This window comes from Pseudomonas sp. NFPP04, assembly GCF_900113815.1.
GTDB lineage: Bacteria > Pseudomonadota > Gammaproteobacteria > Pseudomonadales > Pseudomonadaceae > Aquipseudomonas > Aquipseudomonas extremorientalis.
In genome coordinates this window covers 56902-172244 of the sequence record NZ_FOQS01000006.1, presented here as the reverse complement: position 1 = coordinate 172244, position 115343 = coordinate 56902, and the positions used below count along the sequence as shown (strand labels likewise).

The following is a 115343-nucleotide window of genomic DNA, read 5'->3' as shown; positions in this document are numbered from 1 at the left end:
CCTGTTCCGTTTCAACCTGCGCTACATCCACGTCAGTGAAGTCGACGGCCAACTCAATATCCGCGTGGTCGGGCCGATGCTGCACTGCATCATGTTCGAGCAACCGGTACTGGCGTTGGTCAGCGAGCTGCGCAACCGCGACAAATACCCCGATGTAACCCTTGAAGACGTCACCCGCAAGCTCTACCAGAAGTTCGACTGGCTGGAGAAAAACCTCAGCCGCGATGAACTGGCCGACCTGCGTGTATCGGACTTCTCCACTCGTCGGCGCCTGTCGTTCAAGGCCCAGCGTGAAGTGGTCGACATCATGCGCCGCGATTTCCCCGGCCAGTTCGTCGGCACCAGCAACGCGCACCTGGCCTACGAATTCGACCTGCCGCTGATCGGCACCATGGCCCACCAATGGCTGATGGTGCACCAGCAACTGGGCCGGCTGCGCGAGAGCCAGAACGCCGCCCTGGAAAACTGGGTGCGCGAATACCGTGGTCGCCTGGGGATCGCCCTGACCGACTGCATCAGCACCGACTTTTTCCTCAAGGACTTCGACCTGTACTTCGCCAAGCTCTACGACGGCCTGCGCCAGGACTCCGGCGACCCCATCGCCTGGGCCGACAAGGTGTTGGCCCGCTACAAGCAACTGGGCATCGACCCGATGACCAAGGACCTGATGTTCTCCGATGGCCTGAACTTCGAAAAATGCCTGCCGATCCTGCGTCACGTGCGCGGCAAGGCCAGGTTCGGCTTCGGCATGGGCACCAGCCTGGCCTGCGATGTGGACGGCGTTGAGCCGCTGAGCATCGTGATGAAACTGGTGCGGGTGCACGGCGAGCCAGTGGTGAAGTTCTCCGATGACCCGATCAAGAACGTCTGCGAAGACGCCTCGTTTTTGCAGTACGCAGCACAAGTGTTCAACGTTGGCAGTGTGGAGGTGTGACATGCAAGAACGTATCGCACGGGAACTGAACATCAATCGCGCGTTGACCCAAGGCGGCGAGCCCGAGGAAATCCAACGGCGCATCGACTTCATCAAGACCACCTTGCGCCACTCGGGCTGCAAGGCCCTGGTATTGGGCATCAGTGGCGGCGTCGACTCCCTCACCGCCGGCCGCCTGTGCCAAATGGCGGCAGAGCAACTGCGCAGCGAGGGTTACGCCGCACGCTTCATCGCCATGCGCCTGCCCTACAAGACCCAGGCCGATGAACGCGACGCCCAGGCCTCCCTGGACTTCATCACTGCGGACCACATCGACACCCTCAACATCGCCGCCAGCGTCGACGGCCTGATGGCCAGCCTGACCGCCGCCGAAGCCAGCGCCGAGCATGTCGATTTCATCAAGGGCAACGTCAAGGCCCGCACGCGCATGATCGCGCAATACGCCGTGGCCAACCTGCACAATGGCCTGGTGGTCGGCACCGACCACGGCGCCGAAGCGCTGATGGGTTTTTTCACCAAGTTCGGCGACGGCGCCTGCGACCTGGCCCCGCTGTCCGGCCTGACCAAAACCCAAGTGCGCCTGCTCGCCACAGCCCTCGGCGCACCGGGCAACCTGGTGCACAAACACCCGACGGCCGACCTGGAAGAGCTGGTACCGGGCAAGCTGGACGAGCACGCCTACGGTTGCACGTATGCAGAGATCGACGCCTACCTGATGGGCGAACCGGTGAGCGAGCGGGTGAGGACGATTGTCGAGGGCGCGTACAGCAAGACAGCACACAAACGCGCGCTGCCGATTGCGCCCCTTTGATTAACGCTCGATCGACCGACTCCACCGCGCGTTCCACTCCGGCCGCGCCTGGTTCACCTGGTCCCAGTCGATCGAAATTGCCGTCTGCAAGTAACCCTGCATCGCTTCCACCCGCGCACGGGTCTTGTCGGTGGTCTGCGTGGTCGGGTTCGACGGAATCTGGTCGCCTTCTTCCAGCGCCGGTGCCTGGGCTTCGGCGGTCAGCAGGAAGGCCGCGAGTTTCTGCGCCAGTTCTGGCTGGTCATTGCGGGCGATCACGCATTCGGCCACGTTCAGCACCACGGCGCCTTCCTTGGGCTGCGCGTATTCCATGGGCACGCCGAGCAGTTTCTGGGTGGCGACCTGGGTTGGGGTCAAAGGAAAGATCGCGGCTTCGTCGGTCTGCACCATCTCGGAGATTTTTGCCGAGCTGGCGATGTATTCCAGCACATTGGGGCCTACGGTTTTTGGCCAGGCCTTGAAGCCGGGCTCCACGTTGGTTTCGTCGCCGCCCTGGATGCGGTTGAACATCAGGAAGCCGTGCAGGCCGAAGGTGGACGACGCCAGGGACTGGAACACCACTTTCTCCTTGAAGCGCGGGTCGGCCAGGTCCATCCACGAGGTGGGCGCGGCCCAGCCTTTTTCCTTGAACATCCTGGCGTTGTAGCCCAGGCCGGTCACGCCGAGGGTCACGGCCACGGCTTCGTCCTTGATCTTCGCCTTGGCCGGGATCTGTTCCAGGGTCGGGCTCGGCGCCAGTTTGTCGCACAGGCCCATGGAGATCGCGCGGTACATGATGCCGTCGTCGAGGAACATCACGTGCATCTGCGGGTTGTCTTTGTTGGCCTGGACCTTGGCGAGGATGTCCGACGAGGTGCCGGGCACGATCACCACCTTGACGTTATTGGCCTTTTCGAACGCAGGTAGCACCTTGTCGGCATACACCCGTTCCATGGTGCCGCCGTTCATGCCCAGGTACAGCGTGGGTGCGGCGTGCGCCGTTGAGGCGGCCAGGGCGAGGGACAAGCAGGACAGCGCAATACGTGGGTTCATGGATGTTTTTCCTCTCAGGCTTGGAAACGACGGATGGAAAACGCTTCGATGGGGTGGCGGCTGGCCCCGGCGCAGACGATCTCTGCCAGGGCTTCACCGACCGCGGGACCGAGCTGGAACCCGGCGCCGGCAAAGCCGAAACCGTGGAGCAAGCCCGGTTGGGTACTGCTGGGGCCGATCACCGGTTCGTGATCGGGGAGGTAACCTTCGGTGCCGCTCCAGGTGCGGATGGCCTGGGCACCTTTGAGAAAGGGGTAGAGTTCGCCGGCGTTGCGCAGGATCTCCAGCACCGCCGCCTGCCCTGGGCGCGCGGTCAACGGGCCCAGGGCAAAGCCGCGACCGCCGCCCAGGATGCAGTTGCCCCGGGCGGCCTGGCGCGCATAAATCCCGCCGCCTTCAACGCCGGTACTCACGTTCATCACCACCGGCAACGGCTCGGTGACCAGCATCGCCGGGTGCGCGGAGGTGATCGGCACCGCTTCGCCAAACTGCGCGGCGACGCTTCCGGCCCAGGCACCGGCGCAGTTGAGCAGCCACGCTGCCTGCAGATGCAGGCCGTTGGCGCAATGCACCTGGAACCGGCGGCTGTCATGCTCGATGCGGATCACCTCGGCTTGCTCGTACACGGCGGCGCCACAACGCTGCGCGGCACGGGCGAAGGCAGGAGATACCAGGCGCGGATTGGCATGCCCGTCTTCCGGGCACAGCGAGGCGCCCACGGCAATATCGCCGACCCAGGGGAAGCGTGCGCGCAACTCGGCGTAGTCCAGCAACTGCAGGCCCAGGCCAAAGCCGCGCGTCTGCTCGGCATACGCCTGCAACGCGGCGAAGTCGGCATGACTGCGCGCCAGCTTCAAATGCCCGGAGCGCACGTATTCGCCGTCGATGCCGATCAACCCCGGCAAGTCGGCCCACAGTTGATGGGCGCGCTGTGACAAGGGCAGTTGGTGCAGGGGCCGACCCTGGCGTCGCACGCCGCCATAGTTGACGCCACTGGAATGGGAACCGCAGAAATCCCGCTCCACCAGGGCCACGCGCTGGCCTTTCTGCGCGAGCATCAAGGCTGCCGAGGCGCCGACGATGCCGCCGCCGAGGACGATCACATCGATCATGGCTGCACCTCCACGCCAAACGGCAGCGGCTTGATCGGTGCCTGGCCGCGCAGGCGGCCCACCTGTTCAATCCCGCGACCGCTGCGCTCGGCGACGATTTCCGCCGCCGCCAGCCCACACATCCGGCCCTGGCAACGACCCATGCCAACGCGACAGTGAGCCTTGACCCGGTTGAGCTCCCAGTGGCCTTCATCCACCACCGCGCGTATCTCGCCGGCGCTGACTTCTTCGCAGCGGCACACCATCAATGCGTCCGGCGCTTGGGCCGCCCACTGCTCGGGGAAGGGGAACGCGGTTTCCAGCCCATGACGAAAACGCTGGATGCCCGCCAGTTGCTGCTCCAATACGGCGGGGCGGCGCTGATCAATCGCCACGCCCGAATCTTCCAGCACCGCCAGTGCCGCACGCTCACCGGCCATCTTCGCGGCGTCCGCACCCATGATCCCTGCGCCGTCGCCGGCCAGGTACACACCGTTGACGCTGCTGCGCCCGGCGTTGTCCCGTTGCGGCAACCAGGCACGGTTCAAGGTGTTCCAGGCGAACTCACAGCCGAGCAAGTCCGCCAGTTGGGTTTCACTGCGCAGGGCATGAGCGAAAGCGACGGCATCGCACGCCAAAACATGGTCATCCCAGCGAATACCGCTGACTCGCTGTTCTCCGTCGATTTTCTGCAGCGTGGCACCCTGATGCACGGGAATCCCATGGGCCGTCAGCCAGGCGCGGTAATACATGCCCTTGGCCAGGGTCAGTGGCTGCCCAAGCAGCGCCGGCAACGCACGGCACTGCGCACTGAACGGCGCGCTGTCGAGTACCGCCACCACCTTGGCTCCGGCCTTGGCGTATTGGTAGGCGACCAGATACAGCAACGGCCCGCTGCCGCAGAACGCCACGCGCTCACCGATGGCGCAGCCCTGGTATTTCAAGGCGATCTGCGCCGCGCCCAGGCTGTACACGCCGGGCAGGGTCCAGCCCGGCACCGGCAGGATACGGTCGGTGGCGCCGGTTGCGACAATGATCCTGGCGTAGTCGACGCTCTCGGCACGGCCGTTGTCGAGCAGGTCCAGGCGACCGTCCTCGGCATTCCACACCAGGGTTTGCGGTCGATAGTCGATCAGCGGCGCCAGCTCATCCATCGTGCGGTGCGCGGCTTGCGCCTTGCTCGCTTCAAAGCCATAGATCTGCCTGGCGCTGCGCTGAAAGCCCAAGGGTTGCCGCCGATAGATCTGCCCGCCGCCGCGCAGGTTTTCATCGATCAGGCACGGTGTGACGCCATGGTCGAGCAGGGTGCGCGCCGCGCTGATCCCGGCCGGGCCTGCGCCCACAATCACCACCGGCTTCATGGCTGGCGCCCCGGGTCGCGGCTGATCGCCTGGCCTTCTTCCAGCAGCGTCGAGCAGGCGCGCACGCGGCGACCGCCTTCAAGGCGCACCCAGCAATCCTGGCAGGCGCCCATCAGGCAGAAACCGGCGCGGCGCTCGGCGCTGAAGTCACTGCCGCGCAGGTGCTCGGCGCAGGTCAGCATGGCGGTGAGCAGGGTATCGCCGAGCAAGCCGCTGGCGGGTTGGCCGTCCAGAGTGAAGGACAGGGCAGGGCGCGCGGTCTCGGCCAAGCGTTTGAACAGGGCCATCAATGTTTCCCCACCAGCACGCGGTCCAGGCCGTAGACCCGGTCCAGCAGAATCATGGTGGCCGCCGTCAGCGCAATCACCAGCGCCGACACCGCCGCCATCATCGGGTCGATGGACTCGGTGGCGTACACGTACATGCGCACCGGCAGGGTTTGCGTGGCTGGCGAGCTGACGAAGATCGACAACGTCACCTCATCGAAACTGTTGATGAACGCCAGCAACCAGCCGCCAGCGACACCGGGCAGAATCATCGGCAGGGTGATCTGGCGAAACAGCGTAAAGCGGCTGGCCCCGAGGGATTCGGCGGCCTGCTCGGCACTGCGATCAATACCGATGGCGGCCGCCAGCACCAGGCGCAGCACATACGGCGTGATGATCACCACGTGGGCCAGCATCAGCCAGGTAAAGCTGCCGTTGACCCCCATCAGCGCGAACAACCGCAGCATCGCCACCCCCAGCACCAGGTGCGGGATGATGATCGGCGACAAAAACAACGCACTGAAAAAATTACGCCCGGGAAACGAATACCGGCTGATCGCCAACGCTGCCGGCACCGCAATCAATGTGGCCAGGCTTGCCGCAGTGAAGGCCAGCACCAGGCTGTTATAGAACGCCTGGATAAAATCCGCACGCTCGAATACCGCACGAAACCAGCGCAGGGAGAAGCCCGAGGTGGGCAGGCTCAAGGTGTTTTCCGGGGTGAACGCCACCAGGCACACCACCACCAGCGGCGCCATCATGAACAGCACCACCAAGCCGTGGAAACCGAGGGCCAAAGGACCGTTTCTGGACATGCGCTTAAACCCCCAGGGACTTTTTATAGCGGCCTTCGACCATGCGGTTCCAGCTCAGCATGATCAGCAGATTGACCAACAGCAGCACCACCGCGATGGTCGCGCCCATGGGCCAGTTGAGTTCCGAGAGATATTGGTCGTACACCACGGTGGCGACCATTTTCAGGCGGCGCCCGCCAAGCAGGCCGGGGATCGCAAAGGAACTGGCGGCCAGGCCGAACACGATCAGCGTGCCGGACAGCACGCCAGGCATGACCTGCGGCAGCACGATCCTGCGCATCACTGTGGCCTGGCTGGCCCCCAGCGATAACGCGGCCTGTTCAGCCGACGGGTCGAGTTTTTGCAGGGACGTCCACACCGGGATGATCATGAACGGCAACATCACGTGCACCAGCGCGATGATCACCGCGAAGGGCGTGTACAGCAGCTTCACCGGGCGCCCGCCGAGCAGTTGGATCAGTTGATTCACCAAACCATCGGCGCCCAAGAGCAGGCTCCAGCCGAAGGCGCGCACCACCACCGAAATCAGCAATGGCGTGAGGATCAGGATCAGGAAGATCGAGCGCCACGGCGTACCCATGCGGCTGAGGATGTAGGCCTCGGGCACACCGATCACCACGCACAGCAGGGTCACCAGCGCGCTGATCCAGAAGGTGCGCCAGAAGATCTCGTAGAAGTAGGAGTCGCTGAACAATGACAGGTAATGGGCCAAGGTCCATTCATCGGCCTTCACGCCCACCTGGTAGTCGAACACGTTGAACGACAGCACCAGGGTCAGGCCCAGCGGCAGGATCAGCAGCCCGGCAAACAGCACCAGCGCCGGCAACGACAGCAGGTAACCACGACTCATGCATGCACCTCGTCGGCTGCCAGCACGCGCAGCAGGTCCGCATGCCAGTCCAGGCCCACCGCCGCGCCGCAGCCCAGCGGCGCGCTACCGTCGTTGCTGCGCACCACGGTGATTTCGCCGAGGTCGGTGTGGACGCGGTACAGCCATTGGCTGCCAAAGAAGTAACGATCGAGCACCTTGCCTTGCAGGCGACCGGCCCCCGCGTCCACCAGGGTGATTTTTTCCGGGCGCAGGCTCAGGACCAGCTCGCCGTCGCCGCCTTGATGCCGCACTTGCGGCGTTCCCAGTGGGTCGTAATCGCCGGCCAGCAGGTTGGCCTTGCCGACGAAGTCCGAGATGAAGCGCGTGCGCGGGTGTTCGTAGAGCTTGTACGGCGCGTCGATCTGGGTCACGCGCCCGGCCTGCATCACCACCACGCGGTCGCTGATGGACAGCGCTTCGGCCTGGTCATGGGTGACCATCAAGGTGGTGATGCCGACGGCGCACTGGATGCGGCGGATCTCGAACTGCATCTCTTCGCGCAGGTTGGCGTCGAGGTTGGACAGCGGCTCGTCGAGCAGCAACACCGGCGGCTCGATCACCAACGCACGCGCCAGGGCCACGCGTTGGCGCTGGCCGCCGGACAACTCCCGTGGGTAGCGCTCGGCGTGGGGGGCCAGGCGCACCAGTTCCAGCACGGTTTTCACCTTGCTGACGATCTCTGCGGCCGGCACTTTGCGCATCTTCAGGCCGAAGGCGACGTTGTCGCGCACGCTCATGTGGGGGAACAGCGCATAGCTCTGGAACACCACGCCCAGGCCACGGCTGGCCGGCTTGGCGTGGGTGATGTCGCGGCCGTCGAGCAGGATCTGCCCGCCGCTCACGTCGACGAAGCCGGCGATCATTTGCAGGGTGGTGGTCTTGCCGCAGCCCGAAGGGCCGAGCAGGGAAACGAACTCGCCTTTTTCCACCGCAAGGTCGGTGGCGACCACCGCGTCGACGGCGCCGTAGCGTTTGCTCAAGGCGTTGAGTTGGAGAAATGCCATGTCTGCGTTCCACCTTTTTTGAGTCGCGTCGAAACGCGCTTTTTTGTTTTGGGCAGATGCGAATGAGGTGTTGCCGGTGCGTTGGCGCTCGATCTTGAGTCGGCTGCCGGTTGTTGTTCATTTCGCCCCTGTGGACGCAGATTAGGACGAAGACTAGGATGGGCGGAAGAAGGAATTTCACTGAACGGACTATTATTTTCAGATTTATTCACTCACCGGAATTTACAAAGAGATTGAGTGTTATGGATTCCACTAATCGAAACGAAAGTAGCAAAGAAGTCGGGGCGGGCGGGGTGTCTCGTCTGTTCGCGCTATTGCGCACCTTGGGTAAAGTGCCGGAGGGCGGCGAACGCGTCACCCAACTTGCGCAACAGGTCGGCCTCTCGCAGCCCACTACTCACCGCCTGCTGCGTAGCCTGATGGACGAAGGCATGGTCGAACAGGACGCACGCAGCAAGCGCTATCGCCTGAGCCTGGAGTTCTTTGCCCTGGCGGCGAACGCGGGCAAGACCGGCAACCTGCGCGACCTGGTGCGCCCGAGCATGCTGCGCCTGAGTGCGTCATTGGGCGACTCGCTGTTCCTGCTGGCGCGCAGCGGCTTCGATGCGATCTGTCTGGACCGCAGCGAAGGCCCGTACCCGATCCGCACCTTCACTGGCGATATCGGCGGGCGCGTGGCATTGGGGGTGGGGCAGGGCAGCCTGGCGATCCTGGCCTTTCTGCCGGAGGAAGAGCGCGAAACCGTGATCCGCTACAACCTGCCACGGCTCAAGGACTTCCACCTGTATGACGAAGTGCTGTTGCGCTCGGAAGTGGAGAACGTGCGCAACCTGGGGTATGCGGCGCGCAATACCGGGGTGCTGGAAGGCATGGCCGGGTTGGCCGTGCCCATCCTCGATCGGGACGGGCACGCGGTGGCGGCGCTCAGTGTGGCGACCATCAGCGATCGCCTGGGGCCGGGCCGGTTGCCGATGGTGGTGGAGTTGCTCAAGCGCGAAGCGGCGGCGATCGGGCCCAGGATCAATCCGTTTGATCCGACGTTACGCAGGCCCTCACAAACCTTTGGTAGGTAGTTCAGATGGCGGTCAACACTACCGACCTGGCCGTCGTACTGCGCATATACAGGGGTGCGAATTAGTTATCCAGCAGGTAAGTTTTTTTGTTCATGTTTAATGGAACTGTCCTTTTACATGTTGCCACAGATGGATGTTGACTTAATGCTAACTGGCGCGTTGGTCGGCTTATTCGCATCAACTATCTGAGGTATTGCAATGACTACTCTTTTCGGCCCGTTCATACAAAGTCCCTGCCCTTACTCTAATCTGTTGGACAGGGGCGCCAGGTTTGGTAATGAGCCCGCAATGAGGACCTTACTGGGGACCTCTCAGCTGCCTCCCCCTTCCACAGTTGCACGGGCCTTTGTCGACGCCTTCCCTTATTTCCAGGGAGAATCTGGTTTTGTCACGAGGGCAACGCTTGAGCATGCTGCCAATCGTCTACCGACCGGGGATCCGTATCACGATCGAATGACACAGCTGGCAAGGGACGTTCTTAGCCGTCCAGGAATGTTTGAGTCACTCGATGGTATCAACCATGGCGGCCATGAAGATGGTCTGATCAGCCTGGGTGATGCGCAGGCGGTGGTCTTTGAGTACGAAGACCAGGAGGGAGCGTACATGCTGGGTGGACCGGATGCGTATAACGGTGGCATGCGAGTTGGGCCAGGAGGGAATTATGGTGGTATGCAAGGAGCGCCGGTGAATTATTACGGCGATATGCAGAGCCAGCAAGAGGGGTATTACGGTGGCATGCAGCGCAGTCGTTTTGAAAATGGATATGGCGCCAATGGGGCACGCAATTATTATCCGGCAGCGAGCGGCATGAGCCCGCAGAATGCTGAGGTCGCAAATAATTTCAAACAGGCCAAAGACTCAGATTTAACGACGGAGTTGGGTAATAACTTTGATTACTTCAAGCCAAACGAGCATGGCAAGATCACTCAGAAATCGCTTCGTGAAGTTGCAAATCGTCCTTTGACTGATAACCCTGTGGATGACCGAATGACCCTGTTGGCCAAGGAAATCATCAGTCGGCCGGGGCTCAATAGCAAACTGGATTCCGACCATAATGCTGACATTCCTGACGGGAAAATCGGGCGCGACACTATTGGAAGGGTATCCGAGCGGGATGCAGCGCCAAGCTATAAAAAAATGAGTGATGTTGACCTGCTTCAGGCCCTTGAGGAAAAGTTCAAACAGTACTGGGGTGCGGATAACTACATCAGCTTCGATAGTTTAAAGCGTGAGGCTGAAAAGAGCCCACCGACAGATATGTCTGAACTCGCGGCTGAACTTCTCAAGCGCCCGGGCCTGATGAAGGAGCTCGATATTGGCACTGATGGCAAAGGCAATAGAGGCGCAGAAGATGGAAGGTTTAATTGGGTCAATCTCGAATACGTAATAAAAGAAAAACAAGCGCATTCGTCGCGTGGTTGATTGTGGGCCGCCACATTCCGTGACCAGTCGGGGCTGATCATTCTTTCCGGCTGTACCTGTCGCTCATACTCTTCGGCGGTGATCAGTCCCAACTGCACCGCCGTCTTTCGGGTAATTTGCGCCACACAGTCATAACCCAGCAGCGGATTCAGCACTGTCGCTATCAAATCATCCGCCAGTATCGTGATGAGGATGGCGGGCTGATTGCGGTGTCGGAAACGGTCTATCCAGCATGCCGTTTCACCTGACCCTGCAAATGAAGCGCGACAACCTCTGACCCATACGACAATAACCTTGCATCTGGTAAAACTTTGGCTAATATGATCCGGGTAAAACACATATCACCCGGGTAATAACCATGCCTACGCACCCCCTTCCTGCTTGCACAGCCTTTGTTCGCCACCAACGTGTGGCGGCAGGTTCCTATGCCGACGTCGCCACGACGCTCGCCGAGCTTGACCAGCCCGCGGGCAGCTTCCTGGTCTTCGACGATGCCACCGGCAACCAGGTCGACTTTCCCTGGCCTGAGGGCTATGCGCCCGAACCACCTGCCCAGGTCGACATGACTGACGAGCCTCCCGCTCCCCCCTCGGTCGGGCGCCCGAAGCTGGGGGTGGTCGCGCGGGAAGTCACGCTGTTGCCGCGTCATTGGGAATGGCTGGGCCAGCAACGCGGCGGTGCTTCGGCGGCGTTGCGCCGGCTGGTGGATGAAGCGCGCACTGCCCATGCTTCCCGTGACCGGATACGCCAGGCCAAGGAAGCCGGCTATCGGTTCATGAGTGCCGTCGGCGGTGACCTGCCCGGTTTCGAAGACGCCTCGCGCGCGTTATTTGCCTTTGATGCGGCGGACTTTTCCCGCAAGATCGCGCACTGGCCGGTAGACGTGCAGGCCTACCTGGCCTGGCTGTCGCGCGACGCGTTCCCTGTCTGATAACAACTCCTGGATCCGAACCCTCATGGAAGTCACCCAGCAACGGCCGTTGTGGCAGATCTACCTGATCTTTCTGGCACCGATGGTGCTGTCCAACTTCCTGCAAAGCTTTTCCGGCACCCTCAACGGTATCTACGTCGGGCAGATGCTCGGCACCCAGGCGCTGGCGGCGGTATCTGGGATGTTTCCCATCGTGTTCTTTTTTATCGCCCTGGTGATCGGCCTGGGGGCGGGCGCCTCGGTACTGATCGGCCAGGCCTGGGGCGCACAGGAAACCGCGTTGGTCAAGGTGATCACCGGCGCCACACTGACTCTGGGGGCGTTGGTGGGGGTGATCGCTGCGGTGCTCGGCAGCCTGTTTGCGCGCCCGGCCTTGCACGCGCTCGGCACGCCGGTGGATGTACTCGACGATGCGGTGGGCTATGCGCAGATGATGATGTTGATCATGCCGCTGCTGCTGGTCTTTATCCTCTACACCCAATTGCTGCGTGGTGTCAGCGACACGATCTCGCCGTTGCTCGCGCTGATGGTTTCGACCCTGGTGGGCCTGCTGCTGACACCGGCGCTGATCCGCGGCTGGATCGGCCTGCCGCCCTTGGGTATCCAGAGTGCGGTCTACGCCGGGTTGGTGGGCAACGCTGCGGCGATGCTGTTTTTGATCCTGCGCCTGCGGCATAAGCATCATGTGATGGCGCCGGATCGCGAACTGCTGGCGGCCCTGCGCCTGGATCGGGTCATTCTCGGCAAAGTCCTGCGCATCGGCTTGCCTACGGGCTTGCAGATGGTGGTGTTGTCGCTGTCGGAATTGGTCATCCTCGCCCTGGTCAACGGCCATGGCTCCCAGGCCACCGCGGCCTATGGCGCGGTAACGCAGATCGTCAACTATGTGCAATTCCCGGCGCTGTCGATTGCCATCACCGCATCGATCCTTGGCGCCCAGGCGATTGGTGCCGGGCGCCTGGAGCGCATCGGGCCGATCCTGCGCACCGGTTTGCTGATCAACACCTGCCTCACCGGAGGGCTGATCGTGCTCGGCTACCTGTTGTCCCATTGGTTGCTCGGCTTGTTCATCACCGACGACGCGGCGCGGGTCAAGGCCGAGCACCTGCTGCACATCATGTTGTGGAGCATCCTGGTGTTTGGCTTCCAGGCGGTGGTGGGCGGAATCATGCGCGCAAGCGGCGTGGTGTTGATGCCGGTGGCGATCTCGATCTTCTGCGTGCTCTGCGTGGAACTGCCGATGGCGTACCTGCTCAACGCCCACTTCGGCCTGGAAGGGGTGTGGATGGCATTTCCGGTGACCTACCTGGTCATGCTGGCGTTGCAGACTGCGTATTATCGGCTGGTGTGGCGACACAAGCAGATCAAGCGGTTGGTGTGATAAAAGGTTGCGCACCTTAAGGACAGAAGGTTTCTGAGCCATGGCAAACCCTTACGCCGAATTGTTCCAGGTCCCTGGCGCCCGGGCTTTTGTACTGGCGGGGATGCTGGCGCGCATGCCGGTCTCGATGACGGGGATCGGCTTGATCACCATGCTCTCGCAGGTGCACGGCGGTTACGGACTGGCGGGCTCGGTGGCGGCGGTATTTGCCCTGGCCACTGCGTTTTGCGCGCCGCAGGTATCCAGGCTGGTGGACCGCTACAGCCAAGGGCGGGTGTTGCCGGTTGCCGCTTTGATCGGCGGCGGGGCGTTGCTGATGTTGCTGCTGTGCACCCGCTTGCAGGCACCGAACTGGACGTTGTTCCTGTTCGCCGCCCTGGCCGGTTGCATGCCCAACATGTCGGCCATGGTGCGGGCGCGCTGGACCGAGTTGTACCGAGGCCAGCCCAAGTTGCAGACCGCATTTGCCCTGGAGTCGGTGCTGGATGAGGTGTGTTTTATCATCGGCCCGCCGATCTCGGTGGGTTTGTGCGTGGTGCTGTTCCCGGAAGCCGGGCCGCTGGTGGCTGCGCTGTTGCTGGCGGTGGGCGTCACCACCTTTGTGTTGCAGCGTGAGACCGAGCCGCCGGTGCACGCGCATCACGGGCATCACGGTCGCTGGCTGATCGCCTCGCCCTCGGTGCTGATCCTGATGATGCTCCTGCTGGCCATGGGTGTGATCGTAGGCGTGGTAGATGTGGTCAGTGTCGCCTTTGCCCAGCATCAAGGCCAGCCGGCGGCTGCCAGTATCGTGCTGTCGGTGTACGCCATCGGTTCGTGCCTGGCGGGGCTGGCGTTCGGCACCCTCAAGCTCAAGGCGCCGTTGCCCCGGCAGTTCCTGTTGTGCGGCATCGCCACGGCGTTGACCACTTTGCCGTTGCTGCTGGTGACCAACATCGCAGGGCTGGCGGTGGCGGTCTTTGTCTCCGGGCTGTTCTTTGCCCCCACCCTGATTGTGTCCATGGCCCTGGTGGAACAGGTCGTGCCCGCCAGCCGACTGACCGAGGGCATGACCTGGCTGATCACCGGCCTCAGCATCGGCGTGGCCATAGGCGCGGCCAGCTCCGGGTGGATGATCGATCACTTTGGCGCCACCAGCGGGTTCTGGGTGGCGCTGGCGGCGGGGGCGGTCGTGTTGGGGGCTGCGGTGTCGGGGTATCGGCGGCTGGGATGATCAGTTGATCGCAGGGCAAGCGTCTGCGCTGTGATGCTGCAGAAACTCGTTCAACGCCTGGCGCGTCAGGTCGTTGAGCGTCACTTTCTTGCGCGTCGCCTCAAGGGCGGCAGCAAGATGCAGATCATGGCCGACCCGGACGTTGAAGGAACCTTTGCAAGGTTTCTCTGGTGCATGCCCCAGGGTCTGGCAGGTGGCGAGGTAATCATCCACCGCCTCCCGAAAGGCCTTATCCAGTTCGGCGACGGTTTTCCCTTCGTAGCTCACCAGCGCCTTGATGAACAAGACCTTGCCGAACAGGCAGTTGTCTTCGAGGCTGGCTTCGATGGAGCCGATGTAGCCGTTGTGTTTCAGTTGGTTGTTCACTGAATCAGCTCTCCTGATTTCAATTGTTCGATGATCTGGCGCCGAATGTAGTGTTTCAACTCGTTGCCAGGGTGAGGCTTGTGCAAGGTGATCATTGCACTGGGGTCGCCGATGTCGAATTTGACGCGGCTTCCAGCCCCTTCAATCTGCGTGTAGCCCAGTCGTCGCAGCAGCGTGACGAGCTCGGGCCAGGTAAATGTCATTTGCTCGTTGAGCAGTTTGGTCAGCAGCTTTTCATTTTTGGACACGGCGTTCCCTGCGTGTAACTAAATGTAGTTGCAAAAAGTAGTGTTCGTCAATGCTAGCTGCTGTTCGGGTGGTCTTCCCGAGATTGATGTAACCCTTGATGACACTGTGCGCCGCGCCTCCCATCCCCCGCTAATTTTTCCCTCTCCGGTTCGTTTTATAGGGACGACGTGCCTTTGTGCTTCCTGCCTACTGCTCCGGACTCCAAGAAATGAATGCTGAAGACTCCTTGAAACTTGCTCGCCGGTTTATCGGGTTGCCCCTGGAAAAACGCCAATTGTTCCTGCAGGCCCTGCAGAAAGAAGGCGTGGATTTTTCCCGGTTCCCCATTCCGGCGGGGGTGGAAGTGGAGGATCGCCAAGCGTTGTCCTACGCGCAGCAACGCATGTGGTTTCTTTGGCAATTGGACCCGGCCAGCGGCGCCTATAATCTGCCGGGAGCGGTACGGCTCAAGGGGGCGTTGAGCCTCGGCGCGTTGGAGCAGGCCTTTGCCAGCCTGGTCGCGCGCCACGAAACCCTGCGCACAGTATTCCAGCGCCAGGCGGACGAGCGCCTGATGCAGGTGCCGGCAGACACGTCGTTGACCGTCGAGCACCTGGACCTTAGCCACCTGGTCGCCGCCGAGCGCGAACAGGCCGTCAACGAGGCCGCGACCCGTCAATCGCTGCTGTCGTTCGACCTGGAAAACGGTCCGTTGCTGCGCGTGCAATTGCTCAAGCTCGACGCGCAGGAACACGTGCTGCTGTTGACCCTGCACCACATCGTCTCCGATGGCTGGTCGATGAATGTGCTGATCGACGAGTTCATCCGCTGCTACGACGCCCACGAGCGCAACGAAACCCCGCAACTGCCGGCCTTGCCGATCCAGTACAGCGACTACGCCCTGTGGCAGCGCCGCTGGCTGGAAGCGGGGGAGCAGACGCGCCAACTGGATTACTGGCAAGCACGCCTGGGCGATGAGCACCCGGTGCTGGAGCTGCCCACCGACCGCCCGCGTCCGGCGATGCCGAGCTACCAGGGCACGCGCCACAACTTCATGATTGAACCTGAGCTGGCCATACAGTTGCGTAGTTGCGCGCAAAAACACAACGTCACCCTGTTCATGCTGTTGCTCGGTGCTTTCAACGTGTTGCTGCATCGCTACACCGGGCAGCACGATATCCGCGTCGGCGTGCCGATCGCCAACCGCAACCGCACTGAAGTCGAAGGGTTGATAGGCTTCTTCGTCAATACCCAGGTCTTGCGCACCGAGCTGACCGGGCAAACCCGCATCACTGAGCTGCTACACAGCATCAAGGAGCACGCCCTCGGTGCCCAGGCCCATCAGGAATTGCCCTTCGAGCGCCTGGTGGAAGCCCTCAAGGTCGAGCGCAGCCTGAGCCACACGCCGCTGTTCCAGGTGATGTACAACCACCAGCCGGTAGTGGCCGACATTGCCAGCGTTAGCACCGCCTCCGGCCTGGAGCTGGCGCTGGTGGAATGGCAAGGCCGCACCACCCAGTTCGACCTGACCCTCGACACCTATGAAAAATCCGGCACCCTGCATGCCGCGTTGACCTACGCCAACGACCTGTTCGACGCGCCAACCATCGAGCGCATGGCCGGGCATTGGCTCAGCCTGTTGCAGGCCATGGTGGCCGACGGTGAACAGCGCATCGGCGAATTGCCGATGTTGGCGGCGGATGAGCGGCAGGTGCTGGTCCACGCATGGAACCAGACCGCCGAGGCGTACCCGACCGAGCGCGGCATTCATCACCTGATCGAAGACCAGGCGCAGGCCACGCCGGATGCACCGGCGCTGGTGTTCGGTGCAACCACGCTGACCTACGCCCAGCTCGACACCCGCGCCAACCAGCTGGCCCACGCCTTGCGCGAGCAGGGCGTCGGCCCTGACACGCTGGTAGGGATCTGCGTCGAGCGCTCCATCGAAATGGTGGTCGGCTTGCTCGCGATTCTCAAGGCCGGCGGCGCCTATGTCCCGCTGGACCCTGAATACCCCCGGGAACGCCTGGCCTACATGATCGACGACAGCGGCATCCAGTTGCTGCTCAGCCAGCGCGACCTGTTGCCATTGCTGCCGACCGAGGGCATCCAGGTGATTGCCCTGGACCAGCCCGCGAGCTGGCTCGACGGTTACAGCCGTCAGTCGCCACGCGTCGACCTGCAGGCGCTGAACCTGGCCTACGTGATCTACACCTCCGGCTCAACGGGCAAGCCCAAGGGTGCCGGCAACAGCCACCGTGCGTTGGTCAACCGTTTGTGCTGGATGCAGCAGGCCTACGGCCTGGACGCCAGCGATGCGGTGTTGCAGAAAACCCCGTTCAGTTTCGACGTCTCGGTGTGGGAGTTCTTCTGGCCGCTGATGACCGGCGCCCGCCTGGTCGTCGCTGCGCCCGGTGAACACCGCGAACCGGCGCGGTTGATCGAGACCATCGGGCAACACCGCATTACCACCTTGCACTTCGTACCGTCGATGCTTCAGGCGTTTATCCATGAGCCGGGCGTGCAAGCCTGCAACACGCTGCGACGCATTGTCTGCAGCGGCGAAGCCTTGCCGCTGGATGCGCAGTTGCAAGTGTTCGCCAAGTTGCCACAGGCGGGCTTGTTCAACCTATACGGCCCGACCGAAGCCGCCATCGACGTGACCCACTGGACCTGCGTCGACGAAGGCGCCGACAGCGTGCCCATCGGTCGACCCATCGCCAACCTCGGTACGTACGTGCTCGATGCCCAGATGAACCCGGTGCCTGCGGGCGTCAGCGGTGAGCTGTACCTGGGCGGCGCCGGCCTGGCACGCAGTTACCACCGGCGCCCGGCACTGACCGCCGAACGTTTCGTGCCAAGCCCGTTCGGTGACGGTGTGCGTCTGTATCGCACTGGTGACCGCGTGCGCCAGCGTGCCGATGGGGTGATCGAATACCTGGGTCGCCTCGATCATCAGGTCAAGCTGCGTGGCCTGCGTATCGAGCTGGGCGAAATCGAAACGCGCCTGATGCAACACCCTTCGGTGCGCGAAGCCGTGGTGCTGGTGCAAGGCGGCAAGCAACTGGTGGCCTACCTGGTACTGGCCGACGAAACGCCTGCCGACCTCAAGGCCTGGCTGCTCGAAAGCCTCCCGGAATACATGGTGCCGACCCATCTGGTGCACCTGGCCAGGCTGCCGGTGACCGCCAACGGCAAGCTCGACCGCAAGGCCTTGCCATTGCCGGATGCTGCGCCCCAGCAGGCCTATGTAGCCCCGGAAAGCGACGTGCAAAAAGCCCTGGCAGCAATCTGGAGCGATGTGCTCGGTGTGGAACACGTCGGCCTGGAAGACAATTTCTTCGAACTGGGTGGCGATTCGATCATCTCCATCCAGGTAGTCAGCCGTGCGCGCCAGGCGGGCATTCGCCTGAGCCCGCGGGACCTGTTCCAGTACCAGAGCGTACGCAGCCTGGCGCTGGTGGCGAGCTTCGAGCAGGCGACCCTCATCGACCAGGGGCCGGTCACCGGCGAGGTGTTCCTCACGCCAGTGCAACACAGCTTTTTCGAGCAGGCGATCCCGGCGCGCCAGCACTGGAACCAGTCGTTGCTGCTGACTCCGCGTGAGGCGCTGGAGCCCGTGCGCCTAGAGGCCGCCTTGACCCGCTTGATCAACCACCACGATGCCCTGCGCCTGCGTTTTGTGCTGCAGGCGGACGGTTGGCGCCAGGCCCACGCCGAGCCGGTTGCATCGGCTTCGTTATGGCAGTCCCAGGTCGCCGGCGAGGCTGAGTTGGCCGCACTGTGCGACGAGGCTCAACGCAGCCTTGATCTTGAACAGGGCCCGCTGCTGCGTGCGGTCCTGGCAATGATGGCCGACCGCACCCAGCGCCTGTTGCTGGTGGTGCATCACCTGGCAGTGGACGGCGTATCGTGGCGTATCCTGCTCGAAGACCTGCAACAGGCCTACGTCAACGCCGCATTGCCGGCCAAGACCAGCGCCTACCAGCAGTGGGCGCAGCAGTTGCAGGCCCACGCGCAGACGCTGGACGCGCAACTGCCGTATTGGCAGGCACAGACCGCAAGCGCTGACCTGCCGTGCGACAACCCCCAGGGCGGCCTGCAAAATCGCCTGGGCAGTACACTCGAAATCCGCCTCAGCGCCGACCACACCCGCCAACTGCTGCAAGACGCTCCGGCGGCCTACCGCACCCAGGTCAACGACCTGCTGCTGACTGCGTTGGCGCGGGTCATCAGCCGCTGGAGCGAGCAACCTGCCGCACTTATCCAGCTGGAAGGCCATGGTCGCGAAGACCTGTTCGACACGCTCGACCTGAGCCGCACCGTGGGTTGGTTTACCAGCCTGTTCCCGGTGCGCCTGCAAGCCGAGGGTGAGCTGTCGGCTGCGATCAAGTCGGTGAAGGAGCAACTGCGTGCGGTGCCGCACAAAGGTATCGGCTATGGCCTGCTGCGCTACCTCGGCGCACCCGAGGCGCGTGAGGCCTTGTCCAAACAGGCCGTGCCGCGCATCACCTTCAACTACCTGGGGCAGTTCGACCGCCAATTCAACGAGGCGGCGCTGTTCGTTCCGGCTGACCAGGGCAGCGGACAGGCCCAGGACCCCGAGGCACCGCTGGCCAACTGGCTGACGGTGGAAGGGCAGGTGTACGGCGGTGAGCTGGCCCTGCGGTGGGGGTTCAGTCGTGAGATGTTCGAGGTGGCGACCGTCCAACGCCTGGCGGATGACTATGCCGCTGAACTCCAGGCCTTGATTGAACACTGCTGCGCCACGCCGGCGGGGCAGGTCACGCCTTCGGACTTCCCCCTGGCGCGCCTGACCCAGCAGCAACTGGACGCCTTGCCCATCGCGGGGCCGGCGATTGCTGATCTCTACCCGTTGTCGCCGATGCAGCAGGGTATGTTGTTCCATACCCTGTATGCGCCCGAGGCCGAGGCTTACATCAACCAGTTGCGCCTGGACATTGAAGGCCTGGACTTGCTCGCATTCGGCCGTGCCTGGCAAGCCGCGCTGGATCGCCATGACATCCTGCGCAGCAGCTTCCACTGGCTCGGCCTGGACAGTGCCCATCAAGTGATTCAGCGTCATGTCGATGTGCAGTTGCAAGTGATCGAAGATGTCGATGCTGATTTTGATGCATTCGCCGCTGCCGAACGCGAGAAGGGATTTGCGCTGAATGCTGCGCCGCTGTTTCGCCTGATGCTGGTGCGCGGTGCCGGCGGTGCCTGGCACCTGATCTTCACCAGCCACCACATCCTCATGGACGGCTGGAGTAACGCCCAGTTGCTCGGCGAAGTGATCGCCCATTACGCCGGGCAAAACGTGCCGGTGCCGCAGGGGCAGTTCCGCGATTACCTGGGCTGGCTGCAACAGCAAGCGTCGGGCGAGGCGTTCTGGAAGTCTGCGCTGGCGCCGCTGCAAGCGCCAACCCTGCTTGCGCAGGCGCTGCGTGTGCCGTTCGAAGGCAAGGGCATGGCTGACCATCAGGTCGTGCTGAGCGACGACTTCACGCGTGCCCTGGGTGAGTTTGCCCGCCACCACAAAGTCACCCTCAACACCTTGCTCCAAGGCGCATGGAGCGTGCTGCTGCAACGCTATACCGGGCAGGACTGTGTGGCCTTTGGTGCCACCGTCGCGGGACGCTCGGCACCATTGCCGGGGATCGAACAGCAGTTGGGCCTGTTCATCAACACGCTGCCGATCATCAATACAGCGTCGCCGGCCCAGCCGGTGGCCGACTGGCTGAGTGAGCTGCAAGCCCTCAACCTGAGCCTGCGCGACCATGAACATGTGCCGCTCTATGACATCCAGGGATGGGCAGGACAGCAGGGCAGCGCGCTGTTCGATACCTTGCTGGTGTTCGAAAACTTCCCGGTGGCCGAGGCCTTGAAGCAGGGCGCGCCTGCCGGCCTGACGTTCGGCCGCCTGCATAACCACGAGCAGACCCATTATCCACTGACCCTGGGCATTGAGCTGGGCAGTTGCCTGCGCCTGGAGTTTGGTTATGACCAGGCGTGCTTCAGTGCTCGGCAGGTCGCTCAATTAAGCCGCAACCTGCACCACCTGCTGGTGCAGATGCTCGCGGATGCCCAGGCGCCCATTGGCAACCTGCTTCTGCTCGACCAAGCCGCACGGCGCGACATGCTTGCCCTCAGCCAGTCGCCCAGCCAGGCCCAGCGTCACCTGCGCGTGCACGAGCGTATAGCCGCCCAGGCCAGCGCCACACCCGACGCGATGGCCGTGCAGGCGGGTGAGGCACGCCTGAGCTACGCCCAGCTCAATGCTCGCGCCAACCGGCTTGCCCATCGCCTGCTGGAACTGGGCGTTGGCCCAGGCCAGCGCATCGGCCTGGCGGCACGACGGGGTCCGCAGTTGATCGTCAGCCTGCTGGCGGTGCTCAAAAGTGGCGCCGCCTATGTGCCGCTGGACCCGAACTACCCCGCCGAACGCCTGGCCTACATGCTGACAGACAGCCGGCTCGACCTGTTGCTCAGCGAAACCGGGCTGCTGGCCGACCTGCCGTTACCCCAAGGGCTGGCGCGCGAGAGTTTCACCGCGTCCGGCGAAGAACTGGCAGGCTACCCGTCGACCAATCCAATCAACCATGCCGCCGCTGCCGACCTGGCCTATGTGATCTACACCTCGGGCTCCACCGGGCTGCCCAAGGGCGTGGCCATCGACCATGCCGCCCTCGGCCAGTTCTGCGACAGCGCCGAGGCCTATAGCCAGTTGAGCGCGGCGGATCGCGTGCTGCAATTTGCCACGTTCAGCTTCGACGGCTTTGTCGAGCAATGCTACCCGCCGCTGTGTGTGGGCGCAGCGTTGGTCATGCGCGGCGATGAGCTATGGGATGCCGGGCAATTGGCGCGGGAAATCGTCGAGCAGGGCGTGACCCTCGCCGACCTGCCCGCCGCCTACTGGTATTTGCTCGCCAAGGAGTGCGCCCTCGACCAGCGCACCCTGGGCAACCTGCGTCAGGTGCATGTCGGCGGCGAGGCGATGTCGGTGGAAGGGCTGCGCGCTTGGTACGCCGCCGGGTTGGGTGACGTGCGTTTGGTCAACACCTACGGGCCCACCGAGGCCACCGTGGTGTCCAGCGTGCATGACTGCCAATTGGTGGATGCCAGCGATGCGTTTGGTGTGCCGATTGGCCGGGCCATCGACGGTCGCTCCTTGTATGTGCTGGACAGTGGTTTCGAATTATTGGCCACCGACGGCGTGGGCGAGCTGTGCATCGGCGCCGAACACGGTTTGGCCCAGCGTTACTTCGATCGCCCGGCGCTGACCGCCGAGCGCTTTTTGCCAAACCCGTTTTCCGCCGTGCCCGGCGCGCGGCTTTACCGCAGTGGCGACCTGGCGCGCTATAACCAGGCGGGTGCGCTGGAGTATGTCGGGCGCATCGATCATCAAGTGAAGATCCGCGGGTTCCGCGTGGAAATGGGTGAGATCGAAGCCAGCCTGCAAGCCTTGCCGCAGCTGCGTGAAGCGGCCGTCATCGCACAATCGAGCCCGACGGGCACGCTATTGGTGGCATATGTGGTCGCCGCCAACGGGCAAAGCGTGGACTCCCCGGCATTGGCGGCCACCTTGCGCCAGTCCTTGCCGGATTACATGGTGCCGGGGCACTGGGTTGTCCTCGACGCCTTGCCGTTGAACAACAATGGCAAGCTTGACCGTCGCGCACTGCCGGCACCGGACCTGAACCAGGCGCGCCAGGCTTACCGGGCGCCGCAAACCCCGCTGCAAACGCGCTTGGCCGCCATCTGGCAGGCGGTGTTGCAAGTGGATCAGGTGGGGCTCAATGACCACTTCTTCGAACGTGGCGGTCATTCGTTGCTGGCCACCCAAGTCATTTCGCGGGTGCGCCACGCACTGCAACTGGAAGTGCCGTTGCGGGCGCTGTTCGAACAACCGACGCTGGAGGCGTTCGACGATGCTTGTGCTGGGTTGCAGGCCAGCACTGCACGGCCTCTGGTGGCGCTGACGCGTGATCGGCCGTTGGCGCTGTCGTTCGCCCAGGAGCGCCAATGGTTCCTCTGGCAACTGGACCCGTCCAGCGCCGCCTACCACGTGCCGAGCGCGCTGCACCTGCGTGGCCGTCTGGACGTCGCGGCGCTGGAACAGGCGTTCCAGGCCCTGGTGCAACGCCATGAACCGTTGCGCACCACCTTTGTGGAAGAGGGCGAGCACACCTGGCAACGGATTCACCCGAGCCTTGCGCTGCCGATCGAACACCAACAGGTCGAGGTCTCGGCGATCGAGCCTGCCGTGGCGCAGGAGATCCAGCGCCCGTTCGACTTGATCAATGGCCCGCTGATGCGCGTCAAATTGCTTCAGATCGAGGCCGAGCACCACGTACTGGTGATCACCCAGCACCACATCATCTCCGACGGTTGGTCGATGCAGGTAATGGTCGATGAGTTGGTGGCGCTGTATCAGGGCCAGGCTCAACTGCCGGCGCAGCTCATCCAGTACGCCGATTATGCCCAGTGGCAACGGGACTGGATGGCGGCCGGTGAGCAACAACGTCAACTCGACTACTGGCGCCTGCGCCTGGGCACCGAGCATGCCGTGCTGGAACTGCCCCTGGACCACCCTCGGCCGGCAGTGCAAAGCCATCGCGGCGCACGCCGCCAGGTGCACCTGGACAGCGCGTTGGTCGCCGGGCTCAAGGCCCTGGCCCAGCGTCAGGACGTAACCTTGTTTGTGCTGCTGCTGGCGTCGTTCCAGGCCTTGCTGCATCGCTACAGTGGGCAATCCCGAATCCGGGTCGGTGTGCCGATTGCCAACCGCAATCGCCTCGAAACCGAGCGCCTGGTCGGCTTCTTCGTCAACACCCAGGTGCTGCAGGCCGACGTGCACGGGCAGATGGCCTTCGATCAATTGCTCGCCCAGGTCAAGCAGCACGCCCTGGACGCCCAGGCGCATCAGGACCTGCCGTTCGAACAACTGGTCGAAGCCCTGCAACCGGAGCGCAGCCTCAGCCATAACCCGCTGTTCCAGGTGATGTTCAACCACCAGGACAACCTGCGTGCAGCCCCGCTGCAGTTGCCGGGCCTGGACCTGCAAGCGGTGGATTGGGCCGGGCACAGCACCCAGTTCGATCTGAACCTGGAAACCGAAGAGTCCGCCGAAGGCCTGTGGGCGTCCCTGACCTACGCCACCGACCTGTTCGACGCCACGACCGTCGAGCGCCTGGCCGAGCACTGGCAGAACCTGCTGCGCGCCGTGGTGCACGATGCATCCCAGGCTGTGGATGAGCTGGCGATGCTCAGTGCGCCGCAATGGCAACAGATGGTCGAGGCCTGGAATGACACGTCGGTTGATTACCCCCGCGAGCGTTGCGTGCACCTACTGTTCGAGGCCCAGGCCCTGGCACACCCGGACGCGCTGGCGCTGCAGTTCAATGGCCAGGGTCTCAGCTACGGCGAACTCAACCGTCGCACCAACCGCCTGGCCCATCGCCTGATCGCGGCGGGCGTAGGGCCGGACGTACTGGTGGCGGTGCATGTCGAGCGTTCGCTGGACATGGTGATCGGCCTGTTGGCGACCCTCAAGGCGGGTGGTGCCTACGTGCCGCTCGACCCGCAATTCCCGGCGGACCGCCTGGCCTTCATGCTTGAAGACAGCCGTGCGCAAGTCTTGCTGACCCAGCCGCACTTGGACGGCAGCTTGGCGCACTCGCAGGGTGTGCAGGTGCTGATGGTCGAGGCGGATGACAATGCCGCCGAGCACAACCCCCAGGTCAACGTCACGCCGGAACACCTGGCCTATGTGATCTATACCTCCGGTTCCACCGGCAAGCCCAAGGGTGTGATGGTACGCCACCGGGCGCTGTGCAGCTTTACCTGCGGCATGGCCGATACCCTGGACATCGGCATTGGCGCACGGATGTTGTCACTGACCACCTTCTCGTTCGATATCTTCGCCTTGGAGCTGTACGTGCCCCTGACGGTGGGTGCCACGGTACTGCTGAGCGGCCAGGAGCTGGCCCTCGACCCGGAAGCGATCATCGATCTGGTCCACAGCCAATCGGCCAACGTGCTGCAAGCCACACCGTCGACCTGGCGCATGCTGCTGGAAAGCCCGCGCGCCCAACGGCTGCGCGGTATCAAAAGCCTGTGCGGCGGCGAAGCACTGCCGTCGGACCTGGCCCAGCGCCTGCTCGACCTGCAAGGCCCGCTGTGGAACCTCTATGGCCCGACTGAAACCACTATCTGGTCCGCTGCCCATCGTCTGCACGAGGCCCAGCCTTTTGTCGGGCGGCCTATCGCCAATACCACGTTGTTCATCCTCAATGCCGGTTTGACGCCCAGCCCGGTGGGGGCCGCCGGTGAACTGCTGATCGGTGGTGTCGGCCTGGCTCGCGGTTACCACGAGCGCCCCGCGCTGACGGCCGAGCGCTTTGTGCCCAACCCGTATGGTGCGCCGGGAGAACGCCTGTACCGCACCGGCGACCTGGCCCGCTACCGTGCCGATGGCGTGGTGGAATACATCGGCCGGGTCGACCATCAGGTCAAGGTACGTGGGTTCCGCATCGAACTGGGTGAAATCGAAGCCTGCCTGCGCGAGCAGGCCGGTATACGCGAAGCCGTGGTCCTGGCCGACAACGACCGCTTGATCGCCTACCTGGTCAGTTCCGCACCCGACACGCCAGAAGTCTACAGGGCGGCCCTGCGCGAGCGCCTGCCGGACTACATGGTGCCGGCGCACCTGGTGTTCCTCGATAGCCTGCCCCTGACCCCCAACGGCAAGCTCGACCGCAAGGCGTTGCCTGCGGTGGACGTGGCACGATTGAGCAAAGGCCATGTAGCGCCAGTGACACTGCGTGAACAGCAGGTCGCGGCGATCTGGGCCGAGGTGCTGGAGCTGCCGCAGGTCGGCCTTGACGATCACTTCTTCGAACTCGGCGGGCATTCGCTGCTGGCCACCCGTGTTGTCTCGCGGGTTCGCCAGGTGCTGGCGCTGGAAGTGGCGCTCAAGACTCTGTTCGAACACCCGCGGTTGGAGGATTTCGTTCAGGCGCTGGGCGAGGAGGGCGTGGTTGCGCCCGCGTTGCTCAAGGCTGACCGCAATCAACCGCTGCCGTTGTCCTATGCCCAGGAGCGGCAATGGTTCCTTTGGCAACTGGACCCGCAAAGCACGGCGTATCACATCCCCAGCGCATTACGTTTGAAAGGGCCGCTTGACCTGGCCGCGCTGCAATGCAGTTTCGACACCTTGCTGGCACGCCATGAAAGCCTGCGCACCTATGTGCGCCAGGACGCTGGCGGCGCAGTTCAGGTGATTGAAGACTCGGGCCTGATCGAGATCAGCCTGCTCGACACCGAAGAAGACAGCCTCAAGGCGCGGGTCGCAGAAGTGGTTGCGCAGCCATTCCACCTGCTGCGCGGGCCGCTGTTGCGGGCCAGGTTGCTGCGCCTGGCTGTTGATGAGCACGTACTGGTGCTGGTGCAGCACCACATCGTCTCCGATGGCTGGTCGATGCAACTGATGGTCGAGGAACTGGTGCAGCTGTACGCCGCCTTCAGCCAAGGCCACGTGCCAGACTTGCCAGCCTTGCCGATCCAGTACGCCGACTACGCCCTGTGGCAGCGCAACTGGATGGAGGCCGGCGAGAAGGCCCGCCAACTGGCGTACTGGCAGGCCCAGTTGGGTGGCATGCAGCCGGTGCTGGAGTTGCCTTTCGACTACCTGCGCCCCGCAGTACAAAGCCACCGTGGCGCCCGCCTGGGCATTGAGTTGCAACCGCAGCTTCTGGCCGGTTTGCGCCGCTTGGCGCAAGCCGCCGGTGTGACGTTGCCGATGGTACTGCTGGCGTCCTACCAGGCGTTGCTGCACCGCTACAGTGGCCAGGAAGACGTGCGTGTCGGCGTGCCGATTGCCAACCGCAATCGCCTGGAAACCGAAGGGCTGATCGGCTTCTTCGTCAACACCCAGGTACTCAAGGCCGATATCCACGGGCAGATGAGCGTCGTGCAACTGCTGCAACAGGCACGCCAGCGTTCCCTGGAGGCCCAGGCCCACCAGGACCTGCCGTTCGAGCAACTGGTAGAAGCCCTGCAACCCGAGCGCAGCATGAGCCTGAGCCCGCTGTTCCAGGTGCTGTTCAACCATCGCGTGACCTCGGCCGCCAATCACTTGCAACGCCTCGCCGAACTGGATGTCGAGGTGCTGGGTTGGGATGAAGGTGTGGCGCAGTTCGACCTGGCGCTGGATGTGGAGGAAAGCCAGGCGACGCTGCGTGCGTCCCTGAGTTATGCCACTGATCTGTTTGCCCCAGCCACGATCGAGCGCATGGCCGGCCACTGGCAGAACCTGTTGCAGGCGATGGTTGCCGATCAACAGCAACCCATCAGCCAACTCAACCTGCTGGGCGAGGATGAGCAACAGCACATCCTGCAATTGTGGAACCAGACCGATGCCGGCTTCTCGGCCGAACGCCTGGTTCACCAGTTGGTGGCCGACCGCGCCCGGGAAAACCCGGATGCAGTCGCCGTGAAATTCGACGCACAGACCCTGAGCTATGGCGAACTGGACCGCCAGGCCAACCGCCTGGCCCATGCGCTGATCGCCCGTGGCGTCGGCCCGGAAGTGCGCGTGGCGATTGCCATGCCGCGCAGTGCCGAAATCATGGTGGCGTTCCTGGCGGTGATGAAGGCCGGTGGCGTCTATGTGCCGCTGGATATCGAATACCCGCGTGACCGCCTGCTGTACATGATGCAGGACAGCCGTGCCCAGTTGCTGCTGACTCATAGCAGTGCCTTGCAGCAACTGCCGATTCCCGAGGGTCTGGACAGCCTGGCGATTGATCGCACCGAGGAATGGTCCGGTTACAGCGACACGGCGCCTGATGTGAAACTGGACGGCGACAACCTCGCCTATGTGATCTATACATCCGGTTCCACGGGTCTGCCCAAGGGCGTGGCGGTATCTCACGGTCCACTGGTAGCCCATATCATCGCCACCGGCGAGCGTTATGAAACCTCGCCCGCCGACTGCGAACTGCACTTCATGTCGTTCGCCTTCGACGGCTCCCATGAAGGCTGGATGCACCCGCTGATCAACGGCGCCAGTGTGTTGATCCGCGACGATAGCCTGTGGCTGCCGGAATACACCTACCAGCAAATGCACCGCCACAACGTGACCATGGCGGTGTTCCCACCGGTGTACCTGCAACAGTTGGCCGAGCATGCCGAGCGTGACGGCAACCCACCGAAGGTGCGCGTGTACTGCTTCGGTGGCGATGCCGTGGCGCAAGCCAGCTACGACCTGGCCTGGCGCGCACTCAAGCCGACCTATCTGTTCAACGGCTACGGCCCGACGGAAACCGTGGTCACGCCATTGCTGTGGAAAGCGCGCAAGGGCGACCCGTGCGGCGCCGTCTATGCCCCCATCGGCACACTGTTGGGTAATCGCAGCGGCTACGTGCTGGATGCGCAACTCAACCTGCAACCCATCGGTGTGGCCGGTGAGCTGTATCTGGGCGGCGAGGGCGTGGCCCGGGGTTACCTGGAGCGTCCGGCCCTGACCGCCGAGCGCTTCGTACCGGACCCGTTCGGCAAGCCCGGCAGCCGTATGTATCGCAGCGGCGACCTGACCCGTGGCCGCCCGGATGGCGTGGTGGACTACCTCGGCCGTGTCGACCATCAGGTGAAAATCCGTGGCTTTCGTATCGAGCTTGGCGAGATCGAAGCGCGCCTGCGCGAGCAGGACAATGTCGGTGAAACCGTGGTGGTGGCCCATGAAGGCCCGACCGGCAAACAACTGGTCGCCTACGTGGTACCGACAGACACCCACCTGGCCGATGAAGCCGAGTTCCGCGACACCCTGCGCCGCGCCCTGAAAACCCACCTGCCGGACTACATGGTGCCGACACACTTCATGTTCCTGGCGCAAATGCCGCTGACCCCCAACGGCAAACTCGACCGCAAGGGCCTGCCCGAGCCGGATGCGAGCCTGCTGCAACAGGCCTATGTGGCCCCCGAAACCGAGCTGGAACGGCAGATCGCCGCGATCTGGGCCGATGTCCTGCGTCTGCCGCAAGTGGGTCTGAACGACAACTTCTTTGAAGTGGGCGGCCATTCCCTGCTGGCGATCCAGATCACCTCGCGGGTCCAGGCCGAACTGGGCCTGGAAGTGCCGCTGGTGGAAGTGTTCCAGACCGAAACGCTGCGTGCCTATGTGCAGGCCGCCGCCACCTTCCGCGCCGGCAGCGCGGAAGACTTTGATGATCTTCGTGACTTTTTGAGCGAACTAGAGGCGATTTGACCCATGCTTTCCAACCCTAATATCGATCTGGTTTCGCGCTTTCTTCGCCTGCCTCTGGAACAGCGCCAGCAGTTTTACCAGCGCCTGCAAAGCCGGGGCATGAGCTTCGCCCAGCTGCCGATTGCCTCGATCCGTGAGGACGGCCAGAGTCTGCCGTTGTCCTACGCCCAGGAGCGCCAGTGGTTTCTCTGGCAACTGGACCCGGACAGCGCTACTTATCATATTCCCGGCGCACTGCGTCTGCAGGGCCGACTGGACCTGGCGGCCCTGCAACGCGCGTTCGACAGCCTGCTGGCCCGCCATGAAAGCCTGCGCACACGCCTGGTACAGGACGGCGAGCGCCTGCTGCAAAACGTAGCGCCCGAGGCGCGCATCGAGATACACCAGGACGTTGCCGACGAACACCAACTGATCGCGCGCATCGAAGCCGAGATAGCCCGGCCTTTCGATTTGCAGGCGGGGCCGTTGTTGCGCGTGACCTTGCTGCAACTGGCCGAAGACGAGCATGTGCTGGTGATGGTGCAGCACCACATCATTTCCGATGGCTGGTCGATGCAGGTCATGGTCGAGGAACTGGTGCAGTTCTACGCCGCGCACAGCCAAGGCCAGGAGGTGCAATTGCCGGGCTTGCCGATCCACTATGCCGACTACGCGCTGTGGCAGCGCAGCTGGATGGAAGCCGGGGAGAAGGCTCGTCAATTGGCCTACTGGCAGGACCTGTTGGGCGGTGAGCAACCGGTGCTGGAGTTGCCCCTCGACTATTCGCGCCCGGCGCAGCAAAGCCATCGCGGCGCCAGCTTGCAGGTGCATCTGCCGGCGGACCTGGTTGCTGGTATCAAGCGCCTGGCCCAGCAAGAGGGCGTGACCCCGTTCATGCTGTTGCTGGCCTCGTTCCAGACCCTGCTGTTTCGCTACAGCGGCCAGTTGGACATCCGCATCGGCGTGCCGAATGCCAACCGCAACCGCGTGGAAACCGAGCGGCTGATCGGCTTTTTCGTCAACACCCAAGTACTCAAGGCCGACCTCGACGGGCAGATGAGCTTCGCCGAACTGCTGCAACAGGCCAAGCGCCGCGCCCTGGAAGCCCAGGCGCACCAGGACTTGCCGTTTGAACAATTGGTGGTGGCGCTGCAACCTGAACGCAGTCTGACCCATAACCCGCTGTTCCAAGTGATGTTCAACCACCAGACCGACGCCCAGGGCGGGCGCGATGACCAGCCATTGCCTGGCCTGCGGGTGGCGGAGCTGAATTGGGAGAGCCGGACCACGCATTTCGACCTGAGCCTGGACACCCATGAGTCCGGCGAGGGCCTCTGGGCGGCGCTGACCTACGCCACCGACCTGTTCAAAAGCGCAACCATCGAACGCTTGGCGCAGCATTGGCAGAACCTGCTCCAGGCGGCAGTGAGTGCACCACGCAGCCGTCTTTGCATGCTGTCGATGCTCGATGCACCCGAACAACAGCGGATGCTCAAGGACTGGAATGCCCCCGTCACCGTCGCGGCGTCGCACGCCGTGCACCAGTTGTTCGAGGCCCAGGCCCACGAACATCCGGCGCGCCAGGCGCTGGCCTTGGATGAGCAAACGCTCAGCTACGGTGAACTGAACCGCCAGGCCAATCGCCTGGCGCACTACCTGATCGCCCAAGGCGTAGGCCCGGAAGTGCTGGTGGGGATCGCGGTCGAGCGCTCCTTTGCCATGGTGGTCAGCCTGTTGGCGGTGCTCAAGGCGGGTGGCGCCTACGTGCCGCTTGACCCTGAATACCCGCGTGAACGCCTGGTGCATATGCTCGACGACAGTGGTGTGCGACTGGTGTTGACCCAATCCCACCTGCGCGACCGCTTGCCATTGCCGGCCGATCTGACGGCGCTGGACATCGACCTGGCCGACGCGCAGTTGGCGCAGTGTGCCGAGCACAACCCGCCTACCGCGTTCGAGCCCCGCAGCCTGGCGTATGTCATCTACACCTCCGGCTCCACCGGCAAGCCAAAAGGCGTTGCCATCAGCCATGCGGCATTGAGCGAATTCGCCGGTATCGCGGCCGAGTATTCGCGCCTGGTCGCGGACGACCGCGTACTGCAGTTCGCGACCCTGAACTTCGATGGTTTTGTCGAGCAGCTGTACCCGGCCCTGACCCTGGGCGCGACGGTCGTGTTGCGCGGGCCGCAGTTGTGGGACGGCGCTGACCTGTACAGGCAGATTATCGACCAAGGCATCACCCTGGCCGACTTGCCCACCGCCTATTGGAAACTGTTCCTGCAGGATTGTCTGGCAGCGGGGCCACGGCCCTATGGCGCATTGCGGCAGGTGCATATCGGCGGCGAAGCGATGCCGCTGGATGGCCCGGTGTTGTGGCAGCGCGCGGGGCTGGGGCATGTACGGCTGCTCAATACGTATGGGCCGACCGAGGCCACGGTGGTATCCAGCGTGCTCGATTGCAGCGACGACAACGCCGTGATTGGCGCCACTGCCAGCCCGATTGGCCGCGCGTTGCCGGGGCGCGGCCTGTATGTGTTGGACCGTGACCTTAACCTGTTGCCGGTTGGCGCCGTGGGTGAGCTGTACATTGCCAGTGCCAGTGGCTTGGCCCGTGATTACCTGCAACGCCCGAGCCTGACCGCCGAACGTTTTATCGCCGACCCGTTCAGCACCCTGGGTGAGCGTCTTTACCGCACCGGTGACCTGGCGCGTTATCGCGCCGACGGGGTGATCGAATACGTCGGTCGCGTCGATCATCAGGTCAAAATCCGCGGTTTCCGAATCGAGTTGGGTGAGATCGAAGCGCTGCTGTTGGCCCAGGAGGCGGTGCGCGAAGCCTTTCTGCTGGCGGCCGACAACCAGTTGGTGGCTTACCTTGTGCCAGCCCAGCCGTTGTCCGCCGCCGAGCATGCGGCAGCGGGCGAAACGCTCAAAGCCACCTTGAGTGAGCAACTGCCCGATTACATGGTGCCTGCGCACCTGATCTTTCTCGACCGCATGCCGTTGAACCCCAACGGCAAGCTTGACCGCCAGGCGCTGCCCAAACCCGATGGCAGCGCGGTGCAACAGACCTGGCAGGCACCGGTTACGCCACTGCAACAGCAGGTTGCGGCGATCTGGGCCGATATTCTTGGCGTCGAGCGTGTGGGCCTGACCCACCACTTCTTCGAACTGGGCGGGCATTCGCTGATGGCCATGCAAGTGGTCTCGCGCATTCGTCAGGCATTGAAGCTCGAAGTGCCGCTCAAATTACTGTTCGAAAAGCCGCGCCTGGAGGGGTTTGTCGCCGCACTGACCACCCAGGCCCCAGGCGCGCCGAACGCGCCCGCGCTGTTGCCGGTAGGGCGGGACCAGCCGTTGCCGCTGTCCTACGCCCAGGAGCGCCAATGGTTTTTATGGCAACTGGAGCCGCAAAGCGCCGCGTACCACATCCCCAGCGCCTTGCGTTTGAAAGGGCAGCTTGATCTGGTTGCACTGCAACGCAGTTTCGATACCTTGCTGGCCCGGCATGAAAGCCTGCGCACCCATTTGCGCCAGGAGCGCGACCGCACGGTTCAAATCATTTCACCGCAGATGTCGTTGCCGATAGCGCACGCCGAGGTGCAGGAAGCGCAGCTCAAGGCGCGGGTCGAGGCCGAAATAGCCCAACCCTTCAATCTGGAACACGGGCCTTTGCTGCGGGTTTCGTTGCTGCGCATCGCCGCTGATGAACATGTATTGGTATTGGTGCAGCATCACATCGTGTCCGATGGCTGGTCGATGCAGCTGATGGTTGAAGAGCTGGTGCAACTGTATGCGGCCTACAGCCAGGGACAGGTGTTGCAATGGCCGGCGCTGCCGATTCAGTACGCCGACTACGCCGTATGGCAGCGCAACTGGATGGAGGCGGGCGAGAAGGCCCGTCAACTGGCGTATTGGCGCGACATGCTCGGCGGTGAGCAGAGCGTGTTGGCGTTGCCGTTCGACCACCCGCGTCCTGCTGTGCAAAGCCATCGTGGCGCGCGCCTGGCATTCGAACTGCCCGGCGCGTTGACTAAAAGCCTCAAGGCCTTGGCCAAGCAGCAGGACGTGACCTTGTTCATGCTGCTATTGGCCTCGTTCCAGACGTTGCTGCATCGCTACAGCGGCCAGGAAGAGATCCGTGTCGGTGTGCCGATCGCCAACCGCAATCGCAGCGAGACCGAGCGTCTGATCGGCTTCTTCGTCAACACCCAGGTGCTCAAGGCCGATCTCCACGGGCAGATGAGCGTCGTGCAACTGTTGCAACAGACCCGGCAACGGGCGCTGGACGCCCAGGCTCACCAGGACCTGCCCTTCGAACAACTGGTGGAAGCGCTGCAACCCGAGCGCAGCCTGAGCCACAACCCGTTGTTCCAAGTGATGTTCAACCACCAGACCGACGTGGGCCAGGCTCAGGTTCAGCAGCAACTGACGAATCTTTCGGTAGAAGGGCTGGAATGGGAAAGCAAGACGGCGCATTTCGACCTGGACCTGGATATCCAGGAATCCACCGAAGGTATCTGGGCCACGCTCGGCTATGCCCAGGACTTGTTTGAGGCGAGTACCGTGCAACGCATGGCGCGACACTGGCAGAACCTGTTGCAAGGTATGGTTGCCGACCCACGGCAGAATATCAGCCAATTAAACCTGCTGGACAACGCCGAACGGCAACAGATTCTTCAACTGTGGAACCAGAGCGACGCCGGCTTCTCGGCCAAGCGCCTGGTGCACGAGTTGGTGGCCGACCGCGCCGGGGAAACCCCCGAGGCGGTGGCGGTGAAATTTGGCGAGCAACAGCTGACTTACGGCGAGCTGGACCGCCAGGCCAACCGCCTGGCCCATGCGTTGATCGCCCGTGGTGTCGGCCCCGAAGTGCGCGTCGCGATTGCCATGCCGCGCAGCGCCGAGATCATGGTGGCGTTCCTCGCGGTGATGAAAGCCGGTGGCGTCTACGTGCCGCTGGACATCGAATACCCGCGTGACCGCCTGCTGTACATGATGCAGGACAGCCGTGCCCGGTTGCTGCTGACCCACAGCAGTGCCTTGCAGCAACTGCCGATTCCCGAGGGTCTGGACAGCCTGGCGATTGATCGCACCGAGGACTGGTCCGGTTATAGCGACACGGCGCCTGATGTGAAACTGGACGGCGACAACCTCGCCTACGTGATCTACACCTCCGGCTCCACCGGCATGCCCAAAGGCGTGGCGGTGTCCCACGGCCCGTTGGTGGCGCACATCATTGCCACCGGCGAGCGTTATGAAACCTCGCCCGCCGATTGCGAACTGCACTTCATGTCGTTCGCCTTCGACGGGTCCCACGAAGGCTGGATGCACCCGCTGATCAACGGCGCGAGCGTGTTGATCCGCGATGACAGCCTGTGGCTGCCGGAGTACACCTACCAACAAATGCACCGTCACAACGTGACCATGGCGGTGTTCCCGCCGGTGTACCTGCAACAGTTGGCCGAGCATGCCGAGCGTGACGGCAACCCGCCGAAGGTGCGGGTGTACTGCTTCGGTGGAGATGCCGTGGCCCAGGCCAGCTATGACCTGGCGTGGCGCGCGCTCAAGCCGACTTATCTGTTCAACGGCTACGGCCCGACCGAAACCGTGGTCACGCCGTTGCTGTGGAAGGCCCGCCGTGGTGACCCGTGCGGTGCCGTCTACGCGCCAATCGGCACACTGCTGGGCAACCGCAGCGGCTACGTGCTGGACGCGCAACTTAACCTGCAACCCATCGGCGTAGCCGGTGAGTTGTACCTGGGCGGCGAGGGCGTGGCCCGGGGTTACCTGGAGCGTCCGGCCCTGACCGCCGAACGCTTCGTACCGGACCCGTTCGGCAAGCCCGGCAGCCGTATGTATCGCAGCGGCGACCTGACCCGTGGCCGCCCGGATGGCGTGGTGGACTACCTCGGCCGTGTCGACCATCAGGTGAAAATCCGTGGCTTCCGTATCGAGCTGGGCGAGATCGAAGCGCGCCTGCGCGAGCAGGACAGTGTCGGCGAAACGGTGGTGGTGGCCCAGGAAGGGCCGAGCGGCAAGCAACTGGTCGCCTATGTGGTGCCGCTGGACCCGTTGCTCGTCGACGACGCCGTGGCGCAGTCGACTTGCCGCGAAGCCTTGCGCCGCGCCCTGAAAACCCGCTTGCCGGACTATATGGTGCCCACGCACCTGATGTTCCTTGAGCGCATGCCGCTGACGCCGAACGGCAAGCTCGACCGCAAGGGCCTGCCGCGCCCGGATGTCAGCCAGATGCAGCAGGTGTACGTGGCGCCACAGAGTGAGCTGGAGCAGAAGATCGCGGCGATCTGGTCCGACGTGCTGCGTCTGCCACGTGTCGGTTTGCACGATAACTTCTTCGAGTTGGGCGGTGACTCGATCATCTCGATCCAAGTGGTCAGCCGTGCCCGCCAGGCCGGTGTGCGCTTCACGCCCAAGGATCTGTTCCAGCACCAGACGGTCCAGAGCCTGGCGGCCGTGGCCCGGGAAGGCGAGGGCGCGGTGGTGATGGATCAGTCTGCATTGACCGGCGAGTTGTTGTTGCTGCCCGTCCAGCAGGCGTTTTTTGCCGATGACATTCCCCAGCGTCACCACTGGAACCAGTCGGTGGTGCTACAGCCACATCAGGCGTTGCAGGCGCCGCTGCTGGTGGCGGCGCTGCAGGCGTTGATCGTGCATCACGACGCCCTGCGCACCGGTTTCGTCCAGGGCGCGGCAGGCTGGAGCGCGGCGTATCGCGGGCCGCAGCAGCATCAGGCCGAGCAGGTCCTGTGGCAGACCACCTTGAATGCAGTCGAAGAGTTAGAGGCCCTGGGTGAGGAAGCCCAGCGCAGCCTCGACCTGAGCGAAGGGCCGCTGCTGCGAGCAGTGCTCGTCGACCTCGCCGACGGCTCCCAGCGCCTGCTGCTGGTGATTCATCACTTGGTGGTGGACGGTGTGTCCTGGCGCATCCTGCTGGAAGACCTGCAAACGGCTTACCGCCTGCTTGCCCAAGGTGCCACGGTCGTGTTGCCCGCCAAGACCAGCGCGACCCGTGCCTGGGCCGAGCGTCTGCAAACCTATGCACGCAGCGCCGCACTGGCGCAGGAACTGGCCTGGTGGCAGACGCAGTTGCAAGGCAGCCCTACCGGACTGCCGGGGGCCGATTCAAAGGCCAGCTTGAGCAACCGGCATGCGCTGAGCGTGACCACCCATCTGGATCAGGCCTTCACGCGGCGTCTGTTGCAGGACGCCCCCAGTGCTTACCGCACCCAGATCAATGACCTGTTGCTGACTGCACTGGCTCGCGTCGTTGTGCGCTGGACCGGTGACGCGTCGATGTTGATCCGCCTGGAAGGCCATGGCCGTGAAGACCTGTTCGACGAGATCGACCTGACCCGTACCGTCGGCTGGTTCACCAGCCTCTACCCGGTGAAGCTGGTGCCGACCGATTCGTTGGGCGGCTCCCTCAAGCAGATCAAGGAGCAGCTGCGCGCGATTCCCGACAAGGGCCTGGGCTTTGGTGCCCTGCGTTACCTGGGGAATGCCGAGGCTCAACAGGCCCTGAGTGAACTGCCGCGCCCACGCATCACCTTCAACTACCTGGGGCAATTCGATGGCAGTTTTGACGGCGGCGAACAAGAAGGCTTGTTCGTCCCCTCCGGTGATGGCAGTGGTTCCGAACAGAGTGCCGAGGCACCGCTGGGTAACTGGTTGGAAATCAACGGCCAGGTCTACGCCGGTGAATTGAAGTTGAACTGGAGCTTCAGCCAGCAGATGTTCGATGAAGCGACCGTACAACGCCTGGCGGATGACTACGCGACGGAACTCAAGGCGTTGATCGAGCACTGTGGTGTCAACCGGGGTGTCACGCCCTCGGACTTCCCGTTGGCGCGCTTGTCCCAGGCGCAACTGGACAGCTTGCCGGTGACGGTGGCTGATATCGAAGACGTTTACCCGCTGTCGCCGATGCAGCAAGGCATGTTGTTCCAATCGTTGTACGGCGAAGGCTCGGGTGACTACATCAACCAGATGCGCATTGATGTCGAGGGCCTGGATGTACCGCGCTTCCGCCAGGCCTGGCAGGCGGCGCTCGACAGCCATGAGATCCTGCGCAGCGGTTTTCTCTGGCAGACCGAGCTTGAGCAGCCGTTGCAGGTGGTCTACAAGCAGATGCAAATGCCGTTCGCCGAGCTGGACTGGCAAGATCGGCCCGGCAGCAGTGCGGCACTCGATAGCCTGGCCGAGTCGGCGCGGGCCCAGGGGTTCGTGCTGGAACAAGCGCCATTGCTGAGCCTGACGGTGGTCCGTACGGGGGCGTCCCGTTATCACTTGATCTACACCAACCACCACATCTTGATGGACGGCTGGAGTGGTTCGCAGTTGTTTGGCGAGGTGTTGCAGCATTACGCCGGTGAACCGCTACGTGCGCCCATCGGGCGTTACCGCGATTACATTGCCTGGCTGCAGGCGCAGGACAAGTCGGTCAGCGAGGCATTCTGGAAAGAGCAACTGCTCAACCTGCAAGAACCAACCCGCCTGGCCCGTGGCCTACAGGCTGCGCACAGCGAGGCGCTGGCCGTCAACGGCGAGCATCGTCTGAACCTCGACGCCAGCCAGACCGCTCAGCTCAAGGCCTTCGCCCAGCGCAATAAAGTCACCCTCAATACGCTGGTGCAAAGCGCCTGGCTGCTGCTGTTGCAGCATCACACCGGGCAGTCCACCGTGGCGTTCGGCGCCACCGTGGCAGGCCGTCCGGCGCAATTGCGCGGTATCGAACAACAGGTCGGTCTGTTCATCAACACCTTGCCCGTCGTGGCCACGCCGGATGCACAGATGACGGTCAGCCAGTGGCTGCAGCAGATCCAGGCGCAAAACGTGCGCTTGCGTGAGCAGGAGCATACGCCGCTGTTCGAGATCCAGCGTTGGGCCGGGCTGGGTGGCGAGGCGCTGTTCGACAGCATTCTGGTGTTTGAGAACTACCCGGTGTCCGAAGCGCTGGAGCAGGGCGCACCTTCGGGGCTCACGTTTGGCGCCGTCCACAGCCTGGAGCAAACCCACTATCCGTTGACGGTCTTGCTGGGCATCGGTGACACCTTGGGCCTGGAGTTCAATTACGACCGCCAGGCATTCAGCGCGGCGCATATCGAACGGTTGGCCGAGCACTTCCAGCAGGTGTTGCAGGCATTGGCAGTGGACGGCGCCCAGCGTCTGGCAACGTTGCCTTCGCTGGCCCGTTCCGAGCGCGAAACGGTCCTGCATGCCTGGAATGACACGGCCACGGACTACCCGTTGCACCTTCCGGTGCATCAGTTGATCGAAGCCCAGGTGGTGCGCACGCCGGACGCACCGGCGCTGGTATTTGCCGGGCAGGTATTGAGTTACGCCGCGCTTAACCGCCGGGCAAACCGCCTGGCGCATCGCCTGATGGCGGCCGGCGTGGGGCCGGATGTCCTCGTGGGGCTGGCGGTTGAGCGTTCGATTGAAATGGTCGTTGGCCTGCTGGCGGTACTCAAGGCAGGTGGCGCTTATGTGCCGCTGGACCCGGAATACCCCCGCGATCGATTGGCCTACATGCTGCAAGACAGCGACGTGAAGCTGTTGTTGACCCAGGCGCATTTGCTGGAGCAACTGCCGATTCCAGCGGGCTTGCACAGCCTGGTGCTGGAGCAGGGCGATGAGGGGTTGCAGGCCTACGCCGAGCGGAATCCGCAGGTCGCCGTCGATGGCGAAAACCTTGCCTATGTGATCTACACCTCGGGCTCCACCGGCCAACCCAAAGGTGCGGGTAACCGCCATTCGGCGCTGACCAACCGGCTGTGCTGGATGCAGCAGGCGTATGGCCTGGACGGCAGTGATACGGTCTTGCAGAAGACGCCGTTCAGTTTCGACGTGTCGGTGTGGGAGTTCTTCTGGCCGCTGATGACCGGTGCGCGCCTGGTGGTGGCCGCGCCGGGCGACCATCGTGACCCGGCCAGGCTGGTGAGCCTGATCAACGCCGAGCAAGTCACTACGTTGCACTTTGTGCCATCCATGCTCCAGGCCTTCTTGCAGGATGCCGGCGTCGGCGCCTGTCACAGCCTGCAGCGCATTGTGTGCAGCGGTGAAGCGCTGCCGGTGGATGCTCAGCAACAGGTGTTCGCCAAACTGCCGCGTGCCGGGTTGTACAACCTGTATGGGCCGACCGAAGCGGCAATCGACGTGACGCACTGGACCTGCGTCGACGAAGGGGGTGACGCCGTGCCGATTGGTCGGCCGATCGCCAACCTGGGCTGCTACGTGTTGGACGGCAACTTGGAACCGGCACCCGTTGGCGTGTTGGGTGAACTCTATCTCGGCGGCGTCGGCCTGGCGCGCGGTTATCACCGTCGGCCGGCGCTGACCGCCGAACGCTTTGTGACCGATCCGTTCGGCAGTGGCACCCGTTTGTATCGCACCGGGGACCTGGCGCGTTATCGCGACGATGGGGTGATCGAGTACGCCGGGCGCATCGATCACCAGGTCAAGCTGCGTGGCTTGCGCATCGAATTGGGTGAAATCGAGGCCCGCCTGCTGGAGCACGCGTGTGTGCGTGAAGCGGCGGTGCTCGCCGTGGACGGCACGCATCTGGTGGGCTACCTGGTGCTGCAGGCGCCGAGCGAGGATTGGAAAGCACAGGTGGCGATGCACCTGGCGGCGCAGTTGCCGGACTACATGGTACCGGCGCAGTGGGTGGTGTTGACACAGATGCCGCTGAGCCCCAATGGCAAGCTGGATCGCAAGGCGTTGCCTAAACCGGAGGCGCAAGGCGCGGACGCTTATCAGGCCCCGCAAAGCGCCGTCGAGCAGCAAGTCGCGGCGATCTGGCGTGATGTCCTCGGTGTCGAGCGCGTAGGGCTGAACGACAACTTCTTCGAGTTGGGCGGTCACTCCTTGCTGGTGCTGATGCTCAAGGAGCGTATCCGTAAAGTCATCGGTGTCGGCTTGTCCGTCAGCCAGTTGATGCTTAACCCGACGGTACGCAGCCAGGTCAACTGCCTGAAGGGCGACGCGCGCAGCTCGTTGATCGTCAAGCTCAACAGCCAGACCGAAGGCACACCGTTGTTCATGTTCCACCCAAGCTTCGGTTCGGTGCATTGCTACACCGCGATTGCCCTCGCGCTCCGGGAGCTGCGTCCGGTGTTCGGGGTGATTTGCCGTGCATTGGCCGAGGACGGTGCAGCGGTGCCCGAATGGCAAGCCATGGTCGAGGATTACGCCGAGCAACTCCTGTTGGCCCAGCCCCAGGGCCCCTTCCGCCTGGCAGGCTGGTCGTTGGGTGGCAACCTGGCGATGGAAGTCGCCTACGTGCTGGAGCAAGCGGGACGCGACGTCGAGTTTGTCGGCTGGATCGACTCCGCGCCGCCGCAGTGGCTCACGCCCTATTGGCAGGCGGTCGTCACCGAGGATGACCGTGAAGTCTCGGCGAACGAGCGGCGTGCGGCGTTGTTGGGCGTGATGTTCCCGGCGTTTGCCGAGCGGATTCAGGCGGCCTGGCAGCAATGTCAGCGCGATGCCCAAGACGAAGCTGGGCAATGGCAAGGGTTTATCGCCTGGGCCGAGCAGACCCTGGGCGACACCTTTACCGGTATCAAGAACGAGTTGCTGCGTGGCAATGAGGCGCAGATTTCCTGGGAGGTCGACCGCGCGCTCAGTGAGCGTCTGTCGGCGGCGGACTTCAAGCCGATCAAGGCCCCGGTCAGTTGCTGGTGGGCGTCCATGAGCCGCGCCGGGCAGTTCAAGGAGCTGATCGAGCAGCACATGGCAAGCACCCTTGTTCAGGGGCGGATCGAGCGTTCAGTGGTGATCGAGACTGATCACGACGGGATCATCGACAGTGCCGAGTTCATTCGTAGCCTGGTGGCCGCCATGGAATAACACCTCAAGTGATGAACACTGAACCTGTGTCGAGGGGGCAAGCTCTCTCGCCACAGGGGACTCGCCACAGGGGAGGGCGGGGCACAAAAAAGCCCGATGAAAGCAGCGCTTCCATCGGGCTTTTGGTTGATCGCCGCCAGGGCGATCAAGGCATCACATCAGAAGTCCCAGCGGGTGCTGAACATCACGTTGCGCGGCTCGCCATAAGCGGCCGAGTTATAGAAGCCCACGTTGGTGTAGTAGGACTTGTCGAAGATGTTGTTGAAATTGACAGTCGCCGAGAGGTTCTTGGTGACCTGGTAGCGGGTCATCAAGTCCACCAGCCAATAGGACTCCTGGGTGATGTCCTGGTTGGTGTTGAGCTGCGAGTTGTAGATTTCATTCCAACCCTTGCTCTGCCAGCGCAGGCCGCCACCGATGGTGAACTTGTCGAGGTCGCCCTTGAGTTTGTAAGTGGTGTTCAGGTTGACCTGGTGCTCAGGTTCGAAGGTGGAGATCTTCTTGTCGTCTGCGTCCCGCACGATCTTGTGGGTGTAACCGCCTTGTACTTGCCAGCCGGGCGCCAGCTCACCTGAGATTTCTGCTTCGTAACCCTTGGTGACGGCCTTGGAGCTCTTGAACGCATAGTTTTGCGGGGAAGGAGTCTGGTTGTTATAGGCATCGTCCGGGATGGCACGGTTGTCTTCATGCACTTCGAAGTAGGCAATGCTGGTGTTCAAGCGACCGTCGAGAAACTCGCCCTTCAGGCCCAGCTCGTAGTTTTGGCCTTCGTCTGGTTCCAGCAACGTCTGGTTGCGGTCTTTGTACGTGCTTTCCTGGGGTTGGAAGATATCGGTGTAGCTGGTGTACACCGAGAGATTGTCGTTCAGGTCGTAGATCACGCCGGCATACGGCACGAACCGGCCGGTTTCCTTGTAGGAAGGGTTGATACCGGTGACGTGGTAGTTGGCGACGCGCCCACCGAGGATCACGTGCAGGTCATCCATCACGTTCAAGCGTGTGGTCACGTAGTAGCCGGTCTGGCGGATGGTATCGTCGTTGTATTGCTGGACAGGGCCGTAGATCGGCTTGGCAATGTGGCCATTCCAGTTATAGAAATCGACTTTGTTGCCGCCTGGCCATTCCGGCGCCCAGTACCCCTTGCCTTGCCAGCGCGACGTGCCGATCGAGCCGCCCACCACCAGTTCATGTTCGCGGCCAAACAGGCTGAAAGGCCCGGTGGCGTAGAGGTCGGCGGAGGTGCTTTTGGTTTCGCCGGTGTATTTCTGACCGTTGACCTCGGCGGTGCCATCGGCTGCCGGCTGGACAAACTGGATCGAACCGAGGTCGGCATGGTAGCTGTTGATCTTGTGGTCGAGCTGGAATTTGGTGACCCAGCCGTCACCCATATCATGCTCAAGCATGGCAAAGGCGGTGCGGGTGTTCTGTTCCCAGGAGCTCCAGGTGGCGCCGTTGTTGTAGGAGCGTGGCATCTTGTTGATGCTGCCGTTGGAGTTGACCAACGGGAACGAACCGGACCAGCTGGAGCCTTTCGGAATATTGTCCTGATAGTCGAAGCCGACGGTCAACATGGTGTCGGGGGACAGGTCGAACTCGGTAATGCCGTAGTAGGTTTCGGTCTTGCGCGAGTAGTGGTCCATGAAGGATTTTTTGTCCTGGTACGCCGCCACTGCACGGCCCCGGACATTACCGCTGTCGGTCAACGGGCCGCTCACATCCACTTCGCTGCGATAGTTGTCCCAGGAGCCGGCGCCCAGTTGCACATGGCCCTTGAACTCCGACGTCGGCTTCTTGCGGATCAAGTTGATGGTCGCGCCCAGGGAGCCGGCGCCGTTGAGCAGGCCGGTGGCACCCTTGAGCACTTCGACGCGGTCATAGATCGCCATGTCGCTGAGGGTATTCCCGGCCGAGTAGCCGACGTTGCGCACGGTGGACGGAATACCGTCGTACTGGAAACTGTTGACCGAGAACCCACGCGAGTAATAGTTGGTACGGTCGGTGTCATAGGCCGAGACGGTGATGCCAGGCGTGTGGCGCATCACGTCATCGACGTTGTTGAGGCCGAAGTCCTCGATATGTTGGCGGGTAATCACCGTGATCGACTGCGGGGTTTCCCGCGGGGTCAGGGTCAGCCGCGTGGCCGTGGCAATGGTGCCCGGCGTGTAGGAGCCGGAGCCCTCGGTGATGTTGCCCAGCACGTTGCCGGTCACTTGGGTCGGACTCAACTCCAGCCCGGCGGACGCGCCGGCGGCGGTAACGGTCAGCGCGTTGCCACTGAGGCTGTGAGTGGTCGAAGTGCCCGCCAGCAAGGTGTTGATCGCCTGCTGCGGATCCAGTTTACCTTTGATCGCCGTGCTGTTTTTTCCCGCCACGTCGGTCGGGCTGTACAGCACCTGCAGGTTGGCCTGGCGGCCGAATTCCTGCAGTGCACTCCCCAGTGCCTGTGCTGGAATATCCAACTCGATCTCCTGCGCCTGCACATAGCCGGCAACCGGCAGCGATACCGCCAGGGTAAGCGCGCTCGGCAGGAGGTTGATGTTCAGGGCCCTGGTTAGCGCTTTGCTCAGTGGGCTGAGACCGAGTCGTGCTGACATGGATGGTTTCTCTTCTATGTTTTAAGTGGGCAAATTCTGATGTTTATTGAGGTTAGTTCTCATTACCACTAGTGAGACGTTCCTACCTCGGAAAACCGGAAAAGAAAATTTCATGCAGGCTCCATTTCATGCACTACCTGGCCGGCGCGCAGCCGTACCAGCTGATCGGCGATGTGGAAATAGCGGTCGTCATGGCTGATCACGATGATGGTTTTGCCCAGGCGCTTGAGGTCCGGCAGCAGCTCGGTATAGAAAATCCGGCGGAAGGCCGGGTCCTGGTCGGCGGCCCATTCGTCGAACACCAGCACCGGGCGTTCTTCCAGCCAGGCGTTGACCAGTGCCAGGCGCTTGCGCTGGCCGGTGGACAGGTCGGTGGTGCTGAACACACCGTCCTTGACGCTGACCTTGTGCGCGATCTCCAGGCGTTCCAGGTATTTAGTGGCGCTGTCCAGTGACTGGGTGGCGCTGCCCTGGACCAGGTCGTCGAACAGGTAGTAGTCGGCGAATACCGTGGTGAACAATTGGCGATAGTCATCGCGCTCGGGGTCGGTCACGGCCTCGCCGTTGAGCAGGATTTCGCCGGACTGCGGCGGGTAGAGCCCCAGCAGCAATTTGATCAGCGTGGTCTTGCCACTGCCGTTTTCGCCGACGATAAATACGATGTCGCCTTGGGCAATGCTCAGGTTGATCAGCCCCAGGTGAAACGGCTCGCTGCCTTCCACGGCCGGAGGGCTGTAGCTTACGTTTCGCAGCTCAAGGCTGTTGACGATCGGTGTCGGCGCCTCGCTGTCATCCATCAGCAGGTGCGGTTCAGGAGAGGAGAAGCGCTCCGACAACTCGCTGATACGCCCGAAGGCAATCTTCGCCTTGCCCACCACGGGCAGGTAACCCAGCAGGTGTTCCAGCGGGCCTTTCATGTACAACAGCACCAGCACGAAGCCGGTAATCACGGTCGGGTCCGGGTTCGGGTTATAGGCCTGCATCGCCAGGGCCAAGCCGATGACCACGAAGAACAGCATTGAGCCGAAGGTCTTGGCGAGGATGTAGATGTTGACCGAACGCACCTGAATATCGCTGATGCGGTCCGCCGTTTCCTGGATACGGTGGGTGTTCATGCGAAAGCGCCGTGGCCGATGCATGCGCAGTTCCTTGGCGCCGGACGCGATGGCGTTGTAATAACGCTGCAATTCGTCTTCATGGCTGCGTGCGAGGTCGAAGCCTTGGATACCTTTGCCGCCGGCGATGAACTGCACGGCGCTGCCAATCACGATGGCGACGACCATCATCAGGAACATCGGCACCGACAGGTACGCCAGGTAGCCCAGGCAGCCCAGCGTCACCGTGGCGGCAATGGCCAAGGGCGTGAACGCGAAGGAGAAGTCGCTGATGGTGTCGACATCGTGGGTAAGCACCGGGATCAGTCGGTGGGAGCGGTAGCGCTCGATTTGCCCGATGGGCGCCGACAGCACCTTTTCACCCAGCTCTTTGCGCAGGGCGGCAATGATCCGTTGGCCGACGTAGTTGGTGCCGATGTCGGAAATGATCGAGCTGACCAGCGCCAGCACGCACAAGGCTGCAAAAGTCAGGATCACGCCCTGGGTCATGCCTTGTGGCGAGTGCAGGGCATTATTGATCGTCGCCAGCAACAACGTGATGGCCAGGCCGCCGGCCATGCCCAGGGCGACGGAGACGGTCACGATGGTGCGAAAAGGCCTGAGCAATGCGAGCAAACCTTTGAAGGCGCCGCGCTTGGGGTCGGTCATAAATACTTCCCGGAAAGTGAACAAGAGGGGGCTGGGCACACAGACCCTTACCCATGACAAACGAAAGATTGGCGCGACTATTTAGCGCGGCGCGCCCGGCGGTGGCGCGCGGATGGATAAATTAGGCGGGGCCTGGTTCGTTCTTGTGGAGTAGCCGCACGCGTTTTGGCGCGTGCCTGATCTATCCAGCGAGAGCGAAACAATGACGAAAAGGAATCTGGTGTACGTGTGGTCACTGCGCAATGCCGCCGCCGACAAGGCCGGGCAGCCAGTGGCCTACAAGGACCACGAACGCTACATGATGTCGGTGCTGGAATCCCTGGCAGGGGCGCTGAACGACACGCCGCTGGGCGAGGCCTACAACCTGGTGGGCGTGGTGTACGACGATGACGAGCAGAATCCGCGTGACCAGCAACTCGTCCGCGACTACGGCTTTGCCTACCAGCCGGGCCGCCAATGGCTGTACCCGGCCGACCTGCGCGTGCAGGGGCGGCTGGTCAATGACCTGCTGCTGAGTGTGCCGTCCACCTACCGGCGCTTGCCACGGGGCAGCGCAGAACACATTGCCGGCAAGCAGGACTTCGAGCGCCGCCTGCACGACACGCTGGTGGAATTGAAGGCGGACATCGTGGTGCTCGACGGCCTGCTGGTGATCCTGGATGAACTGGTGCGCCCTGGCGCGCCGTTTGCCGGCCGCATCATGAACATCCATCCCGGCATTACCCGCATCGAATCGCCGTACGAGCGCCGTGGCGCCTATGCCACCTGGAACGCGCTGTACGGCGCACGGGGGCTGACGGTCACGGATTGGGCGACCAAGGCCACCACGCCATCCGAGCCGCTGTACCTCACCGGTGCCTCGTTCCACTACGTGGACAACGGCATAGATTCGGGTGAAGTGTTCCACGACGTGCTCAAGACCGAGATCGCGCCGGACGACACCATCCTTGAGTTGCGCTGGAACAACTTCAACAACAGCCTGTTCCCGGCGTTGCATGAAGGGTTGGCGTTGTTGGCGCAGAAGGCAACCTAAAGCAGGCACGGTTAAAAATGTGGGAGGGGGCTTGCCCCCGATGGCGGTAGTGACTGATACACCGCCATCGGGGGCAAGCCCCCTCCCACAAATGGATTTCCAGTGCGGTTAGAGGTCGCGCACCACGCGAAACCCAATCCAATCCCCCCGCGTCTGCGGGTAGATGGTGTTGCGGTTGCCCGAGCGCGAAAACACCGGCGCCTCGCCCCAGTCATTGCCGCGAATCATGTAGCCCTCGCAGTTCGGCTCCATCCACGCACTGCCGTCGGTGGGCGCGCCGATGTAGTTGGGGTGTTCGCAGTCGGCCACGCGCTCGTAGACGTTGCCATGCATGTCGTACATGCCGAAGGCATTCGGCGGGTAGCTGCCCACCGGCGATGAATAGCTGTAGCCATCGGCCGGACCATAGGTGTTGGCGTGCTTGGCGATGCTGTAGCCCTTGCCCTCATCGAACGGGAAGGGGAACGGTCCGGTGGAGCCGGCGCGCGCGGCGTATTCACGTTGGGCTTCGCTGACCATGTGGTACTGCTGGCCGGTTTTCTTCGACAGCCAGGCCACGTACTGCTTGATATCGTCCATGTCCATGCACACTGCCGGCTGGCGCGGGCCCTGGGGGTAGCGCGGCTTGCTGGCGATGCATTCGCGGCCGGGGCGGGTATCGCCGTCGGCGATCTTCACGCCGGTCTGGCGGATATAGCTGTCCCACTCGCCGGCGGTGATGTGGAAGCGGCTCATGGCGAACGGCTTGGCGAAGGTCACCTCGTGCATCGGGCCTTCATCCGGCTCGCGGCCGACTTCATCCTCGGGGGTGCCCATGGTAAAGGTGCCAGCCGGCAGCACCACCATCTCCGGGCAGTCCTTGCAGTCCTTGAACACTTTGCCAGGTTGCGGCGTGGCGGCGTGGGCCGGGTTGGGCAGCAAGGCGCCGCACAGGGCGGTGAGTGCCAGTGCCGTGAGGGGTTTGTTCATGGGGGCCTCTCATTCAAAGTGGAAAAGCGGTGCGTTACACCCGTTGGCCCAGCAGCGTCATGAAGCGCTGGATCTCATCGGAGGAATTAAGCAGGCCGGGCGAGGTGCGGATCACCGGGCCGACATCACGGTCCACCGCGTCGATCACCACGCGGTTTTTCATCATGTAGTCGGCCACGGCATCGCTGTCCTGGCCCTTGACCCGGAAGAAGGTGAAGCCGGCCGACAGCTCGGGACTGCGTGGGGTGACCAGTTCGATCTGCGGATGCGCCAGCAGGTGGTCTTTCAGTTCGGTATTCAGGGCGTGGATGCGTGCCTGCACCTGCGCCTTGCCCAGTTGCAGATGCAGCTTGAAGGCCTCATCCGCCGCCCAGCGATGCTCGAAGGCGTGAAAGCCGCCCGGGGTCATGGTGGTGGCGAAGTCCTGGTCTTCGGAGAAGGTCGGCACCATCGGGGTTACGTACTGGTTTTGCGGGTCGCGGGCGCACACCAGTCCGGTGCCTCGCGGGCCGAACATCCACTTGTGGGTGCCGGCGATGAAAAAGTCGCAGTGCATGTCCGGGAAGTCGAGGTTTTCCACGCCGAAACCGTGCACACCGTCCACCACATAGAGCATGCGGTCCCTGTCGTCTCGGTTGCGGTTGTGTTCTTCCACCAGCTTGCCGATCTCGCCGATGGGCAGTTTCACGCCGCTGCCGGACTGCACCCAGGTCATGCCGAGCACGCGGGTGTTGGGGCGGATATTGCGCTGGATATTGCCCAGCACCTCGTCCACGGACACCTGGTTGGCGTTTTTGAACAGGCTGATCTTGCGGACCTGGGTCTGCTCCTTGCGCACCCGGAAGTCCAGGCTGAACTCGGTGGCGTAGTGTTCGTGGACGGTAGTGAGGATCTCCTGGTCGGGTCGTACCTTGATCCCGCCATAAATCATCGCCAGCCCTTCGGAGGTGCTGCCGGTGAGGGCGATCTGCGCCGGCGTGGCCTTCAGGTAGCGGCCGGCCCACTCGCGCACCTGGCCTTCACGCTTCCAGGTTTCCTGTAGGCCCCAGTCCATGGCCAGGCCTGGGTTGCGGTCGATCTGTGCGCGATAGCGCTGGATGGCTTCGCGTACCGGCTTGGGGTGCGTGGCCACCAGGAAGTTGGAAAAGTGCAGGTAGTCCGGGTCCTGGTTGAACAGTTGCTTGAAACCCGTCCATGGGTCATTCGATGCAGGGGCGGCGATGGCCTGGGGCAGCAGGGCGGCGCCCAGTGGCAGGCTGGCGGCAAACACCCCGGCCTGCTTGAGGAACGTACGGCGGTCGGTCATGGACTGGCTTCTGGATGATTAACGGTTGGCCAACGGCTTGGCGGCTTTTTGTACCTGGTCCCACACCCGCAGGAAGTTGCCTCCCCACAGCTTGGCGATATCGGCTTCGGAGTAACCGCGCTGGATCAGTTCGGCGGTGACGTTGCGGATTTCACCGACGTTGTTCCAGCCCTGCACGCCGCCGCCGTCGTTGAAGTCGGAGGCGAGGCCGACATGGTCGATGCCGATCTTGCGCACGGTGTAGTCGATGGCGTCCCCCAGGTCCTTGAGGGTGGCCTTGGGTTCTTCATCGAGGATGCCGTACAGCGCGCTGGCGTATTCGCCGAACTTGTGTTCCGGCCACGCGGCGATGATCGCGTCGCCCGGCATCAAGGCCACGGCCAGGTTGGGCAGGGGCGGCAGGTCGAAGCGCGCACGCAGGGCGTTGAGCTTGTCCTGGGTCGGCTGGCTCAACGGGCGCAGGTAGGCGGAGAAGCCCACGATCTGCACCACGCCGCCACTTTGCTTGATCAGTTGCAGCTCTTTGTCACTTAGGTTGCGCGGGATATCCACCGACGCGCGCGGCGCCGAGTGGGACGCCACCATCGGTGTGCGGCTCAATTGCGCGACCTGCTCCAGGGCCTTGGTCGACATCTGCGACACGTCGATGATCACTCCCAGGTCATTGAGGCGGTGCACCGCTTGCTTGCCGATGTCCGACAAACCGTCGAGGGCGTCGGTGGAGTCATTGAAAAACGGCAGCGGGCGCGACGAGTCCGACCAGGCGTTGTTGCCCACATAGCTGAAGCCGAACATGCGCATGCCGCGCGCCGCCCACAGGTCCAGCAGGTTCAGGTCGTTGCCCAGCGGGTAGGCGTTGAGCATGCTGATGAAGATCGCGAACTTGCCTTCGCCATGCAGGCGCCGGAAATCATCCGGGGTGTAGGCGATGGCGACCTGGTTGGGGTAGTCGCGCACCATGCCGCTGATGATCTTGTAGCGCACTTCCTGCTCGTTGCGGGCTGCTTCGACAAAACCATCGGTGGGCTTGTGCGGGGCATTGGGGCCGTTCCAGATTTCCGGCCAGCCGAAAATCGTCAGTGCCGCACCGGACAGGCGCCCGCGTGCCGCCTTGGCCAGGTCGAACTGGCCGCTGCCGTCCTTGTCCGCCTCGTTGCCGGCGGTGCCGAAATCGATGGGCACGGTGATATGGCTGTCGAACGACAACAGCCGGTCCTGCATTTCATTGGCCTGCTTGATCACCTCCAGCGGGTAACCGGCATTGCCTTTGAGCCAGTGATCCCAGACCAGGAAACCGGCTCCGGCGCCGATGGCCAGTGCCAGCGGCAAGCCGATATACAGCGCCTTTTTCGAACGTGGTTTTGTCATTGCCATCTCAGTCAGTTGAGGCCTTCGCTATCAGGGAGGAACGAGTGATAGGTGGGGAAATTTAGGCGGGCAGGGCGCGCCGGTAAATTTCCCCGGCGTGCAAACGTTCTAGCTCTGATAAAGCCGTTTCCTAAGGTAGACAATGACCATCTCTCGACGTGGGTTCATCGCAGGCCTGGCGCTGACCGGCGCCGCTGTGCCGGCCGCCTTCTATGCCCATCGCGAGTTGACGCGCGAAGAAGAATTGCCCATCACTCCCGGCGAAGCCACGGTGGACCTGGCCGACACCGCCGGCCAGCACCTGGCGAACACATTGCGTGGGGTGTGGAGCCTGCGCCTGGAAGGCCGCGACGCCGACCTCAAGGGCCTGCCGTTGGAAGGTCTGGAGTTGCTGCTCGACATCGCCCCGCGTGGACGTGGCTTGCGAGGGTACCTGGACACCGCTGGCAACCTGCGCGCCGAGGGCGAGCCGCGTTACCGCGTGCTGGGTGATCTGCTGACAGGCGAGAGCGCCGTGCTCTACTGGCGCCTGATCGACCGCGACTCGATTGACGGCGCCCCGGCCTATGAATTCAAGATGACCCTTGACGAGGTCTGGGCGGATTTTGCCAATGCCGGCAGCAGCACGCTCAGCGGGCAGATCCTTGACCTTGCTCGGCCATTGGCGCTGGTCGAGCGCGATAACCGCTTCATCGCCCGCAAACAGTGGTTCCCCGAGGCGCGGCAACGCATCGGCCTCAACCCGACCCTGCTGGCCTGGCTGATTTCCCCCGAACACCGTCTGTTCCACCAACTGTGGCACGCTACCCGTGACCAGTGGCACAAACTCTCCGAAGAAAAGCGCGACGCCCTGCGCGGCATCGGCTGGCAACCCGGGCCACGGGGCCAGGAACGCGACGCCCGGGGCAAGCGCAAGGACCGCAACGGCTCGGGCATCGATTTCTTCTTCATGCACCGCCACATGCTCGGCACCGCGCGCTCCATGCAGGACCTGCCCTCATGGCCGCAATTCCCCGAGCCGCAACCGGCCCTGGAGCGTGATCGCCTGGGCTTTCTGCGCTATTTCGACAACCACGACGGCTTTGCGCTGCCGCCGACCTGGTCGGCGCCGGACGACAGCGACTACACCCAGTGGGTCAGCGACATCAAGAGCGCTGAGACCTACCACAGCAACTTCCAGGTGTGGGAGTCGCAGTACCGCGACCCACGCTACCTGGCCAGATTCACCCTGGGGCAGCTCGGTTCCGAAATGGAGCTGGGCCTGCACGACTGGCTGCACATGCGCTGGGCCTCGGTGCCCCGCGACCCGTCCAACGGTGCGCCGGTGCCCATGGCCCGTGACCCCTCCGACTTTGCTGCGCGCTGGTACGCGGCGGAAAACGATTTCCTCGGCGATCCGTTTTCCTCCCACGTCAACCCGGTGTTCTGGCACTTCCACGGCTGGATCGACGACCGCATCGAAGACTGGTTTCGCGCCCATGAGCGTTTCAATCCAGGGGAAGTCCGCCGCATGGAAGTCAACGGCGTAGCCTGGTTCGCGCCGGGCCGCTGGGTGGAAGTCGGCGATCCCTGGCTGGGCCCGGATACCCATGGCTGCAGCACCACGCCGGGGTTGCAGATGGGGCGTTCGATGGAGATGGATCCGGAGACCATGAAGCTGGCGTTGCGCATCACTTTCGGTGAAGACGAGAACATGCTGCAGGGGCTGTTCAAGCGGGTGCCGAGACGACCGTGGTATGCCCGTCACCTGAAACTTGCCTGAACCTGTAGTGAGCAGGCTTGCTGTGGTGAATGGGGCTGTTGTGGTGAGCAAGCTAAATTGAACCAACCCCGTCCCCCCTTGTCCCCGCTTCCCATGTCACCCCCCGTCCGCCAAATCCCTTAATTTTCCAAGCCTGCCGGAAGCCTCTCCAGGCCCCCGGCTGCGCCCGCTTTTTTTAATGGCGGGCGTCCAGCAGACCCGATCCAAGCGGCAGCTGAAAACGGACTTTCTCCTCAACCGTGACTTATCAGGCAGGTTACCCCCATGCAGTTCAGCGAATTATTGGCAGCGATTTCCACCCATGCGATCCGTCTGCAACGGGAAGAAGGCGACCTGGTCATCCTGGGTGACGACGAGGCGCTGGACGATGCGCTGTGGGACCAACTGATCGCCCACAAGCCGCGCCTGCTGGAGCTGGTCGCCGAACATGGCGGTGACTGGCTGAGCCCGGCCTACCGCATCACGCCGGCCATGCTGCCGCTGGTCAGCCTCGACCAGACGGCCATCGACCGTATCGTCGCTGCCATCCCCGGTGGCGCGGCGAATGTGCAGGACATCTACCCGCTGGCGCCGCTCCAGGAGGGCATGCTTTACCACCATCTGTCGGCTGAACAGGGCGATCCCTACGTGCTGCACGCGCAGTTCGAGTTCGACAGCCACGCACGTTTGCAGGCGTTTGCCGAAGCTTTGCAGTGGGTGATCGATCGCCACGACATCCTGCGCACTTCGATGGTCTGGGAGCGACTTGATGAGCCGTTGCAGGTGGTGTGGCGCAAGGCGACCCTGGCGTGCGAGGCCGTTGGCTTCGAGGCGCGCACCGATCGCATGGACCTGGGCCAGGCACCGCTGCTGCGCCTGGTGTATACCGCAGATCCAGCGGACGGGCGTGTGGCGGCAACGTTGCTGTTTCACCACACCATCCTCGACCACACCGCCCTTGACGTAGTGCGCCACGAGATCCAGCTGTACCTGGCCGGCGAGCAAGCCCAGGCCGGTGAGCCGGTGCCGTTCCGCAGCTATATTGCCCAGGTGCGCCATGGCGTCAGCGAGCAGGCCCATGAGGCGTTTTTCCGCGAGATGCTGGCGGATATCGACGGGCCGACCCTGCCGTTCGGTTTGCAGGATGTGCAGGGCGATGGCCTGGGCATCGACGAGGCACGGGTGCCCGTCGACAGCGCACTGAGCCGCCGTCTGCGCACCCTGGCCCGCCCGCTTGGCGTGAGCGTGGCGAGCATGATGCACCTGGCGCTGGCCCGCGTATTGGGCGTGGTCGCCGGGCGTGACTCAGTGGTGTTCGGCACCGTGATGCTCGGGCGCATGGGGGCGGGCGAGGGCGGTGAACGGGCCTTGGGCATGTTCATCAACACCCTGCCATTGCGCGTGGATGTGGGCGAGCAGGGCGTGCGGGCCGGGGTCAAGGCCACCCACGAGCGCCTCACGGCATTGCTCAACCACGAACACGCGTCCCTCGCGCTGGCCCAGCGCTGCAGTGGCGTGGCGGCACCGACGCCGTTGTTCAGCGCCATGCTCAACTACCGCCACAGCGCCGCCACGGACATGGCCGAGGTGATCGAGGTGGCCGAAGGCATCCGCGTGCTCAGCGCCGAGGAGCGCACCAACTACCCGCTGACGGTCAACGTCGACGACCTGGGTGAAGATTTCGCGCTGACGGTGATGGTCGATGCCTCCATCGGCGCCGAACGTGTCGCCACCTACCTGCACACCGCCCTGGAAAGCCTGGCCGACGCCCTTGAGCAGCGACCGGATATGCCGCTCAGCGGCCTGAACATCCTGCCTGACGCCGAACGCCATACCCTGCTGCACGGCCTCAACCACAGCGCCACGCATTACGCCGATACCGCGCTGATCCACTCTCAAGTCGAAGCCCACGCCGCCGCCCAGCCTGACGCCATTGCGCTGCGCTTCGACAATCAGCGCATCAGCTACCGCCAACTCAACGAACGTGCCAACCAGGTCGCCCATCGCCTGCTGGCCCAGGGCATCCGCCCGGATGATCGCGTGGCGATCTGCGTGGAGCGCGGCCCGGAGATGATCATCGGCCTGCTGGGCATCCTCAAGGCCGGCGCCGGCTACGTGCCGATCGACCCGGCCTACCCGCAGGAACGCATCGCCTACACCCTGGCCGACAGCGCACCCTTGGCGGTGCTGGTGCAGGCCAATACGCGCCACCTGGTCGGCGACCTGCCGCAGATCGACCTCAACGGCTTGCGCGGCGAATCCATCGTCAACCCCCGCGTCGACCTCAGCCCGGCCCACCTGGCCTATGTGATCTACACCTCCGGCTCCACCGGCCAGCCCAAGGGCGTGATGATCGAACACCGCCAGGTCGCGCGCTTGTTCACCGCCACCGAACACTGGTTCGGCTTCAACCGCAATGACGTCTGGGCCTTGTTCCATTCCTTTGCCTTCGACTTCTCGGTATGGGAAATCTGGGGCGCGCTGATGCACGGCGGCCAGTTGCTGATCGTGCCGCAACTGGTCAGCCGCTCGCCGGACGAGTGCTACACGCTGCTCTGCGAAGCGGGCGTGAGCATCCTCAACCAGACGCCCAGCGCCTTCCGCCAATTGATCGCCGCGCAAGGCCAGAACCCCCGGTCCCATTCCCTGCGCCAGGTGATCTTCGGCGGCGAGGCGCTGGAACCGGGCGTGCTGAAGCCGTGGTACGCCCGGGCGATCAACGCCGGCACGCAACTGGTGAACATGTACGGCATCACCGAAACCACCGTGCACGTGACCTATCGCGCCCTGGAAGCGGCGGATGCGCAGTTGGTCGGCGTCAGCCCGATTGGCGTGCGCATTCCAGATTTGCAGTTGTATGTACTCGACGCGCGCCGCGAGCCGTTGCCGCTGGGCGTGGTCGGCGAGCTGTACGTGGGCGGTGCCGGGGTGGCGCGCGGTTACCTCAACCGTGAGGCGCTCACCGCCGAGCGCTTCCTGGTCGACCCGGCCACCGGCCAGCGCCTGTACAAGACCGGCGACCTTGGCCGCCTGCTGGCCGACGGCAGCGTCGAATACCTGGGCCGCAACGACGACCAGGTGAAGATCCGCGGTTTCCGTATCGAACTGGGCGAGATCGAAGCGCACCTGGCCAGCGCGGAGGGCGTGCGTGACGCGGTAGTCATCGCCCGGGAAGACCAGCCGGGCGACAAGCGCCTGGTGGCCTACGTGATAAGCGAGGGCGAGCTGCGTGCGGCCGATCTGCGCGACCATCTGTTGCAGAGCCTGGCCGACTACATGGTGCCCAGTGCTTTTGTGCAACTGGATAAATTGCCGCTCACCACCAACGGCAAGCTCGACCGCAAGGCGCTGCCCGCACCCGATGCCGATGCCCTGGCGCGCCGGGGTTATCAGGCGCCCCAAGGCGCGGTGGAAACGGCCATCGCGGCGATCTGGCAAGACCTGCTCAAGCTTGACCGGGTGGGGCGTGACGACAACTTCTTCGAACTCGGCGGCCACTCCCTGTTGGCGGTCAAGCTGATCGAGCGCATGCGCCAGGTCGATCTCAGCGCCGATGTGCGCGTGCTGTTCGGCCAACCGACGCTGGCGGCGCTGGCCGCCGCAGTGGGGGGTCAGCAAGAGGTGCTGGTGCCGGCCAACCGGATCACCGCCGCCACCCAGCACATCACCCCGGACATGCTGCCCCTGGTGGAGCTGGACCAGGCCGGCCTCGACCACATCATCCAGAGCGTGCCCGGCGGCATCAGCAATGTGCAGGACATCTACGGCCTGGCGCCGTTGCAGGCCGGCATCCTGTATCACCACCTGGCAACCACCGAGGGCGATCCCTATGTGTTGCAGGTGCAGTTCAGCTTTGACGACCAGGTGGCGGTGGACGCGTTTGTCCAGGCGCTGCACAGCGTGATCGAGCGCAATGACATCCTGCGCACCGCGATCCTCTGGGAAGGCCTCAACGAGCCGGTGCAGGTGGTGTTGCGCCAGGCGGCGCTGACCGTGGAACGTATCGACGAACCGCTGGCGCAGTTGCAGCAACGCTTCGACCCGCGTCACTTCCGACTGGACTTGAGCCGTGCGTCGCTGATGCGCTTTGTCTACGCCGAAGAGCAGGGCCGGTTTGTCGGCATCCTGCTGTTGCACCATATCCTGCTCGACCACACGGCCTTGCAAGTGCTGGTGGAAGAAATGAGCGCCAGCCTGGCCGGCAACAGCGCGCAACTGCCCGCCGCCGTGCAGTACCGCAATTACGTGGCCCAGGCGCGGCTTGGGGTCAGCCAGGCCCAGCACGAAGCGTTCTTCAGCGAGATGCTCGGCGATATCGACGAGCCGACCCTGGCCTTCGGCCTGCAGGACGTGAATGGCGATGGCAGCGGCATCATCGAGGCCCACTTGCCCCTGGAGCCGGCACTGAGCCTGGGCCTGCGCGAACAAGCGCGGCAACTGGGCGTGAGCAGCGCGAGCCTGGTGCACCTGGCCTGGGCGCAGGTGCTGGGGCAGGTGTCCGGCCAGCAGTCGGTGGTATTCGGCACCGTGCTGCTGGGGCGCATGCAAGGCGGCGAAGGTGCCGACCGGGCGCTGGGGATGTTCATCAATACCTTGCCGCTGCGGGTCAGCCTCGGTGCCGTGGGTGTGCAAGCCGGCGTGCGCGCCACCCATGCGCGCCTGGCGCAGTTGCTCGGGCATGAACATGCGTCGTTGTCCCTGGCCCAGCGCTGCAGTGGCGTGCCGGGTTCGCTGCCGCTGTTCAGCACCTTGCTCAACTATCGCCACAGTGCGCCGGGGGACGCGCCGGGAGACAACCCGTTCGCGGCCTCCGGCATTCAGATACTCAGTTCCGAGGAACGCAGCAACTACCCGCTGGTGCTCAACGTCGATGACCTGGGCACAGGCTTTGCCCTGACGGTACAAGGCGTCGCGAGCCTGGATGTGCAGCGCGTGGGGGACTATATGCTCACCGCGCTGCGCCATCTGGTGGCGGCGTTGCAACAGGCACCGACCACGCCGTTGCAGGCCGTGTCGATCCTGCCGGCCGCCGAGCGTCATCAGATACTGGTGGACTTCAACGCCACCGCCCGTGAGTACCCGGCGCACCTGACCGTGCACCAGTTGTTCGAAGCCCAGGCGCTGGCCCGTCCGGAAGCGGTCGCGGCAGTGCAGGGCGCATTGTCCCTGAGTTACCGCGACCTCAACCGGCGTGCCAACCGCCTGGCCCATCACTTGCTCAACCAGGGTGTGCAACCTGGCGAGAGCGTGGCGATTGCGCTGCCGCGCTCGCTCGACCTGCTGATCTGCCAACTGGCGATCCTCAAGTGCGGTGCGGTGTATGTACCGCTGGACATCAACGCGCCGGTCGAACGCCAGGCATTCATCGTGCAGGACAGCGGCGCGCACCGGGTGCTCACGACCCTGGCCGACTTGAACCTGGACACGTTGTCGCCGCGCAACCCTGAGCTGCCGCAGTCTGCCGAAAGCGTCGCCTACATCCTCTACACCTCCGGCTCCACCGGCGCGCCCAAAGGCGTGCAAGTGCCGCACCGCGCCATCTCGCGCCTGGTGCTCAATAACGGCTATGCCGATTTCAATGCCCGCGACCGCGTGGCCTTCGCCTCCAACCCGGCATTCGACGCCAGCACCCTCGACGTGTGGGCGCCCCTGCTCAATGGCGGTTGTGTGGTGGTGGTCGAACATGCGGTGCTGTTGTCCCAGGCCGCGTTCGCCGCGTTGTTGCAGGAGCAATCCGTCAGCGTGCTGTGGATGACCGCCGGGCTGTTCCACCAGTACGCTGACGCGCTGTTGCCGGTATTCGCGCAGTTGCGCTACCTGATCGTCGGCGGCGATGTCCTCGACCCGCAGGTGATCGACCGGGTGCTCAGGCACGGCAAGCCCCGGCACCTGCTCAATGGCTACGGGCCCACCGAAGCCACCACGTTTTCCACCACCCACGAAATCACCCGGGTCGGCGAGGGCGGCATCCCCATCGGGCGCCCGATCGCCAATGCCCAGGCGTACGTGCTGGACCCGCGCCAGCAACCACTGCCGTTGGGTGTGGTCGGCGAGCTGTACATCGGCGGTGCGGGCGTGGCCACGGGGTATTTGAACCAAGCGCAACTCACAGCCGAGAAATTTATCCCGAACCCCTTCGGCGAGGGCCTGTTGTACCGCACCGGTGACCTGGCCTGCTGGCAGGCCGACGGCACCTTGCTGTACCAGGGGCGCAATGACCTGCAGGTGAAGATCCGTGGTTTCCGTATCGAACCCGGCGAGATCGAGACCTGCCTGGCCAGTTTCCCGGGCGTGAAGGACGTGGTGGTGCTGGTCCGCGAAGACCAGCCCGGCGACAAGCGCCTGGTGGCCTACTACACGGCCAGTGTGACGCTTGAGATTGAAGCCCTGCGCGCTCACCTGCAAGGCCAGTTGCCGGACTACATGGTGCCGTCGGCGTATGTGTGGCTGGAGCTGCTGCCGCTCACCGCCAACGGCAAACTCGACCGCAAGGGCCTGCCGGTGCCGGACCAGAGCGCGCTGCTCAGCCGCGGCTTCGAGGCGCCGGAAGGCGAAGTGGAAACCCAGCTGGCGCAGATCTGGCAGGACGTGCTCAAGCTGGAGCGGGTTGGCCGTCATGATCATTTCTTCGAACTGGGCGGGCATTCGCTGCTGGCGGTCAGCCTGATCGAACGCATGCGCCAGGTCGGCCTGAGCTGCGACGTACGCGTGTTGTTCAGCCAGCCAAGCCTGGCGGCGCTGGCCGCTGCCGTGGGCAGTGGCCGGGAAATCGTGGTGCCGGCCAATGGCATCCCCAAGGATTGCACCCGGATCACGCCGTCGATGCTGACGCTGGTGCAACTCGACCCCGCCGCCATCGAACGTATCGTCGCGAACGTGCCGGGCGGCGCGGCGAATGTGCAGGACATCTACCCGCTGGCGCCGTTGCAGGAAGGCATTCTTTATCACCACATCAGCGCCGAGCAGGGCGACCCGTACCTGCTGCAATCGCGCATGGCGTTCGACAGCCTGGAGCGTTTGCAGGGGTTCATGGGTGCGCTGCAACAGGTGGTGGCCCGCCACGACATCCTGCGCACTGGCATGGTCTGGGAAGGCCTGGACAGCCCGGTGCAAGTGGTGTGGCGCGAGGCGAAACTGATCGTGCAAGAGGTCGACCTGGACCCGGCCGAAGGCGACATCATCGAGCAGTTGCATGCACGCTTCGATGCCCGTCACTACCGCCTGGACATCACCCAGGCGCCGTTGCTGCGCATGGTGTATGCCCAGGATCCGGCGAATCAGCGTGTGGCGGCGATCCTGCTGTTCCATCACCTGGCGCTCGATCACACCGCCATGGAGGTGGTGGGCCAGGAAATGCGTGCGTTCATGTTCAACCAGGCCCAGGACTTGCCCGAGGCGGCGCCGTTTCGCAACTACGTGGCTCAGGCTCGCCTTGGCGTCAGCGTGGAGGAACACGAGGCGTTCTTCCGCGACATGCTCGCCGATGTGGATGAGCCGACCTTGCCGTTCGGCGTGCAGGACGTGCAGGGCGATGGGGGCGATATCGAGGAAGCCGAACAGGCCGTGGATGCCGCGCTGGCCCAACGGGTACGCGAGCAGGCCCGGCAACTGGGCGTCAGCGCCGCGAGCCTGATGCACCTGGCCTGGGCGCAGGTGCTGGGGCTGGTATCCAGGCGTGACGACGTGGTGTTCGGCACCGTGTTGATGGGGCGCATGCAGGCCGGTGACGGCGCGGACCGTGCGCTGGGCATGTTCATCAACACCTTGCCCTTGCGCGTGGACGTGGCAGCCACTGCCGCCGCTGCGGTCAAGGCCACCCACGGGCGCTTGAGTGCCTTGCTCGGCCATGAACACGCGTCCCTCGCGCTGGCCCAGCGTTGCAGCGGCGTGGCAGGTGCATCGCCGCTGTTCAGCGCCTTGCTCAACTACCGTCACAGCAGCCCCGGTGAAATGGCCCGCGACGGCCACGGCATCTGGGAAGGCGTGCAATTGCTCGGCGGCGAAGAACGCAGCAACTACCCGCTGACCTTGAGCGTGGATGACCTGGGTGAAGGCTTTGGCCTCACGGTACTGGCGCTGCCGCAGATCGGCGCCCAGCGCCTGTGTGCCTATATGCATAACGCCGTAGAACAGTTGGTGGCCTGCCTGGAAAACGCACCGAAGACCCTGCTCAACCAGCTGACGATCCTGCCGGCGGCAGAGCGTGAAACCCTGCTGCGTGATTTCAACGCCACGGCCGAGGATTTCCCGCAGGGGCACACCGTCCACGGTGCCTTCGAGGTGCAGGCCGAACGCCAACCCCAGGCTATCGCGGTGATGCAAGACGGTGAGGCGTTGACCTACGAACAGCTCAACCGGCGCGCCAACCAACTGGCCCATTACCTGTTGACACTCGGGGTACAGCCCGACGACCGAGTAGCCCTGTGTTGTCGTCGCGGCCCGCAGATGCTGGTGGGTTTGCTGGGCATCCTCAAGGCCGGTGCCGGTTACGTGCCCATCGACCCGGCGTATCCCGCCGAGCGCATCGCTTATTTGCTACACGACAGCGCGCCGGTGGCGGTGCTGGCCGAAGCCAGTACCCGCGACCTGTTGGGCAACATCGCCACGGTGGACCTGCACGACCCATGTCTGCAGCAGCATGCCGTCAGCAATCCGCAGCTCAGCCTTCTGACCCCTGCGCACCTGGCCTACGTGATCTACACCTCCGGCTCCACTGGCCAGCCCAAGGGCGTGATGGTGGAACACCGCAGCGTGGAAAACCTGGTGCACTGGCACTGCGAGGCCTTTGGCCTGGATGCGACGAGCCACACCAGCAGCGTCGCCGGTTTCGGGTTTGACGCGATGGCCTGGGAAGTCTGGCCGGCGCTGTGTGTGGGCGCTACCTTGCACCTGCCGCCGGCCGATGTCGGCAATGAAAACATCGACGAACTGCTGGCCTGGTGGCTGGCACAACCACTGGACGTCAGCTTCCTGCCGACCCCGGTGGCCGAATATGCTTTCGGCCAGCAGTTGCAACACCCGACCTTGCGCATCCTGCTGATCGGCGGTGATCGCCTGCGCCAGTTCACCCAGGAGCGGCGCTTTGCCGTGATCAATAACTATGGCCCCACCGAAGCCACGGTGGTTGCCACCTCTGGCCGCGTACGCGCCGGGCAGGTGCTGCATATCGGGCGGCCCATCGCCAACGGCCGTGTCTACCTGCTGGACGCGCACTTGCGTGCGGTGCCGGTGGGCGTGGCGGGCGAGTTGTACGTGGGCGGCAGCGGCGTGGCACGGGGTTACCTGAACCGTCCGGACCTGACCGCCGAACGCTTCCTGCAAGACCCGTTCAACGCCGGTCGCATGTACCGCACCGGCGACCTGGCGCGCTGGTTGCCCGATGGCAATATCGAGTACCTGGGCCGTAACGATGACCAGGTCAAGGTGCGTGGCGTGCGGGTTGAGCTGGGGGAGATCGAAAACTGCCTGGCTGCCGTGGAAGGCGTCGGCGAAGCGGTGGTGCTGGTGCGTGAAGGCCGCCTGATCGCCTGGTTCACCGCACGGCAACCGCTGGCTATCGAGACCCTGCGTGCCGACCTGCAAGCCCGGTTGCCCGAGGCCCTGGTGCCGGTCGCCTATGTGCAGGTGCAGGCACTGCCCCTGACCGCCAACGGCAAGCTGGACCGCAAGGCCCTGCCGGAGCCGGATCAGGCCGCGCTGCTGACCCGCGAATACGAAGCCCCCCAGGGCGACGTGGAAACCACTCTGGCGCGCATCTGGTCCGAAGTGCTGCAGGTTGAACGGGTGGGTCGCCATGACCACTTCTTCGAGCTCGGCGGCCATTCATTGTTGGCCGTCAGTCTGATCGAACGCATGCGCCAGGTCGGCCTGAGTGCCGATGTGCGCGTGCTGTTCAGCCAGCCGACCCTGGCCGCTCTGGCCGCCGCTGTCGGCAGCGGTCGCGAAGTGCAGGTGCCGGTTAATCGCATTCCCGCCAACTGCCGGCGCATTACGCCGGACCTGCTGACATTGGTGGAACTCGACCAGGCAACCATCGATCAAGTGGTCGCGCAAGTGCCCGGTGGCGTGGCCAATGTGCAGGACATCTACCCGCTGGCGCCGTTGCAAGAGGGCATCCTCTACCATTACATCACCGCTGAGCAGGGCGACCCGTACCTGCTGCAAACGCACCTGGCGTTCGACAGCCTCGACCGCCTGAATGCCTTTGCCCAGGCGTTGCAGCAGGTGATCGATCGTCACGACATCCTGCGCACCGGTGTGGTCTGGGAGGGGTTGGCGCAACCGCTGCAAGTGGTGTGGCGCACCGCCGAACTGCAGGTGCAGGCGCTGCACCTGCAAGGCGATGTACTGGCCGGCCTGCACCAACGTTTCGATGCACGACGCTATCGCCTGGACATCAGCCAGGCTCCGCTGATCCGCCTGATGTACGCCCAGGATCCCTCCCACCAACGGGTGGTCGCGGTATTGCTGTATCACCATATCGTCCTCGACCACACCGCGTTTGACGTCGTGCTGCGGGAAATGCAGGGCTTCCTGCTCGGCCGGCAAGTGCCCGCGGCTGCACCGATGCCGTACCGCAACTACGTGGCGCAGGCGCGGTTGGGCGTGAGCGAACAGGAGCACGAAGGCTTTTTCCGCGCCATGCTCGGCGATATCGACGAGCCGACATTGCCCTTCGGCTGGCAGGACGTGCGCGGCGACGGCAGCGCCGTCGAGGAACACAGCCTGCGCCTGCACAGCGACCTCAACCGCCGCTTGCGGGCCCAGGCCCGGCTGATGGGGGTGAGCACGGCGAGCCTGTTTCACCTGGCGTGGGGCCAGGTGCTGGCGGCGACATCGGGCCGCCACAGTGTGGTGTTCGGCACCGTATTGGTCGGTCGCCTGCAAGGTGGCGAGGGCGCCGACCGCGCCCTGGGGGTATTTATCAATACCTTGCCGCTGCGTCTGGATATCGACGGTCAAGGCGCACGTGCCGCCGTACGGGCGACCCACGAACGGCTCAGCGCCTTGCTCGGCCATGAACACGCGTCCCTGGCGCTGGCCCAGCGTTGCAGTGGGGTCGCTGCCCCGGCCCCGCTGTTCAGCTCAATGCTCAATTACCGTCATCGTGGCACGGCCACCCGCTCGCAGGAGGCGCAGCAGGCCTGGGAAGGCATGCAGACCCTGGCCAACGACGGACGTACCAACTATCCGTTGACCTTGAACGTGGACGACTTGGGCGACGGTTATGAGATCACCGCTCTGGCACGCGCCGATGCGCAACGCGTGTGCGAGTACCTGCACACGGCGTTGTCGGGCCTGGTCGAGGCGTTGGAGCACGCGCCGCAACACGCGCTCGATCGTTTGCCGATCCTGGGCGCCGAAGAGCGCAATAAGCTGCTGGTCGAATTCAACTCAACCGAGGTGCCGTACGATCTCGATCAGACCCTGCAGGCGCTGTTCGAAGCCCAGGTCGAGCGCACGCCGGAGGCGGTGGCAGTGATTGCCGCCGAGCAACGGCTGACCTACCGGGCACTCAACGAACGCGCCAATCGCCTGGCCCATCATCTGCGTGAGCACGGCGTCCAGCCGGATACACGGGTGGGGATCTGCCTCGAGCGTGGCCTGGACATGGTGGTCGGCCTGTTCGCCATTCTCAAGGCCGGCGGCGCCTACGTGCCGCTGGACCCGGCCTACCCCCAGGAGCGCATCGCCTACATGCTGCAGGACAGCGCGCCGGTGGTGGTCCTCGCGCAAGCGACCACCCGTGCGCTGCTGGGCGACGTGCCGGTGATCGAGCTTGATCACGTCACGTGGCAACGCCAGCCCGCGACCAACCTCCAGGTCCCGGGCCTCACCGCTCGCCACGCCGCCTACGTGATCTACACCTCCGGCTCCACCGGCGAGCCCAAGGGGGTGATCAACGAGCACGCCGGGGTGGTCAACCGCTTGCTCTGGATGCAGGACGCCTACGGGCTCAATGCTGAGGATGCAGTGCTGCAGAAAACCCCGTTCAGTTTCGACGTGTCGGTGTGGGAATTCTTCTGGCCGCTGTTCACCGGTGCACGCCTGGTGATGGCGCGCCCGGGCGGGCACAAGGACCCGGCCTATCTGTGCGAAGTGATCGAGGCGCAGCGGATCACCACCTTGCACTTCGTACCATCGATGCTCGACGTATTCCTCGCCCATGGCGATGTGAGCCAGGCCGAAGGGTTAGTGCGTGTGATGTGCAGCGGCGAAGCCCTGCCGGGCAGCCTGGTGCGGCGCTTCAAGCAGCAATTGCCGGGCATCGGCCTGTACAACCTGTATGGCCCTACCGAAGCGGCGGTGGACGTGACCGCCTGGAACTGTGCGCGGCCCGAGGTGCCGGACAACACACCGATTGGCAAACCCATCGCCAATACCCGCATGTACGTGCTGGATGCACAGTTGCAACCGGTGCCATTGGGCGTGGTGGGCGAGTTGTTCATCGGCGGGGTGCAAGTGGCGCGGGGTTACTTGAACCGTGCGCAACTGACGGCCGAGCGCTTCCTCGAAGACCCGTTCACCGGCGGGCGCATGTATCGCACAGGGGATGTGGGTCGTTACCTGCCCGATGGCAATATCGAGTACCTGGGGCGTAACGACGACCAGGTAAAAATCCGTGGCCTGCGTATCGAATTGGGGGAAATCCAGGCGCGATTGACCGAGCACACATCAGTCAAGGACGCCGTGGTGGTGGCCCGCGACGAGCGCCTGGTCGCCTACTACACCGGAGAACATGCGCCCGTCGAAAGCCTGCGTGCCCAACTGCTACTGCACCTGCCGGACTTTATGGTGCCCGCGCTGTTCGTGCACCTCGACGCGTTGCCCTTGAGCCCCAACGGCAAACTCGATCGCAAGGCCCTGCCGGCACCGGGCATGGAAGCACGGCTGGTACGCGCGTTCGAAGCCCCCGAAGGGGAGACCGAAATCCTGCTGGCCCGGCTCTGGGCAGAACTGCTCAACGTGGAGCGGGTAGGGCGCCACGACAATTTCTTTGAACTGGGCGGGCACTCGCTGCTCGCCGTCAGCCTCATCGGGCGCTTGCGCCAGGAAGGCATGGAAGCCGACGTGCGCGCGTTGTTCGAACAGCCGACCCTGGCTGGCTACGCCGCATTGACTGAACGAATGGAGATCGTCCTGTGAGCATCAACCAACTGCTGGCGACGCTGAAGACCAAGGACATCCAACTGGCGCTCAAGGGCGAACAGCTATCGGTCCAGGGCAACAAGCAAGCCTTGAGCGACCCGGCGATCCTCGCCGCCCTGCGCGAGCACAAACCGGCGTTGATCGAGCTGATCAAGGCCGGTGAATACTCGGCGACGAAGGCGGGCGTAGTCGACGTACCCGCCAATGGCATACCGGCGGACGCCGAGCGCATCCTGCCGTCGATGTTGACGTTGTCGACGCTGAGCCAGGATGAGGTCGACCGCATCGTCGCCAGCGTCGATGGCGGCGTGGCGAATATCCAGGATATCTACCCGCTGGCGCCCTTGCAGGAAGGCATTCTGTTCCACCACGTCAGTGCCGAGCGGGGCGACCCGTACGTGATGCAATCGCAGTTTTCCTTCGACAGCCTGGAGCGGTTCGAGGCGTTTGCCCAGGCACTGCAAGCGGTGATGGACCGCCACGACATCCTGCGCACAGGAGTGGTCTGGGAGGGTGTGCAGCAACCGTCGCAAGTGGTGTGGCGCCGCGCGCGCCTGCCGGTGCAGGCCTTGGCGCTGGACCCGGCCGACGGCGACATCGCCACGCAACTGCGCGCGCTGTTTGATGCCCGCCACTATCGCCTCGACGTGTCCCAGGCGCCGTTGCTGCGTCTGGTGCGGGCCGAGGACGTGGCCAATCAACGTATCGTTGCCAGCCTGCTGTTCCACCATATGGCCCTTGATCACAGTGCCCTGGAAGTCGTGTGCCACGAGTTGCAGGCCTGCCTGTTGGGGCAGGGCGCGACGTTGGGCCAGGCCGTGCCGTTTCGCAACTACGTGGCTCAGGCGCGGTTGGGGATCAGCGAGCAGGCACACGAACACTTCTTCCGCCAGATGCTTGGCGACATCAGCGAACCCACCTTGCCGTATGGCTTGAGCGATGTGCAGGGCGATGCGCGGGGGATTACCGAGGCACACCTGGCGCTGCCGGCGGCGTTGTCGCAACGGTTGCGAGCACAGGCACGGCAACTGGGGGTCAGCGCAGCCAGCCTGTTTCATTTGGCGTGGGCGCAGGTGCTGGGGGTGTTGGCCGGCAAGGAACAGGTGGTGTTCGGCACGGTATTGATGGGCCGCATGCAGGGCAGTCATGACACAGACCGGGCGCTGGGTATCTTCATCAACACCTTGCCGTTTCGCGTGGACGTGGGCCGCGAGGACGTGCGCACCGGGGTCAAGGCGACTCATGCGCGGCTGACGACGTTGCTGCGGCATGAGCACGCACCGTTGGCGCTGGCCCAGCGGTGCAGCGGCGTGGTGGCGCCGACGCCGTTGTTCAGCGCCTTGCTCAATTATCGCCACAGTGCCTCGGCGGCCAGTGACGAAGCGATCTCCGCCTGGCAGGGCATCGCTGCACTGAGCGCCGAGGAACGTACCAATTACCCCTTGACCCTGAGTGTCGACGACTTCGGCGATGACTTTGCCCTGAGTCTGCTGGCCAGCACCCTGGTGGATCCGCAGCGCGTCTGTGCCTACGTGCAGACCGCCTTGGAAAACCTGCTGACCGCGCTCGAACAGGCGCCAGACACTGCGCTCAATCAGGTGTCAGTGCTTCCGTTCGCCGAGCAGCAGTGGTTGTTGGAACACTTCAACTCCACCCACACGGATTTCCCCCAAGGCACCACGCTGCACGGACGCATCGAAGCCCAGGCCGCGCTGAGCCCCGACGCCATTGCCGCCGTGCATCAGGGTCGCCAGCTCACCTATGCCGAACTCAACCAGCAAGCCAACCTGCTGGCCCATCATCTGCTGGCGCTGGGGGTCAGGCCTGACGACCGCGTTGCCATCGTCGCCCGTCGCGGGCTGGATACCCTGGCCGGCCTGCTGGCGATTCTCAAGGCCGGCGCCTGCTATGTACCGGTGGACCCGTCGCACCCGGCCGAGCGCCTCAACTACCTGCTCAGCGACAGCGCCCCGGTGGCGGTGTTGACCCAGCACGCCTTGCTCGAGCGCCTGCCGGCCCTTGACGTGCCGGTGATCAACCTCGACCGCTACACCTGGCAGCACCATTCGGCGAGCAACCCGAAGGTTGCGGTCACGCCGTCCAACCTCGCCTATGTGATCTACACCTCCGGCTCCACCGGTCTGCCCAAGGGCGTCATGGTGGAGCACCACACCGTCGCCAATCTGGTTGACTGGCATTGCCATGCCTTTGACCTGTGCGCCGGGCGCCACACCGCCAGCGTCGCCGGGTTCGGCTTTGACGCGATGGCCTGGGAAGTCTGGCCGGCGCTGTGCGTGGGCGCGACCCTGCACTTGCCACCGGCCCATGACGGCACCGAGGATGTCGACGCACTGCTGGCCTGGTGGTGCGCGCAGCCGTTGGACGTATGCTTCCTGCCCACGCCGGTGGCCGAGTACGCATTCAGCCAGCAGCTCGAACACCCGACGCTGCGCACGCTGCTGATCGGTGGTGATCGCTTGCGCCAGTTCGGTCGCGCCCAACGTTTCGACCTGATCAACAACTACGGGCCGACCGAAGCCACGGTGGTCGCCACCTCCGGCAAGGTCGAGGCCGGCCAGCCGTTGCACATCGGCAAACCCATCGCCAATGCCACGGTGTACCTGCTGGATGAGCAGCAGCGGCCGGTACCGCTGGGGGTGGCGGGGGAGTTGTATGTGGGCGGTAAAGGCGTGGCGCGGGGTTATCTCAACCGTGCGGAGTTGACGGCCGAACGTTTCCTGCAGGACCCATTCAACGCCGGGCGCATGTACCGTACCGGCGATCTGGCACGCTGGCTGCCGGACGGCACTATCGAGTACCTGGGGCGCAATGACGACCAGGTGAAGATCCGTGGCATGCGCATCGAACTGGGCGAAATCGAAGCCCAACTCAACCAGTTGGCGGGTATCCAGGAAGCCGTGGTGCTGGTGCGTGAAGAGCGGCTGGTGGCGTATTTCACCGAAAACCGCCAGCTCGACCCACTGGTGGTAGCCGAACTCCGCGCCCACCTGGTGGCGCACCTGCCGGACTACATGGTGCCGGTCGCCTATGTGAAGCTGGACGCGTTGCCCCTGACCGCCAACGGCAAGCTCGACCGCAAGGCCCTGCCGGCGCCGGACATGGCCGCAGTGTTTACCCGCGAGTACGTGGCTCCCGAAGGTGAAATCGAAACCGTACTGGCGCAGATCTGGGCCGATGTGCTGCAGGTGGAGCGGGTGGGGCGTCGCGATCATTTCTTCGAACTGGGCGGGCATTCCTTGCTGGCGATGCGCATGGTCTCGCAGATCCGCCAGCGCCTGGGTGTGGAGTTGCTGCTCGGCGATTTGTTTGCCAATGCCGAGTTGGCGGCGGTGGCCGAGGTGCTGGCCCAGTCCGGTCGCAGCACCTTGCCAGCTATCCTCCCGGCCAATCGTGATGAGCCCACGCCGCTGTCCTTCGCCCAGCAGCGCCTGTGGTTCCTGGCGCTGATGGAAGGCGCCAACACCGCCTACAACATTCCCATCGGGCTGCGTCTGCGTGGGCAGTTGCATGTGGAGGCGCTGCAACGGGCGCTGGCGCGCATCGTCGCACGCCACGAAACCCTGCGCAGCCGCTTTGCCCAGCGCGGCGACGAGGCCCAGGTGGTGATCGTGCCCGCCGAAGACGTGTTGCCCCTGCAAGTGCAGGACCTGCGCCGCCACCCGCAACCACAGCAGGCGCTGGACGCGTTGATCCATGGCGAGGCCTCGGCGCCGTTCGACCTGGAGCGCGGCCCGCTGCTGCGCGGGCGTCTGGTGGTAATGGCCGACGATCACCATGTGCTGTTGCTGACGCTGCACCATATCGTGTCCGATGGCTGGTCCATGGGCGTGCTCATCCGTGAACTGATGGCGCTGTACCAGGCCTTCAGCCACGGCCAGCCCGACCCCTTGCCGGCGTTGCCGATCCAGTACGGCGACTTCGCGGTATGGCAGCGCCTGTGGCTCAGCGGTGAAGTGCTGCAGCGCCAGAGCACCTTTTGGCAGCAGGCGCTGGCCGGTGCACCGGCCTTGCTCACGCTGCCCACCGACCGCCCGCGCCCGGCGCAGCAGGACTACGCCGGCAGTAGCGTCGAGGTGCGCCTGGACGAACGCCTCACCGCCGGGCTCAAGGCCTTGAGCCAACGCCACGGCACCACGCTGTACATGACCTTGATGAGCGCCTGGGCCTCACTGCTGGCACGGCTCTCCGGGCAGCACGATGTGGTGATCGGCTCACCCGTGGCCAACCGCACGCGCAGCGAAGTGGAAGGGCTGATCGGCCTGTTTGTGAACACCCTGGCGGTGCGCATCGACACGTCGGGCGAGCTGAGCACCGAAGCGCTGTTGGCGCGGGTCAAGGCCCAGGCCCTGGAAGCCCAGGCCCACCAGGACCTGCCGTTCGAACAAGTGGTAGAGATCACCCGGCCACCGCGCAGCCTGGCCCACAGCCCGCTGTTCCAGACCCTGCTGACCTGGCAGGACAGCAGTGCGCCGACCCTGGCCCTGGGCGACCTGGCCTTGGAAGGCATCGTCGAGGACAGTCACTTCGCCAAGTTCGACCTGTCCCTGGACCTGTCGGAAGTGCAGGGCACCCTCATCGGCGCGCTGGAATACGCAGTGGCGCTGTTCGACGCATCGACGGTGCAGCGTTACGTCGGCTACTTCACCCGCGTGTTGCAGGCCATGGTGGATAACGACCAGGCGGTGCTGGAACAGGTGCCACTGGTGGATGAGCGTGAGCGCCAGCACCTGCTGTTTGATTTCAACGCCACCGAAGTCGCTTATGACCTCGAGCAGACCTTGCATGGCCTGTTCGAAACGCAGGCGACGCGGACGCCGGACGCGATTGCCGTCAAAGCCGATGACGGCGTGTTGACCTATGCCGAGCTGAATGCGCGAGCCAATCAACTGTCCCGCCACCTTCTGGAATTGGGTGTGCAGCCGGATTCACGGGTGGCGATCTGCGTAGAGCGCGGCCTGGACATGGTCATCGGCCTGTACGCGATCCTCAAGGCCGGCGCTGCCTATGTGCCGCTGGACCCGGCGTATCCGCTGGAGCGCATTGCCTACATGCTGGAGGACAGCGCACCGGTGGCGGTGCTGGCCCAGGGGGCGACGCGGGCATTGCTGGGGGATGTGCCGGTGGTCGATCTCGACCAACCGAGCTGGCAGCACCAGCCTGTCGACAACCCTCACGTGCCAGCCGTCAGTGCCTACGTGATCTACACCTCCGGCTCCACCGGCCAGCCCAAGGGCGTGATCAACGACCACCCCGGCGTGGTCAACCGCCTGCTGTGGATGCAGGACGCCTATGGCCTGCAAGCCCATGACCGGGTGCTGCAAAAAACGCCGTTCAGCTTCGACGTGTCGGTGTGGGAGTTCTTCTGGCCGCTGTTCACCGGCGCCTGCCTGGTGATGGCGCGCCCGGGCGGGCACAAAGACCCGGCGTACCTGTGCGAGGTGATTGCCGCCGAGCAGATCACCACGCTGCACTTCGTGCCGTCGATGCTGGATGTGTTCCTGGCCCATGGCGATGTGAGCCAGGCCGAAGGGTTAGTGCGTGTGATGTGCAGCGGCGAAGCCCTGACGGGCAGCCTGGTGCGGCGCTTCAAGCAGCAATTGCCAGGTAGCCAATTGCATAACCTGTACGGCCCGACCGAAGCCGCTGTCGATGTGACCGCATGGAACTGCGCCGGGCCGGTGACGCCGGACAACACGCCGATCGGCAAACCGATCGCCAACACCCGCATGTACGTGCTCGACGCACAGATGCAGCCCGTGCCATTGGGCGTGGTCGGCGAGCTGTTCATCGGTGGCGTGCAAGTGGCGCGCGGCTACCTGAACCGGCCGGAACTGACCGCCGAACGCTTCCTCAAGGACCCGTTCACCGATGGGCGCCTGTACCGCACCGGCGACGTTGGTCGCTACCTGGCGGACGGGACGATCGAGTACCTGGGGCGCAACGACGATCAGGTGAAGATCCGTGGCCTGCGCATCGAACTGGGGGAAATCCAGGCGCGCCTCACCGACCACCCGCAGGTCAATGAAGCCGCGGTGATCGCCCGCGACAATCGCCTGATTGCCTACTACACCGGTGTGTCCAGCGAGATCGACGCCTTGCGCACGCATCTTTTGCAGCATCTGCCGGAATTCATGGTGCCGTCGATCTTCGTGCACCTGGATAACTTGCCCTTGAGCCCCAACGGCAAGCTTGACCGCAAGGCACTGCCCGCGCCGGGCCTGGACTCGGTGGTGGTGCGCGAGTACGAAGCGCCCCAGGGCGACACGGAGATCGCCCTGGCCAGCCTGTGGGCCGAGTTGCTCAACGTGGAGCGCGTGGGCCGTCACGACAACTTCTTCGAGCTGGGCGGCCACTCGTTGCTTGCGGTGAGCCTGATGGGGCGCATGCGCGGCCTCGGGTTGTCGGCGGATGTGAAAGTGCTGTTTGGCCAGCCGACTTTGTCGGCCCTGGCGGCGGCCTTGGGCGCAGGGCGTGAAGTGGCGGTGCCGGTCAATGGCATTACGGCCGATTGCACGGCGATCACCCCGGACATGTTGCCGCTGATCCAAATGGATCAGCCGGCCATCGAGCGTATCGTCGCCTGTATCCCCGGCGGCGCGGCGAATGTGCAGGACATCTACCCGCTGGCGCCGTTGCAGGCCGGCATGCTCTATCACCATCGCGCCGCGCAGGGCGGTGATGACTATGTGTTACGGGCGCAGTTTGCATTCGACAGCGCCCGGCGACTGGAGGCATTTGCCCTGGCCTTGCAGGCGGTGATCCAGCGTCACGACATTCTGCGCTCGTCGTTCCATTGGGACGGCCTGGAAGAACCGGTGCAGGTGGTGTGGCGCGAGGCTTCGCTGCGGGTCGAACATGGGCCGGTGCCGGAGCGTCTGGACCTGTCCCAGGCACCGCTGATGCGCCTGGTGGTGTGTGACGGCAGTGCCATCTTGCTGTTCCACCACCTGGTGATGGACCACATCGCCCTGGAGATTTTGCAGCACGAAATGCAGGCGTTTCTCTCGGGCACGCCACACACCCTGGGCGCGCCGGTGCCGTATCGCAACTATGTGGCCCAGACCCGCTTGGGGGTTGACGATCACGAGGCATTCTTCCGTGAGATGCTGGGCGAGATCGACGAGCCGACCCGCCTGGAAACCCTTGGCGGCAATGAGCAGGTTCACTGCACCCTTGACCTGGAGCTGAGCCAACGCCTGCGCACCCAGGCCCGGCAATCCGGGGTGAGCGCCGCCAGCCTGATGCACCTGGCCTGGGCGCAGGTGCTGGGCAAGGTCTCGGGTCGGGAGCAAGTGGTGTTCGGCAGCGTGATGCTTGGCCGGCTGCAAGGCGGCGAAGGGGCCGAGCGGGCCATGGGCGTGTTCATCAACACCCTGCCGCTGCGGGTCGACCTGGGTCGGCACAGCGTGCGCGACGCGTTGCGCGCCACCCACGCACGCCTCACTCAATTGCTCAGCCATGAGCAGGCGCCGTTGGCCTTGGCCCAGCGCTGCAGTGGCGTGCCGGTGACCACGCCGCTGTTCGATACGCTGTTCAACTATCGCCACAGTGCGCCGCAGGTGGCGAGCGAGGCCTGGCAGGGCATCCGGTTGCTCAAGGCCGAGGAACACAGCAACTATGGCCTGTCGGTGAGCGTGGATGACCTGGGCGCGGGTTTCTCCTTGAAAGTCGTGGGGCAGGGCGCCCGTCGCGTGTGCGACTACCTGCACATCGCGGTGGAGCAACTGGTACAGGCGTTGGAACAGGGCGGTACGCTTGCCATCGCCTATGTGCCGATCCTGCCCGCCGCCGAACGCCAGCAATTGCTGGACCTGAACGCCACCACCCGGGCATTCCCGCGTGAACATACGGTGCAACGCCTGTTCGAAGCCCAGGCCCATGCACGGCCGGCTGCGCTGGCGGCGCTGCAGGGCGAGCAGTCACTCAGTTATGGCGAGCTGAACAGCCGCGCCAATCGCCTGGCCCATCATTTGCTGGGCCTTGGAGTACGCCCCGGCGATCATGTGGCGATCCTGTTGCCGCGTTCGCTGGACCTGCTGGTCAGCCAGTTGGCCGTGCTCAAGTGCGCCGCCGCCTATGTGCCGCTGGACATCAACGCCCCGGCGGAGCGCCAGGCGTTCATGGTGCAGGACAGCGGCGCGGCCTGGTTGTTGACCGGCAGCGAGCGTGCCGTCGACTACGCCGTGCAACGCCTGGACCTCGACACCCTGGCCCTCGATCCGCAACCGAGCCACAACCCGGACTTGTCGCAGTCCTCGGACAGCGTGGCGTACATCATGTACACCTCAGGCTCCACCGGCACGCCCAAAGGCGTGTTGGTGCCCCATCGCGGCATCACGCGCCTGGTGCTGAATAACGGCTACGCCGACTTCAACGCCAGTGACCGCGTCGCCTTCGCCTCCAACCCGGCGTTTGACGCCAGTACCATGGACGTGTGGGGGCCGTTGCTCAATGGCGGCCAGGTGCAGGTGATCGACCACGCCACCTTGCTCGATCCGGCTGCGTTTGGCCTGGCGTTGGCGGATGCGACGGTATTGTTCATCACCACGGCGTTGTTCAACCAGTACGTGCAGCTGATTCCCCAGGCCCTGGCGGGCCTGCGCATCCTGCTGTGCGGTGGTGAGCGGGCTGACCCGGCGGCGTTCCGCAGTCTGTTGGCCCAGGCACCGGCATTGCGCCTGGTGCATTGCTACGGGCCGACCGAAACCACCACCTACGCCACCACCTACGAAGTGCGGTCGCTGGCCGAAACGGCCGACAGCGTGCCCATCGGCCGGCCGATCTCCAATACGCAGGTGCATGTGCTGGATGCGCAGTTGCAACCGGTGCCCGTGGGCGTGACCGGTGAAATCTGCATCGGTGGGGATGGCGTGGCCAAGGGGTATCTGAACCGTCCTGAACTGACCGCTGAAAAGTTTGTGCAGGACCCGTTTATCCCAGACGCCTTGATGTACCGCACCGGCGACCTTGGCCGCTGGACGGCGCAGGGTTTGCTGGAGTGCATCGGGCGCAATGACGACCAGGTGAAGATCCGTGGTTTCCGTATCGAACTGGGTGAGATCGAAGCGCGCCTGGCCAACGTTGCGGGTATCCAGGATGTGGTGGTGCTGGCCCGCGAGGACGCCCCAGGGGACAAGCGCCTGGTGGCGTATTTCACCTGGGGCGACACGCCTGTCGGCATCGACAGCGTGCGGGCTTGCCTGCAAGACCAGTTGCCGGACTACATGCTGCCGTCGGCCTTTGTGCCGCTGGAGTCCCTGCCGTTGACAGCCAATGGCAAGATCGACCGCAAAGCCTTGCCGGTGCCCGCCCTGGAAGCTTTGCACCGCCGCGAGTTTGAAGCACCGGTGGATGCGTTGGAGCAGACCCTGGCAGCGCTGTGGGCAGAGGTATTGAAGCTGGAACAGGTCGGGCGTCACGACAGCTTTTTCGAACTGGGCGGGCATTCACTGCTGGCGATCCGGTTGGTCAACCTGATGGAGGAAGCGGGTTTGTCCGTGTCCCTGGCGGAGTTGTTCCAGCATGCCAGCGTGGCCTCCGTCGCCGCGATGCTGCGTCAGCGCACTGATGAGCCTGTGCGCGATCCTGCGGTGATCACGGTGCGCAGCAGTGGTTCGCAGGCGCCGCTGTTCCTTGTGCATGAATTCAGTGGCATGGATGTGTATTTCCCGGCGCTGGGCCAGCATCTGCCCGGCGACTACCCGATTTACGGCCTGCCGGGCCTGGCGCTCGGCGAGCCGCACCTGGACACCATGGAAGGCCTGGCGGCGCGCCTGGTCGGGTTGATCCGGGGTATTCAACCCCATGGGCCTTACCGGGTCGCCGGCTGGTCGTTTGGCGGGGTGCTGGCCTATGAAGTGGCGATGCAACTAGTGGGGCTGGATGAACCGGTGGCATTCCTCGGTTTGATCGACAGCTACGTGCCGCGTATGACCGACCAGGGCAAGGCGCGCTGGAGTGGGCCGGACGCGCTCAAGCGGCATTTGTTGCTGCAGTGCACGGCGTATTGGAAAGCACAGGGAGGTGTGGATGAACTGGCGAACGTTGGGCAGTTGGCGTCGCAGATTGAACAGCTGGACTTTGCGGGCCTGCTGCAACGCTGTCGCGATCAAGGTCTGCTATACGCGCAAATGGCGGCGGCTGCGGACGCGGACCTCTTGAGCTTTATCGAACGGGAAGTGGGGCACGGGCATGCGCTGGCGCACTACAGCCTGTTCCCGTTGCCCGTGGCGGTGCACCTGTTCAGCGCGGATGAGCGGCCGACCGAGTTGTCGCGGCGCAGTGAGTCCCTGGGGTGGCATGAGGTATTGGCGCCAGGCCAGTTGCGCCAGGTACAGGTGCCGGGGGATCACCAGAGCATGATGCAAACGCCGCATATCCAGGCACTGGGGCGAGCGATGAGCGAGGTGCTGGCGGCCTGTTTGCCGCAGGCCCAGGCGCCGCATCAGCCGTTGTTGCGCATTCAGAGTGGCCGGGCGGGGTATGCGCCGGTGTTCTGTGTACCGGGGGCAGGGGACAGTGTCACCGGGTTCGTCGGCTTGGGCGAGGCACTGGGGCGTGACTGGCCTTTGTTTGGCTTGCAGCCGCGTGGGCTGGACGGCGAAGCGGTGCCCCATAGCCAGGTGGAAGCGGCGGCGGCTTGTTACTTGATGGCCTTGGAGCAGGAATGTCCGCACGGGCCGGTGCATCTGGTGGGGCATTCGTTCGGGGGCTGGGTCGCGCTGGAGATGGCGCTGCGGTTGCAGGCGGCCGGGCGGGAGGTGGCGTCATTGACGGTGATCGACAGTGAGGCACCTGGGGGGACCGCGAAGGTGTACACCACGACGGCGGCGTTGCTGCGGTTGATCGAGGCGATGCAGTTGTCGGCGGGCAGGTCGCTGGGAATTGATCCTGGAGATTTTGCCGCGTGTGATGAGGAGGCGCAGCGGCAGCGGTTACATGCCGGCATGGTCGGGGTGGGATTGTTGCCGGGGCGTTCTGCGGTGGATGCGATGGAGGGGCCGGCGCGCACTTATGCGGCGGCGTTGCGTACGGCGTATCGGCCTGGTGCGCGGTTCAAGGGCGTGGTGCGGTTGGTGTTGGCTGAGGATCCGGCGCTGGATGCGGCGGGGAATCAGCGGGAGCAGGGGATGATGGTCGAGGGGTGGCGGCGACAGGGGAGTGGGTTGCAGGTTTGGTATGGCGGGGGGAATCACTTTACGTTGCTCAAGGCGCCGAATGTGGCGGGGTTGGCACGGTGGTGGCTGGGGGGCGTGGTGGTTGGGGAGGTGGTTTCGTGAGTGGATTGTCGGTGTACATATCCGTTGCTTCGGTAACGGCTAGCCCGGCGGCCTCAGGGCCGACCGGTATTGTGTTTGTCGAGCGCGGCTCAAATGGGGGAGGGGGCCTGCCCCCGATGGCGGTGTGTCAGTTGATGCATCTGTGGCTGTCCCACTGCAATCGGGGGCAAGCCCCCTCCCACAGTTTGATCTCCATACATCAGGTAGATATCAGCCTGCTTTTGATCTGCTGGTGATCTGGCTTTTGCTCTCAGACGCCCCGTCAAACACGCTGGCATGCGTTCGGGCACACCGCGCCTAAGCGAGGTGCCGAGTGTTGGGGCAAGAGCCTTTTGGTTACTTTTGGGCTCTTTTCAAAAGTGACCCGCCGTAAGGGCGGAACCCCTATCAGCCGTTACCCAAGTAACGGATATGTACTCGATCAAAGGCCACCCATGGAAAAGTCAAAGTTACGCAAACTAGGAATGCTCACAGTAATCACAGTCGCCATCGGCCTGATCATCTACACGGTCCAGGCCCCCGCCGACGCCCCCCAATACCTCACAGCCACCGCTCAACGCGGTGACATCGAAAACGCCGTGCTGGCCACCGGCCTGCTCGAAGGCATCAAACAGGTCGACGTGGGCGCCCAAGTCTCCGGCCAATTGAAGTCCCTGAAAGTAAAGGTCGGCGACAAAGTGAAAAAGGGTCAATGGCTCGCCGAAATCGACCCACTGGTCCTGCAAAACACCCTGCGCAAGGCCCAGGTCGACGAAGAAAACCTTCAGGCCCAACGCCGCGCCACGGCGGCCCAGCTCAAGCAGGCCAAGTCCGTGTACGAGCGCTATAAAGGCCTGCAGATCGACGAGTCGGTATCCCGTCAGGACTTCGAAGACGCCGAGTCCAACTTCCAGGTGCAACAGGCCAACCTGCTGTCCCTGGATGCGCAGATCAAAAGCGCGCACATCCAGATCGACACCGCCAAGGTCAACCTGGCCTACACCCGCATCGTCGCGCCCATCGACGGCGATGTGGTGGGCATTGTCACCCAGGAAGGCCAGACCGTGATCGCCAGCCAACTGGCGCCGGTACTGCTCAAATTGGCGGACCTGGACACCATGACCGTCAAGGCCCAGGTCTCCGAGGCGGATGTGATCCACATCAGCCCCGGCCAGCAGGTGTACTTCACCATCCTCGGCGAGGCCGACAAGCGCTACTACGCCAAGCTGCGCGGCACCGAGCCGGCGCCGCAGAATTTCCTGGAAACCCAGACCGCCGGTACGCCAAAGCAGAACACCGCGGTGTTCTATAACGCGCTGTTCGACGTGCCCAACCCCGATCACCGCCTGCGTATCGCCATGACCGCCCAGGTGCGTATCGTGCTCGACACCGCCCAGGCCGCGTTGATGGTGCCGGTGGCGGCGCTCGGTGCGCGCAACAACGATGGCAGCTACCCGCTGCGGGTGCTGGATGCCAAGGGCAAGGCGGTGTCGCGGAATGTGAAGACCGGGATCAACAATAACGTCAAGGTGCAGATCCTCGAAGGCCTGGCCGAAGGTGACAAAGTGGTGATCGGCGAAGCCACGCCGGCTGTGGCGGGGAACTGACGGATGACCCAGCCACTGTTGGAACTCAAGGGCATCACCCGCAGTTTCATGGCCGGCGAGCGTGAGTTCATTGCGCTCAAGGGCATCGACCTGACGATTCACGCCGGGGAAATGGTCGCGATCATCGGCGCCTCGGGCTCGGGTAAGTCCACCCTGATGAACATCCTCGGCGGCCTGGATTACGCCACGGCCGGCAGCTACAAGATCAATGGCATCGAAACCCGCTCATTGGGCGACGAGCAATTGGCCGAACTGCGCCGTGACTACTTCGGTTTTATCTTCCAGCGCTACCACTTGCTGGCGCACTTGAGCGCCTTGCACAACGTGGAGATGCCGGCGATCTATGCCGGTACGCCGGAGACCGCGCGCCATAGCCGTGCGCGGGAGTTGCTGGCCCGCCTGGGCTTGGCCAGCCACACCACCCATCGTCCCAGCCAGCTGTCGGGCGGGCAGCAGCAGCGGGTGAGTATTGCCCGTGCGTTGATGAACGGCGGTGAAGTGATCCTGGCCGACGAACCCACCGGCGCCCTCGACACCCACAGCGGCAAGGAGGTCATGCGTATCCTCGCTGAGCTGCACGCCGCCGGGCACACGGTGATTATCGTGACGCACGACCCCAAGGTCGCGGCGAACGCCCAGCGCATCGTCGAGGTGTGCGATGGCGAGATTGTCAGCGACAAGGCCAACGACAGTGTCGGCCTGGAGCTGCCCGGCGAAGCGCCCATCGAACCCAGGCGCAGTGGCGCCCGGCGTCTGGTGGCGAGCCTGGGGTTGTTCAAGGAAGCGTTCAACATGGCCTGGGTCGCGCTGGTGTCCCATCGCATGCGCACCTTGCTGACCATGCTCGGTATTGTCATCGGTATTACCTCGGTGGTGTCGATCTCGGCCATCGGCGAAGGCGCCAAGCGTTATGTGCTCAAGGACATCCAGGCGATCGGCAGCAACACCATCGATATCTTTTCCGGCACCAGTTTCGGTGACAGCCGCGCCTCGGCCATCGAGACGTTGATGCCCTCGGATGTCGACGCGTTGAACCAGCTGTATTACGTCGACAGTGCCACGCCGGTGGTGGGCCGCAACCTGTTGCTGCGCTTTGGCAATATCGACCTGGATGCGCAGGTCAACGGTGTGAGTGACCGCTATTTCAAGGTCAAGGGCCTGAAGCTTGAAGCCGGCATCGCCTTCAGCGAAAGCGACGCACGGCGCCAGGCCCAAGTGGTGGTGATCGACCACAACACCCGCCATCGCCTGTTCGGACCCAACGTCGACCCGCTGGGCCAGGTGATCCTGGTGGGCAACCTGCCGTGCACGGTGATCGGCGTGACGGCCGACAATAAAAACATGTTCGCCGCCAGCAAGGCATTGAATGTGTGGGTGCCCTATGAAACGGCGGCGGGGCGCCTGTTGGGGCAGCGCCATCTGGACAGTATCACCGTGCGCATCAAGGACGGTCAGCCAAGCAAGGTGGTGGAAGACAACGTCAACAAGCTGATGCTGCAACGTCACGGCACCAAGGATTTCTTCACCAACAACCTCGACAGCATCATGCAGACGGTGCAGAAAACCAGTCGCTCCCTGGCGCTGTTGCTGTCGTTGATCGCGGTGATTTCGCTGCTGGTGGGCGGTATCGGGGTGATGAACATCATGCTGGTGTCGGTGACCGAGCGTACCCGCGAGATCGGTATTCGCATGGCGGTAGGCGCCCGGCAATCGGACATTCGCCAGCAGTTCCTGGTGGAGGCGGTGATGGTGTGTTTGATCGGTGGGCTGATCGGAATCTCGCTGTCCTATGCCCTGGGCTTTTTGTTTTCAGTGTTCGTGAAGGAATGGGAGATGGTGTTTTCCCTGGGCTCGATTCTGACCGCGTTTGCCTGTTCGACATTGATCGGCATCGTGTTTGGCTTTGTGCCGGCGCGGAATGCGGCGCGGCTGGACCCGATCGAGGCCTTGGCAAGGGATTGAATCCTGCTTGTCAATGAGAACCCAATGTGGGAGGGGGCTTGCCCCCGATTGCTGTGTATCAGCCACAATTTCGGTTGCTGACCCACCGCCATCGGGGGCAAGCCCCCTCCCACATTTTGATCGGTGTGAGCTTAAAGCCCCGTACTTTCCTCGGTGGCATACATCCACCGCAACAACGAATGCCGCCCGCTGATCCCCAGCTTGATCGCCGCACGTTTGAGGTAACTCTCGATGGTGTTGACCTTCAATGCCAATTGCTCCGCCAGCTCCGGCGCCGTGCGCCCGGCCAGCAGGCCGACGCACACTTCGAGTTCACGGTTGGAGAGGGTCAGCCCCGATTGCACCAGGCGTTCCTCGATGCGCCGGCGCAGGGTTTCGAGGCCCTGGTTTTCCGCGGTCACCGGCTCGCTGTCCTGGCGGCAAGGCTGGATCGCGGCGATGTGTTTTTCGACCATGGGCAGCAGCAGGGTGGAGAAGTCCTGCAGCATGCTGCGCTCCTGCGGCGAGAAATTTTCGGACTGGTGTGAGCGATACACCGACAACACATAGCGCACGTCGTCGCGGCGGCGGGTGAGGTGCAATTGTGCGGCAGGTTGCTCTTCGCCCAAGGCTTCTACCGAGTCGGTGTAGACCGGGCTGATCTTGCGCCGGACCTGCCCTTCGGCACTCACCTGCAGTTGCGTGATATGGGTGGCGTCCACGGCCAGTTGGGTGAGGATCAGGTCATGCAGCATGCGCGGAAAATGGCGGCTGCCGGTGCTGGCGATGACCTTGCCAATATGCGGAAACAACTGTGAGTTCATCAATTCATCCATGAGGCGTGCAGGTATTCGGCCTTATAGCAGCGGGGATTAAGATGCAAGCCAATGCGAATAACCTACCGTGATAGTCCTTCCCGCCGGAACCTATGCTAGTACAGCCTGGCGGCGGGAAGGGGATCCAATCTTAAAAAATCGGATTTAAAGACTCACGAGCCTGGAAGGACGTTGCAGCGTGCGCGTGCATTTGGCCAGTGCCTGCTGTACATCCGCCAGCAGGTCGGCGATGTCTTCAAGCCCCACCGACAAGCGCACCAACCCCTCGCTGATGCCGTGTGCGGCCCGCTCTTCCGGGGTGTAGGTGGAGTGAGTCATGCTCGCCGGGTGCTGGGCCAGTGATTCGGCGTCGCCCAGGCTGACCGCGCGGGTAAACAGCTTGAGTGCATTCATGAAGCGCCGGCCGGTTTCGATCCCGCCCTTGAGTTCGAAGGCGATCATGCCACCGGGCATTTTCATCTGGCGTGTCGCCAGTTCGTATTGAGGGAAAGAACGCAGGCCCGGGTAAGTCACGCGCTCCACGGCCGGGTGCGCCTGCAAGGCTTCGGCCACGGCCTGGGCGTTGCTGCAGTGGCGGTCCATGCGCAGGGCCAGGGTCTTGAGGCCGCGCATCAACAGCGAGGCATCCTGGGGCGACATGACGGCGCCGGTCAGGTCCTTGAGGCCTTGCAGGCGAATACGCTGGGCCAGCGCCTGGCTGCTCACGGCAATGCCCGCGGTGATATCGCCGTGGCCGCTGAGGTACTTGGTGGCCGAATGCACCACCACATCGGCGCCCAGTTCCAGGGGGCGTTGCAGGTAGGGCGTGCAGTAGGTGTTGTCGACCACTACGGTGACATTGGGCTGGTGGTGGGCGAGGGTGGCGACGGCGGCGATATCTACCAGTTGCAGGTTGGGGTTGGCCGGGGTTTCGCAGTAGATCATGCGCGTTGCGGGGCTGAGCGCGGCTTGCAGGGCCGCCAGGTCCGTGAGGTCGACATGCCGCACCTTGATGCCGAACTCGCCGATGCCGTGGTGCAGCAGGGCGAAGGTACAACCGTACAGCGTCTGGCTGACGATCACCTCGTCGCCGGGGCGTAGCAGGGTCCAGAACGTCGCGGCAATCGCCCCCATCCCGGAACTGAAGGCCACCGCCGCCTCGCCGTTTTCCAGGGTCGCCATGCGTGACTCCAGCAGCGCCAGGGTCGGGTTGGAAATGCGCGTATAGAAGTGGCCGCTGGCTTCACCGGCAAAACAGGCGGCGCCGTATTCGGCGGTGGGGAAGGCAAAGGTGGCCGACAGATAAATCGGCGGGACGAGTGCGCCGTGGTGGTCCTTGGGGTCGTAGCCGTGGTGGATGGCGCGGGTGGAAAAGCCGAATGCATTGTGTTTATTGTTCATGTCGGACGCTCCTTATTTCCTACAATGCTATGCTCATAACCAGAGATGAACTTTGCAATATTTGCCGGTAATCCCCGCGTCCCGGGATGAAAACCTCATAAAAATAACGAATAGAGGCACGTTATGCCCATCCGTCTGGATCGCACCGATAAAGCGCTTTTAAACGCGCTGCAAGGCAATGCCCGCCTCACGGTGGCTGAATTGGCCGACCGCGTCTCCCTGACGACCTCGCCCTGTTGGCGCCGGGTGCGCAACCTGGAGGAGAGCGGGGTGATCAGCGGGTACCAGGCGATTCTCTCGCCCAAGGCGCTGGGGTATGGGGTGACGGCGTTTGTCAGCATCATGATGGAGAGTCATACCCAGGAAATTGCCCGGGCATTCGAGCAGCGGTTGTTGGCGATTCCCGAGATCGTGGCGTGCCATAACGTGTCGGGGCGGTATGATTTTTTGTTGGAAGTGGTGGCGAGGGATCTGGAGTCGTTTGGGGAGTTTGCGCGGGAGGTGTTGCAGACGTTGCCTTGCGTCAAGGAGATTTATTCAAGTTTTTCCTATAAGTCGGTGAGGGGGTTGCGGGTGATTCCGGTGCCGGGGTGATGGCGGGGTGGTGTCGTGTTGTGTACATATCCGTTGCTTCGGTAACGGCCACCTATGGTTCCGCTCTTACAGCGGCTCACTTTTGGAAAGGCCGGAAGCCGGCCCAGCCAAAAGTAAGCAAAAGGCCTTCGCCCCAACACTCGGTGCCTCGCTTAGGCTCGGCATGCCCTCACTCCGGCCAGCGTGTTTGACGGGGCGCCCAAGATCAAAAGCAAGAGCGCGGCGACCTTAGAGCCGACCGGATTGTATGGCCGGTACTCGGTCAAAGTGTGGGAGGGGGCTTGCCCCCGATGGCAGTGGGTCAGTCGCTGATGAGTTGGCTGACACACCGCCATCGGGGGCAAGCCCCCTCCCACAGTTTGATCTTCATGTATCAGTTGAAGGGTGGTTTGCTCTGGCTCTGGCTCTGGCTCTGGCTTTTGATCTGCTTTTGATTTTGATGTTAGGCGCCCCATCAAACACGCTGGCCGGAATCCCTGTCGGATTACGGGCACACCGAGCCTAGGCGAGGTGCCGAGTGTTGGGGCAAGAGCCTTTTGGTTACTTTTGGGCTCTTTTCAAAAGTGACCCGCCGTAAGGGCGGAACCAATATCCGCCATCACCCAAATAACGGATATGTACTCAGCACAACCCCCCCCCCAAACAGCACGTACATCCAATTTTCCCCACCCCATCCCCCCTCAAACTCCCTCATCGCTGAATCTTCACGGCAGAGGGATACCCCATGGACCCAACCACAAAACCAGGCCCCGACGAAGTCGTCACCCTGGTGGTCAAGCACCTCATCAAACCCGGCCTGGAGGCTGACTACGAAGCCTGGCTGCGCCGCATCGTGCGTATCGCCGGCGCCCGTGCCGGCCACCTCGGTGTCGACGTGGTACGCGGCAAACAGGGCAACCTGGCGCTGTTTACCTGTGTGTTGCGCTACCGTTCCACCGATGACCTGCAAACCTGGCTCGACTCCCCCGAGCGCAAAACCCTGATCGCCGAAGCCGCGCCCATGCTCGCCGACGGTGACAACACCGAAATCAATGGGGTCAACGAATTCTGGTTCAACCCCGAAACCCCAAACGCCGCCAAGCCGCCGCGCTGGAAGCAGGCGGTGGTCACCCTGTGCGTGATCCTGCCGCTGACCCTGCTGGTGCCGATCGTATGGGGCCCGGTGCTGCGCCTGCACCCATTTCTCTCCAACTACGTGGTCGCCACGTTTCTGGTAACCGTGACCATCGTCGTGCTGGTGGTCTACCTGCTGATGCCGGCGGCCACCCGCCTGTTCGCTCCCTGGCTCGAAGCCTCTGTAAAGGAAACCCTATGAACGCCGACCTGATTCTGTTCAATGGCCAGTTCCACACCGTGGACCGTGAAAACCCGCGCGCCACGGCCGTCGCCATCCGTGAGGGGCGGTTTGTAGCCGTGGGCACCGACGGTGAAGCCATGGCCCTGCGCGGCAGTGGTACCCAGGTCATCGACCTCAAGGGCCGCACCGTCATCCCCGGCCTCAACGACTCGCACCTGCACCTGATCCGTGGCGGCTTGAACTACAACCTCGAGCTGCGCTGGGAAGGCGTGCCGTCCCTGGCCGATGCCCTGCGCATGCTCAAGGACCAGGCCGACCGCACGCCGACCCCGCAATGGGTGCGCGTGGTGGGGGGCTGGAACGAATTCCAGTTCGCCGAAAAACGCATGCCGACCCTGGAAGAGTTGAACCAGGCCGCGCCCGATACGCCGGTGTTCGTGCTGCACCTGTACGACCGCGCCTTGCTCAACCGCGCAGCGCTGCGTGTGGCCGGCTATACCAAGGACACGCCGAACCCGCCGGGTGGCGAGATCGTGCGTGACAGCAACGGCAACCCCACCGGCATGCTGGTGGCGCGGCCGAACGCGATGATTCTGTATTCGACCCTGGCCAAGGGCCCGAAACTGCCGTTGGAATACCAGGTCAACTCCACCCGCCAGTTCATGCGTGAACTCAATCGCCTGGGCCTCACCAGTGCCATCGACGCCGGCGGCGGCTTCCAGAACTACCCCGATGACTACGCAGTGATCGAGCAACTGGCCAAGGACCAACAGCTGACGGTGCGTATCGCCTACAACCTGTTCACCCAGAAGCCCAAGGAAGAACTCAGCGACTTCAAGAACTGGACCGGCAGCGTCACTCTGCACCAGGGCGACGACTACCTGCGCCACAACGGCGCTGGCGAAATGCTGGTGTTCTCGGCCGCCGACTTCGAAGATTTCCTGGAACCGCGTCCCGACCTGCCGCTGACCATGGAGCAGGAACTGGAGCCGGTGGTGCGCCACCTGGTTGAACAGCGCTGGCCGTTCCGTTTGCACGCCACCTATGACGAGTCCATCTCGCGCATGCTCGACGTGTTCGAGAAGGTCAACCGCGACATTCCGTTCAATGGCCTGCCGTGGTTTTTTGACCACGCCGAAACCATTACCCCGAGAAATATCGAGCGTGTACGTGCCCTGGGTGGCGGTATTGCGATCCAGGACCGCATGGCGTTCCAGGGCGAATATTTTGTCGAGCGCTACGGCGCCAAGGCCGCCGAAGCCACGCCACCTATCAAGCGCATGCTAGCCGAAGGCGTGCCGGTGGGCGCGGGCACCGATGCGACGCGGGTATCGAGCTACAACCCGTGGACCTCGCTGTACTGGATGGTCAGCGGCCGCACCGTCGGTGGCCTGGAACTGCATGCCGAAGGCCTGCCGCGCCTGACCGCGCTGGAACTGTTCACCCACGGCAGCGCCTGGTTCTCGTCCGAGCAGGGCAAGAAGGGCCAGATCAAGGTCGGGCAGTTGGCGGACGTGGCGGCGCTGTCGGCGGACTTCTTCAGTGTCGATGAGGAAGCCATCAAGTGGATCGAGTCGGTCCTCACCGTGGTCGGCGGCAAGGTGGTCTACGGTGCCGGTGACTTCGAAGACTTCGCACCCCCGCGCGTGCCGGTACTGCCGGATTGGTCGCCGGTGGTCAAGGTGCCAGGGCACTGGCGTCCAGGCTCGCCGTTGCAGGCGCAGGTGCACCAGTGCAGCGGCCCGTGCGGCGTGCATGCCCACAGCCACGAAAAAGCCCGCCATTCCAGCGTGCCGGTCAGCGACTTCCAGGGTTTCTGGGGTGCGTTCGGCTGCTCGTGTTTTGCGTTTTGATTACCCATCCCCCCGTAGGAGTTGAACCATGGCTAGCCCTCGTTTGAACAAAGATGACGCCGTTGTACTGTTGGTCGACCACCAGACTGGCCTGATTTCCCTGGTGCAGGATTTCTCCCCCAATGAATTCAAGAACAACGTCCTGGCCTTGGCCGATGTGGCGAAGTTCTTCAACCTGCCGACCATCCTCACCACCAGCTTCGAAAGCGGTCCCAACGGCCCACTGGTGCCCGAACTCAAGGCACTCTTCCCGGACGCGCCGTACATCGCCCGCCCTGGCCAGATCAATGCCTGGGACAACGAAGACTTCGTGAAGGCCGTCAAGGCCACCGGCCGCAAGCAGATCATCATTGCCGGCGTGGTGACGGACGTGTGCGTCGCGTTCCCGACCTTGTGCGCCCTGGAGGAAGGCTTTGAGGTGTTCGTGGTCACCGACGCCTCCGGCACCTTCAACGAAACCGTACAACAAGCCGCCTGGGCGCGCATGACCGCCGCCGGTGCCCAACTGGTGAACTGGTTCGCCGTGGCTTGCGAACTGCAGCGCGACTGGCGCAACGACATGGAAGGCCTGGCCAACCTGCTGTCGCCACGCATCCCCAACTACCGCAACCTGATGAACAGCTACTCGGCGTTTACCAAGTAACTGGCTCTCAAGTCTGTAGGTGATCCCTGTGGGAGGGGCGGTGCGACGATTCGACTTGCCCCCGATAGCGGTGTGTCAGTCACACTGCCATCGGGGGCAAGTCGAATCGTCGCACCGCCCCTCCCACATTTGATTTGTGGTGTGGCGACATACCCGTTATAAAAAACACCAAATGTCCACCGAGAAGCGACAATGAACCCCTTCGAAGACATGCGCCTGTTCTGCCAAGTCATGGAATCCGGCAGCTTCACCGCCGCCGCCGAACAGTTGGGCCTGTCCAAGCAATTCGTCAGCCGCCGCCTGATCCAGCTGGAAGATCGCCTTGGCGTACGCCTGCTCAATCGCTCCACCCGCCGCCTGGATGTCACGCCACTCGGCCAGAGTTACTACGAATCCGCCTTGCGCCTGCTCAGTGAAGTCGAGCAAGTGGAGCAGGGCATTGCCGGCCAGAACAGCGAACCGCGCGGCACCATTCGCCTCAGCGCGCCGTTGTCGTTTGCCATGGCCCATCTGGGTTGTCTGTTGCCGTTGTTCCTGCAGCGCCATCCCCAGGTGGCGGTGGAGGTCGACTTGAGCGACCGCCCCGTGGACCTGATCGGCGAAGGCTACGACCTGGTCTTGCGCATCGGCACCCTGGAAGATTCCACCCTGATCGCTCGGCGTATCGCCAGCATCCCCCGGGTGTATTGCGCCAGCCCCGACTACCTGGCCTTGCGCGGCACCCCGCAGAAACCCGATGACCTCGCCGACCACGATTGCCTGCCCTACGGCCATGGCCGCCAGGTGCAGTGGCGCTTCAAGGGCAAGTTGCAGGCGCTGAGCGTGAGTGGGCGCATGCGCGTGAACAATGGCGACCTGCTGCGCGATACCGCCATCGCCGGCCTGGGCGTGACCTACCTGCCGACCTTTATCGTCGGCGAGGCGTTGAAGGATGGCCGCCTGGTCACGGTGCTGGATGAGTTCGCCCCCGAAGACCTGACACTGTCGGCGGTGTACCCCCAGCACCGGCAAAGCTCGCGGCCGGTGCAGGCGCTGGTGGAGTTCCTGCGCGAACGCCTGGCTAGCGGCTGTTGAACAGCTGGCGGATCAGGTTGGGCGTACTGCCGGTCCAGCGCTTGAACGAACGGCGAAAGTTCGCCGCATCGTTGAAGTTCAGGTACGCCGCCACTTCATCATTGCTGTAGCCCTTGACCTGGTACAGGTGCAGCGCCACCTGCTTGCGCACGCGGTCCACCTGCTGCTGAAAGCCGGTGTCATGCTTGTGCAACTTGCGCTTGAGGGTCGCCGGGCTCATGGCGAAGGCCTGCGCGGCCTGTTCCAGGCTGGGCGGTTGGCGTACCTGTTCGCGCAGGTAGTCGTAGAGGCAGTCGAGAAAGCTGCTGGCAAAGCCCAGCTGTTCGATCTGTTCGCGGGCCTGCTGGCGTGCGACCTGGCCGGCGGTGGCCGAGGCGCCCGGCCACGCGCGGGTGAGGTACTCGCGGGGGATGCTCAGCATATCCAGCGGCCGTTCGAAGCGCGTCTCTTCGCCCAGGTGCACCCAATACTGCTCGATGTAGCGCGGTTCGGCATGACTGAAACAGCACACCCACGGCAAGCGCTCGCCACTGAGCCACTGGCTCATGGCAACCAGCGAGGTCATGCTGGCTTCCAGTAAAAACCGCCAATGCTCGCCGGCGCCGCAACTGTCCCGCCAGTACAGGTAGGCATGGTGCGCATCCAGTTCCAGGTGCAAGGTGACCAGCGGGCTGAGCAGCACCTGTTGCTGGATCAGGATCTCCAGGGCCTGGTGCAGGTTCTGTGCATGGCCCAGGGCATGGCTGGCCGCGCCGTAATAACCGGGCAGGAGTCGCTGGCCGAACAGAAAGCTGCTGTCGTCGGCGTCGAGCAATTTGCGACTGTTGCCGATCAACCCGAAAAACTGCTGCGGGCTCAACCGCGCCGTACCGGCCAGGATGTCCTCGTGAAACAGTCCCGTGCCGCGCAGCAGGCGATGGCTGTCGATGTCCCGGGACAAGGCCAGGTCGATCAGCGTGGCGGGTTGGCAGTGCCCTGGTATGAAGCGGCTGTCGGCTTCATACCAGCTGGTTTTCACGGCCATCTCAGGCGCTTTTCGCCAGGGGTTGCTTGGACCTGGCCAGGGCCAGGTTGAGGCGTTTGAGCAAGTCCTGGGGCGGCTCGTCCAGGGCCATGACCACGGCGGTGGTCGCTACCAGTTGCAGGCGTTCCCCGTGCAGCCGGGTCTTGTGTGCGAGGCCGCGCACCGCCTGCTGCAACTCCAGCGCCAGCTCCTTGGCCTGGCGCTCACCGGTGTTGGGCAGCAGCACCACAAAACGGTCGCCGGCCAGGCGGCACAGCAGGTCCTGGCGACGCAGGTTGAGCAACAGCAAATGGCTGAGGGCCTGCAACACCGCATCGCCTTCGGCATGCCCGTAGGCCTGGTTGATGGCGGCGAAGTGATCCAGGTCCAGGGCCAGCAGGGACAGTGGTTGCTGCTGGGTCTGGCTGTCTTGCAGGCTGTCGGCTAACTGGCGCTTGAGGTAGTCGGCGCCGGCCAGGGGCGTGAGTTTGTCGAACAGCCGATGCTCGCGGAACAACCGTTCGCGTTTCTCCATCTGTGCGCTGATCGCCAGTTGTTCGCGGTGCCAGTGGTAGATGCCGATGGTCAGCAGGATCATGCCCACCGGCATCGGCCCGGACTCCAGCCAGTGGTCCCAGGTGATGCTGTCGGGCAGGCGGATGAATTCGTCGAGGCTGTCGATCCACCAGGAGAAGAAGATGCATGACAGGCCCAGCGCCAGGTAGTTGGTCACGCGCCCGGCCGGTCGGCTTTTCAGCACCAGCCCCAGCCAGACCAGGGCGAGCAGGGCGGAACCGCCTTCGCCGAAGATATCCAGCCATGCCCACTCGCTGACGCTTTTCAACTCGCCGCAGGCCAGGTGCAGGATCAGCCCCAGGTTGGCCGCGATCAGCAGCAGGGAGAGTTTCCAGCGGTGGGGTTTGAGCACGGAAAACATGGCCGCGAGTCCTTGCAAGGTTCAGTCGTGGGCGACAGCACAGCAGATGGATGTGACGGTTGCATGACGGTAGGGGAGGGTCGAATCAGCTCATCCCGTCGACAATGAAAAGCAGAAAATGTGGGAGGGGGCTTGCCCCCGATAGCGGTGCGTCAGTGAGAAACCAGGGGCTGACCCACCGCTATCGGGGGCAAGCCCCCTCCCACAGTTGATCTTCACAGGTCATTTCAGCTCATTCCAGCTCAGGATCCTGCTCAAACCCCCGGTTTACGGGCCTTCCTACCACACCCTGTCACAGAACCGTCATCCCCCACCCCTAGCGTGCCCTCCCAGTTGCCGGGCCTCTTGCCTGGCGCCAACGGACTCTTGGGGAGGATTGCATGTACAAGCGCACCGGGCTCGTCAGCTTTACGCTAACTGCCTTGGCCCTGGCGATTGCCAGTGAGCGGCTCAACGCGGCCGAGGCGGCCAACACTGAGCACGTCGAAGTGGTCGGCCAGGCAGCGGCCATCGACCAGGCGCTCAAGGAGCAACGCAATTCCGACAGCATCAAGAGCGTGGTGCATGCCGACGGCGTGGCCCAGCTACCGGATGAAAACGTCGCCGAAGCGGCGCAGCGCTTGCCGGGTATCAGCGTGGAGCGCGACCAGGGCGAAGGGCGCTTCGTCAGCGTGCGTGGCCTGGGCCCGGACCTCAACAGCGTGACCATCAACGGCACCCTGGTGCCTGCCCCGGAGAGCGCCCGCCGCGCCGTGGCCCTCGACGTGCTGCCCGCGGAATTGGTGCAGTCGCTGTCGGTGATCAAGACCCTCACCCCGGACATGGACGCCAACTCCCTTGGCGGCACCGTCGATGTGCAAAGCCTGTCGGCCTTCGACCACAAGGGCCTGTTCTACACCGGCAGCACCGAGGCCAGCTACGACAAGAACACGAGCCAGACCAGCCCCAAATTCTCCGGCGCGGCCAGCAACCGTTTCAGCCTCGGCGACGGCATCGACAACTTCGGCGTCGCCGCCGCGCTGAGCTGGCAGAAGCGCGACTTCGGCTCGGACAACGTCGAGACCGGCGGCGCCTGGGACTTCACCGACGGCGCCCGGCTCAACGAGTTCGAACAGCGTGACTACGACATCAGCCGCGAACGGGCCGGTGGCGGCCTGAACTTCGATTACAAGCCCGACGACTTCAGCAGCTACTACCTGCGCACTCTCTACAGCCGCTACAAAGACACCGAAACCCGCAACTCCACCAGCCTCGAATTCGCCGACCCGCAGGCCCCCGGCCAACTGGGCGATGCCGAGGGCAAGCGCAAGCTGAAGAACCGCGAAGAGACCCAGGAAATCCAGTCCTACGTATTCGGCGGCGAACGCATGCTCGGCCTGTGGACCCTGAGCGGCCAGGCCGGCTTCAGCCAATCCAGCGAAGACAGCCCGGCGCACATCGCCGGTGCCACCTTTGACGGCGGCGACTTTGCCAACAGTGGTTTCCATGACAAGGACAAGCCACGCCCGATCATCGGCAGCGCCTTCTACGACGCGCGCAACTTCAGCCTCGACAAAGTCGACTGGGAAAAACAGAACACCCAGGACACCGAGAAAAACCTGCGCCTGGACCTGGCCCGCGACTACGACCTGAACGGCTATGCGTCCCAGGTCAAATTTGGCGGCAAGGTCAGCCGCCGTAACAAGGACAACGACCTGGAGGCCTGGGTCTACAAAGACTTCGACACCCTCGGCTTCACTGCCGACCAGCTCAATCTCAGCCAGTTCCAGAAGGGCACTGTCGACTACCGCCTGGGCAGCTACGGCCCCGGCATCAGCCCCAGCGCGATCAAGCAGCTGATAGGCGGCCTCAACCCGGCGGACTTCTACGACGAGACCGAATCCCGGGTCAACGACTTCACCATTCGCGAAGACATCAACGCCGGCTACCTGATGAACACCGTCGACATCGACGACTGGCGCTTCATCGCTGGCCTGCGCTACGAAGGCACCGAGTTCGAAGCCAAGGGCACCGGCGCCACCGATGGCGTGTTCACCCCGACCGACACCCAGCGTCGCTATCACCATTGGCTGCCGGGCCTGCATGCGCGCTACCAGATCGACAAGAACACCCAGGTGCGCGCGGCCTGGACCAAGTCCGTGGTCCGCCCGACCTTTGGCCAGTTGGCGCCGGGTTTTGTGATCGATGATGACGAAGCCACCTTCGGCAACCCGGACCTCAAGCCCCTGGAATCGAGCAACCTGGACCTGGGCATCGAGCACTTCATGGGCCGCGCCGGCACCGTCTCGGCGTTCGTGTTCTACAAGGACATCAAGAACTTCGTCTACAACACCGACCTGGCCGGCACCGGCGCCTGGACCAACTTCGCCGAGGCCCACACCTACGCCAACGGCGACAGCGCCAGGCTCTACGGCCTGGAGTTGGCCTACTCACAGAAATTCGACTGGCTGCCCGCGCCGTGGAACGGCCTGCTGATCGGCGCCAACACTACGTTCAGCCGCTCCAGCGCCGACATCGAAGGTTTCGACAGTGCCAGTGGTACGAACCGCAAGCGCCACATCAGCCTGCCCAACCAGTCCGACACCGTCGGCAACCTGATGCTCGGTTGGGAAGACGACACGCTCAGCCTGCGCCTGTCGGCCAACTACAAATCGGCCTACCTCTTTGAGCTGGCGTCGATCAACGACAAGGCCCACGACCTGCATGTGGACGCGCAGACCTTTGTCGACTTCAGCGCGCGCTACTCGCTGACCAAGAACCTGCAAGTCAGCTTCGAAGCGCAGAACCTCACCGATGAGTCGTACTTCGTCTACACCGGCCACCGCAGCTACAACGGCCAATACGAAGAGTACGGCCCGACCTACAAGCTGGGCCTGACCTTCACCCACTTCTAACCCACACCTCCATTCCAATGTGGGAGGGGGCTTGCCCCCGATGGCTGTGGCCCAGCTGGCATCTGTGTTGACTGACACACTGCTATCGGGGGGCAAGCCCCCTCCCACATTGGATCTCCATTGTTTTTGACGGATTGAGCCGTACATGAAGATTTCCAAGCTGTACCTACTAATAGCCTTGACCCTCTGTGCGCCGGCAATGGCCACGGACCTGGCCCTGACCCCTTGGGCACCCAGCCTCAATGCCGAGGCCATGGCCGTGCTGAGCAGCACCGAGCGCCTCACCGCCAGCACCCGCAACGGCCTGCAACTGCTCGACGCCAAAGGCACCGAACTCGCCCGTTTCAACGGCAACTTCAGCAGCCTCGACACCCGCGCTGCCGGTACTCAGGTACTGGTCGCCAGCCTCGACAACGACCGCCAGCAAGCCGTGCTGATCAACCTTGACGCGTCCGCCAAAACCTTTGGCACACCGCTGTACCTGCCCGCTCGCGACTACCCGGTAAACGGCCTGTGTCTGTACCGCGACGGCGCCGCCCACCTGTTTGTGTTCCTGGTGGGTGAAGAGGGCAAGGGCGAGCAATGGCTGGTGGGCAATGGCGCCACACTGCTCAGCGAACCCCAGCGTGTACGCGGTCTGCCGTTGCCGCCGTCGGCGCAGTTCTGCCAGGTGGATGACACAACCCATCAGTTGGTGGTGAATGAACAAAACGTCGGCTGGTGGGCCTACCCGGCCCACCCGGAAGCCGAGGTCAAGCGCACGCCGGTAGCGCTGTTCGACAACCCCAGGCGTGAAGCGGGCGCCATGGCGCTGGTGCCGGGCGGGATGGTCGCCCTTGATCCGAAGACGGCCCAGTTGCACCTGTTCCAGCACACCGGCAAGCGCTGGGTCGAACAATCGAGCCTGACGCTGCCAGGCCTCAAGGAGCCGGAACAACTCAGCGTCAACGGTCAGCAACTGCTGGTGCGCGATGACGACAATGGCAAGCTTTACCAAGGCAGGCTCGACTGGAAAGCCAAACCCGTGACGGCTGGACCGGTACTGCCGGAAGTCGCCGCTGTACGCCAGACCGACCCGGTCGGTCGCCAGGGCGACGCGGCGGATGACCCGGCGATCTGGGTTCACCCGGCGCAACCGGAAAAAAGCCGTGTCCTCGGCACCAACAAGAAACAGGGACTGCTGGCCTACGACCTTGACGGCAAGCTGTTGCAGGAGCTGGCGGTGGGCCGTCTCAACAATGTCGACGTACGCCCCGACTTCAAGCTCGGCGCGCAGACTGTCGACCTGGCCGTGGCGAGCAATCGCGATCACAACAGCCTGAGCCTGTTCAGCATTGACCGCCAGAGCGGCGAACTGCGCGAAGCCGGTGAAGTGCCGACACCGCTCAAGGAGATCTACGGTATCTGCCTGTTCCAGCCCGCCAGTGGCGAGATCTACGCGATCGCCAACGGCAAGGACGGCACCTTCCTGCAATACCGCCTCAGCGCACCGGATGGTCGTGTGCAGGGCGAGTTGGTGCGCCAGTTCAAGGTCGACAGCCAGCCCGAGGGTTGCGTGGCCGATGACCAGCGCCAGCGCCTGTTTATCGGGGAAGAAGACGTCGGTGTCTGGGCGGTGGATGCGCGTGCCGACCAGCCGGCCACCCTCACCAGCGTGATCAAGGTCGGCCCGCAGCTGCACGCCGATGTCGAGGGCCTGGCGTTGTACCAGAGCGACAAGCGCGACTACCTGGTGATCTCCAGCCAGGGCAATGACAGCTACCTGGTGCTGGATGCCGAGCCGCCGTTCGCGACCCACGGTGCCTTCCGCGTCGGCCTGAATGCGCCGGCCGGGATCGATGGAGCCTCGGAAACCGATGGCCTGGAAGTCACCGCCCTCAACCTCGGCGGGCCGTGGAGCCAAGGCATGCTGGTGGTGCAGGACGGGCGCAAGCGCATGCCCGAGCAGGCCCAGAACTTCAAGTTGGTGCCGTGGGCCGAGGTGACTCGCGCGCTGAAGTTGCCCTGAGCCGTCATCACCCGGTCATCACTTTTTTATCGAATAGGAGCTTCACCATGCACGCGACGATGGAACATATGACGATCTGGGGCTTGATCAGCGACGCCAGCCTGTTGGTCAAGGCGGTGATGATCACCTTGCTGCTGGCCTCCTTGCTCAGTTGGTACCTGATCATCCAGCGCGGCAGTGTGCTGCGGCGCCTGGAGCGCCAGTTGAATGGCTTTGTGCAGCGCTTTCGTGCTGCGCCGGACTTGCAACCGCTGTACCGCGACACCGTGCAGGCGGGCGAGGGCGGTATTGCGCCGATCTTTATCGCCGGCGTTCAGGAATACCAGCACCTGCACAGCCATGACCCGGCGGTGCTGGACGGTGTCGAGCGCGCCGTGCAGGTGGCGATCACCGAGCAGGAAATCGAGTTGGAAAAAGGTCTGCAATTCCTCGCGACGGTGGGTTCGGTCAGCCCCTACATCGGCCTGTTCGGCACCGTATGGGGCATCATGAATTCGTTCATCGGCCTGTCCCAGGTGCAACAGGCCACGCTGTCGACGGTCGCGCCGGGCATCGCCGAAGCGCTGATCGCCACGGCTATCGGCCTGTTCGCGGCCATCCCGGCGGTGATCGCCTACAACCGCTTTGCGGCACGCGGCCAGACCTTGCTCACCCGTTACTACGCCTTCGGCAACGAACTGCAAGTACGCCTGCACCGCACGCTGCGCGGCACGTCGAGCCACCTGGCCGTGGCCGCCTGAACAGGAGCGATTTCATGTTAGCAAGGCCGCAACGCAAGCACGGGCCCAAGGCCGAGATGAACGTGGTGCCCTATATCGACGTGATGCTGGTGCTGCTGGTGATCTTCATGGTCACCGCACCGATGCTCACCCAGGGCGTGAAGATCGAGCTGCCCAAGGTCGCCGCCGAGGCACTGGCCACCGACACCCGCCAGCAGATCCTCACGCTGTCGGTGAAGGCCGATGGCGGCTACTACTGGAACCTCGGCGGTGAACTCGACACCCGGCACCAGACCGACAGCGCGGTGACCCTCGACGAAATGGGCGCCAAGGTCATGCAGGTGGTGGCGGCGCGCAGCGACACCCAGGTGTACATCCGCGCCGACGATAACGCCGGTTACGGCCGTGTGGTCGCGGCCATGGCGGTGTTGCAGAAGGGTGGGGTGAGCAACCTGGGGCTGGTGACCGAGGCCCCGCAATGACGGCGATGATCATGCACAGTCCGACGCTGACGATGCCTTCCCGGAGGCCTTCCGGATTCTGGCGAAACAGTTTGGCGGCCAGCCTGGCGGTGGCGCTGCATGTGGGGGTGTTGGCCGCATTGATGCTTGGCTGGTCCACGGAAGTACCGCCAGTGGAGGCCCCCAGGGTGATGCATACCCAACTGGTGATGCTGCCGGCGGCGACAGCTCCAGCTCCAGCTCCAGCTCCAGCTCCAGCTCCAGCTCCAGCGCCTGAACCGGTGGCCGTCACACCCCCGGAGCCCGTCGCGGTTCCCGTACCGGTAAAGCCCACGCTCGATCCGCAGATCCAGGCGCGCAAACTCGAAAAGGCCGCCCTGGCGCGCAAACGCGTCGAAGAAAAGCAGCAGGAGCAGCAACGGCTGGCCACTGAACAGCACAATCGTGAGCAGGCACAACAGCGTGCTGACCAGCAGCGCCTGGCCGCTGAAACAGCGCGGGCCGCGACACCGGTTGCGGCACCGGCGTTCGACAGTCGCCAGTACCAGCCCTTGAGCAAGGAAGCGCCGGACTACCCCGAGCGTGCCCTGGACAAAAACATCGAAGGCGATTGTTCGGTGGAGTACACCGTCAACACCCAGGGCCGCGTGGAAAACCCCAGGGTGCTGGACGGCTGCCATCCGCTGTTCATGCGGCCATCACTGGCGGCGGCGAATACCTTCCGTTACCAGCCGAGGATCGTCGATGGCAAGGCTGTTGCGGTGCCGGCGGTGCGCAATACCTTTCATTACCGCATCAAGTAAGCGGCGATCAATTGGCACGGTTGTACAGCTCAACATTGGCAGCATACCGCGCCAGGTTCGCCAGGAACGTATCGGCGATTTCCTCCTTGCTGCGGGTGGAAATCGCCGAGGTGTGCGGCGACAGCCTTACCCGCGGATGGGTGTACAACGGATGCCCCAGCGGCAATGGCTCCGGCTCGGTCACGTCCAGCGACGCCAAACCAACCTGCCCATTGTCCAGCGCTTGCAGCAACGCCTCCTGATCCAGCAACCCACCCCGTGCGATGTTGATCAGGTGCAACCCCGGCCTGGCGCTGGCGAGGACGTCGCGGTTGATGATATGCCGCGTGGCCTCGGTCAGCGGCGCCGCCACCACCAGGTGATCGGCTCTGGCGAACAGGTCGTGGATGTCCCTGGCGGCTTCCACGCCTGCGCTGAACGGCGCCGGGCTTTGACGCAGCGCCACCACCCTGATGCCCAGGGCCAGGGCCTTCTGCGCCAGGCGTTCGCCAATCGCTCCAAACCCCAGGATGCCCAGTGTGGTGCCCTTGAGCGGGCGCAGCGGGGTGAAGTGCCACTGGTCATCCTTGACCCAGATGGCCGGCAGGTGCTTGGACGCGGCAAAGATCGCCGCCAGGGCGAATTCGGCCAGGTTGTCGGCGGCGCTGCCACGCGATGTCGTCACCGGAGGGCCGTTGAACAGCCACTGCGGGTAGAAGTCGATGCCCGACGACACCAGGTGCACCCACTGTGCGCCATAGGGCCAACCGGGTGGCGGAGTGTCCGGGGCGGTATAGCCGCGCACGTTGATCGGGCGCAGCAGCAGGATATTCGCCTGGGGCGGCAGGTCGCTGGGTACCCCGACGGGCACCCCGATCACCTGGGCTTCGGGATGGATCGACGCCAGGCGCTGGCGGATCACCTCGTTGTAATCCTCGTCCAGCTGGCTGGCGATAATCACCTGGCTCATGTGCGCTCCTTGTGGCGTTGGGCGAAGGCGGCCTTGCCGACACCTTGTAATACCGCGTCGTTCTGTGGGGTATGCACGCGGCTGCACAACACGTCGCGGTAGTGCCGTTGCAGCGGGCTATGGCGCGACAGGCCAGGGTTGCCCGAGGCTTCGATGGCCAGCTCCACGGCGCGGATCGCGTTGTTCGTTACCAGGTACTTCAATTGCGCGGCGTTGGCGGCCGGGGTGTGGCCCTCGGCAGCAGCGTCGAGCAGGCTGCGATTGGCAAACAGCAGGGTGTCGATATGGCCAACGGTTTCCTGGAAGCGTGGCAGGGTCGACAGCGCCGCACCGAGGTTGGACGGTTGGCGCTCCTCCAGCCAGTTCACCAGCCAGTCCCGGGCGGCCTGGGCCACGGCGTCGTACACCGAGGACAACAACACTGACATCCACAGGAAGCCCTCGGGGTCCAACTCTGGCGCCGGCGCACTCCAGGGGCTGACGCTGACAGCGTGGTCCAGCGGCACCAGCACGTTGTCGAGCACCACTTCATGGCTACAGGTGGCGCGCATGCCCAGGTGGTCCCAGGTGTCGATGATGCTCACGCCGGGGCTGCCCTTGGGCACCAGCCAGGCGCCCACCAGCGGGTCGGCGTCGTCACTGCGGGCCCACACGCTGAACCAGCTCAGGCCGTGGCTGCCGGTGGAGTAGATCTTGCGCCCGCTGATGCGCCAGCCCTCGGCGGTGCGCACGGCGGTGGTCGCCGGCAGCCCGCCACGGGCCGGGGTGCCGAGGTCGGGTTCGACGCGCAGGGCGTTGATCAAGGCGCCATTGCGCACCGCGTCTACGGCCACTTGCCTGCGCAGGTGCGCGGGCCAGGTCTTGCTGTCTTGCAGGCGGGTGTGTTGCAGGTATTGCATCACCAGGATCAGCGCAGTGGACGGCTCGCCCTTGGCAATCGCACTGATCGCCTTGCGTGCCTGGGACAGGCTGGCCCCGCCGCCGCCCAGGGTCTTGGGCACGGTGAGGGCGAGCAGGCCGTGCTCGTGCAGCAACTTGAAGTTGGCGTGAGGGAAGGCGCCGCTCTCGTCGTAGAGATGGGCGGTGCTGGTCAGCTCAGTGGTGAGGCGTTCGAGCAAGGCGTCGAAGTGGGCGACTTCCACGGAGCGCAAGGAGGGCTGCGAGGATTGGCTCATGCCAGCGCCTCTTGCTGCGCTTCAACCTCGGCGGCGACGCTGTAGCGGTTCACCGGCACCTCCAGGCCCAGGTTGTCGCGCAGGGTCTGGCCGCTGTATTCGCTGCGCAGCAGGCCGCGTTGTTGCAACACCGGCGCCACCAGTTCGGTGAAGTACTGCAAGCCATCCGGCAGCACCGAGTTGATGATGAAACCGTCACTGGCACCGCGCTCGAACCAGGTCTGGATCGCATCGGCGACCTGTTCCGGGGTGCCGACAAAATCACGTTTGGGCCGCGAGAAACGCAGGGCCACTTCGCGCAGGGTCAGGCCTTCGTCCCTGGCCAGTTGCTTGATGCGGTCGGAGCCGCCTTTCTGGCTGTTGGACCCCAGGTCCCCCAGTTCCGGGAACGGCGCGTCCAGCGGGTATTGGCTGAAATCGTGGTCATTGAACGGGCGGCCGAGGGCGACGATGGCATCTTCCACGGTGACCAGCTCCACGGCCTGCTGGTAGCGGCTTTCCACTTCGGCCTCGTCGCGGCCGACAATCGGGCGGATGCCCGGCAGGATCGACAGGCTTTGCGGATCGCGGCCAAAGCCCTTGGCGCGGCGTTTCAGGTCTTGGGAATAGGCCAGGCCTTCTTCGATGCTGTCCACGTGCACAAAGATCGCATCGGCGTTCTGCGCCGCGAAGTTGCGCCCGTCTTCCGAGGTGCCGGCCTGGAAAATCACCGGCTGGCCCTGGCGCGAACGCGCGATGTTCAGCGGGCCTTTCACCGAGAAGAAGTCGCCCTTGTGGTTGAGTGCATGCAGCTTGCCTGGGGCGAAAAATTCGCCGGACTGTTTGTTGTAGGTGAAGGCATCGTCTTCCCAGGAGTCCCACAGGCCCTTGACGGTATCCAGGTGCTCCTTGGCGATGCGGTACCGCACGGCGTGGGGCGGATGCTCGGCCTTGCCGAAGTTGTCGGCGGTGCCGCTGAGCCACGAGGTGACCACGTTCCAACCGGCGCGACCGCCGCTGATATGGTCCAGGGACGCGAACTGGCGCGCCACCTGGTAGGGCTCGGTGTAGCTGACGGTCACCGTGGCGACGAGGCCGATATGTGTGGTGATTGCGGCGAGTGCCGACAGGATCGTCAGTGGTTCGAAGCGATTGAGGTAATGCGGGCTGGACTTGGCGTGGATATGCAGGCTGTCGGCGATGAACACGAAGTCGAACTTGGCGGCTTCGGCCAATTCAGTCTGCTGCTTGTAGAAGCCGAAGCTGGTGCTGGCATTCGGTTGGGCCTGCGGGTGGCGCCATTCGCCCCAGCCGTGACCGACGCCATGGACCATGGCTCCCAGTTTCAAATGACGTGGCTTGCTCATGTGCTGCTCCTTTTAGCGCGAGGCTTGGTTGAAGGGGACACGCTTGGCGTTGAAGCTCTTGTCGAAGCCCTGCGACACGTCGATGTGCTTGAGCAGCAGGCCTTCCTGTTGATAGGTGTCGGCGGTCGCTTGCAGGCCGCTGATCACTGCGTCGTCGATCGTGACCGGGTTCAGGCGGGTGTCCTTGGCTACCGTCACGTGCACGTCCAGCGGCAGGCCGGTGATCCTGGCCTGGGCGGCGGCGTATTCATCGGGGTGGGTATTGGCCCAGGCATAGGCGCGGTCAACGCGGGCGACAAAGTCGTCGAGCTGCGGGCGCTTGTCGGCGATGGCCTGGCTGGTGGCGGCAAGGTACAGGTGGTTGCTCAGCAGTTTATTGCCACTGACCAGCACGCGTGCCTGGCTTTGCGAGGTCACTACGGTGGTGTATGGGTCCCAGGTGGCCCAGGCGTCGGCGGTGCCGTTATCCAGCACCAGGCGTGATTCGCTGGGCAGCAGGAAAATGAACTGCACGTCCCGGGTGGTCAGGCCGGCGGTGGCCAGGGCCTTGATCGCCAGGTAATGGCCGATGGAACCGCGCCCGGTGACGATCTTCTTGCCCTTGAGGTCGGCAACGGTCTTGATCGGTGAGTCCTTGGGCACGACCAGGGCGGTGGTGTTGCGCCCTTCGGAGTGGATGATGCTGACCACCTTGAGAGACGCACCGGCACCGAGGGCGAACACGTACGGCGCATCACCGAGGGCGCCGATGTCCACGGCACCGGCGTTGAGTGCTTCGCCCAACGGTGAGGCAGACGGGAATTCCGACCACTGGATTGTGTAAGGCACGTTCCGGGTTTCGCCTGAGGCTTCCAGCAGCGCCTTGATCGTCGATTTCTGGTTGGCCACCCGCAGCGGTTGCAGGTCGGCGGCAGCGGCGCTGCCGATCAGGCCAAGGGCGAGGGCGGTGCCCAGGAGCAGGCGTTTGAAAGGGAGGGTAATGACCATGGGATGCAGGCTCCAGGCAGATCAAGTCAGGGTTCGATTACCTCCGCCTGGAGAAGGGGTCGGTGAGTGATTTAACACTATTCCTATAAAAAACTGATGTGAAGTTCTTTTTGGTTATATCGTAATTATTGAAAAAGCTGATGACGTTTATTATTTATTATTTTTAGCATGCATTTTATATTCGGATTTTCGGGTGGCATACACTCGAAAATAAACGGCAATTCGCAGGCCTGCGGTGATGCGCTTGAGGCTGCAGTGGGGAACGGTCCCGAGGAGGAGAAAGATGTACCCGCATGGCCCAAGCACATTTTGAGCATGCGGATCGCCCACGAGGCAGGCATCGCTAATGGCGACAAGGTGTGCTGACAATGCGCAGCCCTCAGTACCGCTTGCCAGGAGCTGAGCGACCTGGTCCGCCTGTCTGGGCCAGATAGTCAGTGCTGCGTCGTCCGGGATCAGCACATCGTCCAGGTAGACCCCTATGATCGCGGTCGGCAGGTCTGGGTGTTGCGTCAACGCGCCCTGTTCAAGTCCGTCCAGATGAGGTGAGGTAGCCAGCCCTGCGGGTTCGCGCACGGCGATTTGCGGGCGGCCAAACGAGCGCTGTTCATCGAGATGGGGAAGCACCGGTCGTAGTCGTTCCTGTACCAGATGCTGTAATCGATTGAGTGGGGTTGTGTCGTGCAAGCCGCGCCGCCAAGCTTGACTGCTGATGTCCACCAGCTCGCGACAGGCTGTGGTGTAGGCGACTTCCCGTCGTTGGGCAGGCGTTGCGCCAAGGGAATAGTGCTCGACGATCTCTTGGCGCAGCGCCTGGACAACGTCGGCGGGTACGCGCTCACCCAGGACAGAAAACGGATTCGACCCGGTAGCCATAAGCGGCCCTCATTTTGTCGTTCCAGTGCCGATCTGGTTAACGAAAGTCATCAGCTGCCGGGTGAAGGTCTCGGCAGATAACCAGCTTTTATCCAGCGCACCGAGGTAATGGTAGGCGCTGCGAATCAATCCCGGTTGTGTGAGAAGGGCGGCCACTTCATCGAGGTGCTCGTAGAAGAGCGGATAGTCGATGCCGAGGTATTCTTCGAGAGCGGGATGTCGGTTGACTACGATAGGAGTATTGCGCGCGATGGCTTCAATGACGGTGTTGCTGGCGGAAACATCCAGGTATTCACAGAACACCAGGTTGTGGGCGAGCAAGCTATCGTAGGACGGATTGTCGAGCGGCTCGATCACCTGGACATCACCGATCAGCGGGCGGTGTCGGGTCGGTGACAGGTTGTCGATTCGTTGCAGGGCGTTGTGTACCCAGGGGCGATCTTGCAGTAGATGCACCTTTTTGTAGTCATCCGGTACGCGCAGCTGATAAATCGCCCGGCTGTTGCGGCAATACCAGCCCACTTGCACGAGGGTCTTGGTCGCCTGCTGTTCCCATTGGTTGATGGAAAACTGTTGGTCGGGAATTTCAGTGGGGTGCTTGAGTACCTTCACTGGAACGACCAGCTCCTTTGCCAGCCAATCGCCGAGGGTGGTACTCAACGTCACAGCGCCGGCCAGGTGCTTGAGGCTGTTGCGAAAGGTGGTTTTTTGAAAGATCACCGATGGCACGGCGCTGGGGTCGTACCAGTGGGGCACGTAGCGTGGGTGATGAAAAATTCCGATCCAGGGTTCGTGCCACTCCTGCGTGGAGCCTGGGTGTTGGAAGGTGCGCTCGACAAAGTCATCCAGCAGCATGCCGGCAGGTCGTTGGCATTGGCGAAGATGATCCATGACATGGCGCCAACCCGAGCGGTGACCGCAATGTTCGGGAGCACCCATCTGTTTCAGGTGCAGAGGTAGTTTGATACCGAGATCATTGTTCTGGATGCTGAAGAGCGCTGGGGTGTCCGCGCAGTGCAGGTGTGCGGCGGCGGGCTTTGCCTGTTCTGACCTGTTCATTGATCAATGCTCCATGCCAATCATCCTGTTTCGCTTCCTACACTAGTATCTCCCGATGGACTTGGAAAGGTGTGAGAGGGGGGGGGCAGCCCCGGCCACAAGGGATCGCGTGCTCATTGGTCGCCGGGGTGACCTTGCACGCTCGAGGCTGCGCGGTGGGCGGGTCAGATCACATAGAAACCGTGGGTGCCGTCGCGTGCCAGCTGGTCGACCAGGCCGAATTCCCAGTCAAGATAGGCCTGCATGGCTTCCCTGGGGTTGTCGGTGCCTTCGTACGGGCGGCGGTAGCGGTCGATACGCGGCGAGGCCAGGTGGGTTTCGCCTTCTTCCAGCGGCAGTTGCGCATTGATCCAGCCGGCGGTGCCGTCCTGCAGCAGGAACACTGGCCTGCCGGTAAGGGCTTCGACTTCAGCCACCGCCAGGCGCGCCAGTTGGCTGCTGCCGCAGGTCAGCACGTAGCGCTGGGCGGCGGGCACCTTGGCCAGGGCCTGGGGCAGTTGCGCACGCAGTACCCACCAGGCTCCGGGAATATGGCGCTTCACATAGTTGGCGCTGGCGGTGAAATCCAGTACCACGGTGTCGCCGTGGGCCAGCCAGTCGGCGAGGGTCGAGGGGCTGATCGGTTCGGCCTGGGGCGGCACCGGCACCGGCGCGACCCAGGTACCTTGCTCGCTGAAGTGCTCCGCTTGCAGGTCATCCAGCACATGCACTTCCCAGCCCAGTTGGGCCAGCCAGGACGCAGACATGTTCGCGCGTACGCCGTCGTCATCCGCCAGCACCAGCCGCGCACCGCGCACGCTGGCAACGTGATCGGTTTCCTGCACCAGTTGCCCGCCCGGTGTGGAGCGCGCGCCTGGCAGGTGGCCGGCTTCGAATTCTTCCGGGGTGCGTACATCGAACAGGTAGGTGGTGCGTGTGGTGTCCTGCTGCCAGGTACGCAGGTCGCTCAGGGTGGCACGGCCCACGCGGGCCCTGTCGGCCACGCGGCGTGCATCGATGGCGGCGGCCAGGCGATGCTCCTCGCTGGTCGGCGCAAAACGTCGAGATTGGCCATGGGCAAGCTTCTGCCCGGCCAGGGTCCAGCCGATGGTGCCGTTGCGCAGGGCCGACACCGGGTTGGCCACGCCGGCATTGATCAGCGACTGAGTGCCGATAATGCTGCGGGTACGCCCGGCGCAGTTGACGATGATGCGGGTGGCCGGGTCCGGCGCCAGTTCGCGGGCGCGCAACACCAGTTCGGCCCCCGGCACGCTGATGCCGGTGGGAATGCTCATGGTCTGGTATTCGTCGAAACGCCGGGCGTCGAGCACCACGACGTCGGCCTGGCTGTCGAGCAGCGCCTGCACCTCTTCAGCGGCCAGGGACGGCGTATGGCGTTCGCTTTCCACCAGTTCGCCGAACGCCTTGCTCGGTACGTTGACGTCGATGAACAGCTCGCCACCGGCCTTGCGCCAACCGTCCAGGCCTCCTTCAAGCAGGCTGACCTGGGTGTAGCCCAAGGCAACCAGGCGTTCGGCAGCGCGGGCAGCCAGGCCTTCACCATTGTCATACACGGTGACCTGGGTATCACGCCGCGGAATGCGCGCATACACCTCCAGTTCCAGCTTGGACAGCGGGAGGTTCGCGGCAAACAGTGGATGGGATTCGGCGAACGGCGCTTCTTCGCGCACATCGATCAGGGCGACTTCTTCTTGGTCCAACAGGGCTTGGCGAATCCGCGCAAAGCTGCGGGTGGAGAGGGTGGTCATAGGGCAGGGCTCTTTTCTTTGGACAAATCCCAGATATTCGGGAGAAAGGCGTTGGAATAACCGGAGATAAACAGCTTCTCGCTGCCGTCGGGCTGGTACACCGCGCGGCGCACCGCACCGATATTGGCGCCGTACACATGGATACTGATGGACACCTGGTCGCTATGGGCGTTGCTCACCTGGTGGATGTCGCCGACCTTGGGCGACACCGCTTCAACCTGGCCCGGCACCAGCCGTATCGGCTTGCCTTCAGCCACCAGGCTGCCGTCAGGGGCGCGTTCAAACCCTTGGGAAAACTCTGAGCCGCGCAGCATGCCAATCAGGCCCCATACCCGGTGGTCATGGATCGGTGTGCTTTGCCCCGGCCCCCACACAAAGCTGACGATGCTGAAACGCTGGCGTGAATCGGCATGCAGCAGGAACTGCTGGTAGCGCTCGGGATCGGGTTGGGCGAATTCGTCGGGAAGCCAGTCGTCATGGCTGACCAGTTGCGCCAGCAGCTTGCCGCCACGGTGCAGCAGGTCGCCTTCGCGTGGATTACCGTCGATCAATTCCGCCAGGGCGCCTATGAAGGCTCTGAGTCTCTCGGGGTGTCGGGCCTGGGTCATGACAGTTCCATCGTGTGGTCGGTGGTGATGGGTTTATCTAAGCATAATGTTTATAGTTAATATGCTATTTTTTAATGATTAGCTTATAGCTGAAGGTAATTTAGAACTGGTCTGAATAGCGTTAGACGTTATCGATCACAGCGCGGGCTATCCAGGCGGCTTTCCTGCAACTATGCTTCGCACACATCTTAATGACTGTTCTCTATGTGCGGCCCAAATGAAAATTGACGATATCGATGCCTTTGTCGAAGTGATTCGTTGCCAGTCCATCAGCCACGCCGCCGAGTCGTTGCAACTGACCCAGCCGGCCATTACCCGTCGCGTGCAGAACTTCGAGCAGGCATTGGGGGTGGAGTTGTTCGACCGCAACACCAAGCCCCTCAAGCCCACGTTGATCGGCACCCGCGTCTACGAGCAGTGCCGGTTGATCCTGCGCGAGATGGACGCGCTGCGCGAATTGGTAGCCACCGATGCACCCCCCACTGGCCTGTTGCGCCTGGGCGTGCCGCAGACCATCGGCGACGTGGTGCTGCTGGATGCCCTCAAGCACCTGCGCACCGAATACCCCGACCTGCGTGCCCAGGTCGCTACGGGGTGGGGCAGCCAACTGGTGGGCAAGATCGAGCGCGGCGAGCTGGATGCGGCGGCGGCGTTGTTCCCGGCGGGCAAGATTTTCCCGGACAACATCGTCGGCGAGTCCATCGGCAAGATGGAACTGGTGGTGGTGTGCGCCAAGGCGCAGTTGCCGAAGAAACCGTGCAAGCTGGCGGATGTGTACCAGAACGGCTGGGTTCTCAACCCGGATGGTTGCGGCTTCCGCGCCGGTCTGCAGCGCACCTTGTCTGACCAGGGCCTGGCGTTGCGGGTCAACCTGGAAACCTTCGGCACCGAGCTGCAATTGGGCCTGGTGGCGGACGGCCTGGGCCTGGGTTTGGTGCCGCGACCGTTGCTGGAGCGCAGCGCCCATCGCGAACACCTGGCGGTGATGCCGCTCAAGGACTTCAAGCCGGTGATGGACCTGTGGCTGATCTATCCGCACTTCCTGGGCAACCTGCAGGGGCCGGTGGATGCGTTTGGCAAGCTGGTCGCTGCCTCGTTGCACAAGATCAAGGAGGCTGCATGATATGAAAAAAAATAATAATTAGCTTAGATTAAAATGTGCTTTTTATTATTTTTTTGCATCCCCTAGGCTTGCCTGGAAGTCCTTAAGGCCATCCAGGAAGTTTTGCCATGAGCAGCGTCACCTCGATTTCCAGCGTTTCCAGCAACACCGTCCGACAACGCGTCACGCCAGAAGAATGGGAAGTGCGCGTCAAGCTGGCCGCCGCCTATCGTCTGGCGGCCTTATACAAGTGGACCGACCACATCTATACCCACTTCTCCGCCCGCGTGCCGGGCCCGGAGGAGCATTTCCTGATCAATGCCTTTGGGCTGCTGTTCGATGAAATCAGTGCGTCCAACCTGGTCAAGGTCGACCTCGACGGCACTATCGTGGATGACCCGACGGGCCTGGGCATCAACTACGCCGGCTATGTGATCCACAGCGCCATCCATGGCGCGCGTCACGACCTGCAAGCCGTGCTGCACACCCACACCCGCGACGGCATTGCGGTATCGGCGCAAAAAGACGGCTTGCTGCCGATCTCCCAGCACTCTATCGGTTTTTCCGGGCGCGTGGCCTATCACGGTTATGAAGGGATTGCCCTCGACCTTGACGAGCGCGAGCGGTTGGTCGCCGACCTGGGCGACAAAAGTGTGATGATCCTGCGCAATCATGGGTTGTTGACCGCGGGCGTCAGCGTAGAGCATGCGTTTCAGCAACTGCAGCAACTGGAGCGGGCCTGCAATATCCAGATTGCAGCCCAGGCAGCGGGGAATGCGCAATTGATCTTCCCACCGCAGGAAGTGGTGGGCAAAGTTGAGCAACAGGCCAAGGCGCACGCCAGCGGCGAAGGTCCGGGCGTGGCGCGGCATTGGAATGCGCTGGTCCGGCAGTTGGAGCGCAGCGATACCGACTACAAAAACTGATCTTGATGTGGGAGAGGGCAAGCCCCCCTCCCACATTGGTTTTTGTGTTTTTCTCAGGCTACTTGTTGTGCCTGTTCGCGTTCTGCGATCAATTGGCGGGTGAGGGGGATCAGGCGCTTGCCGTAATCGATCGCATCATTGAGCGGGTCGAACCCGCGAATCAGGAACGTGGTGATCCCCAGGTCGTAGTAATCCACCAAGGCTTCCGCGACCTGCTCAGCGGTGCCCACCAGCGAGGTGGAATTGCCCTGTGCACCGAGCAACCCGGCAATCCCGGTCCACAAGCGCTTATCCAGCCGGGCACCTTGAGCCGCCGCGGCGAGCAGGCGGCGCGAGCCTTCGTTGGGCGGTTCACGCCGCACAAAGCCGTTTTTCTCGGCCAGCTCGGTCGCCTGCTGCAGGATGCGCTCGGCCCGGGCCCACGCCAGCTCTTCGGTCTCGGCGAGGATCGGCCGCAACGACAAGCTGAAACGGATCGTACGCCCATGCCTGGCTGCTTCGGCGCGTACCTGGGTCACGATCTCGCGCACCTGCTCGTAAGTTTCGCCCCACAGCGCATACACGTCGGCATGCTTGCCCGCCACTTCGATTGCGGCTTTGGACGAGCCGCCGAAATACAGCGGGATATGCGGCTGCTGCGGCGACTTCACCGTGGAGTGCGCACCTTCGACCTGATAGTAGGTGCCCTTGAAGTCGAAGGGCTGTTCGCTGGTCCATTCCTGGCGTACCACGCTCAGGTATTCGTCGGTGCGGGCGTAGCGTTCGTCCTTGCCGATATGGCTGCCATCGGCGCGCAGTTCGCGGTCGTCACCGCCGGTGATGATGTGCACCGCCGTACGCCCGCCGTTGAATACATCAAGGGTGGTGAATTGGCGCGCGGCCAGTGTGGGCTGGGCGAAACCGGGGCGATGGGCGATGAGAAATTGCAGCCTGGTGGTCACGCTGGCGGCGTGGGAGGCGATCAGCGTGCTGTCCGGGCTGTTGGAGTGGAAGGCCACCAGGGCACGGTCGAAACCGGCCTCTTCGTGGGCGCGGGCCACGCTCTCGACATAGTCGGGTTGCAGGGTAGGGCCGCTGCGCGGATGGATCTCGGAAGCGTGATGGCCGCCAATGTAGCCGATGAATTCGATGCTCATGGTCTGTCCTTGTCTTGGGTGTGATTACCACCTCCACCGGGCAGGGGGTCGGTTATTCGCGTCCAAAGTAGGGGCAGGGGCGGGGTCTGTAAAATGCCGATTGGTTCTAACCTAATTATTAAAGTGTGGAATTATCCAACTGATTGGATATCAATTAATTGCATTTTTAATGTCCGGGCGAATTATCCACCGGTTTTGCATGCGCCAAGGCTGACCTTGGATAACGTTGTATTGTCCCCGGCACTGAAGGCCTGGATCTTTACGGGTCGGTGTCGCCTATTCGGTGGTCGCGCCGATCAGGTCCATCAAGCGCCCGCAGACGAAAAAAAACCGGCTGATCAGGCCGGTTTGGGGTTCCCGCAAACAGCGCGGGATTATGCGTTGTTGCCTTGCAGACGATCAGCACCGCCTTCGGCCAGGCCACGTTCCTGCAGGCGATCAGCACCGCCTTCGGCCAGGCCACGTTCCTGCAAGCGGTCAGCGCCACCTTCGGCTACGCGGTTACCTTGCAGACGGTCAGCACCACCTTCGGCGACACGGCGTTCCTGCAGGCGATCCGAACCACCTTCGGCAACACGGTTGCCTTGCAGGCGGTCGGCACCACCCTCGGCGACGCGGCTTTCAATCAGGCGATCCGAACCGCCTTCAGCCACGACCGGGTGGGCAAAAGCATTGGCAGCGAGTACCGAGAAAGCGAGGCTAAGCAAGATTTGGCGTTTCATGAGAGTGTGCTCCGAGTGTGTTGGTTGGGGTGTTGCCTGGTATGGGGTTGATGTTACGCGTTGCATTTTTCAAGAGAACTTCATTGGGCTGATGGTGACTATCGACGCCAGCGATGGCTCGTTTTTGCGAGCCATCGCGGGGCCGGTCATGGCATCTGCGGCAGTTCCTGCGGGCGCAGGTCGAACACCAGCACCTCGGCATCTTCACCGTGGCTCAAGCGGATCTGCCGCTCATCCCGCACCCGGGCGCCGTCGCCTTCGCGCAAGCGCTGGCCGTTGATTTCAACGCTGCCCCGGGCCACATGGAGGTACACATGGCGATCGGGCGGCAGGTCCAGGGTCGCGGTTTCATCACCGTTGAACAGCCCGGCATACACCCGTGCGTCCTGGCGCACGCTGAGGGAGCCATCGGCACCGTCCGGCGAGATGATCAACTGCAGGCGCCCACGCTTCTGGGCCTCGCTGAAGTGTTCCTGCTGGTAGCGTGGTTCGGCACCGGCCACGGCAGGCACGATCCAGATTTGCAGGAAGTGCACGCCACGGGTCTGGCTGTGGTTGAACTCGCTGTGGGCCACGCCGCTGCCGGCGCTCATCAGTTGCACATCGCCGGGGCGGATCACCGAGCCGGTGCCCAGGGTGTCCTTGTGTTCCAGGGCGCCTTCGAGCACATAAGAGAAGATCTCCATATCGCGGTGTGGGTGCTGGCCGAAGCCTTTGCCGGCGGCGACACGGTCATCGTTGATCACCAGCAGATCGGAAAACCCTTGTTCGTTCGGGTTCCAGTAGTTGGCGAACGAGAAGGTGTGGAACGACTTCAACCAACCGTGATTGGCGGCGCCGCGTTCGGAAGCTTTGCGAAGGGTCAGCATGGTCTTGTCCTCAAGTGAGAGCGGGCTGCGGCATGCAGGGCTCTTGCGTTGAGAAGAAGGTTAATGGTTACTGGAATATTCATTAAGAAGATGAAAACTGAATTACTGTCGCTTTAAAGTTGACAGTTTCAAGCGTGTCATAATGCCTGCCGTACTCCTTCCCGATGGACCTTTCCCGCTATGAAAACCGTGGCCATGGCGCTGTTTCCGGACTTTCTCCTGCTCGATATGGCAGGGCCGCTCGAGGTGTTTTCCATTGCCAACCGTTACCTGCCGGCGTCGGCGCACTACCAGATCCTCACCCTCGGCACCGAGCCCGGTCCATTGCGCGCCTCCAATGGCGTAGCCGTGCAGACTGACCTGCTGCTGGACCAGGCCCAGGATGCCTACGACCTGCTGCTGGTACCCGGCGGCCCCGGTGCCTATAACGAATGTCATCCGGCGCTGCTGCCGTGGCTGAGGGCCGCGGCTCCGCGGGCGCGGCGCTTCGGCTCGATCTGCACCGGGGCCTTTGTGCTGGGGCATGCCGGGCTGCTGGACGGTCACCGCGTGACCACGCACTGGCACTACACCGAGCGACTGATCAAGGCGTTTCCCCAGGCAATGGTCGAAACGGATCGCATCTACCTGCAGGACGGGCGCCTGATCACTTCGGGCGGCGTCACGGCCGGCATCGACCTGGCGCTGTCGGTGGTGGCCCAGGACCATGGCAAACAAGTCGCCGTGGACGTGGCCAAGGTGTTGCTGGTGGTGATGAAACGCCAGGGCGGCCAGGCGCAGTTCAGCCCGATGACGGCGGCGGTGGCACCGCAGGAAACCACGATTACCCGGGTACAGAACCATGTGCTGGCGCATCTGGACCAACCGTTCACCATCGAGTCCATGGCTGAGTTGGCCGGCATGAGCGCCCGCCATTTTGCGCGGCTGTTCGCCAAGGAAGTGCAGATGACGCCCATGGTCTTCCTGCAAGGCGCGCGCATCGACCGCGCCCGGCAATTGCTGGAAACCACCGACCTGCCGCTCAAGACCGTGGCTTTTCACGCAGGCTTCGGCAGCGTGCGGCATATGCGCTTTCTGTTCAGTGAAAAACTGGGCCTCAACCCGACCCAATACCGACAGCAGTTCAGTTAACGACAGAATGTCCGTCTCGCGCACCCGAATGTCCGTATCGCTCCCTGTGCCAGCATTGTCCTGTCACGGGTAGCTGGCAAGATAGCGTCAAGCCCACGGAAAAGGATGCGCAAACGCCCAGGGCCGGGTGTTTCAGCGCTATTGCACACATGAACAATCCTCAGGCGATTGACGCTGATGGCACGGTACGCTTCGGTGCCTATGTGTTTCACCGGCAGCAGCGGCTGGTCAGCAAATCGGGTTGGCCGGTGCCTGTGGGCGGGCGTGCGCTGGATATCCTCACGGCGCTGCTCGAGGCGCCCGGGCAGTTCATCAGCAAAGCCACCCTGATCGAGCGGGTCTGGCCGAACAGCGTGGTGGAAGAAAACAACCTGAGGGTGCACATCGCCGCACTGCGTCGCGTGCTCGATGGGCAGCAGTTCATTCTTAATGACCCTCTGCGCGGCTACTGTTTCGCAGCCCCGCTGCAGGGCGCGCAGCCCGCCGCGCTGCCTCGGCACAACCTGACGGCGCGGCTCAGTGCGGTGGTGGGCCGTGACGAGGTGTTGGGCGTGCTGGTTCGGCGTCTGTCCGGGCAACACCTGATGACCCTCACCGGGTGCGCCGGTGTCGGCAAAAGCACCCTGGCCCTGGCATTGGCACAGCGCGTGTTGCCGCGCTACCGGGACGGCGTGTGGTGGGTTGACCTGGCCACGGTGGAAGCACCGATGACCATGCTGCGCGACCTGGCTGCCGCGCTGCACCTGGAACCCTGCGCCCACGCCAGCGAGCTGTGCCGTCAATTGGCCTCGCGCCAACTGTTGCTGGTGCTCGACGGCGCAGACCTGCTGCTCGGCGCCTGCCGGCATCTGGTGCGTGTGCTGCGCGAAACCGCGCCTCAGGTCAGCGTGCTGGTGACCAGCCGTGAAAGCCTGCAAGTCCCCGGTGAATGGGTACAGCGTGTGCCGAGGCTGGCGATCCCGGCGCCGGCGGCCATGGGCAGTATCGAACAGGCGATGGCTTACCCGGCGGTGCAGTTATTTGTTGCGCGGGTGCGTGCCAGCCAGCAAGGGTTCGCGCTGCGCCTCCATGACCTGGCGCCGCTGCGAGACATCTGTCGGCGTCTGGACGGTATCCCACTGGCCTTGGAGTTGGCCGCCGCCCAAGTGGATGCACTCGGTGTGCGCGGTTTGCAGCAGCAGTTGCGCGCGGGCTTGCAGGTGCTGACCCGAGGCCGGCGCACCGCGGTGGAACGCCACCAATCCCTGACGGCGGCCCTGGACTGGACCTACCAGCGCCTGAGCCTGCCGGAGCGCTGGCTATTCCTGCAATTGGGTTTATTCAAGATGGCCGTGACCTTGCCCACCTTGAGTGAACTGGTCGCCGGGACCGAGTTGGAACACGCCGACCTGTCCTACCTGCTGGGGCGCTTGGTGGGTACGTCGCTGCTGACCCGAGAGCCGGGCCCAGGCAGCCCGCGTTACCGCCTGCTCAATTGCATGCGCAGCTACGCCCTGGCGCAACTGCGCGACCCGTTGCAGGTGGCGCGTTTGCAACAGGGCTACGGGCATTACCTAGGGCGGTTTTCAGGCCGGCCGTTTGTCCTGCAACTGGTCGAGCAGGCTGCGTACGCGGACTAGGTCCTGGGTGGCAAAGCCTTCGGTGAAGCGGGCGTAGATCGAACCCAGCAAATCGCGCGCCGCCTGTACGCGGCCTTGCGTCTGCCACAGGCTTGCCAACGAGGTTGCACTGCGTAATTCCCAGGCCAGCGCGCCTTGCTGGTGCGCCAGGCCCAGGGCTTCCAGCAGCAGGGCTTCTGCCGCACGGCTGTCGGCCAGGCTTTCGGCGCGCACTCGCAGGATTTCCGGGGTGCACCAGCCGGCTGCGCCACTTCTGGCGCGCTCGAAGGCCGCGTCACTGACCTCGATTGCATTGAAGGTCACCAGGATATCCTCGACCAGGCCCAACCCCTGCACATCCGCGATGGGTAGCGTGCCCTCATAACAACGCGCCCAGGTGTGAAACAACTGCACCGAGTGCTTTTGCGCTTGCTGCAGCAGTTGATCCTGGTGTTCGTGGGCCATGGCGCTGTCGCCGTTGTAGCGAGCGATGACCACCCCGGCCAGGGCCAGGGTGTAGCAGATCGACGTGCCGTGGTTGATCTGCAAGGCCAGCGCCAGCGCCTGACTCGCGGTACGCCACGCGCGCTCCGGATAACCGCGCAGCCACAGGATGCGTGCAAGGATGGTCAGCGAGGCGACGCTCTGGTCGTACTGCACGCCAAAGCCATGGGTAAAGCGGTTGAGATGGCCGCTCTGGGCCATGCGCTGGATCACTTGCTCGGCATTGTGCTGCGCGAGGGCCTGGTGACCGGCGAAGTGCTGCGCCAACACCCGCAGGCGCTGGGCACTGAGGGACAGCAAAGGCTCGGCACGGGGGCCGAGCTGATCGAAGTGCAGGCTCTGCGCCAAGGCCTCCCGGTAGTTGCCGCAGCACAGGTTTACCGCCATGTGCCCCGATACCGCACGTAACTGGCCGGCCAGGTCCTTGCCGGCTTCCGCCAGGCGACGCGCGCAACTGAATGCTGCAATGGTCTGCGGCGTGCCGCCCTGGGTGTGATAGGAAAAACTGCCCAGCGCCAGCTGCAAGGCCATGTTCAAGCGCTGGCTCGGCGCATTCGATTGCCTCAGTCGCGCCAGGGCCTTGCCCACATACAAGCCATGTTCGCGCAGCAGCGACAGCTCCTGCCACAACGGCATCGCACTCACCGTCAGGCGAATGCCCAGCAAGTGCGCACCCTGGTCGCCCAGGCCCCAGTCGAGGGCGGCGCGGATGTCTTCGCGCAGCGGCGCATAACGGTCGATCCAGGTCTGGGTTGCGATCAGCTCCCAATCGTCCTGGGCCTGGTTCATCAGCGCCAGGCAGCGCTCGGCGTGGCGCTGGCGGGTAGCGTGGAGTTCCTGGGCGACGCTGAGTTTTTCCAGGGCATAGGTGCGGGTGATGTCCAACAGGCGGTAGACCATCTCGTCATCGCCGGCTTCCACATTGAGCAAGGACTTGGCGACCAACTGGGTGATCGAACCCAGCACTTCGTGTGGTGCAATCTGCTCCCCGGCAATCACCGCCGCTGCGCTGGCCAGGCTGAACCCACCGCGAAATACCGCCAGGCGACGCAGGCAGATCTGTTCGCAGGCGGTCAGTAGCGCAAAGCTCCAGTCCAGGGTGGCGCGCAGGGTTTGATGACGGGGCAGGGCGCTGCGCCGGCCTCGGGTGAGCAGGCGAAAGTTGTCTTCCATTTGCACCAGCAGTCCGGGCAGGCCGAAGCGTTCGATCTGCGCCGCCACGAGTTCGATGGCCAGGGGAATACCGTCCAGGCGCTGGCAGATATCAATCGCCAGCGGCAGCTCGGCCTCGCTCAGTTCAAAGCTGTCCTGATGGGACATGGCCCGTTCGATCAACAATTGCAGGGCCGGGTAGCCCAGCGCCTGGGCGCGGTTGCCGGTGGCGGGCGGGCAGGCCAGGGGCTCCAGGCGCTGCACGTGTTCGCCCTCGGCGCGCAATGCCTCGCGGCTGGTGGCCAGGATGTGCAACCGGGGCGCGTGGCGCAGCAGGGTTTCACTGATCAGGGCGATGTCGTCGAGCACGTGTTCGCAATTATCGATCACCAGCAACAACTGGTGCTCCTGCAAGCGCCGCGCAAACGTGGGCAGGGCTTCGTGCTCAGCGTGGGTAAGGTCGAGCAGGGCGGCGAGGTTGGGCAGGATCATCGATGGCGCGCTCAGTGGCGCCAGGTCCAGCAAGCGGATGCCGTCGCGGTAGTGCCCGATCAGCAATTCCGCCACCCGCAGGGCCACCGTGGTCTTGCCGATGCCGCCGGCGCCGGTCAGGGTGATAAAGCGTTGCTCGGGCAGTTGCTGCACCAGGCTGTCGATCAGGGCCTGGCGACCGAGCATGCGCGTACGGCGCAGCGGCAAATTGTGGCACGGGCGTTGGGGGGCACCTTCGGTTGGCAGGGTCATCGGCTCGATGCTCAGTGGCGCAACAAAACTGTAGCCCCGCTGGGCTACGGTCACGATATAGCGCTGCCCGGCCTGGCCATCGCCCAATGCCTTGCGCAACGCCGCCATGTGCACCCGCAGGTTGCCGTCTTCCACCACGCTCCTGGGCCAGACGCGGGCGATCAGTTCCTGCTTGCTCACCACATTGCCGGCCTGTTCCAGCAGGATCAGCAGGATATCCACCGCACGCCGGCCCAGCCGCAACGGTCGACCGGCCTCCAGCACCAGGCGCTGGCGCGGGTGGATGCGGTAGGGGCCGAAATGCACGGCCTGGTCGCTGAGGTCGTTCATGGGTGGCCATGCTCGGAACGGGATGAGCGGCCAGCATAGGCCAGGCAGGCCAGGACCACTAGGCCGCGATCACTTGCGTTTTAGGGCGAGAGTGGTGATTTCGCCAGGTCATCGGGTTGACGCCTTCGCTACGGGTGAACATATGACAAAAGTGCGCCTGGTCGCAGAAGCCGCATTCCAGGCTGATTTGCGTCAGGCTCAAGGATGA

60 protein-coding genes (2 of these 60 only partly in view) are annotated in these 115343 nt (G+C 63.6%); 29 read left to right on the top strand and 31 right to left on the bottom strand.

Annotated elements, in window-relative coordinates; all coding sequences use genetic code 11:
* Positions 1-934 carry the 3' portion of a nicotinate phosphoribosyltransferase gene (gene pncB, locus BM017_RS15200; RefSeq protein WP_092245792.1) on the top strand. It extends 284 nt beyond the left edge of the window, so the window shows 934 of its 1218 coding nt (coding positions 285-1218); its start codon lies beyond the left edge, outside the window; the stop codon is at positions 932-934.
* A gap of 1 nt (position 935) precedes the next feature.
* On the top strand, positions 936-1745 hold the full coding sequence (gene nadE, locus BM017_RS15195) for an ammonia-dependent NAD(+) synthetase (RefSeq protein WP_092245789.1): 810 nt from the start codon (positions 936-938) through the stop codon (positions 1743-1745).
* Here nadE and BM017_RS15190 read toward each other — a convergent pair whose 3' ends face one another.
* Genes BM017_RS15190 through BM017_RS15160 form a run of 7 tightly spaced genes read right to left on the bottom strand, consistent with a single transcriptional unit; the run spans position 1746 to position 8185 of the window.
* Entirely contained in the window at positions 1746-2777 is a 1032-nt protein-coding gene (locus BM017_RS15190) for an ABC transporter substrate-binding protein (protein ID WP_092245786.1), read from the bottom strand. It abuts the gene before it with no gap.
* A gap of 14 nt (positions 2778-2791) precedes the next feature.
* Entirely contained in the window at positions 2792-3889 is a 1098-nt protein-coding gene (locus tag BM017_RS15185) for an NAD(P)/FAD-dependent oxidoreductase (RefSeq protein WP_092245783.1), read from the bottom strand.
* Complete coding sequence (locus BM017_RS15180; RefSeq protein ID WP_092245780.1) at positions 3886-5229, bottom strand: FAD/NAD(P)-dependent oxidoreductase; 1344 nt, start codon at positions 5227-5229, stop codon at positions 3886-3888. The genes BM017_RS15185 and BM017_RS15180 overlap by 4 nt, the downstream gene beginning before the upstream one ends.
* Entirely contained in the window at positions 5226-5516 is a 291-nt protein-coding gene (locus tag BM017_RS15175; protein WP_092245777.1) for a (2Fe-2S)-binding protein, read from the bottom strand. The genes BM017_RS15180 and BM017_RS15175 overlap by 4 nt, the downstream gene beginning before the upstream one ends.
* Positions 5516-6310, bottom strand: a complete 795-nt coding sequence (locus BM017_RS15170; RefSeq protein ID WP_092245774.1) for an ABC transporter permease — start codon at positions 6308-6310, stop codon at positions 5516-5518. The genes BM017_RS15175 and BM017_RS15170 overlap by 1 nt, the downstream gene beginning before the upstream one ends.
* Positions 6311-6314: 4 nt before the next feature.
* Positions 6315-7160, bottom strand: coding sequence for an ABC transporter permease (locus BM017_RS15165; protein ID WP_092245769.1), 846 nt, complete (start codon positions 7158-7160; stop codon positions 6315-6317).
* Positions 7157-8185 carry an ABC transporter ATP-binding protein gene (locus BM017_RS15160; protein ID WP_092245766.1) on the bottom strand — a complete coding sequence of 343 codons (1029 nt, stop codon included), beginning with the start codon at positions 8183-8185 and terminating at the stop codon, positions 7157-7159. Before BM017_RS15160 ends, BM017_RS15165 begins: the two co-directional genes overlap by 4 nt.
* 242 nt (positions 8186-8427) lie before the next feature.
* Here BM017_RS15160 and BM017_RS15155 point away from each other — a divergent pair, with 242 nt between their 5' ends.
* From BM017_RS15155 to BM017_RS15125, 5 genes are all read left to right on the top strand, one after another.
* On the top strand, positions 8428-9258 hold the full coding sequence (locus tag BM017_RS15155; protein ID WP_092245763.1) for an IclR family transcriptional regulator: 831 nt from the start codon (positions 8428-8430) through the stop codon (positions 9256-9258).
* A gap of 288 nt (positions 9259-9546) precedes the next feature.
* Positions 9547-10680: a hypothetical protein gene (locus tag BM017_RS29140; RefSeq protein ID WP_102630114.1), complete on the top strand. Its 1134-nt coding sequence runs from the start codon at positions 9547-9549 to the stop codon at positions 10678-10680.
* Between the two features lie 358 nt (positions 10681-11038).
* Entirely contained in the window at positions 11039-11611 is a 573-nt protein-coding gene (locus tag BM017_RS15135; protein ID WP_092245751.1) for a DUF2239 family protein, read from the top strand.
* A 25-nt stretch (positions 11612-11636) separates the two neighbouring features.
* Positions 11637-12992 carry an MATE family efflux transporter gene (locus BM017_RS15130; protein WP_092245748.1) on the top strand — a complete coding sequence of 452 codons (1356 nt, stop codon included), beginning with the start codon at positions 11637-11639 and terminating at the stop codon, positions 12990-12992.
* Positions 12993-13032: 40 nt separating this feature from the next.
* Positions 13033-14205, top strand: coding sequence for an MFS transporter (locus tag BM017_RS15125; protein WP_092245745.1), 1173 nt, complete (start codon positions 13033-13035; stop codon positions 14203-14205).
* Here the strand turns inward: BM017_RS15125 and BM017_RS15120 are convergent, their stop codons facing one another.
* Both BM017_RS15120 and BM017_RS15115 read right to left on the bottom strand, forming a co-directional pair.
* A complete protein-coding gene (locus tag BM017_RS15120; RefSeq protein WP_092245743.1) occupies positions 14206-14571 on the bottom strand; it encodes a type II toxin-antitoxin system HicB family antitoxin in 366 nt (121 codons plus the stop codon).
* Positions 14568-14819 carry a type II toxin-antitoxin system HicA family toxin gene (locus BM017_RS15115; protein ID WP_058424734.1) on the bottom strand — a complete coding sequence of 84 codons (252 nt, stop codon included), beginning with the start codon at positions 14817-14819 and terminating at the stop codon, positions 14568-14570. Before BM017_RS15115 ends, BM017_RS15120 begins: the two co-directional genes overlap by 4 nt.
* Positions 14820-15028: 209 nt before the next feature.
* On the opposite strand from BM017_RS15115, the gene BM017_RS15110 reads away from it, so the two are divergent.
* The gene (locus BM017_RS15110; RefSeq protein WP_092245740.1) at positions 15029-29068 is read left to right on the top strand and encodes a non-ribosomal peptide synthase/polyketide synthase; all 14040 of its coding nucleotides are present in this window, start codon (positions 15029-15031) and stop codon (positions 29066-29068) included.
* A gap of 3 nt (positions 29069-29071) precedes the next feature.
* Positions 29072-40921, top strand: coding sequence for a non-ribosomal peptide synthetase (locus tag BM017_RS15105; RefSeq protein WP_092245737.1), 11850 nt, complete (start codon positions 29072-29074; stop codon positions 40919-40921).
* 158 nt (positions 40922-41079) lie between these two features.
* Here the strand turns inward: BM017_RS15105 and BM017_RS15100 are convergent, their stop codons facing one another.
* Both BM017_RS15100 and BM017_RS15095 read right to left on the bottom strand, forming a co-directional pair.
* Positions 41080-43515, bottom strand: a complete 2436-nt coding sequence (locus BM017_RS15100) for a TonB-dependent siderophore receptor (protein WP_092245735.1) — start codon at positions 43513-43515, stop codon at positions 41080-41082.
* Positions 43516-43625: 110 nt separating this feature from the next.
* The gene (locus BM017_RS15095) at positions 43626-45278 is read right to left on the bottom strand and encodes a cyclic peptide export ABC transporter (protein ID WP_092245732.1); all 1653 of its coding nucleotides are present in this window, start codon (positions 45276-45278) and stop codon (positions 43626-43628) included.
* Positions 45279-45480: 202 nt separating this feature from the next.
* On the opposite strand from BM017_RS15095, the gene BM017_RS15090 reads away from it, so the two are divergent.
* Complete coding sequence (locus BM017_RS15090; RefSeq protein ID WP_058427531.1) at positions 45481-46311, top strand: formyl transferase; 831 nt, start codon at positions 45481-45483, stop codon at positions 46309-46311.
* A gap of 108 nt (positions 46312-46419) precedes the next feature.
* Here the strand turns inward: BM017_RS15090 and BM017_RS15085 are convergent, their stop codons facing one another.
* Genes BM017_RS15085 through pvdM form a run of 3 tightly spaced genes read right to left on the bottom strand, consistent with a single transcriptional unit; the run spans position 46420 to position 49954 of the window.
* Entirely contained in the window at positions 46420-47280 is an 861-nt protein-coding gene (locus BM017_RS15085) for a dihydropyoverdine dehydrogenase (RefSeq protein WP_092245729.1), read from the bottom strand.
* 34 nt (positions 47281-47314) lie between these two features.
* A complete protein-coding gene (locus BM017_RS15080) occupies positions 47315-48586 on the bottom strand; it encodes a pyoverdine-tailoring periplasmic protein PvdN (protein ID WP_092245726.1) in 1272 nt (423 codons plus the stop codon).
* Positions 48587-48604: 18 nt separating this feature from the next.
* Positions 48605-49954 (bottom strand): pyoverdine-tailoring dipeptidase-like protein PvdM, encoded by a 1350-nt coding sequence (gene pvdM / locus BM017_RS15075; protein WP_092245723.1) that lies wholly within the window; start codon positions 49952-49954, stop codon positions 48605-48607.
* Positions 49955-50096: 142 nt separating this feature from the next.
* Here pvdM and BM017_RS15070 point away from each other — a divergent pair, with 142 nt between their 5' ends.
* The 5 genes from BM017_RS15070 to BM017_RS15050 all read left to right on the top strand — a co-directional run bounded on the left by BM017_RS15070 (position 50097) and on the right by BM017_RS15050 (position 79692).
* Positions 50097-51716 carry a pyoverdine maturation tyrosinase PvdP gene (locus tag BM017_RS15070; RefSeq protein WP_092245720.1) on the top strand — a complete coding sequence of 540 codons (1620 nt, stop codon included), beginning with the start codon at positions 50097-50099 and terminating at the stop codon, positions 51714-51716.
* Positions 51717-51980: 264 nt separating this feature from the next.
* Entirely contained in the window at positions 51981-64841 is a 12861-nt protein-coding gene (locus tag BM017_RS15065) for a non-ribosomal peptide synthetase (RefSeq protein ID WP_092245717.1), read from the top strand.
* The gene (locus BM017_RS15060) at positions 64838-76144 is read left to right on the top strand and encodes a non-ribosomal peptide synthetase (RefSeq protein ID WP_092245714.1); all 11307 of its coding nucleotides are present in this window, start codon (positions 64838-64840) and stop codon (positions 76142-76144) included. Before BM017_RS15065 ends, BM017_RS15060 begins: the two co-directional genes overlap by 4 nt.
* A gap of 434 nt (positions 76145-76578) precedes the next feature.
* Positions 76579-77730 carry a macrolide transporter subunit MacA gene (gene macA / locus BM017_RS15055; protein ID WP_092245711.1) on the top strand — a complete coding sequence of 384 codons (1152 nt, stop codon included), beginning with the start codon at positions 76579-76581 and terminating at the stop codon, positions 77728-77730.
* Between the two features lie 3 nt (positions 77731-77733).
* On the top strand, positions 77734-79692 hold the full coding sequence (locus tag BM017_RS15050) for a MacB family efflux pump subunit (RefSeq protein WP_092245708.1): 1959 nt from the start codon (positions 77734-77736) through the stop codon (positions 79690-79692).
* 131 nt (positions 79693-79823) lie between these two features.
* On the opposite strand, the gene BM017_RS15045 is transcribed toward BM017_RS15050, so the two are convergent.
* Together BM017_RS15045 and BM017_RS15040 are read right to left on the bottom strand one after the other, a co-directional pair.
* Positions 79824-80495: a helix-turn-helix transcriptional regulator gene (locus BM017_RS15045; protein WP_170856082.1), complete on the bottom strand. Its 672-nt coding sequence runs from the start codon at positions 80493-80495 to the stop codon at positions 79824-79826.
* Between the two features lie 156 nt (positions 80496-80651).
* Positions 80652-81887, bottom strand: a complete 1236-nt coding sequence (locus BM017_RS15040) for a methionine gamma-lyase (RefSeq protein WP_092245702.1) — start codon at positions 81885-81887, stop codon at positions 80652-80654.
* A gap of 123 nt (positions 81888-82010) precedes the next feature.
* Here BM017_RS15040 and BM017_RS15035 point away from each other — a divergent pair, with 123 nt between their 5' ends.
* From BM017_RS15035 to BM017_RS15015, 5 genes are all read left to right on the top strand, one after another.
* Positions 82011-82481, top strand: a complete 471-nt coding sequence (locus BM017_RS15035) for an Lrp/AsnC family transcriptional regulator (protein WP_092245699.1) — start codon at positions 82011-82013, stop codon at positions 82479-82481.
* A gap of 724 nt (positions 82482-83205) precedes the next feature.
* On the top strand, positions 83206-83796 hold the full coding sequence (locus tag BM017_RS15030; RefSeq protein WP_092245696.1) for an antibiotic biosynthesis monooxygenase: 591 nt from the start codon (positions 83206-83208) through the stop codon (positions 83794-83796).
* Positions 83793-85631, top strand: coding sequence for an amidohydrolase (locus tag BM017_RS15025; RefSeq protein WP_092245694.1), 1839 nt, complete (start codon positions 83793-83795; stop codon positions 85629-85631). Before BM017_RS15030 ends, BM017_RS15025 begins: the two co-directional genes overlap by 4 nt.
* A gap of 28 nt (positions 85632-85659) precedes the next feature.
* The gene (gene ycaC, locus BM017_RS15020; protein ID WP_071490108.1) at positions 85660-86274 is read left to right on the top strand and encodes an isochorismate family cysteine hydrolase YcaC; all 615 of its coding nucleotides are present in this window, start codon (positions 85660-85662) and stop codon (positions 86272-86274) included.
* A gap of 192 nt (positions 86275-86466) precedes the next feature.
* Positions 86467-87348 carry a LysR family transcriptional regulator gene (locus BM017_RS15015; protein ID WP_058425557.1) on the top strand — a complete coding sequence of 294 codons (882 nt, stop codon included), beginning with the start codon at positions 86467-86469 and terminating at the stop codon, positions 87346-87348.
* Here BM017_RS15015 and BM017_RS15010 read toward each other — a convergent pair.
* On the bottom strand, positions 87335-88372 hold the full coding sequence (locus BM017_RS15010) for an AraC family transcriptional regulator (protein WP_092245691.1): 1038 nt from the start codon (positions 88370-88372) through the stop codon (positions 87335-87337). The genes BM017_RS15015 and BM017_RS15010 overlap by 14 nt on opposite strands.
* A 1-nt stretch (position 88373) precedes the next feature.
* Positions 88374-89288, bottom strand: a complete 915-nt coding sequence (locus tag BM017_RS15005) for a GGDEF domain-containing protein (RefSeq protein ID WP_092245688.1) — start codon at positions 89286-89288, stop codon at positions 88374-88376.
* A gap of 380 nt (positions 89289-89668) precedes the next feature.
* Here BM017_RS15005 and BM017_RS15000 point away from each other — a divergent pair, with 380 nt between their 5' ends.
* From BM017_RS15000 to BM017_RS14980, 5 genes are all read left to right on the top strand, one after another.
* Entirely contained in the window at positions 89669-92182 is a 2514-nt protein-coding gene (locus tag BM017_RS15000) for a TonB-dependent receptor (protein WP_092245685.1), read from the top strand.
* 145 nt (positions 92183-92327) lie between these two features.
* Positions 92328-94190, top strand: coding sequence for a phytase (locus tag BM017_RS14995; protein WP_092245683.1), 1863 nt, complete (start codon positions 92328-92330; stop codon positions 94188-94190).
* Between the two features lie 47 nt (positions 94191-94237).
* Positions 94238-94930, top strand: a complete 693-nt coding sequence (tolQ, locus tag BM017_RS14990) for a protein TolQ (RefSeq protein WP_092245680.1) — start codon at positions 94238-94240, stop codon at positions 94928-94930.
* A gap of 14 nt (positions 94931-94944) precedes the next feature.
* Entirely contained in the window at positions 94945-95391 is a 447-nt protein-coding gene (tolR, locus tag BM017_RS14985) for a protein TolR (RefSeq protein ID WP_071490102.1), read from the top strand.
* Positions 95388-96173 (top strand): energy transducer TonB, encoded by a 786-nt coding sequence (locus tag BM017_RS14980; protein WP_092245677.1) that lies wholly within the window; start codon positions 95388-95390, stop codon positions 96171-96173. The genes tolR and BM017_RS14980 overlap by 4 nt, the downstream gene beginning before the upstream one ends.
* 7 nt (positions 96174-96180) lie before the next feature.
* Here the strand turns inward: BM017_RS14980 and BM017_RS14975 are convergent, their stop codons facing one another.
* The 8 genes from BM017_RS14975 to BM017_RS14940 all read right to left on the bottom strand — a co-directional run bounded on the left by BM017_RS14975 (position 96181) and on the right by BM017_RS14940 (position 104921).
* Positions 96181-97122, bottom strand: a complete 942-nt coding sequence (locus tag BM017_RS14975; protein WP_071490100.1) for a D-isomer specific 2-hydroxyacid dehydrogenase family protein — start codon at positions 97120-97122, stop codon at positions 96181-96183.
* The gene (locus BM017_RS14970) at positions 97119-98297 is read right to left on the bottom strand and encodes an acyl-CoA dehydrogenase family protein (protein ID WP_092245674.1); all 1179 of its coding nucleotides are present in this window, start codon (positions 98295-98297) and stop codon (positions 97119-97121) included. The genes BM017_RS14975 and BM017_RS14970 overlap by 4 nt, the downstream gene beginning before the upstream one ends.
* Positions 98294-99643, bottom strand: a complete 1350-nt coding sequence (locus BM017_RS14965; protein ID WP_071490098.1) for an LLM class flavin-dependent oxidoreductase — start codon at positions 99641-99643, stop codon at positions 98294-98296. Before BM017_RS14965 ends, BM017_RS14970 begins: the two co-directional genes overlap by 4 nt.
* A 12-nt stretch (positions 99644-99655) precedes the next feature.
* The gene (locus tag BM017_RS14960; RefSeq protein WP_092245671.1) at positions 99656-100630 is read right to left on the bottom strand and encodes an ABC transporter substrate-binding protein; all 975 of its coding nucleotides are present in this window, start codon (positions 100628-100630) and stop codon (positions 99656-99658) included.
* A 150-nt stretch (positions 100631-100780) separates the two neighbouring features.
* Positions 100781-101506, bottom strand: a complete 726-nt coding sequence (locus BM017_RS14955; RefSeq protein WP_092245668.1) for a hypothetical protein — start codon at positions 101504-101506, stop codon at positions 100781-100783.
* Between the two features lie 9 nt (positions 101507-101515).
* Positions 101516-102397 carry a hypothetical protein gene (locus BM017_RS14950; RefSeq protein ID WP_139216861.1) on the bottom strand — a complete coding sequence of 294 codons (882 nt, stop codon included), beginning with the start codon at positions 102395-102397 and terminating at the stop codon, positions 101516-101518.
* 332 nt (positions 102398-102729) lie between these two features.
* Positions 102730-104313, bottom strand: a complete 1584-nt coding sequence (locus BM017_RS14945; RefSeq protein ID WP_092245663.1) for a rhodanese-related sulfurtransferase — start codon at positions 104311-104313, stop codon at positions 102730-102732.
* Positions 104310-104921, bottom strand: a complete 612-nt coding sequence (locus BM017_RS14940; RefSeq protein WP_092245660.1) for a cysteine dioxygenase family protein — start codon at positions 104919-104921, stop codon at positions 104310-104312. Before BM017_RS14940 ends, BM017_RS14945 begins: the two co-directional genes overlap by 4 nt.
* Before the next feature lie 217 nt (positions 104922-105138).
* On the opposite strand from BM017_RS14940, the gene BM017_RS14935 reads away from it, so the two are divergent.
* Positions 105139-106044, top strand: coding sequence for a LysR family transcriptional regulator (locus BM017_RS14935; protein ID WP_071490094.1), 906 nt, complete (start codon positions 105139-105141; stop codon positions 106042-106044).
* 107 nt (positions 106045-106151) lie between these two features.
* Positions 106152-106949: a class II aldolase/adducin family protein gene (locus tag BM017_RS14930; RefSeq protein WP_092245657.1), complete on the top strand. Its 798-nt coding sequence runs from the start codon at positions 106152-106154 to the stop codon at positions 106947-106949.
* Positions 106950-107002: 53 nt separating this feature from the next.
* On the opposite strand, the gene BM017_RS14925 is transcribed toward BM017_RS14930, so the two are convergent.
* The 3 genes from BM017_RS14925 to BM017_RS14915 form a co-directional block, all read right to left on the bottom strand.
* A complete protein-coding gene (locus BM017_RS14925; protein ID WP_092245654.1) occupies positions 107003-108085 on the bottom strand; it encodes an LLM class flavin-dependent oxidoreductase in 1083 nt (360 codons plus the stop codon).
* A 374-nt stretch (positions 108086-108459) separates the two neighbouring features.
* Positions 108460-108807 (bottom strand): hypothetical protein, encoded by a 348-nt coding sequence (locus BM017_RS14920; RefSeq protein ID WP_092245650.1) that lies wholly within the window; start codon positions 108805-108807, stop codon positions 108460-108462.
* Positions 108808-108953: 146 nt separating this feature from the next.
* On the bottom strand, positions 108954-109676 hold the full coding sequence (locus BM017_RS14915; protein ID WP_071490090.1) for a pirin family protein: 723 nt from the start codon (positions 109674-109676) through the stop codon (positions 108954-108956).
* Positions 109677-109856: 180 nt separating this feature from the next.
* On the opposite strand from BM017_RS14915, the gene BM017_RS14910 reads away from it, so the two are divergent.
* Both BM017_RS14910 and BM017_RS14905 read left to right on the top strand, forming a co-directional pair.
* Positions 109857-110807, top strand: a complete 951-nt coding sequence (locus tag BM017_RS14910; protein ID WP_092245647.1) for a GlxA family transcriptional regulator — start codon at positions 109857-109859, stop codon at positions 110805-110807.
* Positions 110808-110956: 149 nt separating this feature from the next.
* The gene (locus tag BM017_RS14905; RefSeq protein WP_092245644.1) at positions 110957-112426 is read left to right on the top strand and encodes an ATP-binding protein; all 1470 of its coding nucleotides are present in this window, start codon (positions 110957-110959) and stop codon (positions 112424-112426) included.
* On the opposite strand, the gene BM017_RS14900 is transcribed toward BM017_RS14905, so the two are convergent.
* Together BM017_RS14900 and BM017_RS14895 are read right to left on the bottom strand one after the other, a co-directional pair.
* Positions 112373-115135, bottom strand: coding sequence for an ATP-binding protein (locus tag BM017_RS14900; RefSeq protein ID WP_092245641.1), 2763 nt, complete (start codon positions 115133-115135; stop codon positions 112373-112375). The genes BM017_RS14905 and BM017_RS14900 overlap by 54 nt on opposite strands.
* A gap of 58 nt (positions 115136-115193) precedes the next feature.
* Positions 115194-115343 carry the final stretch of a helix-turn-helix domain-containing protein gene (locus BM017_RS14895; protein ID WP_092245636.1) on the bottom strand. The gene runs 249 nt beyond the window's last position, so the window shows 150 of its 399 coding nt (coding positions 250-399); the start codon falls outside the window, past its right edge; it ends in the stop codon at positions 115194-115196.

What these genes read in the sequence shown, in the direction of transcription:
- ycaC (WP_071490108.1), top strand. Translation starts at nt 85,660, where the DNA reads ATGGCTAGCCCTCGTTTGAACAAAGATGACGCCGTTGTACTGTTGGTC.
- BM017_RS15160 (WP_092245766.1), bottom strand. Translation starts at nt 8,185, where the DNA reads ATGGCATTTCTCCAACTCAACGCCTTGAGCAAACGCTACGGCGCCGTC.
- BM017_RS15045 (WP_170856082.1), bottom strand. Translation starts at nt 80,495, where the DNA reads ATGAACTCACAGTTGTTTCCGCATATTGGCAAGGTCATCGCCAGCACC.
- BM017_RS14925 (WP_092245654.1), bottom strand. Translation starts at nt 108,085, where the DNA reads ATGAGCATCGAATTCATCGGCTACATTGGCGGCCATCACGCTTCCGAG.
- BM017_RS15180 (WP_092245780.1), bottom strand. Translation starts at nt 5,229, where the DNA reads ATGAAGCCGGTGGTGATTGTGGGCGCAGGCCCGGCCGGGATCAGCGCG.
- BM017_RS14980 (WP_092245677.1), top strand. Translation starts at nt 95,388, where the DNA reads ATGACGGCGATGATCATGCACAGTCCGACGCTGACGATGCCTTCCCGG.
- nadE (WP_092245789.1), top strand. Translation starts at nt 936, where the DNA reads ATGCAAGAACGTATCGCACGGGAACTGAACATCAATCGCGCGTTGACC.
- BM017_RS15005 (WP_092245688.1), bottom strand. Translation starts at nt 89,288, where the DNA reads ATGTTTTCCGTGCTCAAACCCCACCGCTGGAAACTCTCCCTGCTGCTG.
- BM017_RS15030 (WP_092245696.1), top strand. Translation starts at nt 83,206, where the DNA reads ATGGACCCAACCACAAAACCAGGCCCCGACGAAGTCGTCACCCTGGTG.
- BM017_RS15175 (WP_092245777.1), bottom strand. Translation starts at nt 5,516, where the DNA reads ATGGCCCTGTTCAAACGCTTGGCCGAGACCGCGCGCCCTGCCCTGTCC.
- BM017_RS15185 (WP_092245783.1), bottom strand. Translation starts at nt 3,889, where the DNA reads ATGATCGATGTGATCGTCCTCGGCGGCGGCATCGTCGGCGCCTCGGCA.
- BM017_RS15070 (WP_092245720.1), top strand. Translation starts at nt 50,097, where the DNA reads ATGACCATCTCTCGACGTGGGTTCATCGCAGGCCTGGCGCTGACCGGC.
- tolR (WP_071490102.1), top strand. Translation starts at nt 94,945, where the DNA reads ATGTTAGCAAGGCCGCAACGCAAGCACGGGCCCAAGGCCGAGATGAAC.
- BM017_RS15100 (WP_092245735.1), bottom strand. Translation starts at nt 43,515, where the DNA reads ATGTCAGCACGACTCGGTCTCAGCCCACTGAGCAAAGCGCTAACCAGG.
- BM017_RS15090 (WP_058427531.1), top strand. Translation starts at nt 45,481, where the DNA reads ATGACGAAAAGGAATCTGGTGTACGTGTGGTCACTGCGCAATGCCGCC.
- BM017_RS14960 (WP_092245671.1), bottom strand. Translation starts at nt 100,630, where the DNA reads ATGGTCATTACCCTCCCTTTCAAACGCCTGCTCCTGGGCACCGCCCTC.
- tolQ (WP_092245680.1), top strand. Translation starts at nt 94,238, where the DNA reads ATGCACGCGACGATGGAACATATGACGATCTGGGGCTTGATCAGCGAC.
- BM017_RS15000 (WP_092245685.1), top strand. Translation starts at nt 89,669, where the DNA reads ATGTACAAGCGCACCGGGCTCGTCAGCTTTACGCTAACTGCCTTGGCC.
- BM017_RS15155 (WP_092245763.1), top strand. Translation starts at nt 8,428, where the DNA reads ATGGATTCCACTAATCGAAACGAAAGTAGCAAAGAAGTCGGGGCGGGC.
- BM017_RS15065 (WP_092245717.1), top strand. Translation starts at nt 51,981, where the DNA reads ATGCAGTTCAGCGAATTATTGGCAGCGATTTCCACCCATGCGATCCGT.
- BM017_RS15085 (WP_092245729.1), bottom strand. Translation starts at nt 47,280, where the DNA reads ATGAACAAACCCCTCACGGCACTGGCACTCACCGCCCTGTGCGGCGCC.
- BM017_RS14995 (WP_092245683.1), top strand. Translation starts at nt 92,328, where the DNA reads ATGAAGATTTCCAAGCTGTACCTACTAATAGCCTTGACCCTCTGTGCG.
- BM017_RS14950 (WP_139216861.1), bottom strand. Translation starts at nt 102,397, where the DNA reads ATGGATCATCTTCGCCAATGCCAACGACCTGCCGGCATGCTGCTGGAT.
- BM017_RS14940 (WP_092245660.1), bottom strand. Translation starts at nt 104,921, where the DNA reads ATGACCCAGGCCCGACACCCCGAGAGACTCAGAGCCTTCATAGGCGCC.
- macA (WP_092245711.1), top strand. Translation starts at nt 76,579, where the DNA reads ATGGAAAAGTCAAAGTTACGCAAACTAGGAATGCTCACAGTAATCACA.
- BM017_RS14975 (WP_071490100.1), bottom strand. Translation starts at nt 97,122, where the DNA reads ATGAGCCAGGTGATTATCGCCAGCCAGCTGGACGAGGATTACAACGAG.
- BM017_RS14905 (WP_092245644.1), top strand. Translation starts at nt 110,957, where the DNA reads ATGAACAATCCTCAGGCGATTGACGCTGATGGCACGGTACGCTTCGGT.
- BM017_RS15125 (WP_092245745.1), top strand. Translation starts at nt 13,033, where the DNA reads ATGGCAAACCCTTACGCCGAATTGTTCCAGGTCCCTGGCGCCCGGGCT.
- BM017_RS15015 (WP_058425557.1), top strand. Translation starts at nt 86,467, where the DNA reads ATGAACCCCTTCGAAGACATGCGCCTGTTCTGCCAAGTCATGGAATCC.
- BM017_RS14935 (WP_071490094.1), top strand. Translation starts at nt 105,139, where the DNA reads ATGAAAATTGACGATATCGATGCCTTTGTCGAAGTGATTCGTTGCCAG.
- BM017_RS15105 (WP_092245737.1), top strand. Translation starts at nt 29,072, where the DNA reads ATGCTTTCCAACCCTAATATCGATCTGGTTTCGCGCTTTCTTCGCCTG.
- BM017_RS15110 (WP_092245740.1), top strand. Translation starts at nt 15,029, where the DNA reads ATGAATGCTGAAGACTCCTTGAAACTTGCTCGCCGGTTTATCGGGTTG.
- BM017_RS14900 (WP_092245641.1), bottom strand. Translation starts at nt 115,135, where the DNA reads ATGAACGACCTCAGCGACCAGGCCGTGCATTTCGGCCCCTACCGCATC.
- BM017_RS14945 (WP_092245663.1), bottom strand. Translation starts at nt 104,313, where the DNA reads ATGACCACCCTCTCCACCCGCAGCTTTGCGCGGATTCGCCAAGCCCTG.
- BM017_RS15130 (WP_092245748.1), top strand. Translation starts at nt 11,637, where the DNA reads ATGGAAGTCACCCAGCAACGGCCGTTGTGGCAGATCTACCTGATCTTT.
- BM017_RS15025 (WP_092245694.1), top strand. Translation starts at nt 83,793, where the DNA reads ATGAACGCCGACCTGATTCTGTTCAATGGCCAGTTCCACACCGTGGAC.
- pvdM (WP_092245723.1), bottom strand. Translation starts at nt 49,954, where the DNA reads ATGACAAAACCACGTTCGAAAAAGGCGCTGTATATCGGCTTGCCGCTG.
- BM017_RS15035 (WP_092245699.1), top strand. Translation starts at nt 82,011, where the DNA reads ATGCCCATCCGTCTGGATCGCACCGATAAAGCGCTTTTAAACGCGCTG.
- BM017_RS15040 (WP_092245702.1), bottom strand. Translation starts at nt 81,887, where the DNA reads ATGAACAATAAACACAATGCATTCGGCTTTTCCACCCGCGCCATCCAC.
- BM017_RS14915 (WP_071490090.1), bottom strand. Translation starts at nt 109,676, where the DNA reads ATGCTGACCCTTCGCAAAGCTTCCGAACGCGGCGCCGCCAATCACGGT.
- BM017_RS14920 (WP_092245650.1), bottom strand. Translation starts at nt 108,807, where the DNA reads ATGAAACGCCAAATCTTGCTTAGCCTCGCTTTCTCGGTACTCGCTGCC.
- BM017_RS29140 (WP_102630114.1), top strand. Translation starts at nt 9,547, where the DNA reads ATGAGGACCTTACTGGGGACCTCTCAGCTGCCTCCCCCTTCCACAGTT.
- BM017_RS15170 (WP_092245774.1), bottom strand. Translation starts at nt 6,310, where the DNA reads ATGTCCAGAAACGGTCCTTTGGCCCTCGGTTTCCACGGCTTGGTGGTG.
- BM017_RS15095 (WP_092245732.1), bottom strand. Translation starts at nt 45,278, where the DNA reads ATGACCGACCCCAAGCGCGGCGCCTTCAAAGGTTTGCTCGCATTGCTC.
- BM017_RS15190 (WP_092245786.1), bottom strand. Translation starts at nt 2,777, where the DNA reads ATGAACCCACGTATTGCGCTGTCCTGCTTGTCCCTCGCCCTGGCCGCC.
- BM017_RS15050 (WP_092245708.1), top strand. Translation starts at nt 77,734, where the DNA reads ATGACCCAGCCACTGTTGGAACTCAAGGGCATCACCCGCAGTTTCATG.
- BM017_RS14965 (WP_071490098.1), bottom strand. Translation starts at nt 99,643, where the DNA reads ATGAGCAAGCCACGTCATTTGAAACTGGGAGCCATGGTCCATGGCGTC.
- BM017_RS15080 (WP_092245726.1), bottom strand. Translation starts at nt 48,586, where the DNA reads ATGACCGACCGCCGTACGTTCCTCAAGCAGGCCGGGGTGTTTGCCGCC.
- BM017_RS15135 (WP_092245751.1), top strand. Translation starts at nt 11,039, where the DNA reads ATGCCTACGCACCCCCTTCCTGCTTGCACAGCCTTTGTTCGCCACCAA.
- BM017_RS14930 (WP_092245657.1), top strand. Translation starts at nt 106,152, where the DNA reads ATGAGCAGCGTCACCTCGATTTCCAGCGTTTCCAGCAACACCGTCCGA.
- BM017_RS15165 (WP_092245769.1), bottom strand. Translation starts at nt 7,160, where the DNA reads ATGAGTCGTGGTTACCTGCTGTCGTTGCCGGCGCTGGTGCTGTTTGCC.
- BM017_RS14970 (WP_092245674.1), bottom strand. Translation starts at nt 98,297, where the DNA reads ATGAGCCAATCCTCGCAGCCCTCCTTGCGCTCCGTGGAAGTCGCCCAC.
- BM017_RS14955 (WP_092245668.1), bottom strand. Translation starts at nt 101,506, where the DNA reads ATGGCTACCGGGTCGAATCCGTTTTCTGTCCTGGGTGAGCGCGTACCC.
- BM017_RS15010 (WP_092245691.1), bottom strand. Translation starts at nt 88,372, where the DNA reads ATGGCCGTGAAAACCAGCTGGTATGAAGCCGACAGCCGCTTCATACCA.
- BM017_RS14910 (WP_092245647.1), top strand. Translation starts at nt 109,857, where the DNA reads ATGAAAACCGTGGCCATGGCGCTGTTTCCGGACTTTCTCCTGCTCGAT.